Genomic DNA, 114,245 nt, shown 5'->3' on the forward strand with positions numbered 1-114,245 from the left:
TGATGCAGCCCGAGACCACCAGCGGCGCGGTGGCGAAGCCGAACTCCTCGGCGCCGAGCAGCGCGCCGACCACCACGTCGCGACCGGTCTTGAGCTGGCCGTCGACCTGCACCACCACGCGGTCGCGCAGGTTGTTCAGCACCAGGGTCTGCTGGGTCTCGGCCAGGCCGATCTCCCACGGGGTGCCCGCGTGCTTGAGGCTGGTCAGCGGGGACGCGCCGGTGCCGCCGTCGTGGCCGGCGATCAGCACCACGTCGGAGTGCGCCTTGGCGACACCGGCGGCCACGGTGCCGACACCGAACTCGGAGACGAGCTTGGTGTGGATCCGGGCCTTCGGGTTCGCGTTCTTGGCGTCGTGGATCAGCTGCGCCAGGTCCTCGATCGAGTAGATGTCGTGGTGCGGCGGCGGCGAGATCAGGCCGACGCCGGGCGTCGAGTGCCGGGTGCGCGCGACCCACGGGTACACCTTCGGGCCGGGCAGCTGACCGCCCTCGCCGGGCTTGGCGCCCTGGGCGAGCTTGATCTGGATGTCGTCGGCGAAGGTCAGGTACTCGCTGGTGACGCCGAAACGGCCCGACGCGATCTGCTTGATCGCGGAGCGGCGCTCGGGGTCGTGCAGGCGCTCCGGGTCCTCGCCGCCCTCACCGGTGTTCGACTTCGCGCCGATCCGGTTCATGGCGATGGCCAGCGTCTCGTGCGCCTCCATCGAGATGGAGCCGTAGGACATCGCGCCGGTGGAGAACCGCTTGACGATCTCGCTGACCGGCTCGACCTCGTCGATCGGGACCGGGGTGCGCGCGCCGTCCTTGAACGTCAGCAGGCCGCGCAGCGTCATCAGGCGCTCGGACTGGTCGTTGACCCGCGCGGTGTAGGAGCGGAACACGTCCATCTGCCGGGTGCGGGTGGAGTGCTGGAGCCGGAACACCGTCTCGGGGTCGAACAGGTGGTCCTCGCCGTCCCGGCGCCACTGGTACTCGCCGCCGGTGGTGAGGCGACGGTGCGCCAGGCGGTTGCCGCTGGCCGGGTAGGCGTCGGCGTGCCGCGCGGCGACCTCCGCCGCGACGACGTCCAGGCCGATGCCGCCGAGCCGGCTGGTGGTGCCGGTGAAGTAGCGCTCGACCAGGGCCTGCGACAGGCCGATGGCCTCGAAGACCTGCGCGCCCCGGTAGGAGGCGATGGTGGAGATGCCCATCTTGGACATGACCTTGAGCACGCCCTTGCCCAGCGCCTTGATCAGGTTCTTCACCGCCTGCTCCGGGCTGACGCCCGCCAGGTAGCCGGAGGTGGCGAGGTCCTCGACGGACTCCATCGCCAGGTACGGGTTGACCGCGGCGGCGCCGTAGCCGATCAGCAGCGCGACGTGGTGCACCTCGCGGACGTCTCCGGCCTCGACCACCAGCGACACCTGCGTGCGGGTGTGCCGGCGCAGCAGGTGGTGGTGCACGGCGGACAGCAGCAGCAACGACGGGATCGGGGCGCGGTCGGCGTCGCCGTCCCGGTCGGAGAGCACGATGAAGCTGACGCCCTCGGCGACCGCCTGGTCGACCTGGGCGAAGATCTCCTCCAGGCGCTGCTCCAGCGCCTCGCCGCCGCCGTCGACCTTGTACAGGCCGCGCACGATCACCGCACGGAAGATCCCGGCCATCGCGGGGTCGCGGTCGACCTTGACGATCTTGGCCAGGCCGTCGTTGTCGAGCACCGGGAACGGCAGCACGAGCTTGCGGGCGTGCAGCGGCGTGTCCTCGAGCAGGTTCGGCTCCGGGCCGATCGCGCCACCGATCGAGGTGACGAGCTCCTCGCGGATCGCGTCCAGCGGCGGGTTGGTGACCTGCGCGAACATCTGCGTGAAGTAGTCGAACAGCAGGCGCGGGCGGCTGGACAGCACCGCGACCGGGGTGTCGGAGCCCATGGCGCCCAGCGGCTCGGCACCGGTGGCGCCCATCGGGGTCAGGATGACCTTGAGCTCCTCCTCGGTGTACCCGAAGGCGCGCTGGCGGCGGCGCACGGAGGCGGTGGAGTGCGCGATGTGCTCGCGCTCGGGCAGCTGCTCCAGGTACACGGAGTTCTCGCGCACCCACTCGGCGTAGGGACGCTGCGCGGCGAGCTGCGCCTTGATCTCGTCGTCCTCGACGATCCGGCCCTGGCCGGTGTCGACCAGGAACATCCGGCCCGGCTCCAGGCGGCCCTTGCGGACGATCGTCGCGGGGTCGAGGTCGAGCACGCCGGCCTCGGAGGCCATCACGACCAGGCCGTCCTCCGTGACCCAGAACCGGCCGGGGCGCAGGCCGTTGCGGTCCTGCACGGAGCCGATCAGGGTGCCGTCGGTGAAGGACATGGCCGCCGGGCCGTCCCACGGCTCCATCAGCGTGGCGTGGTACTCGTAGAACGCGCGGCGGGCCGGGTCCATCTGGGCGTGGTTCTCCCACGCCTCCGGGATCATCATCATCACGGCGTGCGGCAGCGACCGCCCCGCGAGGTGCAGCAGCTCGAGCACCTCGTCGAAGGAGCCGGAGTCCGAGCCGCCCGGGGTGCACACCGGCAGCAGCGGCGACAGGTCGCCCAGCAGCTCGTGCTGGAGGGTGCCCTCGCGGGCGGCCATCCAGTTGCGGTTGCCGCGCACGGTGTTGATCTCGCCGTTGTGCGCCACCATCCGGAACGGCTGCGCGAGCGGCCAGGACGGGAAGGTGTTGGTGGAGAAGCGCGAGTGCACCAGGGCGAGCTCGGAGGCGTAGCGCGGGTCCGACAGGTCCGCGAAGAACGGCTCGAGCTGCCCGGTGGTCAGCATGCCCTTGTAGGTGAGCGTGCGGGCCGACAGGGAGGCGAAGTAGATCCCGAGCTCGCGCTCGGCACGCTTGCGCAGCCGGAACGCCCGGCGGTCCAGGTCGACGCCCGCGAGCTCGCGGGACGGGTCGGCCACGACCAGCTGGCGGAAGAACGGCATCGAGGCGCGGGCGGTGGGGCCGACCAGGTCGGCGGTCACCTGCACGTCGCGCCAGGCGAGCACGTCGAGCTTCTCCTCGGCGGCGATGGCCTCGACCGCGCGCACGGCGGCGGCGCGCTCGTCCTCGCCGGACGGCAGGAAGGCCATGCCGATCGCGTAGCGGCCGACCGGCGGCAGTTCGGCGTCGACCACGTCGCGCAGGAACGCGTCCGGGATCTGCGTGAGGATGCCGGCGCCGTCGCCGGAGTTCTCCTCGGCGCCGACCGCGCCGCGGTGGTCCAGGTTGAGCAGCGCGGTCAGGCCGGCGTCGACGATGTCGCGGCCGGGGGTGCCGCGCAGCGTCGCCACGAAGGCGAAGCCGCAGGCGTCGTGCTCCGCGGCCGGGTCGTACAGCCCGGAGGCGGTCCGCTCCGTCACGGCGGGGGCACCGTGGGGTGTCGCGGGCATCAGCACCGTCCTCACGACCCGGGTGGGTCTGACTCGATCTGTGGGGGGCTGGGACGTCATCGGCCCGGGCGTGTGGCGGAACGATACATGCCGGAAACACTGGCACCGTTCTCGCATCGAGTGAGGTGGGTCACACGCGGACCCGCGGTCAGCGGGTGCTGTCGTGCTCCGCCACCTCGTCGTCCTGAGCCGTCGTGCCGGCCGTCAGGAGGGTGGTGGTCTCGCGTCCAGGATGACGACGTCCGACGACGACGAACGCTACCAGCGCGCCGAGGCCCACGATGATCGACGTCCACACGTTGATCCGCAGCCCCAGGAACGTGTTCGCGGGGTCGATCCGGACCAGCTCGATCCAGAGCCGGCCGGTGGTGTAGACGACCACGTAGAGCCAGAACACGCGGCCGTGACCGAGCCGCCAACGACGGTCGAGCCAGATGATCAGCGCGGCGCCGGCGAGGTTCCACAGCAGCTCGTAGAGGAACGTCGGGTGGAACAGCGTGCCGGACTCGAAGCCGGCGGGCAGGTGCGCGTCGTCGATCTGCAGGCCCCACGGCAGCGTGGTCGGGCCGCCGAACAGCTCCTGGTTGAACCAGTTGCCGAGCCGGCCGACCGCCTGCGCGATCAGCAGCCCGGGGGCCAGCGCGTCCGCGAACACCGGGAAGGACACGCCGAGCCGACGGCAGCCGATGTACGCACCGACCGCACCGAGCGCGACGGCACCCCAGATGCCGAGGCCGCCCTCCCAGATCGCGAAGGCCTTCCACGGGTCGCCGCCCTCGCCGAAGTACGCCGCCGGCGAGGTGATGACGTGGTAGAGCCGCCCGCCGACGATGCCGAAGGGCACCGCCCAGAAGGTGATCTCGAGGACCTGGTCGGGGTCTCCCCCGCGCTCGCGCCACCGTCGCTGGGTGAGCAGCACGGCGATCACGATGCCGGCGAGGATCGCGAAGGCGTAGGCGCGCAGCGGCACCGGACCGAGGTACCAGACGCCCTCGGCGGGGCTCGGGATGGCGGCGGGGATCATCACGACCCCGACCCCTGTGCGACGACGCGTCGTGCACCCCTCACGCCGTCGGCCAGACCCGCCGCGACACCGGCCAGCGCGTCCAGACCGGACCGCTCGTCCGGGGCGTCGGCCAGCGCCCGCACCAGGGCGGAGCCCACGATCACCCCGTCCGCGTAGCGCGCGATGTCGGCGGCCTGCTCCGGGCGCGAGACGCCCAGGCCGACGCAGACGTGCTCGGCACCGGCGGCGCGGGTGTCGGCCACCAGCTGCTCGGCGCGGTCGCCGACGGTGGTCCGCTCCCCCGTGACGCCCATCGTGGAGGCGGCGTAGACGAAGCCGCGCGAGGCGGCGGCGGTCATGGCCAGCCGCTCCGGCGTGGACGACGGCGCGACCAGGAAGACGCGGTCGAGACCGGTGGCCTCGGAGGCGGCGATCCAGTCGGCGCCCTCGTCCGGGATCAGGTCCGGGGTGATCAGCCCGGCACCGCCGGCGGCGGCCAGATCACGGGCGAAGGCGTCCACGCCGTAGCGCAGCACCGGGTTCCAGTAGGTCATCACCAGGACCGGCGCGCCGGTGGCGGCGATCTGCTCGACCGCCCCGAAGACCTCACGCACCCGCGTGCCGCCGGCCAGCGACCGCTCCACGGCGTGCTGGATGGTCGGGCCGTCCATCACCGGGTCCGAGTACGGCAGACCGAGCTCGACCACGTCCACGCCCGCCTCGACCATGGTGGTCGCGGCGCGCACCGAGGCGGCGACGTCGGGGAAGCCGAGCGGCAGGTAGCCGACCAGGGCGGCACGGCCCTCCGCCCGCAGGCGGTCCAGGGTGGTCGCGGTCGCGCTCACAGCTGCTCTCCCTCGCTCGCCTGCACCACGGGCTCGTCCTCGATCAGGCCGAACCACGCCGCGGCGGTCGCCACGTCCTTGTCACCACGCCCGGACAGGTTCACCAGGATCACCGGCTCGCTGCCGTCCGCCGGCGCCCAGGTGGCCGCCTCACGACCGAGCTGGATCGCACCGGCCAGCGCGTGCGCGGACTCGATCGCCGGGATGATGCCCTCCGTGCGGCAGAGCAGCCGGAAGGCCTCCATCGCCTCGTCGTCGGTGACCGGGCGGTACTCGGCGCGGCCGATGTCGTGCAGCCACGCGTGCTCGGGGCCGACGCTCGGGTAGTCCAGGCCCGCCGACACCGAGTGGCTGGGCAGGGTCTGGCCGTCCTCGTCCTGGAGCAGGTAGGAGCGGGTGCCCTGGAGCACGCCGGGCAGGCCGCCGCTGAACCGCGAGGCGTGCCGGCCGGAGTCGATCCCCTCGCCGCCGGCCTCGAAGCCGAACAGGCGGACCGCCGGGTCGTCCAGGAAGGCGTTGAAGATGCCCATGGCGTTCGAGCCGCCGCCCACGCAGGCCGCGACGGCGTCCGGCAGCCGGCCGATCTCGGCGGCGAGCTGGGCCTTGGCCTCCTCGCCGATCAGCTTGTGGAAGTCGCGGACCATCTCCGGGAACGGGTGCGGGCCGGTGACCGTGCCGAGCAGGTAGTGCGTGGAGTCGACGTTCGCGACCCAGTCGCGCAGCGCCTCGTTGATCGCGTCCTTGAGGGTGCGCGAGCCGATCGACACCGGGATCACCTCGGCGCCGAGCAGCCGCATCCGCGCGACGTTCAGCGCCTGGCGCCGGGTGTCCTCCTCGCCCATGTAGACCACGCACTCGAGGTCGAGCAGGGCGGCGGCGGTGGCGGTGGCGACGCCGTGCTGACCGGCACCGGTCTCCGCGATCACCCGGGTCTTGCCCATGCGCTTGACCAGCAGGGCCTGGCCGAGCACGTTGTTGATCTTGTGCGAGCCGGTGTGGTTGAGGTCCTCGCGCTTGAGGAAGACGCGCACGCCCTCGGCCACGTGCGCGGCGAAGCGGGGCACCTCGGTCAGCGGGCTCGGGCGCCCGGTGTACGTGCGGTGCAGCCGGGCCAGCTCGGCGCCGAAGGTCGGGTCGGCCAGCGCCTTGTGGAACTCGGTGTCGAGCTCGTCCAGGGCCGCCACCAGCGCCTCGGGGACGAACCGTCCGCCGAAGTCGCCGAAGTAGGGGCCCGCGTGCGTGGCCAGCGGCCCGCCGCCCGTCAGCGCCGGGGGCGTGATCCCGCCGCGCGCCGTCCGATCCTCGGTCACCGGTTCCTCCTCGTGCTGCTGGGTGCTGCTACTGGCGGACCTGGCGCAGCGACGGGTGCGAGCCCGCCGCCACCAGGTCGGCCACCGACTGACGCGGCGCGTCGTCGGTGACCAGGGCCTCGCCCACCAGCACCGCGTCGGCGCCGGCCCGGGCGTAGTCCATGACGTCGTGCGGGCCGCGCACGCCGGACTCGGCGACGTGCACCACGTCGCTCGGGATCGAGGGGGCGACGCGGGCGAAGGTGCCGCGGTCGACCTCGAGGGTCTTGAGGTTGCGGGCGTTCACGCCGACGATCCGGGCACCGGCGTCCACCGCGCGGGCGACCTCCTCGGCGTCGTGCACCTCGACCAGGGCGGTCATGCCGAGGGAGTGCACCCGCTCCACCAGCGAGGTCAGCACGGTCTGCTCCAGCGCCGCCACGATCAGCAGCACCAGGTCGGCGCCGTGCGCGCGCGCCTCCCACACCTGGTACGGCGTGACCACGAAGTCCTTGCGCAGCACCGGGATGTCCACGGCGGCGCGCACCGAGTCGAGGTCGGCGAGGCTGCCCTTGAACCGGCGCTGCTCGGTGAGCACGGAGATGACGGACGCGCCGCCCTTCTCGTACTCGGCGGCCAGCGCGGCCGGATCGGTGATCGCGGCCAGCGCGCCCTTGCTCGGGCTGGACCGCTTGACCTCGGCGATCACGGTGACGGCGTCCTCCAGCCGCAGCCGCGAGACGCACTCCTTGGCCTCCGGCACCCGGGCGGCGCGCTCCTTCAGGGCGCTCAGCGGCGTGGCCGCCTCGCGCACCGCGAGGTCCTCGCGGACTCCCGCGACGATGTCGTCCAGAACAGTAGCCATCGACGCCTCATCTCCCCCGTGCTCGGACCTCGGCGCACCCGAGGTGCGGTGGCCCCAGGGACCTCCGGCCGACGGTTGCGGCCCCCACGCCCCGGGCGAGGGCCACCGTCGACCACCTCGGCCATCGTAGAGGCGCGCGGCGACAGGTCCGACCACGGGACCAGCCGGTGGGACCGGGCGCGGTCCGGCGGCGGTCCGAGGGCGGTGGCTCAGGGGGCCAGCCAGGGGGCGAGCGCCGGGACGTTGCGCAGCAGGGAGTAGGCGACCACGACCACGCCGAGCAGCACCGCGGTGCCGGCCGAGGGGGCGGCGGTCGGCCTCCCGCGCCACGACCGTGCGGCCCAGCGCGCCCACAGCGCCACCAGCACCGGGACCACGAGCACCCAGAGCGGGTTCATCGACCACGCCCCGGCGAGGTCGCCGACCAGCAGGTCGTGCGTGGCCCGCAGGCCGCCGCAGCCAGCGCAGTACCGGCCGGTCAGGGCGTAGAGCGGGCAGACGCCCCAGGACCCGGGGCTGTGCGGGTCGACGGCGACCAGCGCCACGGCGCCCGCCGCGACGACCCCCGCGACCAGCAACGGGCCACGGGCGGCGTGCAGGCGGGCGACGACGCCCGGCGAGGACGTCCGGGTCCCCGCCGGGCTCGTCATGCTCAGGACCCGGAGAGGTCGAGCGTGTCCATGTACCAGGCCAGGCCGCCGAAGCCGAACAGCCAGACCAGGCTGAGCACGCCGAGGACGATCGAGACCCAGCCCAGGACGATGCCGGCGGTGGCCATGCCGCCGTTGTTGGCCTCGCCGCGCGCGACGGCCTTCTTGGCGTTGTTGCCGACGATGACCGCCGGGATGCCGGTGAGGAAGCCGCAGCTCAGCACGAAGGCCGCGATGCCGAGCACCAGCGACCAGATCGCGAGGCTGTTCTTCGGGTAGCCGTAGACCGGGCCGCCGTAGGGCTGGCCCTGGTAGGCGGGGTACGCCGGCGCCTGACCGTAGGGCTGCTGCCCGTACGGCTGCTGGCCGTATGGCTGGTCGGCGGGCTGGCCCTGCTGGCCGTACTGCGGGTAGCCGCCCGGCTGCGGGGCACCGCTCGGGTCCTGCGGGGCGTACTGGCCGTACTGCGGCTGAGCCGGCTGCTCGGGCTGGCCCGGCTGCTGCTGCGGCTGACCGTAGGGGTCGGAGGGCGGGTTCGGGGTGGACATCGGCTGTCTCCTCGTCACGGGTGCGTCAGCCCAGGCTAGCGGCCGGCACCGACGGCGGGCAGGGGTGGTCCACGGCGGCCCGCCGGGACGACCGCGGCCGAGGGATCAGTGGCCGTGCGCCCCGGCGGTCAGGCGGGAACCGCCCTTGCCGTAGCCGAGCACCGCCATCACCTTGCCGACGACGACGCCGAGCACGACCACGCCGAGACCGGCCCAGAAGAGCCAGACGGTCGCGAAGATCATCGCGAGCGCCGCGAGCAGCGCACCGACCAGGACCACGTAGGTGGTCGTCCACGCGGCCGGCGTGCGGCCGTGGTTGGTCGGCGGGGCCGTCGGGGGCAGCCGCAGGGACTCCATGCGCGGGGTGTGCTGCACCGCGGAGGCACCCGGCCGCGCCACCGGGGTGGTGCGGGCGACGGAGGCGGGCACGGTCTGCTCGGCCATCGGAGAACCTTTCTGACGAGGTGTCGTCACCTTAGCCGACGCGGTCAGGTCGGGTCGTCCCCACGGCTGAGCGCGTCCCAGGTGGCGCGCTCGTCGTCGGGCGTCGGAGCGGGCGCGGCGGAGGGTGCGGGCTCGGCGGGCGCCGGCTCGGCGGCGGGATCGGGCCCGGCGCCCGGGGCGGGACGCGGGTCGGGACGCGCCGGGTCGGTGGGACCGGGGCCGTCGATCGCGGCGCCGTCGGCCGTGCCACCGGCGGCCGCGCCCGCTGGACCGGAGTCCGCGGTGCCGGTCGACAGGCTGCCCGCGGACGCACTGCCGAGCGTCGTGCCTGCGCTCGCGCCCGCGCGCTCGTGCCGGGACGACGGCGGGGCCCAGCGCGCCGAGGCACGGGCGAGCGCCACCGCGGCGAGCACCACGAGCACGCCCAGCACCGCGACCACCAGCGGCCACACGGCCACCACCGGGTCGTCGACCAGGCGGGCCACCCCCGTGCGGTCGGCGGCCAGCCGCTCGGCGGTCGTGCGGGCACCGCTGCGCGCCGCCAGCGCCGAGGAGGTGACGAGCACACCCGCCCCGGCGACCACCAGCACCACCACCCAGCGCCCGAACCGACCGACCAGGCCGACCGCACCGGCGGCGGCCAGCAGCACCAGCGCGGCCGCGACCACGCCCGGCGCCGCCTGCGAGCCGCTGACCGCCACCGCGACGTCCCCGGTGACCGGCGCGGTCGCGGTGGCGGTCACCCAGGTCGGCAGGGCGCTGAGCCCGACCACCCCCGCGAGCAGGAGCAGCAGCACCACCCAGCGACCACGGGCGCGCGGGGCCATCAGCCCGCGGCCGGCCGGTGCAGGCGCGAGGCGAGCTGGACGGCCCGCACCGCGGCGGCGGCCTTGTCCCGCGACTCGCGGTACTCGGCGTCGGGCACGGAGTCGGCGACGATCCCGGCGCCGGCCTGCACGCTGGCCCGGCCGTCCCGGATCAGCGCCGTGCGGATCGCGATCGCCATGTCCATGTCACCGGCCAGGTCGAAGTAGCCGACCGTGCCGCCGTAGATGCCGCGACGGGCCGGCTCGATCTGGTCGATCAGGGCGATGGCGCGCGGCTTCGGCGCGCCCGACAGCGTGCCCGCCGGGAAGGTGGCACGCAGCGCGTCCAGGGCGGTCGCCCCGGCCCGCATCCGACCGACCACCGTCGAGCAGATGTGCATGATGTGGCTGAACCGGCGCACCGCCATGAACTCGACCACCTCGACCGACGCCGGCTCGCAGACCTTGACCAGGTCGTTGCGGGACAGGTCGACCAGCATCAGGTGCTCGGCGCGCTCCTTGGGATCGGCCATCAGCGCGTCGTGCAGCGCCCGGTCCTCCTCGGGGGTGGCGCCGCGCGGGCGGGAACCGGCGATCGGGAACGTGGTGACGTGCCCCCGGTTGACCTTGACCAGCGTCTCCGGGCTGGAGCCGACGATCGCGAAGTCGTGGCCGACGGCGTCCTGGAGCTGGAGGTAGTACATGTACTGGCTGGGGTTGATCGTGCGCAGGGCGCGGTAGACGTCCAGCGGCTCCGCCGGGCAGTCCAGGTCGAGGCGCTGGGAGAGCACCACCTGGAACACCTCGCCGTCCCGGATCGCCTCCTGACCGGTCGCGACCGCCTGCTCGTACTCCTCGCGGGTGGAGCGGAACTCCAGCTCGGGCACCTCGACGTCGCCGAGCACGGCCACGTCCGAGGCCACCGGCGCCGCCAGGGCCGCCTGCATCGCGTCCAGCCGCGCCACCGCGTCGGCATGCGCCTCGTCCACCCGCGCGTCCGTGCCGTCGAAGTTGATCGCGTTGGCGATCAGCCACACCGAGCCGTCGTGGTGGTCGGTGACCGCGAGGTCCGAGGCCAGGCAGAGGGTCATCTCCGGCACGCCGAGCTCGTCGGGCGCCGACGCCGGCAGCGTCGGCTCCCAGTGCCGCACGACGTCCCAGCCCATCGAGCCGACCAGCCCGCCGGTCAGCGGGGGCAGCCCGGGCACGGCGGGGGTGCGCAGCACGCGCAGCGTGCCGTCGAGCACCTCGATCGGGTCACCGTCCTGCGGCACGCCCACCGGCACGTCGCCCGTCCACACCGCGCGGCCGTCCTGGACGGTCAGCGTCGCGCGGGACCGTACGCCGACGAAGGACCAGCGCGACCACGAGCCGTCCTGCTCGGCGGACTCCAGCACGAAGGTGCCCGGACGGCCCGCCGCCAGGCGCCGGTACAGCCCGACCGGGGTGATGTCGTCGGCCAGCAGCCGGCGGACCACCGGGATCACCCGACGGTCGGCCGCCAGCGTGCGGAAGTCCGCGACCGAGGGCCAGGTCTGACCCCAGGCGACGTCCACCGCGGCCACGCCGCCGGGCAGCGCGGGGCCGTCAGGGGTGGTGGCGGGGTGCTCGGCGGTCGGGGCGGTCATCGGGTCTCCTCCGGACGGGTGCCGACGACCGCGCCCAGCGATCCGCCGGCCTGGAAGCAGGTGCGGGTGCCGGTGTGGCACGCCGCGCCGACCTGGTCCACCCGCACGAGCAGGGCGTCGCCGTCGCAGTCCAGGTCCACCGACTGCACGAACTGGGCGTGGCCGGAGGTGTCGCCCTTGCGCCAGTACTCCTCGCGCGACCGGCTCCAGAACGTGACGCGACCGCTGGTCAGCGTGCGGTGCAGCGCCTCGTCGTCCATCCAGCCGACCATGAGGACCTCGCCGGTGTCGTGCTGCTGCACGACCGCGGCGACGAGGCCCGCGGCGTCGCGCTTGAGGCGCGCGGCCACGGCCGGGTCGAGGGCGGACGGGGTGCGGGGTGCCGGGGAGAGGGTGCCGGTGTCTGCCACCCGCCGATCCTCCCACGTGCGCGGGAGGGGCGTGGCGGGGCGTCCGCGGGGCGGCGCACGGCAGGGGCGCGCGCAGGCACGGCACCGCTCCGCGCGCGCCGGTGACCACCCAGCCGCCGGCCCGCGTCAGCGGGTCTGCGCCATCCACGCCTCGTGCATCCGCGCGTACACGCCGTCGGCGACCACCAGCTCGGCGTGCGGGCCGAACTCCACGACGCGGCCCGCGTCCACCACGACCACCAGGTCGGCGGCCTCCGCGGTGGACAGCCGGTGCGCGATGGTGATCGTGCTGCGCCCGGAGGTGAGCGAGTCCAGCGCGCGGGCGATCCGCACCTCGGTCGCCGGGTCGACGGCCGAGGTCGCCTCGTCCAGCACGAGCAGGTCGGCGTCGGCGAGGTAGGCGCGGGCCAGGGCCACGAGCTGCCGCTCCCCCGCCGACAGCGACTCGCCGCGCTGGCCGACCGGGGTGGTCAGGCCGCCGGGCAGCTCGGCGAGCCAGTCGGCCAGGCCGAGCTCGGTCAGGGCAGCGCGCAGCACGGCGTGCTCGTCGGCGGTGGTCGCTGCTGGTCCGGTGCCCGCTGCGTGCCCGGTGCCCGCTGCGTGTCCGGCGCCCACTGCGTGCCCGGTGCCCGCTGCACGCCCGGCACCCGGCCGGTGTCCCGCGCTCGGGCCGCGCCCGATGCCGGACTCGGTCTCTGGCTCGTCACGCAGACCGTAGGAGAGGTTCTCCGCCAGGGTCGTGTCGAAGAGGAAGCCCTCCTGCGGCACCATCACCACCCGGCGGCGCAGATCGGCCGGGCGCACGCGGCGCAGGTCGACGCCGTCCAGCAGCACCGCGCCGTGGGTCGGGTCCATCAGGCGGGTGACGAGCTTGGCGATCGTGGTCTTGCCGGAGCCGGTCGCCCCGACCACCGCCACCGACGCGCCGGCCGGCAGGTCGAGGTGCACGTCGTGCAGCACCGGCGGGCCAGCGGGGTAGGCGAAGCCGACGCCCTCCAGCCGCACGTGCGCGGGGCCGCGCGGCGAGGGCACGCCGTCCGCGCCCGGGTCGGCCACCTGCACCGGCGTGTCGATGATGCCGAGCACGCGCCGCCAGCCCGCGACCGCGTTCTGCAGCTCGTTGAGCACCTCGGTCGCCTGCTGCACCGGCCCGGTGAACAGCTGCACCAGGAAGAGGAACGCGAGCAGGGCGCCGACGGACAGGTCCCCCGCCACGCCCAGCGCGGTCCCGGCGACCACCACCACGGCCAGCACGAGGTTCGCGACCAGCACGCCGGAGGAGAACACCAGGGCGACGGTGTTCTGCGCGGTCACCTGCGCGTCGCGGGTGGCGGTGATCGAGGTGTCGATCTTGCGCTGCACCCGACGCTGCACGCCGTAGGCGCGGATGGTCTCGGCACCGACCACCGCCTCGGAGACCGCGCCCAGCATCGCGCCGACCCGCTCCCGCACCCGGGTGTAGGCCCGGTTGACCCGGCTCTGCAAGGGGCGCAGCGCGAACGCCAGCGGCAGGAAGCACGCCCAGACCAGCAGGGTGAGCTGCCAGGAGTAGATCGCCATCAGCACGGTCGCGACCAGCACCTGCAGCGTGGAGACGAGCAGCATGATCCCGCCCCACTGCACGAACAGCGAGATCGTGTCGACGTCCGAGGTCACCCGGGACACCAGCGACCCGCGCCGCTCGGTGTTCTGGGTCAGCACGGACAGGTCGTGCACGTGCCGGAACGCGCGCACCCGCAGCTCGGCGAGGCCGGCCTCCGAGGCACGGAACAGCCGCACGTTGACCAGCGCCGAGCACAGGCCGCCGGCCACCAGCGCGAGCACCGCGGCGGCGACCAGCAGCGCCACCCGGCGCACGTCCGGACCGCCCTCGGCGAGCACGCCGGAGTCGATCGTCTGCTGCACGGTCACCGGCACGACGACCTTGCCGACCGCCGCGAGCACGGCCAGCAGGAAGGTCAGCCCGATCCCCTGCACGAGCTGCGGGGACACCTGGACGCCTCGGCGCAGCGTGCCGAGCACGCCGAGCTGCTCGGTGGCGCCGAGGGTGTGGTCCGTCGCGGCGCTCATCGGGTGGCCTCCTCGAGGTCCAGGTCGTCGGGGTCGCCGTCGGCATCGGGGTCGTCCGCCGCGTCGGCGGCGCGGGCGGCCCGGCGGGCGGACTCCTGCTCGTAGGCGGTGGCCAGCTCGCGGTAGCCGGGGTCGCGGGCCAGCAGCTCGGCGTGGGTGCCGTGGTCGACCACGCGTCCGCCGGCGACGTGCAGCACCTCGTCGGCGAGCAGCACCGAGGACATCCGGTAGGCGACCAGCAGCACGGTCGGTCCGTCGCCCTGGGCCTCGCGCAGGCCGGTGAGCACCGCCTGCTCGACGCGTGGGTCAACGGCGGAGGTGGCGTCGTCCAGCACCAGCAGCCGGGGACGCCGCACCAGGGCGCGGGCGATGGCGAGCCGCTGGCGCTGCCCGCCGGACAGGTTGGAGCCTCGCTCGCCCAGCGGGGCGTCCAGGCCGCCGGGCAGGTCACGGACGACGCCGTCCACCCGCGCCAGGCGCAGCGCCTCCCACACCTGCGCGTCGCTCGGCGCGTCGGGGTCGCCGGCGTCCGCCAGCGTGACGTTGCCGCGCACGGTGTCCTCGAAGACGAAGGTCTGCTGGCCGACGAGCACCACCTGGTCGGTGAGGTCGTCCGGCCGCAGGTCCCGCACGTCCACGCCGTCCACCTCGACGGTGCCGGTGCTCGGGTCGGTGAGCCGGGGCACCAGGGAGACCAGGGTCGTCTTGCCGGAGCCGGTGGCGCCGACCACCGCGACCACGCGACCGGGGGCGACGTCGAGGTCGACGTCGCGCAGCAGGTCGATCTCCCCCGCGGCGGTGGGCACCCGCACGCCGACGCCGGACATCCGGAGCCGGGCGCCGTGCGCGGTGCGTGCCAGCGGCCGGTCCCCCGGAGCGAGCTCGCCCTCGGCGTCCAGCACCCGGGCCACCCGCTCGTGGCCGACCAGGCCGCGCGGCAGCTCGCCGAGCACCCAGCCGAAGGCGCGCACGGGCACCGCCATCAGCGTGAGCAGGTAGGCGGCCGAGACGATGTCGCCGGTGCCGACGGCCCCGGAGGACGCGCGGGCGACGCCGACCAGCAGCACCAGCAGCGTGCCGAGGTTCGGCAGCATGTCGATCACCGGGTCGAAGTAGGCGCGCACCACGCCGACGCGGACGTTCGCGGCGCGCAGCGCGTGCGCCTGGCCGGCGAAGCGGACCTCCTCGCGGTCCTCGGTGCCGAGCGACTTGACCAGCAGCGCCGCCTCGAAGGACTCGTGCGCGACGTCGGCGACCTCGGCGCGCAGCTCCTGCGCGCGCGTGGCCGCCGGTGACATCCGGCGCTGGAACACCAGGTTCGCCACCACCGCCGCCGGCAGCACCAGCAGCGCCGCCAGCGCGAGCCACACGTCGGTGGTGAGCAGCGCCACCGCCGCCACGCCGATCATCACGACGACGCCGAGGGCGAAGGGCAGAGGGTTGAACACGCCGGTGGCCGCCTCGACGTCCGCCGACGCGTTGGACAGCAGCTGACCGGTGGGGTGCCGACGGTGCCACGACATCGGCAGGCGCAGGTACTGGCGGGTCACGCCGCGCCGGAAGCCGGCCTGCTGGTCCGACACGCCGATGCCGGCCCACACGCGCCGGCCCGCGACGGACAGCGCCAGCGAGAGCGCGACCAGCGCCAGCACGCCCCCGGCGAGCCAGATCCGCCCCTGCGCCTGCTCCGAGCCGCCGATCGCCGGGACGACGACCTCGTCGGTGGCCCAGCCCAGCACCCGGCTGACCGCGACGGTCAGCGCGCCGAACAGGGCGGAGGTGCCGATCGCCAGCACGTAGGTGCGCGGCTGGGAGGCGATGCCCCGGCCGATCAGCAGCGCCGATCGACGCAGCACCGATCCGGTGAGCAGCGCAGGACGGCGCGGCGTGGGGCGCGGGGGCACAGCAGGACCTCGAATCAGCGGGCGGGTGGGTGGCGCGGTCCGGGACGACGCTCCGACGCTGTGCGCGGGCGGTGGACCTGTCGTCATCCTCGCACGGGCCACCGACACCGGGCCCGCCCATTCCGGCGACCCCGGGAACGCCGACGGGCCGGCCACCCGAGAGGGTGACCGGCCCGTGGGACCGATGCCGGGCGAGCCCGGCGGCGGCTACCTGCTCAGTTGCCGGTGAGCTTCTCGCGGAGCGCGGCCAGGGCCTCGTCCGACGCGAGCGTGCCGGTCGCCTCCTGGGCCGGGGCCGAGGAGTACGAGCTGGAGCTCGAGGTGGTCGAGGAGGACGAGACGGCGTCGCCGCCGCCCGCAGCCGCCTCGGCGTCCGCCTGCACGGCGTCGAGCACCTGCTTGCGGTGCGCCTCCCAGCGCTCGTGGGCCTTGGCGTACTGCGCCTCCCAGGCCTCGCGCTGGGTCTCGTAGCCCTCGAGCCACTCGTTGGTGGTCGGGTCGAAGCCCTCGGGGTACTTGTAGTTCCCCTCCTCGTCGTACTCCGCCGCCATGCCGTACAGGGCCGGGTCGAAGTCCTCGGAGGTCGGGTCGAAGCCCTCGTTCGCCTGCTTGAGCGACAGCGAGATGCGGCGACGCTCCAGGTCGATGTCGATGACCTTGACGAAGACGTCGTCGCCGACCTGGACGACCTGCTCCGGGATCTCGACGTGGCGCACGGCCAGCTCCGAGATGTGCACCAGGCCCTCGATGCCGTCCTCGACGCGCACGAACGCGCCGAAGGGGACGAGCTTGGTGACCTTGCCGGGGACGACCTGGCCGATGGCGTGCGTCCGGGCGAACGCCTGCCACGGGTCCTCCTGCGTCGCCTTCAGCGACAGGGAGACCCGCTCGCGGTCGAAGTCGACGTCCAGGACCTCGACCGTGACCTCCTGGCCGACCTCGACGACCTCGGACGGGTGGTCGATGTGCTTCCAGGACAGCTCGGAGACGTGCACGAGCCCGTCCACGCCGCCCAGGTCCACGAACGCACCGAAGTTGACGATCGAGGAGACGACACCGGGGCGCACCTGGCCCTTCTGCAGGGTCTGCAGGAAGGTGGAGCGGACCTCGGACTGGGTCTGCTCGAGCCAGGCACGGCGCGACAGGACCACGTTGTTGCGGTTCTTGTCGAGCTCGATGATCTTCGCCTCGATCTCCTTGCCGACGTACGGCTGGAGGTCGCGGACACGACGCATCTCGACGAGGGAGGCGGGCAGGAAGCCGCGCAGGCCGATGTCGAGGATGAGTCCACCCTTGACGACCTCGATGACGGTGCCGGTGACGACGCCGTCCTCCTCCTTGATCTTCTCGATCGTGCCCCAGGCGCGCTCGTACTGGGCGCGCTTCTTGGACAGGATCAGACGACCCTCCTTGTCCTCCTTCTGGAGGACGAGGGCCTCGACCTCGTCACCGACCTTGACGACCTCGCCCGGGTCCACGTCGTGCTTGATGGACAGCTCGCGGGACGGGATGACGCCCTCGGTCTTGTAGCCGATGTCGAGCAGGACCTCGTCGCGGTCCACCTTGACGATGGTGCCCTCGACGATGTCACCGTCGTTGAAGTACTTGATGGTGGCGTCGACGGCGGCGAGGAAGTCCTCGGCAGAACCGATGTCGTTGACAGCGACCTGCGGGGTGCCGGTCTTGGCGGGGGTGGAGATGCTCATGTAGGGATGGGCTCCGATGCGGACAGAACGTAGTGCGGACAGGGAGGGACCGGCACGCGAGGTCGCGTGACAGCCCGGGACAGCGGTGCGAACACCGGCGGGACGCTCCCCGGTGGTCCTCTCGGACCACACGCGGGCACGCCACACCGGCGACTACCCTACCGACCCCCATGACAGCGGGTCAAAGCGGGGGACGGACCGAGGACCGGCGTCCCGCTCAGGGCGGAGCACCGGTCCTCGGACGACGGTGGTGCGGCTCAGGCCAGGGCCGCCGCGACCTGGAGCAGGTCGGCGGGGACGTGCTTGACCTTGCCGGCGATCTCGCTCAGCGGGACCAGCTCGATCTTCTCGCCGCGCAGCGCGGTCATGACGTTGGTCTCCCCCGCGCTGATCGCGTCGATCGCCGCGACGCCGAACCGGCTGCCGAGGATCCGGTCCGCCGGGACCGGGGTGCCGCCGCGCTGCACGTGGCCGAGCACGGTCACCCGGGTGTCGAAGCCGGTGCGCCGCTCGATCTCGGCCTTGACCCGCTCGCCGATCGCGCCGGCGACGATCTCGCCGAACTGGCCGACCGGGGCCTCGTAGGACATCGAGGTGCCCTCGGCCGGGATCGCGCCCTCGGCGACGACCACGATCGAGAAGTTGGCGTGCGCGCGGTGGCGGTGCTTGAGGAACTTGACCACCTTGTCGATGTCGAAGGGCTCCTCGGGGGCCAGCACCAGCTCGGCGCCGCCCGCGATGCCCGAGGTCACGGCGATCCAGCCGGCCGAGCGACCCATGACCTCGACGATCATCACGCGGTTGTGGGACTCGGCGGTGGTGTGCACGCGGTCGAGGGCCTCGGTCGCGATCTCCACCGCGGTGTCGAAGCCGATCGAGCGGTCGGTGCCCCACACGTCGTTGTCGATCGTCTTGGGGATCGCCACGATCTTCACGCCCGCCTCGGCGACCTTGGACGCCGCGTGCAGGGTGCCGTCGCCGCCGATGCAGATCAGCGCCTCGATCCGCTCCGCCTCCAGCGTGGCCAGCACCGCGTCGATGCCGCCGTCCGCCGCGTGCGGGTGGAACCGCGCGGTGCCGAGCAGGGTGCCGCCGACCGGGAGGACGTTGCGGATGTGGTTGCGGGTCAACGGGATGATGTCGCCGTCCACGACACCGCGCCAGCCGTTCTTGAACCCGATGATCGAGTGGCCGTACTCCCCCTCCCCGCGCTTCACCACGGCACGGATCGCCGCGTTCAGTCCGGGGACGTCGCCTCCACCGGTGAGCAGTCCGACTCGCACGCTGAGGTCTCCTTGATCGTCAAGAGGGGGTTTCCGACGCGTCCTCGCGTGGCACGCCCCAGGTTATCCGGGCTGCGCACGGGGTCGTGTGAGCCTGAGGTCCCGGCCGTGTCGCGGGCGGTGGCCGGGGCGCGTCCGGCGGGTGAACAGCGCGGACGCACCGGACGGACCGGGCGCCGGGGCCGCGTGCACGGCGCGGGTAACGTCGGGGCGTGAGCACCGACAGCACCGTCCCGGGCCCCCTCGCCGACGCCGGCTACCGCGACGTCCCGGCGGCCGCCGCCGAGCGCTCCGGGCGGCTGTGGTGGGACGCGAACGCCGCCGACTACCTGGACGAGCACGGCGCGTTCCTCGGCGACGACGACTTCTGCTGGTGCCCGGAGGGGCTGCGCGAGGCCGACGCGCACCTGCTCGGCGAGGTGCGCGGGCGGCGGGTGCTGGAGATCGGCTCCGGTGCGGCGCAGTGCGCGCGGTGGCTGCTCGGCCAGGGCGCGGAGGTGGTGGCCACCGACGTGTCCGGCGCGATGCTCGCCGCCGGGGCCGCGGTGGACCGTCGCCGACCGGCCGGCGAGCGGGTGCCGCTGGTGCAGGCGGACGCGCGCCGGCTGCCCTTCCCGGACGCGTCCTTCGACGTCGCGTTCACCGCCTACGGCGCGATCCCGTTCGTGCCGGACGCCGAGCGGGTGCACGCCGAGGCGTTCCGGGTGCTGCGGCCCGGCGGGCGCTGGGTGTGCTCGGTGACGCACCCGGTGCGCTGGGCGTTCCCGGACGACCCCGGCGAGCGCGGGCTGACCGCCGACCGCTCCTACTTCGACCGGCGGCCCTACGTGGAGCAGGACGCGGCGGGCCGGGTGATCTACGCCGAGTACCACCGGACGCTGGGCGAGCACGTCGCGCAGGTGGTCGGCGCCGGGCTGGTGCTGGACGCGCTGGTGGAGCCGGAGTGGCCCGCGGGGCACGACCGCACCTGGGGCGGGTGGAGCCCGCTGCGCGGGGAGCGGCTGCCGGGCACGGCGATCCTGGTCGCGCACCGCCCGGCCTGAGCCGCGCGGGGGTGCGTCCCAGGGCGCCGAAGTTGCACGAATGCAGGCTTCGGCGCCCGTGAAGCGTGCATCCGTGCACTCTCGGCGCGGGGGTGAGCCTCGCGCGCCGGGGTCAGTGGCCGGCGGCGTGCCAGGAGCCGCCGACGCCGACCGAGACGTCGAGCGGCACGTCCAGCGGGAACGCGGCCCCCATCTGCTCGCGCACCAGGGCCTCGACCTCCTCGCGCTCCCCCGCGGCGACCTCGAGCACCAGCTCGTCGTGCACCTGGAGCAGCATCCGGCTGGTCAGCCCGCGGGCGTCGAGCTCGCGCTGCACGCCGAGCATGGCGAGCTTGATGATGTCCGCCGCGCTGCCCTGGATCGGGGCGTTGAGGGCCATCCGCTCGGCGGCCTCGCGGCGCACCCGGTTGTCGCTGGTGAGGTCCGGCAGGTAGCGGCGGCGACCGAGGATCGTCTCGGTGTACCCGGTGGCACGGGCCTCGTCGGACACGCCGGCCAGGTAGTCGCGCACGCCGCCGAACCGGGAGAAGTAGTCCTCCATCAGGCCGGCGGCCTCGCCGGTGGTGATCTTCAGCTGCTGGGACAGCCCGTAGGAGGACAGCCCGTACGCCAGGCCGTAGCTCATCGCCTTGATCTTCGAGCGCTGCGCGCTGGTGACCGCGTCGGTCGGCACGCCGAACACCCGGGAGCCGACGTAGGAGTGCAGGTCCTCGCCGGAGCGGAACGCCGCGATCAGCCCCTCGTCGCGGGACAGGTGCGCCATGATCCGCATCTCGATCTGCGAGTAGTCGGCGGTGAGCAGCGTCTCGTAGCCCGCGCCGACGACGAACGCGCGACGGATCTGCCGGCCGGCCTCGGTGCGGATCGGGATGTTCTGCAGGTTCGGGTCCGTGGAGGACAGCCGCCCGGTGGCCGCGATCGTCTGCTGGAAGGTGGTGCGGATCCGCCCGTCGGGCTGCACGGAGCGCAGCAGGCCCTCGACGGTCTGGCGCAGCCGGATCGCGTCGCGGTGCGCCAGCAGGTGCGCGAGGAACGGGTGCTCGGTGCGGACGAACAGGTCGGCCAGGGCGGCGGCGTCCGTGGTGTAGCCGGTCTTGATCTTCTTGGTCTTCGGCATGCCGAGCTGGTCGAAGAGCACCTCCTGCAGCTGCTTCGGCGATCCGAGGTTCACCTCCCGGCCGATCACGTCGTAGGCCTCGGCGGCGGCACGCTGCACCGCGGCGTCGAACTCGCGCTCGAGCTCGGTGAGGTAGTCGGCGTCCACCGCGATCCCGACGTGCTCCAGGCGGGCGAGCACGCGCTCCAGCGGCAGCTCGACGTCGGCGAGCAGGTGGTCGACGCCGCGGTCCACCAGCTGGCCGGTCAGCACGTCGGCGAGGTCGAGGACGGCGGCGGCGCGCTCGGCGGCCTTGGCGTGCTCGTCGGAGCCGTCCAGGCCGAGGTCGAAGGCGCCCTGGCCCTCGTCCACGCGGGTGACGCCGATCTCGCGGCGCAGGTAGCCGATCGCCAGGTCGGCCAGGTCGTAGCCGCGCCGGTCCGGCTGGCACAGGTAGGCGCCGAGCTCGGTGTCGAAGACGACGCCGTCCAGCGCGAGCCCCCGGCCGGCCAGCGCGTGCCAGGCCTCCTTGGCGGCGTGCACGACCTTGGGCCGCGCGGGGTCGGCCAGCCAGGCGGCGAGGGCCTGCTCGTCGCGGGGGTCGATCTCCTGGAGGTCGTAGGCGACGGCGAGGTCGCCGACGGCCAGCGCGATGCCGGTGGCGTCGCCGGCACCCGGGCGCACCACGCCGGTGACGTCCACGCCGGTGCGTCCGGCGGCGTGCTCGGCCAGCCACGCGGCCAGGCCGCCGGGGACGGGGGTGGCCAGCGCCGGGCCCTCGACCGGGGCGTCCGCGACGGCGGCCTCGGCCTCGTCGGGGAGCATCGCGAACAGCCGGTCGCGCAGGGTGCGGAACTCGAGCTCGTCCAGGATCGTGTGCAGGGCCTCGCGGTCCCACGGCTGCGCGGCCAGGTCCTCGGCGCCGAGCGGCAGCTCGACGTCGGGCAGCAGGCGGTTCAGCCGGCGGTTGAGCAGCACCTGGTCGAGGTGGGCGCGCAGGGACTCGCCCGCCTTGCCGCCGATCTGGTCGACGGAGGCGACGATCCCCTCCAGGCCGCCGTAGGTGGTGACCCACTTCGCGGCGGTCTTCGGGCCGACGCCGGGCACGCCGGGCAGGTTGTCGCTGGACTCGCCGACCAGCGCGGCGATGTCGGGGTACGAGGCCGGCGGCACGCCGTACTTGGCCTCGACGGCGGCCGGGGTCATCCGGGCCAGCTCGGAGACGCCCTTGACCGGGTACAGCACGGTCACGCGCTCGGTGACGAGCTGGAGCGAGTCGCGGTCGCCGGAGCAGATCAGCACGTCCATGCCGGCGGCCTCGCCCTGGCCGGCCAGCGTGGCGAGGATGTCGTCCGCCTCGATCCGCTCCTGCTGGATCGTGGGGATGCGCAGCGTCTCCAGCACGCGCTTGATCACGTCGACCTGGCCGCGGAACGGCTCCGGCGACGCCTCGCGCTGCGCCTTGTACTCCGGGTACTGCTCGGTGCGGAACGTGACGCGGCCGGCGTCGAAGGCCACGGCGACGTGGGTGGGCTGCTCGTCGCGCAGCAGGTTGGCCAGCATCGACACGAAGCCGAACACCGCGTTGGTGGGCTGCCCGGTCGAGGTGGCGAACTTGTCCACGGGCAGGGCGAAGAACGCCCGGTAGGCCATGGAGTGACCGTCCACCAGGAGGAGTCGTGCGGGCTGGTCTCGCGTCGTGCTGCTCACGGGTGCCAACCTATCGGGCATGACCCACACCGACCTTCCCTCCCCTGCCGGCACGCTGCTGGAGCGGATGGGCATCACCCTGACCGAGGTCACCGCGGAGCGCGCCGTGGGCACCATGCCGGTGGCGGGCAACACCCAGCCGTTCGGGCTGCTGCACGGCGGGGCGTCGGCGGTGCTCGCGGAGACGCTGGGCTCCTACGCGGCGAACGTGCACGCGGGCGCGGGCCGGCACGCGGTGGGGATCGAGCTGAACGCGACGCACCACCGCTCGGCGGCCGAGGGCGTGGTCACCGGGACGGCGACCGCCGTGCACCTGGGCGGGCGGGTGGCGACCTACGACGTGGTGGTCGAGGACCCGCGGGGTCGGCGGCTCTGCACCGCCCGGCTGACCTGCATGCTGATCGACGACCGCCCGGCCTGACCGGCCTCGGCCGCCGAGGCCCGCGCGACGCCGTCGGTGGACCCGGCGGCACGGGTGGTGCGCGCACGCCGTCGGCGGGCGATCAGGTCGTCGATCCCGGTGCGGCCGGCGCGCGGCGCGGGACGGCCGTTCTCGGCCTGGAGCCGGCGCTGGAGGTGCTCGGTGCTGGCGACGCGGTGCGCGGCCGCCGGGGCGAAGCCGAGCCGGGCCAGGAACCGCAGCATGCCGCGCGCGCCGGGCAGCGGGACGGCGATCACGTCGGTGGCCCCGACCTCGCGCGCCTGGTCGGTCAGCGCGCCGAGCAGGGCGTGCCCGACACCGCGGCGCCGGGCGCCCTCGGCGACGTAGACCGCCTCCAGGGCCACCGAGACCTCGTCGGTGAACAGGTTCGGTCCGGAGACCCGCGCGAGCAGCAGCCCGCAGACTATGCCGTCGAGGGTGCCGACCAGGCCGCAGGCGCCGGGCTCGGCGATCAGCGCGCCGATCTGGTGCCGCAACCGGTCGCCGTCGTCGGTGCAGAGCTGGGCACCCACCAGGGACTCGGCGCGGGCGGCGAGGCTGAGGTCGACGAGGACGTCGAGATCCTCCGGACGTGCCGGACGGACGGTGACGGGCGAGCGCACTGGCCACGACCTCCTGAGGTGGACGACTCACGGCGACGGCACTGTCGTCGTCTCCTGCGCCCCCCGCAAGATCGGACGATCATCGCAAACCCGGCGGCTCCTGCCTAGTCGGGGCCCGGGCCGTGAGCCCCGTCACGTCGTCGCGCCGCTGGTCGCGGCGGGTGGGCGCGCGTCCACACCACCCGTCCGGGTGAACGGCCGGACCAGGGTCCCCCGCGCGGGCGCACCAGCACCGACGCAACCACACGAATGTCGAAAACACTCCGGAAATCAGTTCGACACACTCCGTCCCTAGTGTCCGTCCCACTCACGGGATCCGTGGGCGCCCGGCATTCCTGGGACGAATTCCTCCGTGGAGGAATGAACCCCCAGGTCGCGCGCTCGCGCATTCCCTCAACGCTGTCGTCTGAAGCTGCCGACCACGACCGGACGGAGGACCAGGTGCGCCCAGCCGCGACCAGGGACCGTTCCACCGCCAGGGGCCTCGCCGCCCTCGGCGTGCTCGTCCTCACCGCACTGCTCACCCTCGCCCTGCCGGGCGCCGCGCACGCCGCCACCACCGGGGACTGCGTCGCCGACGGTGCCACCGCGTGCATCAACGGCACGATCCGCACCGCCGACCAGCAACCCGCCGTCGGCGTGGTGCTCACGGTGGAGGGCGAGGGCCAGAGCGTCCAGGCCACCACCGACGACACCGGCCGGTGGACCGCCGCGGTCACCGCGAGCGGCTCGTACACCGTCACCCTCGACACCGCGACGCTCCCCGCCGGGGAGACGCTGCGCGACCCTGCCGGCAACCCGCGCACGGTCGCCGTCGAGCTCGGCAACGCCGCCGGGGCGCTGTTCCCCCTCGGCGAGCCGCAGGCGTCCTCCGGCGGGAGCACCGGCGGGTCGACCGCCGAGCCGTCCACCGGCACCGACGCCGGCACCACCGACGGCGAGGTGGGCGCGCCCACCGGCAGCGGCGGCAGCGGCTTCTCCTGGTCACGGCTCGCGCAGCAGGCCACCAGCGGCCTGGTGTTCGGCGTGCTGCTCGCGCTGGCGTCGGTCGGCCTCTCGCTGATCTACGGCACCACCGGGCTGAGCAACTTCGCGCACGGCGAGCAGGTCACCCTCGGCGCGATCCTCGCGTACATCGGCTGCCAGACCCTCGGCCTGCCGCTGCTGGTCTCCGGCGTGCTGGCGGTCGTCGCCGGCGCGGCCTCCGGCTGGTTGCAGGACGCCGGGCTGTGGCACCCGCTGCGCAAGCGCCGCGTGGGCACCACCCAGCAGATGATCGTGACGATCGGTCTGTCGATGGCCCTGCAGTACCTGTTCCAGTTCTTCTTCGGCGGCGGTGCGCTGCGCATCGTCACCACCAACCCGCAGACGGTGAACCTCGGGCCGGTGCGGATCAGCCAGACGTCGCTGTGGTCGCTGCTGATCGCGGCGCTGGTGCTCGCCGCGGTCGCGTACTTCCTGCTCGGCACCCGGGTCGGCCGCGCCACCCGCGCCGTGTCGGACAACCCGGCGCTGGCCGCCGCCTCCGGCATCAGCGTGGACCGGATCGTCCGGCTGGTGTGGGTGCTCGGCTCGGCGCTGGCCGCCCTCGGCGGCGTGCTGATGGGCCTCTACCTCAACGCGACCAGCTGGAACATGGGCGGCGCGCTGCTGCTGCTGATGTTCGCGGCGGTCACCCTCGGCGGCCTCGGGCAGGCGTTCGGCGCGCTCGCCGGGTCGATCGTGATCGGCCTGGTGGTCGAGATGTCGAACCTGGTGATCCCCAGCGACATGCGCTACGCCGGCGCGCTGCTCATCCTCATCCTCGTCCTGCTGCTGCGGCCCCAGGGCATCCTCGGCCGCGCCGAGCGGATCGGTTAGGAGTCGTCATGGACTGGTCCCGGATCCTCATCAACACGGCCGGAGAGATCTTCGCGCCCACCACCGCGGCGTACGCGCTGGCCGCCATCGGCCTCAACGTGCACTTCGGCCTCACCGGCCTGCTCAACATGGGCCAGGCGGGCTTCATGCTGATCGGCGCCTACGGCTTCGCGATCTCCACGATCGCCGGCTGGCCGCTGTGGGCCGCGGTGCTCGTCGCGATCGCCTGCGCGGCGCTGTTCGGCCTGCTGCTCGGCATCCCGACGCTGAAGCTGCGCGGCGACTACCTGGCGATCGTCACGATCGCCGCCGCCGAGATCGTCCGCCTGGTCGGCCGGTCCACGGCGCTGACCGACCTGACCGGCGCGTCCTCCGGCCTGCGCGGCAACTCCTACAAGCACACCTTCCAGGACGCCTCGCCGTTCCCGGACGGCAACGTGGCGCTCGGCCCCTTCGAGTACTCGATGAACGCCTCGAACTCCTGGTGGATCCGCATCGTCGGCTGGGCGCTCGTCGCGCTGGCCTGCCTGCTGGTCTGGCTGCTGATGCGCAGCCCGTGGGGCCGGGTGCTCAAGGGCATCCGCGAGGACGAGGACGCCGTGCGCTCCCTCGGCAAGAACGTCTACTCGTACAAGATGCAGTCGCTGGTGCTCGGCGGTGTGATCGGAGCGGTGGCCGGCATCGTCTACGTGCTCCCCCGCGCCGTGCAGCCCGACTCCATGGGCCGCCCGATGACGTTCTTCGTCTGGACGATCCTGCTGCTGGGCGGTGCCGCGACGGTGTTCGGCCCGGTGCTCGGATCGATCATCTTCTGGGTGTCGCTCATGTTCATCAAGTCCGTGATGCGCGTCGGGATCCCCGAGTCCGTCATGCGCACCGAGCAGATCGAGCAGTTCGGCTGGATCATCGTCGGCGTCACGCTGATGCTGCTGGTGATCTTCCGACCTCAAGGCATCCTCGGCGACAAGAAGGAGCTGGCGATCGATGTCCGCTGACGCCCCGGGCCGTTTCGAGGTCCCCGAGCCCGTCCCCTACGCGACCACCGCCACCGGCAAGGACCGCGTGACCGCCGACCTGTCGCACGTCGCGCACACCCCCGGGGTGATCAAGCCCGACGCGATCGTGGTGGCCGACTCCGTCACCCGGCACTTCGGCGGCATGACCGCCGTCGACGTCGACCACCTGGAGGTCCAGCGCGGCGCGATCACCGCGCTGATCGGCCCGAACGGCGCCGGCAAGACCACGCTGTTCAACCTGCTGACCGGCTTCGACAAGCCGAGCACCGGCACCTGGACCTTCGAGGGCCGCTCGCTGTCCGGCGTGCCCGCCGCCCGGGTCGCCCGCTCCGGCATGGTCCGCACGTTCCAGCTCACCAAGGCGCTGTCGCGCATGACGGTGATCGAGAACATGCGGCTCGGCGCCACCCGGCAGTCCGGCGAGAACCTGTTCACCGCCCTGGTCCCCCCGCTGTGGAAGGCCCGGGAGAAGGAGATCACCGAGCAGGCCGAGGAGCTGCTGGCCCGGTTCAAGCTCGACGCCAAGCGCGACGACTACGCCGGCAGCCTGTCCGGCGGACAGCGCAAGCTGCTCGAGATGGCCCGCGCGCTGATGAGCAAGCCCACCATGGTCATGCTCGACGAGCCGATGGCCGGCGTGAACCCCGCGCTGACCCAGTCGCTGCTCGGGCACATCCAGGCGCTGCGCGAGGACGGCACGACCGTGCTGTTCGTCGAGCACGACATGCACATGGTCCGGCACATCTCGGACTGGGTGGTGGTGATGGCCGAGGGCCGGATCGTCGCCGAGGGCCCGCCGGAGGACGTCATGGCCGACCAGGCCGTGATCGACGCGTATCTCGGTGCGCACCACGACACCGACCTGGGCGACGACTCGCTGCTCGAGGACGGGATCGCACAGCTCGAGGCCGAGGAGGAGAAGCGATGACGGTTGTCACGGACGCGGGCACGGTGCACCGCGGGGCGCCCGCGGGCGAGCCCCTGCTGGCCGCCACGGACCTGATCGCCGGCTACGTGCCCGGCGTGAACATCCTCAACGACTGCAACCTGGTCGTGCACCCCGGCGAGCTGGTCGGCATCATCGGCCCCAACGGCGCCGGCAAGTCCACGCTGCTCAAGGCGCTGTTCGGGCTGGTGAACATCCGCTCCGGCTCCGTCGTGCTCAAGGGCGAGGACATCACCAACCACCGCGCCGACTCCCTGGTGCGCCGCGGCGTCGGCTTCGTGCCGCAGACCAACAACGTGTTCCCCTCGTTGTCGATCCAGGAGAACCTCGAGATGGGGCTGTTCCAGGCCCCGAAGCGGTTCGAGGAGCGGTTCGAGTTCATCGTGGACCTGTTCCCGGTGCTCGGCGAGCGGCGCAAGCAGCGGGCAGGATCGCTGTCCGGCGGCGAGCGGCAGATGGTCGCGATGGCCCGCGCGCTCATGATGGACCCCTCCGTGCTGCTGCTGGACGAGCCCTCCGCGGGCCTGTCCCCCGTGCGCCAGGACGAGACGTTCATCCGCACGCGCAAGATCAACAAGGCCGGCGTGTCCGTGGTGATCGTCGAGCAGAACGCCCGGCGCTGCCTGCAGATCTGCGACCGCGCCTACGTGCTCGACCAGGGGTCCAACGCGTACTCCGGGCCGGGGCGTGAGCTGATGAACGACCCCAAGGTGATCGAGCTGTACCTCGGCACGCTCGCGACCGACGTCGAGGCGGCGGCCGGGGCGGCGAAGCCGGACGCGCCCGCTGCTCCTGCCGCTCCCGCTGCGCCCGCAGAGGACTGACCCGCTCGATCTCGCACGATCCCAGGGCCCCTGGGCAGCCGGACCTCCGTCGGCCGCCCAGGGGCCCTGCTCTACGCCCCGCGCGCGCGGCTGCGGCGTGGGGCGCGTCCCGGTGCGCGCGAGAGTTGGCACGCGCACAGCGCCGAGTTGTCATCTCTTGTCGCTTCGGCGCGCCCTGAAGCGGCGAAAGATGACAACTCGGCGATAAGGGCGGGCTGCGCGGGCGGGCGGGCGGGCGTGCGGGCGTGCGCGGGTGCGGGGCGCGGGCGTGCGCGGGTGCGGGGCGCGGGCGGGCGGGCGTGAGTGCGAGACGCGGGCACGCACGCGCACAGCGCGCAGCAGCAGGCCCGGGACGCGGTGCGCGTCCCGGGCCTGCGGGGGTGGTGCTGAGGGTCAGTGCGTCACTCGACGGAGCCCTCGACCGCCTTCACCCAGACGTTCTTGTTGTCGGCCCCGTACTTGTAGACGCCGATGAACGCGGAGGACGGGTCGTTGTCGCTGTTGAACGGGCCGATGCCGGACTGGCCGACGTAGTGGATGTCGGAGCCGTCGTCGAGCAGGGCGACGCAGTCGGCGAAGGTGGAGCACTCCTCGCCGCCGTCGGCGCCGGAGACCGCCGCCATGTTCGCCTGGATGGTCACGCCGTCGGTGGCGCCGCCCTTCACCGCGGCCAGGGCGGCGAGGATGGTGGCGTCGTAGGACTCGGGGCCGTAGGCGTAGTCCGTGAGGTTGGCGTCGACCTCCTTGAGGCGGGCCTGGAACTCGTCGCTCGGGAACGCGCCGGGGATGGTGCCCTGGGCGCCCTCGAGGGTGCCGGGCTCGAAGTCGGCGGAGTAGTCGGCCGTGTTGCCGTCGACCATGTAGATCGTCGACGGGTCGACGCCGGCGGCGACGAGCTCGGGGATGATCTGCTTGGTCTGCTCGAAGGCGAGCACCACGACGGCGTCGGGCGAGGTCGCCATGAGCGCGGTGACGTCGGTCGCGAAGCTGCTCGCGGCCGGGTCGAACTCCTCGCCGGCGTTGCCGTAGACGACGGTGGCGCCGCTGGCCTCGACGGTCTCCTTGACGACATCGCGCAGCGAGGTGCCGTAGTCGTCGTTGAACACCAGGATGCCGATGTTGCTGTGGCCGTCACCGGTGATCAGGTTGCCGAGCGCCGAGCCCTGGACGGTGTCCGGCGGGGCGGTCCGGAAGTAGAAGTCGGAGTACCCGGACAGCGAGGTCGCGGTGTTCGCCGGGGAGATCTGCACGATCTCGGCGCCGGTGATGTCGTCGATCACGTTGAGCGTGACGGACGAGGACGCCGCACCGATGATCACCTGGACGTCCTGGGACATCAGGTCGGTGACCGACTGGGTGGCGACCTCCGCGTGGTCGGCGTCGGAGGAGTCCGCGTGCACGACCTTCACGTCCGAGCCCAGCACGCCGCCGGCCTCGTTGATCTCCTGGACGGCCAGCTCGACGCCGGCGACCTCGGGCGGGCCGAGGTAGGCCAGCGAGCCCGTCTGGGGCAGCAGCGTGCCGATGATCAGCGGAGAACCCTCGGTCGCGGCGGAGGACTCGTCGCCCGAGGCGGCGTCGTCGTCCGAGCTGGCGCAGGCCGTGAGCACGAGCGCGACGGCACCGGCGAGGGCGGCCGCCTGGACGGCATGTGTCGTACGAATCATGCGTAGAACCCCTGTCATGAGAACTGCCGACCGCGGCGGGGAACCCGGCCGGATGCCCGGGACCGTGCGGCCACCGGAGGACTGTGGCGCGAAACTATTCGGCGCGTGTGTCCACGATGTGTCCGTTGTGTCTCATCCGGATTCGTTGCCGATTCGTGACATTCCTGTTGTCTTCCGGAAATGCAACGAGGCCCGGACCACCGATCGGTGGTCCGGGCCTCGCCGGGAGCGTCAGGGCGTCAGGCGGCGCCGCCGCCGACCTGGTCGATCACGGCGTCCGCGACCTCGCGCATGGTGAGGCGGCGGTCCATGGAGGTCTTCTGGATCCAGCGGAACGACTCCGGCTCCGTCAGGCCCATCTTGGTCATGAGCAGGCCCTTGGCGCGGTCGACGCGCTTGCGGGTCTCGAAGCGCTCGGCGAGGTCGGCGACCTCGGACTCCAGCGCGCTGATCTGCGCGTAGCGGGAGATGGCGATCTCCACCGCGGGCAGCAGGTCGGCCGGGCTGAACGGCTTGACCACGTAGGCCATGGCGCCGGCATCGCGGGCGCGCTCGACCAGCTCGGTCTGCGAGAAGGCGGTGAGCAGCACGACCGGCGCGAGGTGGGCCTTGGCGATCCGCTCGGCGGCGGAGATGCCGTCGAGCACGGGCATCTTGACGTCCATCACGACGACGTCCGGCTTGAGCTCGGTGGCGAGGGCCACGGCCTGCTCGCCGTCACCGGCCTCCCCGACGACGTCGAAGCCCGCCTCACGGAGCGTCTCGACGACGTCCATCCGGATCAGGGCCTCGTCCTCGGCCACCACGGCGCGGCGCGCCGGACGCGCACCCGGCTCCGGGGCCTTCTCGGCCGCGCGGGCCTGGGGGATGTCGAGGTCGAGGGGGCTGTCCGCCGCGGCGGTGTCGGTGCTCGACGGCGTGGTCGGCGTCGCGTCCTGGGTGCTCACGGTGATGATTCTAGGACCTCTGCCCGCCTGACGGCGGTCGCGAGCGCTGTGAACCTCGGCACGCCGACCGATCGGTCGGCTTCTCGAGGGCCGTCGCGAGCCGCGCACGTCCGGGCCGAGACCCCGCGACCGCTACGCTGACGACCTGGCCCCGATAGCCCAACCGGCAGAGGCGTTCGGCTCAAACCCGATCCAGTGTGGGTTCGAATCCCACTCGGGGCACCCGTCGATGGAGGACACGTGACCGTCACCCGGATCACGGCGCGCAACGCGCGCTTCCAGGTCCTGACCACGCTGCTCACCAACCGCACGAAGCGCGGCCGCGCCGGCGAGTTCCTGGTGCAGGGCGTCCGCCCGGTCACGATGGCGGTCGAGCACGGCTGGGAGATCCGGGCGCTGCTGTACGACCCCGCGCGGGACCTGTCGACCTGGGCGCTGGACCTGCTGCGGCGGGTGCGCGGGGCCGAGCGGATCGAGCTGGCGCCGGACCTGCTGGCCGAGCTGAGCGAGAAGGACGAGGGCGCCGCCGAGCTGCTGGCGGTGGTCGCGATGCGCCCGGACGACCTGGCGCGGGTGCCGGTCGGGCCGGACCTGCTCGGCGTGGTGCTGGACCGGCCCACGCAGCCCGGCAACGTCGGGTCGATCATCCGCTCGGCGGACGCCTTCGGCGCGCACGGCGTGATCACCACCGGGCACGCAGCCGACGCCTACGACCCCAAGGCCGTGCGCGCGACCACTGGCTCGTTCTTCGCCACGCCGGTGGTGCGCGCCGCCGCCCCGCAGGACGTGCTCGGCTGGGTGGCGGAGCAGCGGTCGGCGGGCACGCCGATCATCCTGGTCGCCACGGACGAGCACGGGGACGCCGACGTGCACGAGATCGACCTGACCGGGCCCACGCTGCTGCTGATCGGCAACGAGACCACCGGCCTGTCCCACGCGTGGCGGGAGGCGGCGGACGTCACCGCGAGCATCCCGATGACCGGGTCGGCCTCCTCGCTCAACGCCGCGAACGCGGCGTCGGTGGTGCTGTACGAGGCCCGGCGGCAGCGGCTGCTCGCCGGCCGCTGAGCCGCCGCGGCACCGCGCTCAGCGTCGCTTGGGCGCCTTCCAGTACCCGCAGAAGGTGATGTCCTCCTTCGGCACCCCGGCGCGCACCCAGTGCCGACGGGCGCCGGTGGCCAGCGCCGACTCCCCCACCGCCCAGGCGTAGAACGGCTCGGCGGGCACCGGCAGCGCCTCGACGGCGGCCAGCGCGAGCACGCCGGGCAGGTCGTGCAGGTCGTCCCGGACCAGCCAGCGCACCTCGACGCCCTCCGGCGCGGTGACGTCCTGGCGGTCCTCGGCGCGGCCGATCTCGATCAGCGCGAGCCCGCGGGCGTCGGCGGGCAGGCTGTCCAGGATCCCGGCGACCGCGGGCAGGCCGGTCTCGTCGGCGACCAGCACGATCGATCTGTGGCGGTCGGTGGCCGCGTAGGTGCAGCCCTCGTCGAGGATCGCGACGGCGTCGCCCGGGGAGCAGGTCTGCGCCCAGGTGGCCGCGGGGCCGGCGGTGCCGTCCTCGGCAGAGCCGTGCAGCACCAGGTCGACGTCGATCTCCGGCCCCTGCGGCCCGTCCGGGCGGTAGGCGCGCACGGTGTAGTTGCGCAGCACCGGGCGCGAGGTCTTCGCGATGGCGAGGTACCGGAGGTACGCGATCGTGTCGAGCTTGTTCGGCAGCCGGGACAGCGAGTCCTCGGACACCGGCAGGAACACCCGGAACCACTGGTCGTGCCCGAGGTAGCGGAAGCGCTCGGCGTCGCCGCCTCCGAGGGTGACCCGTGCCATGCCCGGCGTGACCGTCTCGCGCCGGAGCACGTGCAGGGTCAGCAGCTCGGTGACCTCCGGGCGGGTGCGGGTGTCGTTCATGTTCGTGCGGGCCACGCTGCTCCTCGGATCCTCGGGCACACGGTAAGGAGAGCCTTACCTTCGCACCCGGCGGCGGCGGTCGTCCAGCCCGCGTCCACGTCAGCGGGTGGTGAAGGCGCCGCCGTCCAGGTGCAGGGTCTGGCCGGTGATCTGCCGAGCGCCCGGGGAGGCCAGGAACTCGACCAGCGCGGCGACGTCCTCCGGCGTGCCGGGGCGGCCGGTGAGGGTGCGGGCGACGAGGGTGGCGCGGCGCTGCTCGGCGACCGGGCCGCCGAACAGGTCGGTGCCCTCGACGTAGCCCGGCGCGACGGCATTGACCGTGATCCCGCGCGGTCCGAGCCGCTCGGCGAGCCCGGCGCTCCACGCCTGCACGGCAGCCTTGGCCACCGAGTACGCGTTGCCGGCGTACTCGGCGCCGATCGAGCCGACGTTCACCACCGTCCCACCGGCGCGCAGCCGGGGCTCGAGGGCGGTCACGAGCAGGGCCGCCCCGACCAGGTTGACCGCGAGGTTCCGGTGCCAGGCGGCGGCGTGCTCGGCGAGCGGGGCGCCGGCCGCCGGGGTGGGCGCGGCGAAGGCGCCGGCGTTGTTGACCAGCACGTCGACCCCGTCGGGGAGGCGGTCCGCGAGCGCCTGGATCGAGGCGACGTCCTCCAGGTCGAGGTCGACGCGCTCCACCGTGCCGGGTCGATCGACGCCGGGGGCGCCGGACCGGTCGGAGGTCTGCGCGCCGGGTCGATCGGCACCCGTGGCACCCGGGCGGGCGGGATCGCCCTGCGCCGCCGGGCGGCCGGTGACGACGACCCGGTCCCCCGCCGCGACGAGGCGATCCGCCACCGCCCGGCCGATGCCGCGCGTCCCGCCGGTGACCAGGACCGTGCGTGCCATGCTCTCCTCAGGTAGGTTCAGACCTCAACGTTTAGACCTGAACGTAGAGCACGAGGGGTCGGGATGACCAGCAGAGGCACGACCGCACCGGGATCAGCCACGCGGCAGGACCCCGGGCCGCGTGGCGCGCGCGAACGGCTCGACCCGCACGACCCACGCGATCCGCACGACCCCACCGACCCGCGCGCGATCGCCGCCGCGTGGGACCGCGAGCTGCCCGGCGCCCCCACCCGCTCGGTGGTGCTGGTGTCGGCGGTCAAGCAGGTCGCCGCCGCGCTGCGGCACGCACGGGAGCAGACCCTGCGCGCCGCCGGGGTGGACGCCGCCACCCTGGACCTGCTGAGCACCCTGCGCCGGTCCGGCGACCCCTACGTGCTGACCACCCGCGATCTGGCGGAACGCTGCCTGGTGAGCGCCGGGGCGATCTCGCAGCGGGTCGCCCGCGCCGAGCGCGAGCACCTGGTGACCCGGTCGGCGGGCACCGGGCGCCGGGTGGATGTCACGCTCACCGCCGCGGGGCACGCGCTGGTGGAGCGGACCGCCGCGCAGGTGCTGGCGGCGGACGAGGCGCTGCTGCACGGGATCGACGACACGACGCTCGGGCGGATGGAGTCGCTGCTGACCGCGTGGGCGCAGGACCTGCGCCGCACCGAGGGCTGATCCTCAGCGGGTACCGTGCGTCCGCCCGGGCGCAGCGCCCGACGCGCACGCGACAGGAGGCCCCGACCGTGCCGATCACCCCCACCCCCGCGGAGCAGGACGCCCTGGTGCGCCGGCTGCGGGCGGCCGGCTGCGTGTTCGCCGAGGACGAGGCGGCGCTGCTGCTCGCCGAGGCCGCAGACGGGTCCGCGCTGGAGGCGATGGTGGCGCGCCGGGTGGCGGGCGACCCGCTGGAGCTGGTGCTCGGCTGGGCGGCGTTCTGCGGGCTGCGGGTGGCGGTCGCACCGGGGGTGTTCGTGCCGCGGCAGCGGACCGGGCTGCTGGCGCGCACGGCGGTGACGCTGCTGGGCGCCGGGGGCGTCGCGGTCGACCTGTGCTGCGGCTCGGGGGCGGTCGCCGCGGTGGTGCTGGCCGAGGTGCCGGGGGCCGAGGTGTGGGCCTGCGACCTCGATCCTGCGGCCACCGCCTGCGCCGCGATCAACCTGCCGGGGCCGGCCGCCGCGGGCCGGGTGCGCACCGGCGACCTGGACACCCCCCTGCCCGACGCCCTGCGCGGCCGGGTGGACGTGCTGACCGCGAACGCCCCCTACGTGCCGACCGACGAGATCGCGCTGATGCCGCCGGAGGCCCGCGACCACGAGCCCGGTCTGGCGCTGGACGGCGGGGCCGACGGCGTGGACCTGCACCGCCGGGTGGCGGCGGTCGCGCCGCGCTGGCTGCGGCCCGGCGGGCACCTGCTGATCGAGACCAGCGTGCGGCAGGCGGCGGCCACTGTGGCCGCGTGCACGGCGCACGGGATGACCGCGCGCGTGCTGCGGGACGAGGACCTGGACGCGACCGTGGTGCACGCCACAGCCTGACCGGCACCGGCGCTCGTAGGGTGGGATCGTCCGGCCCGCGCGGGGTCGGCGGGGCACGTGGAGGTCGCGATGGTTCGGGCGCTGGTCGTGGTGGACGTGCAGGTCGACTTCTGCGAGGGCGGCTCGCTGGCGGTGGACGGCGGGGCGGCGGCCGCCGCGGCGATCACGGACCACGCGGCCCGCACCTCGGACGACTACGCGGTGGTCGTCGCGACGCGCGACTGGCACGAGCCGCTGCCGGGGACCAACGAGGGGCACTTCGCCGACCCGGCGGCCGGCGAGCAGCCGGACTACGTGACGACCTGGCCGGTGCACTGCGTGCGCGACACCCCGGGCGCGGAGTACCACCCGGACCTCACGCTGCCGGCGGGCACGGTGCACGTGCGCAAGGGGCAGGGGCGGCAGGACTACTCGGGCTTCGAGGGCGTGGTGCAGGACGGCGACCGGCCCGACCTCGCCGGTGCCCTGCGCGCCCACGGGGTGACGGCGGTGGACGTGGTCGGCGTGGCGACCGACCACTGCGTGACCGCGACGGCGCTGGACGCGCTGGACGCCGGCTTCGAGGTGCGGGTGCTCACCGATCTGACCGCCGGGGTCGGGGTGCGGACCACGATCGACGCGCTGACCCGGCTGGTGGGACGGGGAGTGCGGCTGACCACCTCGGCGGAGGTCTGAGCGCTCAGCCCTGGTCGGCGCGCAGCACGCCGGTCTCGCGGAAGGTGTCGGCGATCTGCTGCGCCTGCGCGGACACCAGCCGACGGTAGAGGTCGTAGGCCGCGTCGATGCGGTCGGGCAGGTCTCCTCGGCTGCGCGCCAGCTGCCAGTCCCGCTTCGCCGCGGCGATGTCGGTGTTGGTGATCACCACCCGCGCGTCGTCGTCCATGGGATCGAGGATGCGTCCGTTTTGCCCGCTTTGCACGGGTTTCGCGGGGTGAACTAGGACAAAAAGGACAGCATCACCCGTGCGGAGGAACGTCTCCCACGATCGGGTGCGCCCGGACGGATCGGGCCGCGCCGAGGCCCCACCCCGGGCACCGACCGGGCCGGTTCGTCGTTCGTCCTGCGGGAACGCACCCTGCACTGGCACGCTGTGCTGATCGAGACCGCGCGCCGCGCACCACCGGGTGCCGATCGCACGCGTGCGGACGAGGAGGCAGCGCGGATGAGGATCTGGCCGGGACGCCCGTACCCCCTGGGGGCGACCTACGACGGCAGCGGGACGAACTTCGCGCTGTTCTCCGGGGTCGCCGAGCGCGTCGAGCTGTGCCTGTTCGACGGGCAGGGCACCGAGACACGGGTGGACCTGCCCGAGGTCGACGCCTACGTCTGGCACGGCTACGTGCCCGCGCTCCAGCCCGGCCAGCGCTACGGCTACCGGGTGCACGGCCCCTACGACCCGGCGCAGGGCCACCGCTGCGACCCGTCCAAGGTGCTGCTCGACCCCTACGCCAAGGCGATCGACGGCCAGGTGGACGGCGACCCCTCGCTGTACTCCTACGCGTTCGGCGACGAGGGCACCCGCAACACCGACGACTCCGCCGGCCACACGATGACCTCGGTCGTGGTGAACCCGTACTTCGACTGGGGGCACGACCGCCCGCCGCAGCACGAGTACCACGACTCGGTGATCTACGAGGCGCACGTGCGCGGGCTGACCCGGCTGCACCCGGAGATCCCGGAGGACCTGCGCGGCACGTACTCCGCGATGGCCGACCCGGCGGTGATCGACCACCTGACCGCCCTGGGCGTCACCGCCGTCGAGCTGATGCCGGTGCACCAGTTCGTCAACGACCCCTCCCTCGCCGACAAGGGCCTGTCGAACTACTGGGGCTACAACACGATCGGCTTCTTCGCCCCGCACAACGGCTACGCCGCCTTCGGCAGCACCGGCCAGCAGGTGCAGGAGTTCAAGACCATGGTCAAGGCGCTGCACGCCGCCGACATCGAGGTGATCCTCGACGTGGTCTACAACCACACCGCCGAGGGCAACCACCTGGGGCCGACGCTGTCCTTCCGCGGGATCGACAACGCCAGCTACTACCGGCTGGTGGACGACGACCCGGCGCACTACTTCGACACCACCGGCACCGGGAACTCGCTGCTCATGCGCTCCCCGCACGTGCTCCAGATGATCATGGACTCCCTGCGGTACTGGGTGCAGGACATGCACGTCGACGGCTTCCGCTTCGACCTCGCGGCGACGCTGGCCCGGCAGTTCCACGAGGTCGACCGGCTGAGCGCGTTCTTCGACATCGTGCAGCAGGACCCGGTGATCTCCCAGGTCAAGCTGATCGCCGAGCCGTGGGACCTGGGCGACGGCGGCTACCAGGTCGGCGGGTTCCCCCCGCTGTGGTCGGAGTGGAACGGGCACTACCGGGACACCGTGCGCGACTACTGGCGCGGGGAGCCGTCCACGCTCGCCGAGTTCGCCAGCCGGCTGTCCGGATCCTCCGACCTCTACGAGCACACCGGCCGCCGCCCGATCGCCAGCGTCAACTTCATCACCGCGCACGACGGCTTCACCCTGGCCGACCTGGTGTCGTACAACGAGAAGCACAACGAGGCCAACGGCGAGGACAACCGGGACGGCGAGAGCCACAACCGCTCGTGGAACTGCGGCGTCGAGGGTCCCACCGACGACCCCGCGGTGCTGGAGCTGCGCGACCGGCAGGCCCGCAACCTGCTCGCGACGCTGCTGCTGTCCCAGGGCGTGCCGATGCTGGCGCACGGCGACGAGATCGGCCGCACCCAGCACGGCAACAACAACGTGTACTGCCAGGACAACGAGATCGCCTGGGTGGACTGGGACCTGGACGAGCGCCGCACGGCGCTGCTGGAGTTCACGCGCGCGCTGGTGCACCTGCGGCGCGAGCACCCGGTGTTCCGCCGTCGCCGGTTCTTCGCCGGGGCGCCGGAGCGCGGCGGTGAGTCCGATCTGCGCGACATCGCCTGGCTGAGCCCGGGCGGGCAGCACATGTCCGACGCCCAGTGGCAGGAGGAGCTGGCCCGGGCCCTGATGGTCTTCCTCAACGGGGACGCCATCGCCGAGCCCGACCTGCGCGGCGAGGAGATCGTGGACGACTCGTTCCTGGTGCTGTTCAACGCGCAGCCCGATCAGACGGAGTTCACGCTGCCCGACGCCGACTACGGCGAGTCCTGGACCGTCGTGGTGGACACCGACCACCAGCTCGAGATCGGCGCGCAGGTGCCGCACGGCACGACGATCACCCTGGCCGGACGGTCCACCGCGGTGCTGGTCCGCCCGCCGGCACCGCCCGCCCCGCCGGAGCCGGTGTCCCCCGCGCCGACGGTCCGCGCCCGCAGCACCGTGCGGGCACCGGGATCCGCCGCGCCGGCAGCGCCCGGGACCACCGGCACGACCGACCCTGCGGGGCCCGCGTGACGGGCGAGACGCACGCCACCTCGGCGCACCGGCTGCCCGCACCGGGGCGCCCGGTGCCGACCTCCACCTACCGGCTGCAGCTCGGGCCGGACCTCACGCTGGACGACGCCGCCGCACGGGTGCCGTACCTCGCCGCGCTCGGCGTCACGCACCTGTACCTGTCACCCATCCTGCGGGCGGCCCCCGGATCGACCCACGGCTACGACGTGGTGGGCCACGACGAGATCTCCCCCGTGCTCGGCGGCCTGCCCGCGCTGCACCGGCTCGCCGAGGCCGCGCACACTGCCGGGCTCGGACTGGTGCTCGACATCGTGCCGAACCACATGGCCGTGCCCACGCCCGCCTGGCACAACCGGGCGCTGTGGTCGGTGCTCGCCGAGGGGCCCGAGTCGCCCTACGCCGCCTGGTTCGACGTGGACTGGTCCGGCGGGGACGGCGCGGTGCTCATGCCGGTGCTCGGTGCCCGGATCGGCGAGGTGCTGGCCGGCGGCGAGCTGCGGCTGGAGGTCGAGACGATCCCCGGGTCCGGCGAGGAGCCGCGACCGGTGCTGCGGTACTACGACCACGTGTTCCCGGTGCGCCCCGGCACCGAGGCGCTGCCGCTGGCCGAGCTGCTGGAGCGGCAGCACTACCGCCTGGCGTACTGGCGGGTGGCCGACGAGGAGCTGAACTACCGGCGGTTCTTCGACGTCGGCACCCTGGCGGCGATCCGGGTGGAGGACCCCGAGGTCTTCGACGCCACCCACGCGCTGGTGCTGCGGCTGCTGGACGCGGGCGTGCTCGACGGGCTGCGGATCGACCACCCGGACGGGCTGGCCGACCCCGCCGCGTACCTGGAACGGCTGCGCGAGCGCTCCGGCGGCGCCTGGGTGGTGGTCGAGAAGATCCTGGAGGACGACGAGGAGCTGCCCGCCGACTGGGACACCGCCGGCACGAGCGGCTACGAGGCGCTGTGGCGGGTGCAGCAGACCTTCCTCGACCCCGGCGGCGCGGCCCTGCTCGGCGCGGAGATGCACCGGCTCACCGGCGACTCCTCCGACATGCTCCCGGCGCTGGTCGAGCAGGCCAAGCGGGAGATCGTGGACGGCGCCCTGTACGCCGAGGTGCACCGGCTGACCGAGCTCGCCGCCGAGGTGTGCCGGGGCGACCTGCGGCTGCGCGACCACACCTGGCGCTCGCTGCACGACTGCCTGGTCGAGCTGCTGGTGGCGATGGACCGGTACCGCGCCTACGTGGTGCCCGGGCGCACACCGCACCCCGAGGCGATCGAGGTGCTGGAGCACGCCGCCGCGCTGGCACGGGCCCGGCTGTCGCCGGAGCGCACCGCCAGCATGGACGTGCTGGTGGACCTGCTGCTCGGCCGGGAGGTCGGCAGCGCCGGGCGCACCCGGGACGCGCTGCGCGACGAGCTGGTGGTGCGCTTCCAGCAGACCTGCGGCGCCGTGACCGCCAAGGGCGTCGAGGACACCGCGTTCTACCGCTGGACGCATTTGGTGGCGCTGTGCGAGGTCGGCGGGTCGCCGCAGCGGTTCGCGCTGTCCCCGACCGAGCTGCTCACCTGGGCGGCCCGCGCGCAGGCGCACGCCCCGCTCGGCATGACCACGCTGTCCACCCACGACACCAAGCGCAGCGAGGACGTGCGCGCCCGGATCGGCGTGCTGTCCGAGCTGCCGGTGGAGTGGTCGGCGCTGGTCCGCGACCTGCGCACCGCGAGCGCCGCCTACCGCAGCACCCTGCTGGACGGCCGGACCGAGAACCTGCTCTGGCAGACCCTCGCCGGCACCTGGACCGCCGACGGCCCGATCGCCGCCGACCGGATCACCGGGTACCTGACCAAGGCGATCCGTGAGGCGAAGTCGCGCACCTCGTGGACGGCGGTGGACGAGCCCTACGAGCGCTCGGTGCTCGACGCGGCCACGCAGGCGCTCGCCGACCCGCGGGTGGCCGAGCTGCTCACCGCCTGGGAGCGGCGCACCGCACCGGCCGTGCGCGCCGCCACCCTCGGAACCAAGCTCGTGCAGCTGACCCTGCCCGGGGTCGCGGACGTCTACCAGGGCACCGAGGTCCCCGCGGTGGCCCTGGTCGACCCGGACAACCGGCGGCCGGTGGACGCCGAGGCGCTCGCCGCCCGGCTGACCCGGCTGGACGAGGGCGCGGGCCCGCGCGACCTGGCCGACGAGAAGCTGCTGGTCACCTCGCGGGCGCTCCGGCTGCGCCGCGACCTGCCGGAGGCCTTCGTCGGCGCGGACGCGGGGATCGTGCCGCTGGCCCGGTCCACCGAGCACCTGCTGGCGTTCGCGCGGTCGATCGCCGGGGCGCCCGCGGTGACGGTGCTGGCGACCCGGCTCGCCGCCGGGCTGGACCGGCTCGGCGGGTGGGGCGATCACACGGTGGCCCTGCCGGAGGGCGAGTGGCACGACGTGCTGGCCGACCGGCGGGTGGACGGGGGCGTGCAGGAGATCGGTCCGCTGCTGGACCGGCTGCCGGTGGCGCTGCTGGTGCGGAGGTCGGACGCGTGAGCGGGGCGGGCGGCGCGGCCGGGGCGGGCATGACGGAACCGGGTGCGGACGGGGGCGCGGCGACCGCGATCGGTGCGGGCACGGCCGGGGCGGTGTGGGCGCCGGGGGCACGATCGGTGCTGCTGCACCTGCCCGGGTCCGGGACCGACCTGCCCCTGACGCCCGCCGAGGACGGCTGGTGGCTGCCCGACGCCCCGCTCGCGCACGGCACCGACTACGCGTTCCGCCTCGACGACGGCCCGCCGCGACCCGACCCGCGCTCCCCCTGGCAGCCGGAGGGCGTGCACGGGCCGAGCCGGGTGTTCGACGCCGGACGGCACCCCTGGGGCGACGCCGGGTGGCCGGGCCGTGACGTGCGCGGGACGGTGGTCTACGAGCTGCACGTCGGCACCTTCACCCCCGAGGGCACCCTGGACGCCGCCGCCGCGCGGCTGCCGCACCTGGTCGACCTCGGCGTCGAGATGATCGAGCTGCTGCCGGTGGCGCCCTTCAACGGCCGGCACGGCTGGGGCTACGACGGGGTGAGCCTGTACGGGGTGCACGAGCCCTACGGCGGGCCTGCGGCGCTGCAACGCTTCGTCGACGCCGCGCACCACGCCGGGATCGCGGTCTGCCTGGACGTCGTGCACAACCACCTCGGCCCCTCCGGCAACTACCTCGGCGAGCTCGGCCCGTACTTCACCGATGCGCACCAGACGCCCTGGGGCGCGGCGATCAACCTGGACGGGCCCGGATCGACGCAGGTCCGCCGATGGATCGTGGACAGCGTGCTGCGCTGGGCGCGGGACTTCCACGTCGACGCCTTCCGGCTCGACGCCGTGCACGCCCTGGTGGACGACTCGCCGCGGCACCTGCTCGCGCAGCTGTCCGACGAGGTGGCGGCGCTGGCCGGATCGCTCGGACGGCCCGTGTCGCTGATCGCGGAGTCCGACCTCAACGACGTCGTGTCGATCACCCCGACCGCGCAGGGCGGCTGGGGCATGACCGCGCAGTGGGCCGACGACGTGCACCACGCGCTGCACGCCCTGCTCACCGGCGAGCGGCACGGCTACTACGTCGACTTCGGCTCCCCCGCCACCCTCGCCACCGCGATGACCGACGTCTTCGTGCACGCGGGTGGGTGGTCGACCTTCCGCGAGCGTCCCTGGGGCCGCCCGGTGCCGCCCGAGGTGGACGGTCACCGGTTCGTCGTCTTCGGCTCCGACCACGACCAGGTGGGCAACCGCGCGCTCGGCGACCGGCCCTCCGCGCGGCTGGGCCCCGACGCGCTGGCCGCCGAGGCGGCGCTGGTGCTGCTCGGCCCCGGCACGCCGATGCTGTTCATGGGCGAGGAGTGGGGCGCGCGCACCCCGTGGCTCTACGTCACCGACCACCCCGAGCCCGATCTCGCCGAGGCGGTGCGGCAGGGGCGGCGCGCCGAGTTCGGCAGCCACGGGTGGGCGGACCTCTACGGCGCGCAGGACGCGGACTTCGTCGTGCCCGACCCGCAGGACCCCGCCTCCTTCGCGGCCAGCGTCCTCGACTGGGCGGAGCGCGACCTGCCCGAGCACGCCCGGATGCTCGACTGGTACCGCCGGCTGATCGCCCTGCGCCGCGAGGTGCCCGACCTCGGCAGCGGCGACCGCGCAGCGACCCGGCTGACGTTCCCGGGTGCCGAGGCGGGCGCGGGCGCGGGGGGCGCGGGCGCGGGCGAGCCGTGGCGGGATTGGCTGGTGCTGCACCGGGGCGCCGCCCGGGTCGTGGTCAACCTCGCGGACCACGAGCAGTCCGTGCCCGTCGCGGGCGCCGGCAGGCTGACCGTCCGCGCGTCCTGGTCCACCTGCACCCTCACCCCCGAGTCCGCCGTCCTCCCCCCGGGCGGCACCGCGATCCTCGCCTGATCCCGCACCGCGCACGATCCGCGCCCTCCGCACACGCCGAGTTGTCATCTCTTGTCGCTTCGCGGCGTCCGGAAGCGACAAGAGATGACAACTCGGCGAGCGGAGCGGGCTCGGGCGAGCACGAGCGGGGCGCGAGGCGGACGCGCGGGCTCGGGCGCGCGGGCTCGGGCGCGCGGGCTCAGGCGATCAGGGTGCGGGCCTGGTCGGCGAGGGAGCCGAGGCGGGACAGCGCGCGGAAGTACTTCTTCCGGTACCCGCCGGCCAGCATCTCCGGCGAGAACAGCGCGCCCTCTCCCCCGCCGCCGAGCAGCACGGGCACGTCGCGGTCGTAGAGCCGGTCGACGAGCACCACGAATCGCAGGGCGACGTCCTGGTCGGGCACCGGGCCGACACCGGTGAGCCCGACCAGGGTCACCCCGTCCAGCAGGGCGCCGTAGCGCGAGGGGTGCACGGTCGCCAGGTGCGCGGCCAGCGCCCCGAAGTCGTCCAGGGTCGCGCCGGCGCGGCCCGCGGCAGCGGTCCGCACGGTCGACTCGTCCAGCCCGGCGGCGTCGGTGACGGTGCTGCGCTGGCGGTAGTCCTCCCCGTCGATCCGCAGCACCTCGAAGCGCGCGGACAGGTCCTGGATCTCCCGCAGGAAGTCGTCGGCGGCGAAGCGGCCCTCGCCGAGGGACTCGGGCAGCGTGTTGGAGGTCGCGGCGAGGGCGACGCCCCGGTCGGTCAGCTCGCGCAGCAGCCGGCTCATCAGCACCGTGTCGCCCGGGTCGTCCAGCTCGAACTCGTCGATGCAGACCAGGCGGCGCTGGGCCAGGGCGTCGACGGTCGGGCGGAACCCGAGGGCGCCGACCAGGTTGGTGTACTCGACGAAGGTGCCGTACGCGCTCGCCTCGGGGCCGACGGCAGCCGCGAGCGAGGCGAGCAGGTGGGTCTTGCCGACGCCGAAGCCGCCGTCCAGGTACACCGCCGGGGGTGCGGTCCGCCGACGCAGGCGGCCGAGCAGCCCGCCGCCGCGCGCCCCCGCGGTCAGCACCGCCGCGACCTCGCGCAGCCGGGCCACCGCGGCGGCCTGGCTGGGGTGCGCCGGGTCGGGACGGTAGGTGTCGAAGGACTCGTCGGCGAAGTGCCGGGGCGGGACCCGCTCGGCCAGCAGGCGGTCCGGGGCGACCTGCGGGCGCCGGTCGACCAGCCGCGCCGGGGTGGTCGCGGCGGCGGGGGCGTTGGCGGGCGACGGATCGGTCTGCGAGGCGTGCGAGGTCACGCGGCGATGCTAGGCACCCGCGCCGATCGGCGCGCCCCGACGCCCCGTCCCGGTCCCTCCGCACCAGCAGGCTCCGGCCCGGCCCGGTGCAGCGGGCGCGCGCCCCGCACCGCGCACCCTCGCGCATGACCCCGGCCCCGCGCGCCGCGCAACACGCCCCGACGAGCCGCACGCGCCGCAGTCCCGGCTACCCTCGCTCCCATGCCCCGCGAGCTCCCCGGCCTGGACGTCCTGCTGCCCCTCGACCGCGCCGGCGAGCACCTGGCCCCCGCGGCCGGCGAGCCCGCCCTGCACGACCTCTACGCCCACCCCGCACCCCGCCCCGGGCGCTCCTCGGCCGTCCGCGCCAACATGATCGCCACCGTCGACGGCTCCGCGCAGGGTCCGGACGGGCGCTCGCGCAGCATCAACGGGCCGGCGGACTGGCGGGCGTTCCGGGTGCAGCGCGCGGTGGCGGACGCCGTGCTGGTCGGCGCCGGCACCGCCCGCGCCGAGGGCTACACCCCGCTCAGCGTGCCGGCGGACCTGCGCGAGGCCCGCGCGGCCCGGGGTCAGCGGCCCGACCTGGCGCTGGCGGTCGTGACGCTGACCGGCGATCTCCCGGACGGCCTGCACGGCGCCGAGCGCCCGCCCCACGTGGTCACCGCGGCGTCCTGCCCGCGCCTGGCCGCGCTGCGCGCCGAGCTCGGCGCGGAGCACGTGATCGTGGCCGGCACCGAGACGGTCGATCTGGCGGCCGCGCTGGACGCGCTGGCGGAGCGCGGGCTGACCCGGGTGCTCGCCGAGGGCGGACCGCGCCTGCTGTCCGACCTGCTGCACGCGGGGCTGGTGGACGAGCTGTGCCTGAGCACCAGCCCGCTGGTGGTCGGCGGACCCGCGCTGCGCCCGGTGCACGGCGCGTCCTGGCTCGACCCGGTGCAGCGCGCGACGCCCGCGCACCTGCTGCACCACGCCGGCATGCTGCTCGGCCGGTGGACCCTCACCACCCCCGAGTCCTGACCCCCGGCCCGGGCAGCCCGAACGCGCCCCGGCCGATCGGGGCGCTGACCACGCCCTGCGCGGCTAGTCTCGGGTGGTGACCGACACCATCCTGGTCCTCACGGAGGACACCCTGGCCTCGGCGGACGTCCAGCACATCCTCTCGCTGCACGACGGCGAGACCCTGGCGTACCGCGTGCTCGTCCCCGCCGACACCGAGCGCAACGTGCTCGTCTCGCTGATCGACCAGCTGAGCCTGGGCGAGCTGCGCGGGGCGCTGGACACCGTGCTCGGCCGCGAGCCGCAGCCGGCGGAGGCCACCGCCGACGCCGCCGAGCAGCTCGCCGAGACGCTGGCGTCCTTCGCCGAGGCGGGCGTCACCGCCTCCGGCACGGTGGTGGACGACGACCCGCTGCCCGCCCTGCGCACCGCCGTCGCCGAGACCGGTGCCCGGGAGGTGGTCGTGGTGACCTACCCGCACGCGCTGGAGGACACCTTCCACCAGGACTGGGCGTCCCGGGCCCGCGAGGAGCTGCACGTGCCGGTGCTGCACCTGTACTCCGGCACCTCCGAGCTCGGCTGACGACCCACCCCGCACGCAGGACGGCCCGGATCCCCGCGCGGGGATCCGGGCCGTTCGTCGTCCAGAGCGGGCGAACGCTCAGAAGCCGGTGCCGGTGACCTCCGGGTAGTACCGGCGGAACTTGCGCACCTGGTTGAGCGCGGCGGCGAAGGCGTACCAGCGCCGGCGCGGTCCGGCGTCGCGGCGGTAGCGCAGCGGGTGCGCGACCTTGCCGGCCCGGATCAGCCCGCGCACGGTGCCGGCCAGCGCCGGGTCGAGCACGTACTTCAGCAGCAGCCGGTGCGGCAGGATCGAGTAGAGCACCTGCGTGTCCACGACCACCGGCTCGACGGCGTGGTCGAGCACCCGGTCCTCGACCAGGAACCGCGCCACGTTCGCCCCGGCGGCGGTGACGTAGTAGTTGTTCCGGCCGATCCGCGGGTTGACCTCGAAGAACCGGTAGGTCCCGTCGCGCGGGTCCACCTTGACGTCGAAGTTCGCGAAGCCGACGTAGCCGACGCCGCGCAGGAAGGTCCGCGCCTGGTCGAGCATCTCGTCCTCGCGGGTCACCACCATGGCGGCCGGGTTCCCCAGGCCGGAGGGGGTGTGCTCCTCGAGCAGCACGTGCGCGGAGCAGAGCAGGGTGATCTCGCCCCGGCTGTCCACGTAGGCGGTGATCGAGCGCATCTGCGTGTCGTCGCCGGGCACCATGTCCTGCACGACGAAGCGCCCGCGGAAGCCGGCGTCCTTCAGGGACACCCACAGCGCGTCGAGCTCGGCGGGGCTGCCGATCTCGAAGACCTTCTTCTTGCCCGGGAACACGACGTCCTGGTAGTCGGCGCTGCTGGCCGCCTTGGCGATCAGCGGGTACGGGAAGTCGACCGGCACGGGCGCCCACGCGGGGTCGTCGGCGTGGGCGAAATCCTGCACGACGGTGCCCGGCACGGCGATCCCGAGGTCGGCGGCGATCTCCGCGAAGGTGGCCTTGTCGGAGATCCGGTCGAGCAGGTCCTCGGACAGGAACGGCACCACGTAGTGCGGCTCGAGCTCCTCGCGGTGCTGCACGACGACGCGCACCAGCCAGTCGGAGTTCGCGAGCAGCACCAGGCGGTCACCGGGACGCTGCGCGGCGACCCGGAGCAGGCCGTCGACGAGCTGACGCGGGTCGTGCCCGTCGGCCACCAGCACGTTGTCCAGGATCGCCGAGTGCGCGACGGGCCCGAGGGCGGCGCCGCTCACCACGATCGAGCGGACGCCGTACTCCTCGTGGAACGCCCGGGCGAGGGCGTACACGCCGATGTCGGCGCCGAGCAGGACCGGCTGGAGCCGCTCCGTGCCCGGCGCCGCGGCGGGGGCGGTGCTCACGCGTCGTGCTCGGCGCGGTCGCCGGACCAGTCGGTGTGGAAGGTGCCGCCGGAGTCGGTGCGGCGGTAGGTGTGCGCGCCGAAGAAGTCGCGCTGCGCCTGGATCAGCGCCGCCGGCAGCCGCTCGGCCCGCACGCCGTCGTAGTACGCCAGCGAGGAGGAGAACGCCGGGGCCGGCACGCCCGCGAGGGCCGCCTGCGCCACCACGCGCCGCCAGGAGGCCACGCCGTTCGACACCGCGCCGGTGAAGTACTCGTCGGCGAGCAGCAGCGGCAGGTCCGCGTCGCGCTCGTAGGCCTCGGTGATCCGGTTGAGGAACCGCGCGCGGATGATGCAGCCGCCGCGCCAGATCCGGGCCATCGCGCCGCGGTCGATGTCCCAGCCGAACTCGGCGGAGGCCGCCGCGATCTGGTCGAAGCCCTGCGAGTACGCCACGACCTTGGAGGCGTAGAGCGCCAGGCGGACGTCCTCGATGAACGCGTCCCGGTCGGTCACGTCGAAGGCCGAGGTGTGCGCGGGCAGGGTGCCGACGGCGGCGGTGCGCTGCGGGACCGAGCCGGACAGCGCGCGGGCGAAGGTGGCCTCCGCGATGCCGGTGATCGGCACGCCGAGGTCCAGGCCGTTCTGCACGGTCCAGCGGCCGGTGCCCTTCTGCTCGGCCTGGTCCAGCACGATGTCGACGAACGCGGAGCCGGTCTCGGCGTCCACGTGGGCCAGCACGTCGGCGGTGATCTCGATCAGGAAGGACTCGAGGTCGCCCTCGTTCCACGTCTTGAAGATCTCCGCGATCTCCGCGGCGCTCGCGCCCAGGCCCTGCTTGAGCAGGTCGTAGGCCTCGGCGATCAGCTGCATGTCGGCGTACTCGATGCCGTTGTGCACCATCTTGACGAAGTGGCCGGCGCCGTCGGGGCCGACGTAGGTGCAGCACGGGGTGCCGTCGACCTTGGCGGAGATGTCCTCGAGGATCGGGCCGAGCACCGCGTAGGACTCGCGCGAGCCGCCGGGCATGATCGACGGGCCGAGCAGCGCGCCCTCCTCGCCGCCGGAGACGCCGGAGCCGACGAAGTGCAGGCCCTTCTCCTTGAGCGCGGCCTCGCGGCGGCGGGTGTCCGGGAAGTGCGCGTTGCCGGCGTCGATCACGATGTCGCCCTCGTCCAGCAGCGGCACCAGCTCGTCGATCACGGCGTCGGTCGCGGCGCCGGCCTTGACCATGACGATGATCTTGCGCGGGCGCTCCAGGGAGGCGACGAAGTCCTCGACGGACTCGGACGGCACGAAGGTGCCCTCGTCGCCGTGGTCGGCGACCAGCGAGGCGGTCTTGGCGTACGAGCGGTTGTGCACCGCGACGGTGTAGCCGTGCCGGGCGAGGTTGCGGGCGAGGTTGCGGCCCATGACCGCGAGGCCGGTCACGCCGATCTGGGCGGCGGGTGCGACGGACATGCGCAGGATGCTCCTTCGGGCGACAGATCTGCTGGGCTCGTGACGCGCGGGCGCGGGGGCACCCGGCCACGACGAGCCCCTTCACCCTAGTCCGCGCCACCGGCACCCGGCGTGCCGTGCCCACCCGCCGGTCCCGCGGGCCATACGCTCGCTGGCGTGAGCACCGGCCCCCGCGACGCGCCACCGGAGTTCCTGCGCGCCCTGCGGTCGCTGCGCGGGGTGACCCTCCGGCCGGAGGTCGTGCTGGAGGAGGCCCCGGGCCCGGCCCGGATCGCCCCGTACACCGCCGCCCTGGTGGCCGAGGTGCGCACCCGGCGCCGGGACGAGGACGCCGAGGAGCTGGCCTCCGGCCGGTTCGTCGTGCTGCACGACCCGGCGGGCCAGGAGGCGTGGGAGGGATCGTTCCGGCTGGTCACGCTGGTGCGCGCCACGCTGGAGCCCGAGGTCGGCCAGGACCCGCTGCTCGCGGAGGTGGCGTGGAGCTGGTTCTCCGACGCGCTGTCCGACGCCGGGCTGGACGCGCACGCCGCCGGCGGGACGGTGACCCGGGTGCTGTCGCAGAGCTTCGGCGCGCTGGGCGAGCGGCCCGAGCTGGTCGAGCTGGAGATGCGCGCCTCGTGGACCGCCCGCGACGAGGACCTGGCCCCGCACCTGCGGGCGTGGGGCGCGCTGCTGTGCACGATCGCGGGGCTGCCGCCGCTGCCCGAGGGCGTGGTCGCGATCGGGCCTCGGCGGTGACGGTCGTCACCTCCCGGGCATACCGCGTCGGATCGTCGCAGGTCCCGGACGCCAGGTCTCGGCGAGGTCACGATTTCACCCGTTCCGCTCAAGACAGACCGGGTCGCAGCCGATAGGTGGGGCAAGCATCAGTGAGTCGAGGGGGCAACGCAGTGAGCATCGATCCGGCACGACGTGGGCCCGGTCTGGCACCGGGCGCGCCTGCGGGTTCCCGCGCCACCACCCTGACCCCGCGCCGCCCCGGCACCGCCGCGCCCGACCCGCGCCGTCGCGGCCTGGGCCAGATGTGCGTCGTCGTCACCGAGCTCGCCGAGGGCGACAGCCAGACCCTGGTGCGCAACCTGCGGCGCCGGGGCTCCGGCCGGGTGATCCTGCTCGCCCGTCGTGCCAGCCGTCGTGAGCTGGTCACGCTGCTGACCGGCGGCCTGCGCGGCGCCGTCGCCACCGAGCCGAACGCCGGCACCGGGCAGTCGGTGTCCGCCGCCCCCGAGGCCGCCCCGGCACCGTTCTCCCGCAGCCGTCCCGACCTCACCTCCCGCGAGCTGAGCGTGCTGCGGCTGGTCGCGGACGGGTTCAGCAACCGCGCCATCGGCGAGGAGCTCGGCCTGTCGGCGCTCACGGTCAAGAGCCACCTGGCGCGGATCTCCCGCAAGCTCGGCACCGGCGACCGCGCGGCGCTGGTCGCGATCTCGATCCGCACCGGCCTGCTGCCCTGATCGCCCGGCCCCGCTCCGGGGCTGGGAACGCGCTGGACGGGCCCTGATCGGCCCTGCCTGACCGGCGCACGGGTCCGCACGGCCTACGGTTGATCCCATGAACGACGCACCGGCCGGTACCCCGGCCGACACCACCGGCGGCGGGGACGACGCCGACATCGACACCACACCCACGGTCGTCCCGCTGCTGGAGCCCGCCGAGGGCATCCCGCCGGTCACGGCCACCCCCGAGGCGCTGGCCCGGGTGGTCGAGGCCTTCGCGAACGGCACCGGCCCCGTCGCCGTGGACGCCGAACGCGCCTCCGGCTACCGCTACGGCCAGCACAACTACCTGGTGCAGCTGCGCCGCGAGGGCGCCGGCACCGCGCTGATCGACCCGGCCGCGCTGCCCGACCTCTCCGCGCTGTCCGAGGCGCTGGTCGGGGTGGAGTGGGTGCTGCACGCCGCCTCGCAGGACCTGTCCGCGCTCGCCGAGCAGGGCCTGCGCCCCTCGCGGGTGTTCGACACCGAGCTCGGCGCCCGGCTGCTCGGGCTGGAGCGGGTCGGCCTGGCGGCGGTCGTCGCCGAGCTGCTCGGCCTCGGGCTCGCCAAGGAGCACTCCGCCGTCGACTGGTCCACCCGCCCGCTGCCCGAGCAGTGGCTGCGCTACGCCGCCCTCGACGTCGAGGTGCTGGTCGAGCTGCGCGAGGTGCTGGCCGAGCGACTGGCCGTCGCCGGCAAGGCGCAGTGGGCGGCCGAGGAGTTCGAGGCCGTGCGCCTCGCCCCGCCGCCCGCTCCGCGCGTGGACCCGTGGCGGCGCGTCTCCGGCGTGCACGCCATCCGCGACCCGCGCCGGCTCGCCGTCGTCCGCGCGCTGTGGCAGACCCGGGACACCAACGCCCGCCAGCGGGACATCTCCCCGGGCCGGGTGCTGCCGGACGCCGCGATCATGGCGGCCGCACAGGCGCTCCCCCGCTCGGTGCCGCAGCTCGTCGCGCTGCCCGCGTTCTCCGGCAAGGGCACCCGCCGCCGCGCACCGCTGTGGCAGAGCGCGATCGACTCCGCCCTCGCGCTGCCCGAGGACCAGCTGCCGTCCAGCCGGGGCCCGCGCTCCGACGGTCCGCCGCCGCCGCGTGCCTGGGCCGATCGCGACCCGGCCGCCGCCGCCCGGCTCACCACCGCCCGCGAGGTGGTCGCCGCGCTGTCCGAGGAGCACACGGTGCCGATCGAGAACCTGCTCCAGCCGGACCTGCTGCGCCGGCTGTGCTGGTCGCCGCCGAGCCCGGCCGACGAGCAGTCCATCGCGGAGCGGCTGGCGGAGGGCGGTGCGCGGTCCTGGCAGATCGGACTGGTCGCGCCGCTGCTCGCCGAGGCGTTCGTGCGGGCCGCGCAGGACGCGCCGGCCTGATCGCGCGCGGGCGTCCACCCGGGGTGGGCGCGCCGGCGTCCCCCGGGCGGTCGCCCGGACCTGCGGCTAGGGTCGCGGTGATCCGTCGGACACCGCTGTCTGGAGGCCGCCGCATGACCCGTTCCCTCGCCGACCTGCCCACCGGTCTGACCGTCGAGCCGGACGACCACGTCGCCGTCGTGACGACCCGCGACCAGCCGCTGCCGGACGGCGGCACGCTGGCCGTGGTCACCCTGACCAGCGCGGACGGCCGTCGGCCGACCACCCTCGGCCTGCGCGGGCTGCTGGCCCTCCAGGACGTGCTGCTCACCGTGCAGGCGCGGGCACGGGCGGGCGAGATCGCCGCGGTGGCGGTCACCGGCCGGCCGGGGGCGTTCGTCGCCGGGGCGGACCTCACGCTGGCCCGGGCGCTGCGCGACCAGGTCGGCGCACGGGCGCTGGCGCGGCTCGGGCACGACACGCTGCGCCTGCTCGGCGAGATGCCGGTGCCCACGATCGCCTGGGTCGGCGGCTACGCCCTGGGCGGCGGGCTGGAGATCGCCCTGCACTGCGACCACCGCGTCGCCGCGGCCGGGGTGCGCGCGCTGGCGCTGCCGGAGGCGTCGCTCGGGATCGTGCCGGGCTGGGGCGGCTGCTGGCTGCTCCCCCGGCTGGTCGGCGTCGAGGCCGCGATCGACCTGACCGTGCTGCGCCCGCTCGCGAACAACCGGCAGACCTCCGCCGAGGAGGCGCTGCGGATCGGCCTGGTGGACGCGGTGCTGCCCGCGGAGGACTTCACCGACGCCGCGCTCGCCTGGACGGTCGACCTGCTGCGCGAGCGCCCGCCGGCGCGCGCTCCCCGCCCGGCCACCGAGGCCGACGCCGCGGCCGTCGAGCGTGCCGCCGGAGTGCTCGAGGCGCGGCTGCACGGCGCGGCGCCGTCCTACCCGCACACCCTCGACCTGATCGCCCGGGCCGGGCAGCGGGACCGCGAGGCCGGCTTCGCCGCCGAGGACGAGGCGCTGACCGAGCTGCTGGTGTCCGAGCAGGCGGCCGCCGCCATGTACGCGGCGGACCTGGTCGGGGGCGCGACCCGCGCGCACCGGACGGGTCCTGCGACCGGTGGCGCCGAGCCGCGACCGGTGCGGGAGGTCGGGGTGATCGGTGCCGGGCTGATGGCCGCGCAGCTCGGCGTGCTGCTCGCGTCCCGGCTGGACGTGCCGGTGCGGCTGCGCGAGGTGGACGAGGAGCGCGCCGAGGCCGGTCGCGGACGGGTGCGCGCCCTGGTCGAGGCGCAGGTGCGGCGCGGACGCCTCGCCGAGGACGCCGCCGCAGCGCTGCTGGACCGGATCCGGGTCGGCACCGACCTGCACGACCTCGCCGGGGCGGACCTGGTGATCGAGGCCGTGACCGAGGTGCTGGACGTCAAGCGCGCGGTCTTCGCCGAGGTGGAGGCGCTGGTCGACCCCGGCACGGTCCTGGCGACCAACACCTCCGCGCTGTCGGTCTCCGCGATGGCCGACGGGCTCGCGCACCCGGAGCGGGTGGTCGGCCTGCACTTCTTCAACCCGGTGGCGCAGATGCCGCTGGTCGAGGTGGTCGCCACCGCGTCGTCCTCCGCCGAGGCGCTGGCCACCGGTGTGGACGTGGCCGCCCGTGCGGGCAAGACCGTCGTGCGCACCACCGACCGGCCCGGCTTCGTGGTGAACCGGGTGCTGCTGCGGATGCTCGCCGAGGTGCTGGGCGCGGTGGAGGACGGCACCCCGGTCACCGTCGCGGACCGTGCGCTGCGCCCGCTCGGCCTGCCCATGAGCCCTTTCGCGCTGCTCGACCTGGTGGGGCTCGGCGTGGCGCAGCACGTGCTCGGCACCCTGCACGACGGTCTGGGCGAACGCTTCCGGCTGTCACCCGGGCTGGAGCGGCTGGTGCGCGAGGGGCGGTCGGTCGCCCACCCCGGCCCCGGCGGGCTGCCGGAGGTGGACCCTGCCATCCAGGAGGCCTTCGACGACCCGGTGACCGGGGCGCCGGTGCCGGACGCCGACGACGTGCTCGCGCGGGTGGCGACCGGGCTCGCGCAGGAGATCGGCGGGCTGCTGGACGAGGGCGTGGTCGCCGACGCGACGCAGGTCGACCTGGCGATGATCCTCGGCGCCGGGTGGCCGCCGCACCTCGGCGGGATCTGCCCCTGGCTGGACCGCGAGGGCTGGTCGGAGCACGTGCTGGGCCGTCGGCTGCTGCCGCCCGGGCTGGCGGTGCGCGCGGGGGCGTGAAGCCGCGCGCCGGGTCGTGAGGCCGCGCCGCGATCCCGGGACGGCAGTGCCCCGGGGACAGCAGAGGGCGCCGGGCGCGGCCCCCGCCGCACTCCCGACGCCCCTCGCGCCCACGGCCCCGGGGTGATCGACCCCGGTGACCGGGTCGATCAGAAGACGGTCAGACCCCGGTCACGGAACTGCTGGCGCACCCGCGCGACGAGCTCCTGGCTCGGCGGCTCGGTGTCCTCCAGCTCGTAGTCCATGCCCAGGCTGGCCCACTTGTCCCGGCCCATCTGGTGGAACGGCAGCACCTCGACGCGGCTCACCGTCGACAGCGTCGCCACGTAGTCCGCGACGGCGTCCACGTTCTCCACGGCGTCGGTCAGCCCGGGCACCAGCACGAAGCGCACCCAGATCTCGGTGCCGGAGTCGGCGACCCGGCGGCCGAAGTCGAGCGTCGGCTGGAGCTCGCGTCCGGTGGCCTTCTTGTAGGTCTCGGGGATGCCGGACTTCACGTCCAGCAGCACCAGGTCGAGGTCCGCCAGCATCTCGTCCGAGCAGTGCGCGCCCAGGTAGCCGGAGGTGTCGATCGCGGTGTGCACGCCGAGCTCCTTGGCACCGCGCAGCACGCGGGCCACGAACGCCGGCTGCATCAGCGGCTCGCCGCCGGAGATCGTCAGCCCGCCGCCGGTCACCTCGAACACCGCCTTGTAGCGGCCGATCCGGCGCAGCAGCTCCTCGGCGAGCACCGGCTCGCCGCGACGCATCTCCATGGTGTCGGGGTTGTGGCAGTACAGGCAGCGCAGCGGGCAGCCGGCGAGGAAGGTCGTCAGGCGGGTGCCCGGGCCGTCCACGGCGGTGACCAGCTCCCAGGAGTGCAGGGAGCCGAGCTCGCCGGCGCGCATCTGCGCGAACTTCTCGCTGCGCTCGGCGGCGCTGACCTCGAGGCCCGCGGTGCCGGCGGAGGAGCGCTGGTTCGAGCCGCCGACCAGCGGGACGCCGAGCTCGATGACCGGGGCGCCGACCTGATCGCCGATGCCGCACGTGGTGCTGGTCATGTCCGTCTCCTCGCTGTGCCGATGGTGCTGGGTGGTGCCGGTGGTGCCGGGTGGTGCGTGATGCAGGACGGGCGCCCGCCGGGAACGATCCCCCGGCGGACGCCCGCGCCCGTCAGGTGGCGTCAGAGCGCGCCGTGGAACGTCCGGGAGAGCACGTCGAGCTGCTGCTCACGCGTCAGGCGGACGAAGTTCACCGCGTAGCCGGACACCCGGATGGTGAGCTGCGGGTAGTTCTCGGGGTGCTCCATGGCGTCCTCGAGGGTCTCCCGGTTCAGGACGTTGACGTTCAGGTGGTACCCGGAGGACACGTTGTACGCGTCCATCAGGCCCACCAGGTTCGTCACCTGCTCGTCCTTGGTGCGGCCGAGGCCCGAGGGCACGACGGTCGAGGTGAGCGAGATGCCGTCCATCGCCTCGGAGTACGGCAGCTTCGCGACCGACATCGCGGAGGCGAGCATGCCGTGCGAGTCGCGCCCGTTCATCGGGTTGGCGCCCGGGGCGAACGGCTCGCCGCCACGACGGCCGTCGGGGGTGTTGCCCGTGGCCTTGCCGTAGACGACGTTCGAGGTGATCGTCAGCACCGACTGCGTGTGCAGCGCGTTGCGGTACGTCTTGTGCTTGCGGATCTTCTCCATGAAGGCCTTGGTGATGCCCACGGCGATGTCGTCCGCACGGTCGTCGTCGTTGCCGTACTTCGGGAAGTCGCCCTCGATCACGTAGTCCGTGACCAGGCCGTCCTCGTCGCGGACCGGCGTGACCTTCGCGTACTTGATCGCCGACAGCGAGTCCGCCACGACCGACAGGCCGGCGATGCCGCAGGCCATGGTGCGCAGGATGGTGCGGTCGTGCAGCGCCATCTCGAGCCGCTCGTAGGCGTACTTGTCGTGCATGAAGTGCACGCAGTTCAGCGCGTCGACGTAGGTCTCGGCCAGCCAGTCGAGCAGCTTGTCGTACTTCGCGGCCACGTCCTCGTAGTCCAGGACGTCGCCGGCGACCGGCGCGGACACCGGGGCGACCTGCTTGCCGGAGACCTCGTCGCGGCCACCGTTGATCGCGTAGAGCAGCGCCTTGGCGATGTTCACGCGGGCACCGAAGAACTGCATCTGCTTGCCGACCCGCATCGGGGACACGCAGCAGGCGATCGCCGCGTCGTCGCCCCAGGAGGTGCGGATCAGGTCGTCGGACTCGTACTGGATCGCCGAGGTGTCGATCGAGACCTGGGCGCAGAACTTCTTGAAGCCCTCCGGCAGGCGGTTGCTCCACAGCACGGTCAGGTTCGGCTCGGGGGCCGGGCCGACGTTGTAGAGCGTCTGCAGCAGGCGGAACGAGTTCTTGGTGACCAGCGGACGGCCGTCCTCGCCGATGCCGCCGATGGACTCGGTGACCCAGGTCGGGTCGCCCGAGAACAGGTTGTCGTACTCGGTGGTCCGCAGGAAGCGGACGATGCGCAGCTTGATGACGAAGTCGTCGATCAGCTCCTGCGCGAACTCCTCGGTGATGGTGCCGGCGTCGAGGTCACGCTGGATGTACACGTCGAGGAAGGTCGAGGTGCGGCCCAGCGACATCGCCGCGCCGTTCTGCTCCTTGACCGCGCCGAGGAAGGCGAAGTACAGCCACTGCACGGCCTCGCGGGCGTTGGTGGCCGGCTTGGAGATGTCGTAGCCGTAGGCCGCGGCCATCCGCTTGAGCTCCTGCAGGGCGCGGATCTGCTCCGCGTTCTCCTCGCGGTCACGGATGACGTCCTCGATCGAGGGCTCCATGTCGAGCTCGTGGCGCTCGAGGCGCTTGGCCTCGATCAGCGCGTCGATCCCGTAGAGGGCCACGCGGCGGTAGTCGCCGATGATCCGGCCACGGCCGTAGGCGTCCGGCAGGCCGGTGATGATGTGCGAGGAGCGGGCCGCGCGGACGTTCGGGGGGTACACGTCGAAGACACCGTCGTTGTGCGTCTTGCGGTACGTGGTGAAGATCTTGGCGACCTCGGGGTCGACGTCGTAGCCGTAGGTCTCGAGCGACTTCTCGACCATGCGCCACCCGCCGTTGGGGAACATGGCGCGCTTGAGCGGGGCGTCGGTCTGCAGGCCGACGATCAGCTCGTTGGCCTCGTCGATGTAGCCCGCGCCGTGCGACGTGATCGTCGACGGGGTGTGGTTGTCGATGTCGTAGACGCCCTTGGCGCGCTCCTCGGGGAACATCGCGCTGAGCTTGGCCCAGATGCCGGTGGTGCGCTCGGTGGCGCCGGCGAGGAAGGACGAGTCGCCGGTGTAGGGCGTGTAGTTGCGCTGGATGAAGTCGCGCACGTCGATCCCGTCGCACCAGGGTCCGGTGACGAACGAGCTCCAGGCACCCGCGGTGGCGTCGGTGCCGGTCTGAGGTACTGCGGTGGTGGACATCTGCTGCTCCTCGGTGAGGTCCGTGTACTAGTGACGCTATTCACGAGGTCATGGGATGTCTTGGGACCTCGGTCCCAATCGCAGGTCAGGGCGACGTGACGGCCCTCACGTCGGGTCGGATGGACCGGTTCACCTCGCGCGCGCGAGAGGTGCGGGCGAGGAGACACGCCGTGCGCGGGGGGCGGTTGCGGAAAACGCACAGATCGTCCGGAGCCGCCGCCCGAGCCGCCTAGCGTGCCGACATCAGTCACGACGCAGCGACGGCGAGGAGGCCGTGGATGTCCGGACGGGTCAGGGTCGAGGTCGACGAGATCGAGGAGGCGGGCGCCCTCGCGCGCCGGGCACGCGGGCACCTGGAGGACGCACCACCCGCCGCACCCGCCCCGGTCGGGCACGACCGGCTGGACCACGCCCTCGCGCACTTCGGCACCCGCTGGGACCGCGGGGCGTCGATCCTGGGCAGGGACGTGGACGAGTGCGAGGCGCGGCTGGTCGGCTCCGCGCGCGCCTACCGCGAGGCCGACGAGCACCTCGCCACCCTCGCCCACCGGGTCGCCGAGCACCTGGACCCGGCCGGTGCCACGGGACCGCCCCGGTGACCGCCACCCTCGCGCGTACCCACGACGCCCGCGTGCTCGTCCCCGGCGACACCGCCACGGCGCGCGACCTCGCCCATCGGCTGGACCAGCAGGGCGACTCCTACGAGGTGACCGGCCACCTCCTGCGGCAGATCGACACCGCGGGTGCCTGGCAGGGCACTGCCGCCGAGCGCTCCCGCGCCACGATCGGCGCGCTCCCCCGCCGGTTCACCACCGCCGCCGACGCCCACCGGCGGGCGGCCACCGCGCTCACCGCCTACGCCGACGCGGAGGACGGCGCCCGGATCACGGCCGCCAGTGCGGTGACCCTCTGGCAGCGGGGCGAGCGGCAGACCGCCACTGCCGGATCCCCCTCCCCGCGCGGGCCCTCCCTGGTCGGCGCCGCCTGGGCGCCCACGGCGTCGGCCCCGACCGGCGATCCCGGGGCGGCCGCCCGCGCCGAGGCCGTCGCCCTGCTCACCGCTGCCCAGGTCTCCGCCGACGAGGCGGGCGACCGGGCCGCCGACCTCGTCACCGAGGCGGCCGATGCGGCGCCCGAGGACGACTCCTTCTGGGACCGGGTCGGCGGGATCTGGTCCGACGTCTGGCACGGCGCCGCGGACGTCGGGGCGGAGGTCGGCAACGCGATCATGTCCTTCGGCAACGCGCTGCTCCAGAACCCCGACATCGTGCTCGAGATGCTCGCCGGCGCCGCGATGATGTCCGCCGGCAGCACCCTGATGGCCGGCGGGGTCGCCCTCGACGCCACCGGGGTCGGCGCCGTCGCCGGGGTGCCCGCCAGCGTGCTCGGCGTCGGGCTGATCGCCGCCGGCGGCGGGACGATGGTCCACGGCGGGCTGCGCGCGGCGAACGAGGCCTCCGGCGAGTCGCGCGTCGACACCTTCCACGGGCCTGCGCGGGGCGAGGGTGGTGGGGGCGGCTGGCGCAGCCCGGATGCCGCGCCGGAGGCGCCGCCGACGCAGGTGACGGGGTACACCGATCACGGCATCGAGCGGACCGTGGAGCGGGAGATCGGGCGGTGGAAGGTCGAGGACGCCGTCGACAACCCTCCCGAGCTTCCGCAGTGGCAACCCCGTCAGCAGACCTGGAAGTTTGAGAAGGGAGATCTGACAGTGATCGTCAACGAGTTCGGTGAGGTCGTCAGCGCATGGATCAAGTAGGAGGTCGACCGATGCTCTTCGACGCGCTCGGTCCGGAATGGGTGGCACGCCTCTACGCGATCCTCGACCGCCGCGAACCCAAGGTGCTCGGACTCATCCGGTCCGGCACACCGCTGTCCGTGACCGAGCGCAAGCGGGTGACCAACGCCGTCGAGGATGAGGCGCTCGATCTCATGGGGACCGACCTGCGCATGACGATCGAGTCCGAAGAGCTGCGCCCGCTGATCTCCGCGCTCGGCCGGGTCGCTCCGTTCGACCGGACCCAGCTGCCCGGGTACGGCACCTGGGACCGCTCGCAGCCGATCAACCACGACGACCCCCTCGGCGACGGCGGCGCCGCGGCCGGGTACGGACCTCGCCCCGGGACCTCCGGTCGGATTCCCGAGGACGAGATGCCCACGCTCCACCTCGTCCCGGACGACTACCGCATCCTCCCGGACCCGTCCGTCGCCATCCTCGGCCCCCGCCGCCCCGACGAGCCCCAGATGCGCAGCTACCCGCTCGAACGCCCCGACGACACCCCGGACGGAGCGACTCCGTGAGCGAGCGGATCCTGCTCGACGCCGACGGACTCGCCGACCTCGCCCACGCCATGCACGGCACCCAGGCCGCGATGGCCCGCACCCTGCTCGACCTGGAGCACCGCCTGACCCCGCTGGGCGAGGCGTGGACCGGTGACGCCTCCCGCGCCTACGCGGAGGCCCGGCTGCGGTGGCGGCGTTCGATGGTCGCGATGGTGACGGTGCTCGCGGCGGCGACCCGGCTGGTGGAGCACGCCGAGGAGGTGCGGGAGCGCACCGAGCAGGGCGTCGCCGGGCAGTGGCCGGGCTGAGCGGCGGGCGTCGTCGCTGGTCACGGGCCTGAGGTCCCCTGTCGCCGGACGAACGACGTCCTAGCGTGCGGGGATGGACGACGCAGCCCCGAGCCCCGCAGCCCCGCGACGACGACGCGCTGTCCTGGCCGGCGGGGTCGTCGCCCTGCTGGTCGCCGGTGGCGTGGTCGGGACGCGCCTGATCCGCGACGACGACCCGGGCAGCAGCACCGCCGGCGCCTCCCCGACGGCCACCCGACCCTCGGCGACGACGCCGATCGGGCTGGACGTGGTGCTGGACCGGGCCGAGGCGGTGACCGACCTGGACCTGGCGGCGCAGGCGGTGCGCGAGCGGCACCCGGCGTGCGTGGACGCGTGCCCAGCGGGGTTCGAGCGGGTGCTGCGCGTTGAGCGCGACGGCCTGCCCGCGACGCCGACGACGCTGGACGTGCGGCAGGCGGTCGCCCGCACCCTGGCGGCCCTGGGCGACGCGCACACGGCCGCCGTCCCACCGTCGCCGAGCGCGCAGATCGACGTGGACCTGGTCCGGGTGGGCGACGGGTACCGCTGCGCCGCCGACCCGTGCGCCGACCGGGAGGTCGTGGCGGTGGACGGCACCCCGGTCGCCACGCTGCGCGAGCGCAACCGCGCGCTGGTGCCGCACGAGCGGGCGCAGCTGCCGGACCGGCTGCTCGCCCGGTCGCTCACCCTGCGCGAGGACCTGCGGATGCTCGGCCTCGACCCGGGTCGCACGGTGACGCTGACTCTCGCAGACCGCGGCACCGTGGACGTCGGCACGGGTCCCGTCCGGTGGCCCGAGGCCCCGCCCGCGGTGGCCTGGCAGGTCGATCCCAGCGGCACGGCCGCCGTGCTCACCCTGGGTTCGTGCGTGGTGGACGACGCGTTCCAGCAAGCACTGACCGCGATGTTCGCCGAGGTGCAGGCCCGCGACCTCCGCGCGGTGGTGATCGACGTGCGCGGCAACGGCGGCGGCGACTCGCAGGTCGCTGATGAGATCGCACGGCACCTGGCGGTGGACACGTTCCGGGTGTTCAGCCGGGCGGACGTGCGCGAGGGCGAGCAGATCCGGACCTACCTCGCCGAGCCGGAGCCGGTGGAGCACGTCACGGGTCCGCTGTTCGACGGCGAGATCGTGGTGCTCACCGACGGCGGCACGTTCAGCTCCGCGATCAACCTGGCGGCGGCGTTCCAGGACCAGGGCCTGGCCCGCGTGGTCGGCGAGACGCCGGACGGGATGCCCTCCGCCTACGGCGACCTCGTGACGGCCCGGCTCCCGCGCACCGGCATCGAGGTCACGGTGTCGACCAAGAAGTTCGTCCGGGTCGACGCCACCGCCGAGGCCGACCCGCTGGTGCCGGACGTGGAGGTGCCGGGCGACCAGGCGCTCGACGCCGCGATCACGCTGCTCTCGGGCGGCGCGTAGACCTCAGCCCGCCGACCCCAGCGCGGCCAGCACGTCGCGGGTCACGTCGGCGGGGGTCAGCCTGACGGCGGCCAGCACCTCGTCGCGGGTGCCGTGGGCGTGGAAGCCGCGCGGGACGCCGAAGGACTGCACCGGCGTGGGCACGCCGGCGTCCCGGGCGCGCTGGGCGAGCGCGGAGCCGATCCCGCCCTCGCGCAGGCCGTCCTCCAGGGTGATCGCGTGGTCGTGCTCGCCGACCAGCTTGACCAGGGCGGCGGGCACCGGGAGCACCCAGCGCGGGTCGACCACGGTGACGCGCAGGCCGTGCGCCGCCAGCGCCTCGCCGACCGCGAGCGCGGTGGGCAGCATCGCGCCGATCCCGCAGACCAGCACCGACCGCTCCCCCACGCGCACGCCGACGCCGCCCGCACCGGCCGACGGGGCGTACCGGGCCAGCACGTCCACCCCGTCCACCTCGTCGACAGCCGGCAGCGGGTCGCCGAGGGCGCCCTTCGGGTAGCGGACGACGGTGGGCGCGTCGTCCACGTCGACGGCGGTGCGCAGCGCGTCGCGCAGGGTGGCCTCGTCGCGGGGCGCGGCGAGGCGCAGGCCGGGCACCAGGCCGAGGACGGCGAGGTCCCACACGCCATGATGGCTGGGGCCGTCGTCGCCGGTGATCCCGGCGCGGTCGAGCACGAAGGTCACCCCGGCGCGGTGCAGGGCGACGTCCATCAGCACCTGGTCGAAGGCCCGGTTGAGGAAGGTCGCGTAGACGGCGACCACCGGGTGCAGCCCGGCGAAGGCCATCCCGGCGGCGGTGGTGGCGGCGTGCTGCTCGGCGATCCCGACGTCGAAGGTCCGCTCGGGGAACTCGGCGGCGAAGGGTGCGAGACCGACCGGGGCGAGCATGGCGGCGGTGAGCGCGACGACGTCGGGGCGGCGCCGGCCGATCCGGACGATCTCGTCGGCGAACACCCCGGTCCAGCCGAAGCGGGACGGTGCGACGGGCAGGCCGGTCTCCGGGTGGATCTGGCCGACGGCGTGGAAGCGGTCGGCGACGTCCTGCTCGGCGGGCACGTAGCCCCGGCCCTTCTCGGTGATCACGTGCACGATCACCGGGCCGCCGAAGGCCTTGGCGCGCTGGAGGGCGAACTCGACGGCGCCGACGTCGTGGCCGTCGACCGGGCCGACGTACTTCAGGCCGAGGTCCTCGAACATGCCCTGCGGGGCGACGACGTCCTTGATGCCCTTCTTCAGGCCGTGCAGGGCGTCGTAGGCCAGCCGCCCGGGCGGGCCGGAGCGCTGCAGCGTGCGCTTGCCCCAGGAGAGCACGGACTCGTACCCGCGGGTGGTGCGCAGGGCGTCGAGGTGCCGGGCCAGGCCGCCGATCGTCGGGGCGTAGGACCGGCCGTTGTCGTTGACGACCACCAGCAGCCGGCGGTCGGTGCCGTCGGCGATGTTGTTCAGCGCCTCCCAGGCCATGCCGCCGGTGAGCGCCCCGTCCCCGATCACCGCGACCACGTGCCGGTCGCTGCGCCCGGCCAGCGCGTTGGCGCGCGCGATGCCGTCGGCCCAGCTCAGGGCGGTGGAGGCGTGCGAGTTCTCCACCACGTCGTGCGGGGACTCGGCGCGCGAGGGGTAGCCGGACAGCCCGTCGCGCCGCCGCAGCCGGCCGAAGTCCTGCCGCCCGGTGAGCAGCTTGTGCACGTAGGCCTGGTGCCCGGTGTCGAAGACGATCGTGTCGCGCGGGGAGTCGAAGGCCCGGTGCACCGCGAGGGTGAGCTCGACGACGCCGAGGTTGGGTCCCAGGTGGCCGCCGGTGCGGGAGACCTGGTCGACCAGGAACGCGCGGATCTCCGCCGCGAGCGCCCGCAGCTGGCGCCGGTCCAGGCGCCGCAGGTCCGCGGGCGAGCCGATGCCGTCCAGCAGGTGCTCCTGCGACCGAGCCATCACCGCCACCGCCCTCGTCGTCGCGCGTGCCCGCCCCGGCCGGCGGCGTGCACGAGGGGGCCCACGATACGCACGCGAGCAGGCGCCGTCGCCCGACGCCGCCGCGCGCCGTGCGGCCCGACCCGCGCGACACCCTCGCCGAGCGTGCACGAATGCAGGCTTCACGCGGCGGGAAGGCTGCTTTCGTGCAAGCTCGACGCCCGCGCGCGACGCCCGACGGGGTCAGCCGCGCACGCGCACGGCGAGCCCCGCGTCGGTCACGACCTCCGCCCGCCCGTCGGCGTCCACCCGGACGTCCAGAGCCCGGCCGCCGACGCGCAGGCCGCGCACGTGCAGCGCGCCGAGCGGCGCCGGGGCGGGCGGGGCGACGTCGAGGGTGCCGCCGGGGACGTCCGGGGTCAGCCCCAGCACGGAGCCGAGCACGCTGACCGCCGCCGCCGCGGACCACGCCTGCGGGCGGCAGGCGGCGGGGTACGGCACCAGGTGCGGCACGTCGGCGCGGGCGTCGCCGCCGTACAGCTCGGGCAGCCGGTTCTCCACGTCCTGCGCGGCGGTCAGCAGCCCCTCGGCCAGCACGGCGGCCTCCCGGGCGTGGCCGGCGCGGGCGAGGCCCTGCACCACGATCGCGGTGTCGTGCGGCCAGACCGCTCCCCCGTGGTACCGCAGCGGCCAGTAGCCGGCCGAGGCCGTCGACATGGTGCGCAGGCCGTGCCCGGAGGACATCTCGGGGTCGACCAGGCGGGCGGCGACCAGGGCCTCCTCCTCGGCGTCGAGGATGCCGGTGCCGAGCAGGTGGCCGATGTTGCTGGTGACGGTGTCGATCACCCGCTTGTCGGCGTCCAGCGCGATGCCCGGGTACCGGCCCTGGGCGTCGGCGGTCCAGAACGCCGAGCGGAACCGCGCGGCCAGATCACCGGCCCAGGCCCGCCAGCGGTCCCCGCCGGGGCGCCCGAAGGCGTCGAGCAGCGCGGCCCCGCCGATCGCCGCCTCGTGCGCGTAGCCCTGCACCTCGACCAGCGCGATCGGGCCGGTGGCAAGGTCGCCGGTGCGCCACTGCACGGAGTCGCCGGAGTCCTTCCACCCCTGGTTCGCCAGCCCGGTGCCGGACTCGTCGGCGTACTCGAGGAAGCCGTCGCCGTCGGAGTCGCCGTGCTCCGCCATCCAGCCCAGGGCGCGCTCCATCGCCGGCAGCAGCGCCTCGACCTCGGCGGCGGGCATCCCCCAGCGCCAGGCGTCGTGCAGCAGGCAGACCCACAGCGGGGTCGCATCGACGGTGCCGTAGTAGACCGGCGGCAGCACCGTGCCCTCGCCGGGGATGGTCAGGGTGGCGCGGCGCACCTCGTGCAGGATCTTGCCGGGCTGCTCGGCGGTGGCCGGGTCGGTGCGGGTGCCCTGGAGGGCGGCGAGGGTGCGCAGCGTGCCGGCGGCGAGCTCGGTGCCGAGCGGCAGCAGCATCCGCGCGGCCCAGATCGAGTCCCGGCCGAACAGCGTGAAGAACCACGGGGCCCCGGCGGCGAGGAAGACGTCGTCCGGCGCGTGCCGGGCGGACAGCCGCAGCCCGGCGAGGTCGGTCAGCGCCTGGTCGAGCAGCGCGGGGATCCGGTGGTCGGCGGCGTCCACCTGCGGCACGGACCACTCGGGATCGGCGCGGGCCGGGGCGGTGACCACCCCGCCGGTGTCGGTGATCGCGAGCGTCCAGGTGCGCTCCTGCGGCTCGCCGGTGGCGGCGGTGACGTCCCAGGTCAGGGTCACGCTGCCGTCGGGCTGCGCGGTGATCGTCGCGCCGGGGGCGGTGACGACGGCGGAGACCTCGGCGTCGGCCGACCAGCGCACCCCGTCCGCGTCCACCTCGACGGCGGGCCGGGCCAGCGCGGGGGCGCCGGACTTGATCCGGTCCATCGGCGTGCCGTCCGGCACCAGCACGACCTCCAGCCGGGCGGCGACCGGATCGGCGGTGGAGCAGGACAGCGTCAGCGTCTCGGTGACCGAGCCCGGCACGGCGGCGCGGAGGCGTTCCAGGCGGGCGGTGGGGTCGGCGCCGGGGCCGTCGACCGTACGGGCCAGCAGCACCGCACGGGCGCGTCCGGGTCCGTCGGCGCCGGCGGCGACCGCCTCGGGCGCGGCGCCGGAGACGGTCAGCCGGGCACCACGCAGCACCCGGACGTCACCGTGGTAGACGCCCTGGGCGCCGCGACCGTCCGCGAGCGCGATCTGCCCGGCGCGGTCCGACCAGGCCTGGGTGGGTGCGGCCGCGGCGACCAGCAGGTCGTGCAGCAGGGGCTGGAGATCCATGGGTACCTCGTCGTTCCCGCCGTCTCGGCTTGACAGCCTTCCGAGTCCTGGCAACTCTAGGGGCATCGGTTTGAGCGTTCCAATCGGAATTGGAGCGATCATATGCACAGGAGCAGCCATGGACACCACCACCCGGCCCACGCTGGAGAGCGTCGCCCAGCGCGCAGGCGTCTCCCGCCAGACGGTGTCCAACGTGCTGAACTCCCCGCACCTGGTCCGCCCCGAGACCACCGAGCGGGTGCAGGCCGCGATCGACGCGCTCGGCTACCGCCCCTCCGCCGCCGCCCGCCAGCTGCGCACCGGCCGCTCCCGCGTGCTGGGCCTGCGCCTGGAGCCGGTGCACGACGGGATCAACGGCGCGGTGCTCGACCGGTTCCTGCACGCGCTGACCGAGAGCGCCCAGACCCGGGGCTACCGGGTGATGCTGTTCACCGCCGCCGACGACGAGCGGGAGATCGCCCAGTACCGCGAGCTGCTGGACACCGCCGACCTGGACGGCTTCGTGCTCACCAGCACGCACCGGGGCGACGAGCGCGCCGCCTGGCTGGCCGAGCGCGACGTGCCCTTCGTGACCTTCGGCCGCCCGTGGGACCGCGCCGACGCGGAGCCCACCGGGCCCACGACCGACCACCCCTGGGTGGACGTGGACGGCGCCGCCGGCACCCGCGCCGCCGTGGAGCACCTGCGCCGGCTCGGCCACGAGCGGATCGGCTACCTGGGCTGGCCGGAGGGCTCCGACGTCGGCGAGGACCGCGCCGCGGGCTGGGCCGCCGCCATGATCGAGGCCGGCCACGACGGCGATCTGCTGCACCGGCTGCACGCCCGGGTGCCGGACGGGGTCGGCGCGGGCGCCCGGGCCACCGAGCACGTGCTGGCCGACGTCGCCCCCACCGCCCTGGTCTGCGCCTCCGACTCCCTGGCGCTGGGTGCGCTGACCGTCACCCGCACCCGACCGGCCCCGCTCGCGGTGGTCGGCTTCGACGACACCCCCGTGGCCGCCGCCGTGGGCCTGACCTCGGTGGCGCAGCCGCTGACCGAGGCGGCGCACCGGGCGACCGACCTGCTGCTCGACCAGCTCGACGGCACCGGTGGCACCCGCAGCCGCCGGGTGCTGCTCGCCCCGCACCTGGTGGAGCGCAGCACGTCGACCCCGCCGGCCTGACCGGCGCCGCGCACCCGATCGACCACCCGGCGGCCCTCCGCCGCCGCGCACCGTTGCAGAACTCGAAGGAGAGACTCATGCACCGCACGATCCCCCGCACCCTCGCCCCGGTCGCCCTCGGCGCCGCCGGGCTGCTGGTCCTGACCGCGTGCAGCGGCGGCGGCTTCGACGAGGGCGGCGACAGCACCTCCGGGTCCTCGGACGGCGGCGACGGCTCGCTGACCGTGCTGATCGGCTCCTCCGGCGACGCCGAGACCGACGCCGTCACGGCCGCCGTGGCCGCGTGGTCCGAGCAGTCCGGCGTGGACGCCACCGTGCAGGTCGCCTCCGACCTCACCCAGGAGCTCAGCCAGGGCTTCGCCTCCGGCGACCCGGCCGACGTGTTCTACGTCAGCGCGGACTCCTTCCAGGCCTACGCCGCCAACGGCTCGCTCTACCCCTACGGCGCGGAGCTCGACGCGGCCGACGACTTCTACCCGAGCCTGGTCGACCAGTTCACCTACGACGGCGACCTGGTGTGCGCACCCAAGGACTTCTCCACGCTGGCGCTGGTGATCAACACAGATCTGTGGACCGCCGCTGGGCTGACCGACGCCGACGTGCCCACCACCTGGGACCAGCTGACCGACGTCGCCACCCGCCTCACCACCGGCACGCAGGTCGGCCTCGGCTTCTCCGGCGAGTACGCCCGGGTCGGCGTCTTCCTGGCGCAGGCCGGCGGCACCATGGTCAGCGCCGACGGCACCGAGGCCACCGTGGACTCCGCGGAGAACCTCGAGGGCCTGACCTACGTGCAGCAGATGCTCGCCTCGGGCAGCGCGGCCTACGCCGCCGACCTGGGCACCGGCTGGGGTGGCGAGGCCTTCGGCACCGGCAAGGCGGCCATGACGATCGAGGGCAACTGGATCACCGGCGCCATGAGCAACGACTACCCGGACGTCGCGTACCAGGTGGTGCCGCTGCCCGCCGGCCCCGGTGGCCAGGGGACGCTCCAGTTCACCAACTGCTGGGGCGTCGCCGCGGACTCCGGCGACCAGTCCGACGCGGTGGACCTGGTGCAGTTCCTCACCGCCACCGACCAGCAGCTCGCGTTCTCCGAGGCCTTCGGCGTGATGCCCTCCGTGCAGTCGGCGGCGGACGGCTGGAAGGCGCTGTACCCGGAGATGACCGCGTTCATCGACTCGGCGGACTTCGCGCAGAACGTGGTGAACGCCCAGGGCGCGAACGACGTGATCACCGACTTCAACGCCCAGCTCGAGGGCCTGAAGACCGGCGACCCGGCGGCGATCCTCGCCTCGGTGCAGACCAACCTGCAGGCCGTCCTCGACGAGAACGCCGGCTGACATGACGGTCCCCGTGGTGCCGGCGACGGAGCCGGCCCGTCCGGTGCCGCCGTCGGCACCACGTCGCCGCCGGGGTGCCTCGCGCGGCCGCGAGGCCACCGCCGGCTGGGTGTTCCTCGCGCCGATGATCGTGATCCTCGGGCTGTTCCTGGTGGTGCCGGTGCTGATGGCGGCGTGGGTCAGCGTCTCGGACTGGAACGGGCGCGGCAGCCCGTTCTCCTCCGAGGTCGGCTTCGTCGGCCTGGACAACTACGACCGGCTGCTGCTCGGCGGCGGGCTCGCCACGCAGGACTTCGGCACGGCGATCCGCAACAACGCCTACTACGTGCTGCTCGTCGTCCCGCTCCAGACCGCGCTCGCGATGTTCCTCGCGGTGATGGTCAACCGGAAGGCGCTGCGCGGGCGCGGGTTCTTCCGCACCGCGTTCTACTTCCCCTCGGTGACCTCGTCGGTGGCGATCACCGTGCTCTGGCTGTTCCTGTTCTCCGCCTCCGGCACGATCAACGCGATCCTGGCGAAGCTGTCGATCACCGGTCCGAACTGGTTCAACGACCCGCGCGGCGTGCTGCACCTGGCGCTCGGCGCGGTCGGTGTGGACTCCGCACCGGCGGCGCTGGCTGACCACGGCGTGCTCGGGATCTCGCTGTGGGAGTGGCTGGCCGGGCCGAGCGTGGCGATGTCGGCCTTCGTGCTGCTGGCGATCTTCACCACCTCCGGCACGTTCATGCTGCTGTTCCTCGCAGCCCTCCAGGCGGTGTCGGCGGAGGTCGAGGAGGCCGCCACCGTGGACGGCGCGAACGCCTGGCAGCGGTTCTGGCGGGTGACGCTGCCGATGCTCCGGCCCACGGTGTTCACGGTGGTGACGCTCGGGCTGATCGGCACCTGGCAGGTCTTCGACCAGATCTACACCGGCACCCAGGGCGGCCCCGCCAAGACCACGCTGACCCCGGCGTACCTGTCGTACAGCGCGGCCTTCCTCAACAACCAGTGGGGCCGGGGCGCGGCGATCGCCTTCGTGCTGTTCGCGATCATCGTGCTGCTGACCCTGCTGCAACGGGTGGTGCTGCGCGAGCGCGACACCGTCCCCCGCCGTCGCCGGTTCCTGCGCGAGGAGGCCCGGCGATGACCGCCACCTCCGTCCGTCCCGCGGCCCCGGCCCCCGCGCCGACCGCCCCGCGCCGCCGCCGGTCGACCCGTCGGATCGCCGCCACCTCCTTCACCTACGCGGTGCTGGTCGTGCTGGCGCTGCTGTACGTGTACCCGTTCCTGATCCAGGTGGCGACCTCCTTCAAGACCGACGCCGAGGCCGCGCAGGACGCGGTGTCGCTGATCCCGCAGACCTGGAGCACGGCGGCCTACGAGCGGCTGTTCCTGCGCTCGGACTTCCCGCTCTGGTTCCGCAACTCGGTGATCGTCACCCTCGTGGTCACGCTGGGGCGGGTCGCGATCGACTCCCTGGCCGGCTACGCGCTGGCCCGGCTGCGGTTCCGCGGGCGGGCGCTGGTGTTCGCCGCGCTGGTCGCGGTGATGGCCGTGCCGAACGTCGTGCTGCTGATCCCGAAGTTCCTGGTGATCAAGCAGGTGGGGATCTACAACTCCTTCGCGGGCCTGATCATCCCGCTGCTCGCGGACGCCGCCGGCATCTTCATCATGAAGAACTTCTTCGAGTCGATCCCCCGCAGCGTCGAGGAGGCCGCCCGGATGGACGGCGCCGGCACGTTCCGGGTGTTCTGGTCGGTGGTGCTGCCGATGGCCCGCCCCGCGCTGGTGACCATCGTGATCCTGTCGTTCCAGGGATCGTGGAACGAGCTGTCGCACTTCATCGTCGCCTCGCAGGACCCCGAGCTGGTCACCCTGACCAAGGGCGTCGCCCAGCTCGCCTCCGGGCAGCTCAGCCAGGGCACCCAGTACCCACTCAAGCTGGCCGCCGCGGCGATCATGACGATCCCGGTGGCGGTGCTGTTCTTCGTCTTCCAGCGCCGGATCATGAACCAGAGCGCCGGTGCCGTGAAGGAGTGACGACCGCAGACCCGCGGGAGCTCCCGGGCGCCGCCGGGTAGACTCAGGCGGAAAGGGGAACACTCATGCGCTTCCTGCCCGGGCACACGCCCACGTCCGACCTCACCTACGGCGACGTCTTCCTGGTCCCGTCACGGTCCGAGGTCGCCTCCCGCTTCGACGTCGACCTGTCGGCGGTGGACGGCACCGGCACCACGATCCCGGTCGTCGTCGCGAACATGACCGCGGTCGCCGGCCGCCGGATGGCCGAGACCGTCGCCCGCCGCGGCGGCATCACCGTCCTGCCGCAGGACGTGCCCACCGACGTCGTCGCCGACGTGGTGGCCTCGGTCAAGGCCAAGCACACCGTCGTGGAGAGCGCCGTCGTCGTCGCGCCGCACGACACCGTGCACACCGCGCTCACCCTGATCGGCAAGCGCTCGCACGGCGCGGCCGTCGTCGTCGAGGGCGACCGCCCGGTCGGCGTGGTCACCCCCGCCGACTGCGAGCACGTCGACCGCTTCACCCAGGTGTCCGAGGTGATGACCGCCGACCCGACCACCGTCGAGCTGTCCGTGGTCGAGCAGGCCGGCACCGCGGGCCTGGAGGCGGCGTTCGAGCGGCTGCACGCCTCGCGCCGCAAGTTCTCCCCCGTGGTCCGCGACGGCCGCCTGGTCGGCGTGCTGACCCAGGTCGGCGCGCTGCGCTCCTCGATCTACACCCCCGCCCTCGACGCGCAGGGCCACCTGCGGGTCGCCGCCGCCGTCGGGATCAACGGCGACGTCAAGGGCAAGGCCCAGGCGCTGCTGGGCGCCGGCGTGGACGTGCTGGTGGTCGACACCGCGCACGGCCACCAGCGCAAGATGCTCGACGCGCTCGAGGCCGTCCGCTCGGTCGACCCGCAGGTGCCGGTCGTCGCGGGCAACGTGGTCTCCGCCGAGGGCACCCGCGACCTGATCGCCGCCGGGGCCGACATCGTCAAGGTCGGCGTGGGCCCGGGCGCCATGTGCACCACCCGCATGATGACCGCCGTCGGCCGCCCGCAGTTCTCCGCGGTGCTGGAGTGCGCCGCCGAGGCGCGCCGGCTCGGCAAGCACGTGTGGGCCGACGGCGGCGTCCGCCACCCCCGCGACGTCGCGCTCGCGCTGGCCGCCGGCGCCTCGCAGGTGATGGTCGGCTCCTGGTTCGCCGGCACGCACGAGTCCCCCGGCGACCTGCACGCCGACGGCGAGGGCCGCCTGTACAAGGAGTCCTTCGGCATGGCCTCCGCCCGCGCGGTCGCCGCCCGCACCCGGGGCGGATCCGCCTTCGACCGGGCCCGCAAGGCGCTCTACGAGGAGGGCATCTCCTCCTCGCGGATGTACCTCGACCCCGCCCGCCCCGGCGTGGAGGACCTGCTCGACCGGATCACCTCCGGCGTGCGCTCCGCCGCCACCTACGTCGGCGCGACCTCGCTGGACGAGCTCTTCGAGCGGGCCACGGTGGGCATCCAGTCCGCCGCCGGCTACGACGAGGGCCGCCCGCTGCCCGACGGCTGGTGATCGTGGCCGCCCGTCCGGTCCTCGTCCTCACGCACGTCGCCCACGAGGGTCCGGGTCTGATCGCCCGGGCCCTCGACGGGCGTGCGCTCACCACCCGCACCGTCGTCGACGACCCGGCGCCCCGGCTGCCCGCGGTGGCCGACCTCGCCGGTCTCGTCGTGATGGGCGGGCCGCAGGACGCCGACGACGTGGCCGGTCATCCCGGGCTCGCCGCCGAGCAGCGCCTGCTCGCCGAGGCGGTCGACGCCGGGGTGCCCACCCTGGGCGTGTGCCTCGGCATGCAGCTGCTCGCGCTCGCCCTGGGCGCGCCGCTGCACCGCCGGCACGGCACCGAGATCGGCTTCGCGCCGGTGGACGTCGTCGCGCACGACCCGCTGCTCGCCGCCGCCGGCGCCCGGCCGACCGTGCTGCACTGGCACTCCGACGCGGTGGACCTGCCCGCCGGGGCGACCCTGCTGGCCTCGAACGAGGTGACGCCGGTGCAGGCGTTCCGCGCCGGGTCCGCGGTGGGCGTGCAGTTCCACCTGGAGGTCGAGCCCACGCTGCTGGACCTCTGGCTGGACACCCCGGTGATGACCGCCGACCTCGAGCCCGGTGACGCCGACGCGGTGCGGCTCGGCTCGCGCCAGCACCTGGGCGCGCTGCGGCCGGCGGCGGAGCTCGGGTTCGCGGCGTTCGCGCGGGCGGTGGAGGAGCGCGGGTGACCGCGCGGCAGACGGGCCGAGCGCGCGCGGGATCGGCGGCGCCCGGATCGGAGCAGGGATCGGTGGAGCGCGGATCGGTGCGGCGCGTCCGGGGCTCGCGTGGCTGATCCCGGCACGCCCGCGCCCTCGGCGCTGGCCGACCTGCTCGCGCTCTGCGACCGGGCGCCCGTCTGGGTGCCCGACGCGGCGGCGAGCCTGGGCGCCGACCCGCGCGCCTCGGCGGTGCTGGTGCTGTTCGGCCCATTGGACGACGCCCCGGCACGCACCGATCGGCCCGCCGTCGCACGCGACCTGGACGTGCTGCTCACCCGGCGCTCCCCCACGCTGCGCCACCACCCCGGGCAGGTCTCCTTCCCCGGCGGCGGGATCGACCCCGAGGACGCCGGGCCGGAGGCCGCCGCCCTGCGCGAGGCCGCCGAGGAGGCCGGCGTCGACCCCTCCGGCGTGCGGGTGCTCGGCACGCTGCCGCCGCTGCCCGTCGCGGTCAGCCGCAACCTGGTGACCCCGGTGCTCGCCTGGTGGACCCGGCCCTCCGAGGTCGCCGCCACCGACCCCGCCGAGACCGTGGACGTGTTCCGGGTGCCGGTGGCCGACCTGGTCGACCCCGCGAACCGGGTGACCGCCGTCGTCCGGCACGGGGGTCGCGAGCACCGCGGGCCCGCGTTCACCGTGCAGGACGTGCTGGTCTGGGGGTTCACCGCGCACGTGCTGGACCGGCTGCTCGACGCGCTCGGCTGGGCGGAGCCGTGGGACACGGCGCGGACGGTGCCGGCGCCGGTGCGCTGACGGCGGCGGCCGCGCCGCGTGCCGGACAGATCGGAGCGGCGGGACGAGGCCACACCGCCGCACCCGCCCGGGATCGCCCGGCGGCCGCGCCGCCGCCACTACCCTGACCTCGGGAGGGACCGATGCCGAGACGGGTGGACCACGGCCAGCGACGCCGCGAGATCGTCGAGGCGACCCTGCGCGTCGTCCGGCGCGACGGCCTGGACGGCGCCACCACGCGGGCCATCGCGGACGAGGCCGGCTGCACGCTGAGCGTGCTGGCGCACTTCTTCGGCGGCAAGGACGCGATCCTGCTGGCCGCGCAGGCGGCGGTGTACGAGCGGATCGTGCAGCGGGCTTTCCGTGCCGGCGGCGAGCTGTTCGGGCTGACCGCGTTCCAGCAGGCGCTGGAGGCCGCGCTGCCGCTGGACGAGGAGCGCGCGGTGGACGCCGCCGCCAACGCGGCCTTCGCGGCGGCCGCGCTCAGCCACCCGGACCTCGCGGAGGCGCGTCGACGCTCCCGGCAGGACGTGCGCCGGGTGCTGTACGGCTGCCTGACCGAGGCCCGCGAGCTCGGCGAGCTGCGCGCGGGCGTGGACGACGCGGCCGTGGTGCACGAGTTCTTCGTGCTGGTCGAGGGCGCGGCGTTGTCCGACGTCCTCGAGCCGGACGCCGGGGCCGGGGCCGGGCCGGGCGGCGCGACGGCCGCGCGTTCCCTGCGCCTCGCGACCGCGATGGTCGACCGCCTCCGGGCCCCCTGACCGCGCGCCCGGGCGCGTGTGGCGCATCGAGAGTGCACGAATGCAGGCTTCACGCGCCCGGAAGCCTGCATTCGTGCACTCTCGGCGATCGATCAGCCGGTCGAGCGCGCGATCAGGCCTGCTGGGCGGCGATCAGGTCGCGGTACCAGGTCCAGGAGTCCTTGCGGGTGCGGACCTGCGTGTCCAGGTCGACGTGCACCAGGCCGAACCGCTCCTCGTACCCGGCGGCCCACTCGAAGTTGTCGAAGGCCGACCAGACGTAGAACCCCCGCACGTCCACCCCGGCGTCGACCGCCGCCAGCGCAGCGCGCAGGTGCGCGTCGACGTACCGGATCCGCCGCTCGTCGTGCACCTGACCGTCGGGCGAGACCTCGTCGTGGAAGGACGCGCCGCTCTCGGTCACGATCACCGGGGGCAGGTCGGGGTAGCGCTCGTGCAGGGTGCGCAGGATCGCGGTCAGCCCCTCCGGCGCGACGGGCCAGCCGAAGTCGGTGCGCTCGTCCGCCTCGACGGGGACCGGCGAGAAGGGCAGGCCCTCGGGCACGTCGACCTCGTGCACGCCGGAGTAGTCCTTGCCGGCGCGGGGCGCCTCGATGCGGGACGGCTCGTAGTAGTTGACGCCGTAGAAGTCGATCGGCGCGCTGATCAGCGCCAGGTCCTCCGCGAGCACCTCCGGCGAGAGGGGCAGCAGCTCGGTGACCCAGGACTCCGGGTAGCGGCCGAGCAGCACAGGGTCGGACCACGCCCAGTTGGTGAGCACGCGGAACATGTCGGCGGCAGCCACGTCCTCCGGCGCGTCCGAGGCGGGCTGCACCGGGAAGTGCTGCGGGGCGATCCCCACCCGGTGCTCGGACCCGGCGGCACGCACGGCCTGCACCCCGTACCCGTGCGCGAGCAGCTGGTGGTGCCCGGTGATCATCGCGCCGAGCCCGAGGCCCAGCGCCGGGGCGTGGTCGGTGAGCGCGTGCCCGTACAGGGTGTGCACGGTGATCTCGTTCAGGGTGATCCAGTCGTGCACCCGGTCGCCGAGCCGGTCGAGCACGACCTCCGCATAGCCCCCGAACGCCTCGGCGGTGGACCGCTCCAGCCAGCCGCCGGCCCGTTGCAGGTCGAGCGGCAGGTCCCAGTGGTACAGGGTCGGCACCGGGCGGATCCCGGCGGCGAGCAGCGCGTCGACCAGCCGGTCGTAGAAGTCGAGGCCGGCGGCGTTCACGGCCCCGGTGCCCTGCGGCAGCACCCGCGGCCAGGAGATCGAGAAGCGGTAGTCGTGCAGCCCGAGGTCGGCCAGGTGACCGACGTCCTCGGCGTAGCGGTGGTAGTGGTCGATCGCCACCTGGCCGGTCTCGCCGTGGCGGATCACGCCGGGGCGGGTGGTGAACTCGTCCCAGATGCTCGGGCCCTTGCCGTCCGCGTCCCAGGCACCTTCGACCTGGTAGGCGGCGGTGGAGGCGCCGAGACGGAAGCCCTGGGGCAGGCGGGGGTACGGCACGGATCGGTCCTCTCGTGGTGGTGCGTGGATCAGATCAAGGGATCGCGGGGATCACGGCACGCGCAGCAGGCGCACGCCGGCCAGGGCGACCACCGCGAGCGCGGCCGTCACCCCGTAGAGCAGCGGGTAGCCGCCGGCGGAGGTGACCAGCGGGGCGGCGACGACCGGCGCGAGCACCTGCGGCAGCGAGGAGGCGATGTTGCCGATGCCGAGCATGGTGGCGCGGGTGCCCGCGTCGGGCAGGACGGCGGTGAGCACAGCGAGGTCGACGGCGACGTACAGCCCCCAGCCGATCCCGAACAGCACGGTCGCGCCGAGCACCACCGGCAGCGGCGGCAGCAGCGCCATCACCACGGCGGACACCCCGAGCAGCACGGCGGAGGCGGCGACGAACACCCGGCGGCGTCCGCTGCGGTCGGACAGCGCCCCACCGAGCCCGGCGACGACGGCGGTGACCAGCGCGGCGCACCCGGTGAGCACGAGCACCCAGGTGCCGGCGCTGCCCTCGGCGACCTCGATCCCGTCGGTCAGGTAGTAGTAGAGGTAGAGCAGCAGCAGCGAGTTGACCATGTTGAGCAGCAGCCGCATCGTCCAGACGCCGGTGTAGGCCGCGGTGGGTCGCAGCGCGCGCAGCGTCGGCCGCGCCGCACGCTCCGGCCCTGGCCCCGCGTCCGCACCCTCCCGGTGCGTCAGCAGCACGGCCACGCCGAGCGCGGGCACGGCCACCGCGATGGCTACGTACCCGATCGCGCCCTCCCCCGCCGCGACGGCCACCGCCGTGCCGACCACCAGGCCGAGGGTCTGCGCGATCCCGAACCAGGCGCCGACCACGCCGCGCTGCTCCTCGGGCACCCGGTCGGCCATCATCGCCGCGAGCGCCGCCATGGGCCCGTTCAGGCCGACCTGCACCAGCACCCAGCCGATGATCATCAGCGGGCGCCCCGCGGCGGCGGCCAGCACGAGCAGACCGATCACCCCGACCAGCGTCCCGGCCACCAGCACCGGGCGTCGGCGTCCCCAGCGTCCGCGCAGTCGGTCGGAGAGCACGCCCCACAGCGGGTTCGCGATCATCGACGCGACCGCGCCGGAGGCGGTGACGACGGCCAGCAGGTTCTCCTTGCCGATCTCCCCGGCGATCCGGGCGGCCTGCGCGGGCAGCAGGATCTGGATCGGCCCGAACCAGCCCGCGCCGACGCCGACCATGGCGAGCACGAAGGCGACGATCCAGCGGCGGTCCACCCGGGCGAGCGGGGCTGCGACGACGGCCTCGGTCATGCCTGCGCCTGCTCCCACATCGCCACGTAGGACTCGGCGCCGTGCATGAGCTCGGCCTCCAGCGCGTCGGCGTCCGGCCCGGCGCGGTGCAGCAGGTCGGCCACCCAGTCCGCGTACAGCCCGTACTGCGCGACGCCGTCGATGTTGAGGTCGAAGACCTTGCTGCCGACGGTCTGCCGGTCGACGGTGACGCCGTTGGGCGCGGTGAACGGGTAGACCAGCGGATCGGTGCTCGCGCTGAGCCGGGCGGGCGCCTGCGGGGCCAGCCCGTTGACGTCGGAGCCGTAGCCGTAGCCGGTGATCGCCGCGCCGTTCGCCCCCGCATGGTTGGCGCGCCACTCGGTGAGGAAGTCCGGCTCGCCGTTGCCGGCGTCGTCGGCCGCGTAGCCGTAGGAGGCGACGAACCCGCCGAGCCCGAGGATCTCGTCCACCACGCCCCGGTCGGACCAGGTGTGCACCGAGACGACGCCGGGGTAGTCGGCGGCCTCGGCGAGGTCGAGCACGGCCTGCGCGGTGCGCACCCCCATGTGGTCCACCTGGATCACCATGCCGCGATCCATCATCTGCTGCACCAGGTGCGCGCCGAGATCGGTCAGCCCGCGGGTGTTGCAGATCGGCCCGGAGGGGTACACCGGCAGCGTGGTCCCGGCCGGCACCTGCCCGCCGAGCGCGGACAACCAGGCGGCGAGGTCGTCGTCGGCCCACGGCTGGGCGTGGTCGCTCGGGCCGGTGCAGGACTCCGCCTGCCACCAGGAGCCGGTGCTGATCAGGTTGCCCAGGTTGATCGCGACGCCGGTCACGCCCTCGTCGAAGCGGGTGCCGCCGAAGGCGTTGTCGAACTTGTGCACCGGGTAGAGCGTGCTGACGCCCCAGGACTGCACCTCGTCCAGCCCGGCGTCCACATCGGCCTCGTCGCACTGCGCGACCCCGTCGACCAGCCGGCAGCCGAACAGCTCGGAGGACTCGATCCCGATCAGCACGGCGAGCTTGCCCTGCGCCGCGATCGACCGGACCTCCGCCGGCGTGGTGGCGATCCGGAACCAGCCCTTGCCGGCGCCGCCGCTCTGCGCGTCCACGTAGTTCTGGAGGTCGTGCAGGTACTGCGCCTGCAGCCGCAGGCTCTCCATCTCGTCGCAGGAGGTCTGGTGCGTCGGGTAGAGCTCGCAGATCACCCGGTTCTCCACCAGGAAGGTCGTCATCACCCGCAGGCCGGACTCCCAGGCGCGCTGCACCCCGCGGAAGTACGCCTGCTCGTGCAGCAGGCTGTTCGCGGTCGGCCAGTCGCCGAAGGTCGGCCAGCCGTCCTCGGCGGAGGCGATCGGGTCGGTGCCGCCGATCAGCGCCTCGAAGAGCGCGCCCGGCGCGAGGGTGCCGTGGGAGGCGCAGCCCGCGAGGGCGTCCTCGACGCCGCCGGGGGCGAACGGCGCGCCGCAGCGCAGGTCCCCGCCGAAGGCCACGCTGGCGGTCAGGTGCGCGTGCGCGTCGATCAGGCCGACCAGGTCGCCGTCGGCGTCCACACCGGGGGCCGGGGTGCCGGTGACCCCGGTGGCGACGTCGGGCAGGTCCACGCACCCGGTGGCCGGGGCGAGCGCCACCTCGGAGGCGCCGGTGGCCAGCCCGCCGAGCCAGGGGCCGAGCTGCTGGCCGGTGGCGGTGCTGCGCACGGTGAACCGCCGGTCGACGCCCGATCCGGTCGAGGTGATCGTCCAGTCGGCACGATCGCCCCAGCCGTCCCCGGCGAGCACGGTGCCGAGCACGCTGAGGTACAGCTCGAAGCCCGCGTGGTCGACGATCATGTAGCGCCCGAGCGCGGTGGCCTCCAGGCGCAGCGGCGCCGCGGTGGCGAGGGTGGACGTGACCCCGTAGCCGATGATCGCGGAGCCCACGTAGTCGTCGGCCGGGGTGCTGCCGCGGAGCAGCTGCATGGTGACGCAGCGCCCGTCGAGGTCGTCGGCGGAGGTCGCGGCCGCGGGCGTCGCGGCGGGGCCGGCGGCCGGGGCGACCCCCAGCACCGCCTCCTGCGCGGTCGCGTCGGCCGGCGGACCGGCGGCGACCAGCGTGACGGCGAGCAGCGAGGCGGCAGCAGCCGTCGCCACGATCCGGACCCAGCGCACCATCGTTCCTCCGAGCCACCGCGTTGATGTATCAGATGATCCTTGATGCGGACCGTAGCGGTGACCTGGTGCTGAGCGCCAGGGCTGCGACTCTTTGGCAACACGAATGTCACACGAACGGCCATGGTCGATCACTTGATCCACGCGATCGACCGGCACCCGCGCACACCTCGGCAACTCCCGGCAAACCCCTGGAGGACACCGGGATCGGAACGATACGATTTCTGTGCGGCCGGCCGACCCCGCTCCGCCCAGAACCCCCGATCCCCCCTCTTCTCGGAGCACCCCCGTCATGGCCAAGGTCCTGACCGCCGGCAGCCCCTGGCGCGTCATCCTCGTGTTCGCCGTCCCCCTGCTGGTCGGCAACGTCGTCCAGCAGCTCTACCAGTTCGCCGACGCGATCGTCGTGGGCCGCCACCTCGGCGTGGACTCGCTCGGCGCGGTCGGCGCGACCGGATCGCTGCTGTTCCTGCTGCTCGGCTTCGTCTGGGGCATGACCTCCGGCTTCGCGATCCCGACCGCCCAGGCCTACGGCGCGCGCGACCACGACGCCGTGCGCCGCTCGGTGGCCGCCGGCACGATCCTCACCGGCGTCGCGAGCATCCTGCTCACCATCGGCGCCCCGCTGCTGGCCGGCCCGGCGCTGTCCCTGCTGCGCACCCCGGCCGAGCTCATGCCCGAGGCCACCACGTTCGCGCAGGTCAGCTTCCTCGGCACCAGCGCGCTGATGTTCTTCAACTACCTGTCGGCGATCATCCGGGCGATCGGCGACTCACGGACCCCGCTGGTCTTCCTCACCATCGCCTGCGTGCTCAACGTGGTGCTGGTGATCCTCATGGTCGGCCCGCTCGGCCTCGGCGTCGGCGGCGCGGCGCTCGCCACGGTGGTCGCGCAGGCGATCTCGGTCGGCCTCTGCCTCGAGCTGGTGCGTCGCCGGATCCCCGTGCTGCACGTGCGCCGCTCCGACTGGCGGGTGCCGCGCGCCGACCTGCTCGAGCACCTGCGGCTCGGCCTGCCGATGGGCTTCCAGGCGTCGATCATCGCGATCGGCACCCTGGCCGTGCAGGTGCGGCTGAACGAGCTCGGCGCCGACGCCGTCACCGCGTACACCACCGCCTCGCGCGTGGACGGGCTCGCCGTCGCGCTGCTCCAGTCGCTCGGGCTGGCCGTGTCGATGTTCGTCGCGCAGAACCTCGGCGGCGGGCGCCCCGACCGGATCCGCCGCGGCGTCGTGCAGGCGACCTGGCTGGCGGTGGCCGGCTCGGTGGCGCTCGGCGTGGTGATCATCCCGTCCGGCGGCGCGCTGGTGCGACTGTTCGTCGGCGACGGCGCGGACGAGGTGGTCGCGCTCGCCACGTCGTTCCTGCACGTCAACGCGGCCCTCTACACGCTGCTCGGCGTGCTGTTCGTGCTGCGCGGCGCGCTCCAGGGGCTCGGCCGCACCGGCGTGCCCACGCTCACCGGCGTGATCGAGCTGGTGATGCGCGTGGGCGCCGCGGTGGTGCTCGGCGCGATGTTCGGGTTCATCGGCGTCGTGTGGGGCAACCCGCTGGCCTGGGCCGGCGCCGTGGTGCTGCTGGTCCCGGCGTACCTGCGCGCGCACCGGCACCTCGCCACGCTGCCGATCGCCCCGCTGGAGCAGCTGGCCGCCACCCCCGAGCCGGTGCCGGTGGAGGGGCCGGTCGACGGGTCGATGGCGGTGGACGCGGTGGTGCCGCAGCCCCGGGTGGACGAGGTGGGCGCGGCGGACGTCGAGGCGGGACGGACCTGCTGACGCGGCGCGGCCGGGCGGGTCGCGACGGCCGGGGCGCGACGGGGGCGCAGGGCCGGGCGCGACGCGACGGCCGGGGGCCCGGCGGGCCGCAGGATCAGCCCGCGACGACCACCGAGCGCACGGTGGCCGCGAGGTAGCGCCCGGCGGCCTCCGCGTCGACCTCGCCCGCCACCACCCGGGCACCCGCGTCGTGCACCAGCGCGACCACCGAGGCCACCAGCCAGTCCTGCGGCAGATCGGTGCGGAACACCCCCGCGGCGCGCCCCCGGTCCAGCAGCCGACGCAGCCCGTCCAGCACCGCGTCGTGCTCGGCGTCCACCTGCGCGACGGGCAGCACCCGGCAGGCCGCCTCCACCGCCCCGTAGCCGTCGGCGAGCACCTGCCACGTCCCGGCGACCAGCCGGTCCAGCGCCTCGACCGGCGGACCGTCCAGGTCGATCGCCGCCACCGCGTCCGCCGCGTCCGCCATCGCCTGCGCCAGCGCGGCCGCCACCAGCGCGTCCCGGGTGGCGAAGTGCCCGTACAGGGTCACCCGACCGACCCCGGCCGCCTGCGCGACCTGGGCCACCGTCGCCGAGGGGTCGGTGCGGAACAGCCGCAGGGCGGCGTCGATCACGGCCTGCCGGTTGCGCACGGCGTCGGCACGGGCGGCGGGCTGCGCCGGGCGTGGGGGTCCGGTCGGCGAATCGGCTGCGGGTGAGGTCAGGGCCACCCGGGAACAGTATCTCGAACACGCGTGTTCTACTTATCTCGAACACGCCTGTATGAGATCGATCGGAGATCCCCCTGTCGCACCACCCGCTCGCCGTCCTCGTGCTCGGCGGCTACGGCGCCGTCGGCGCGCACACCGTCGCCGACCTGCGCACCCGGGGCCACCACGTCGCCACCGCCGGCCGCGACGCCACCCGCGCCGACGTGCCGCTCGACCTCGCCGACCACGCCGCCGTCGCGCGAGCCGCCGCCGCGGTGGACGTGGTGGTCAACGCCGCGGGACGCGAGGACGCCGCGCTGGTCCGCACGATCACCGACGCCGGGGCCGCGTTCGTCGACGTCAGCGCCTCGCCGGACTACCTGGCCGCCGTCGAGCGCCTGGACCCCGCCTCCCCCGTGCTGCTCAGCGTCGGCCTGGCCCCCGGGCTGACCAACCTGCTCGCGCACGCCGCGCACCGTGCCGCCCCGACCGGCACCCCGCTCGACCTGGCCGTCGTGCTCGGCGCCGGCGAGCAGCACGGCCCCGCCGCGACCGCGTGGAGCCTGGCCATGCTCGGCCGCCCGATGGCCGACACCGCCCACCCCGGCCGCACCCTGCGCACCTACACCGGCGGGGCGACGTTCACGCTGCCGCACGGCCGGCGCCGCCTGTTCCGCGCCGACTTCGGCGACCATCACACCCTCACCCGCGACCTCGGGCGGACCGTGCGCACCTGGTTCGGCATGGACACCCGCCTGGCGACCGTCGGCCTCGCCGCGCTGACCTGGGTGCCCGGCGCGCGGCGGATCCCGCCGGGCCTGCTGCACCTGCCCGGCTCGGAGGACTGGGTGCTCCAGGTGCGCGACGCCGACGGCCCCTGGCTCACCATGACCGGCAGCAACCAGTCGCACGCGACCGGGGTGGTCGCCGCGCGGGCCGCCGAGATCGCCGGGGGTGCGAGGGGCGCGGGTGCCGGGACAGGCGGGCGCGGGCGCGGGGTGCAGCCGGGCGGGGATGCCGCGGGCGTCGGCGCCGGGGTGCACCACCTCACGGACCTCGCGACACTGGACGACCTCGCGCTGCCGTTCGCGATCACCCGGCGTGCCGGGGCGGCGGCCGGTGCCGCGGCACGGGCGGACGCGACCCGCTGACCCGAGCGCCGCCGATCGACCGCCCGCGACCGCGCGGTAGCCTGTCGCTCCCCCACCCGCCGACCGGAGGTCCCGCCGTGCCCGTGAAGCCTCCCGCCGAGGTGGACCTCACCGTCGACCTGGTCCGCGACCTGCTCGCCGCGCAGCACCCGGACCTCGCCGACCTGCCGGTCCGCCTGGTCGCGCAGGGCTGGGACAACGGCATGTTCCGGCTCGGCGACGATCTGGCGGTCCGGCTGCCCCGGCGGGAGATGGCCGCCGCCCTCGCCCGGAACGAGCAGCGCTGGCTGCCGGTGGTCGCCGCGCTGTCGCCGGTGCCGGTGCCCGCGCCGGTGCGCGTCGGCGCCCCTACCGACGCCTACCCGTGGTCGTGGAGCGTCGTGCCGTGGTTCACCGGCACGACGGTGGCCGAGCAGCCCGTCGCCGAGCGCACCGCCTGGGCCACCGACCTCGCCGACGTCCTGGCTGCCCTGCACGTGCCCGGACCCGCCGACGCCCCGGTCAACCCGGTGCGCGGCGGTGCGCTCGCCGGACGTGCCGGGGCGCTGGCGGGACGGATCGCCGACGGGCACCTGGACCGGGTGCTCGACGGCACAGCGGCGATCGGCCCCGGCTCCGCCGACGGCACCGGCCCCGCCGACGGCGACCGTGCCCGGCCCTCGCCCGGTGGCGCCGGACCCTCCCCCGCCGAGGTCCGCGACCGCGCCCACCGCCTGTTCGACGCCGCCCTGGCCGCCCCGGCGTGGCCCGGCGACCCGCTCTGGCTGCACGGCGACCCGCACCCCGCCAACCTGCTCGTCCGGGACGGCCGGCTCACCGCTCTGCTCGACTTCGGCGACATGACCACCGGCGACCCGGCCACCGACCTCGCCACAGCCTGGCTGACCTTCGACCCCGCCGGCCGCGCCGCCTTCCGCACGCGCACCGAGGCCCGGGGAGAGGCCACCGGCGGCCCGTGCACCCGCACCGATCCCGGGCTGTGGTCCCGCGCCGCCGGATGGGCGCTGGTGATGTCCTCCGCGATGGTCACCCACGGCGACGACGACCCGGTGATCGCGGCGATCGGCCGGCACGCGGTGCACGCCCTGCTGGGCTGATCCGCCCCGTACGCTGCTGCGATGCACGACTTCCTCGACGGCGCCCGTGTGCTCGGCCAGGGCTGGGGGTGGTGGCGCCGTCGGCCCGGCGTGATGGCCGCCGGCCTGGTCCCCGCCGCGCTGGTCGGCCTGGTGGTGCTCGCGGGGATCGTGGCGCTGCTGGTCAACCTCGGCCGGCTCGGCGACGCGCTGACCCCCTTCGCGGACGACTGGTCCCCCGGCTGGGAGCGCACCGCCGAGATCACCGCCGGCGGTCTGGTGCTCTCCGCGGCGCTGGTGCTGGTCGTCGTCACGTTCACCGGCCTGACCCTGGCGGTCGGCGAGCCCTTCTACGACCGGGTGTGGCGCACCGTCGAGCGCGACGTCACGGGCACGGTCCCCACGGGCGACACCGGCTTCTGGCGCGGGGCGGTCGACGGCGTCGCCCTGGTCGCGCGCGGCCTGCTGGTCGCCGTGGCCACCGGCCTGCTCGGGCTGCTGCCGCTGATCGGCACCGTCACCTCGTGGGTGGTCGGGCTGCTGCTCACCGGCTGGGTGCTCGCGCACGAGCTCACCTCCCGCGCCCTGGTCGCGCGCGGCATCGACCGGTCGGCGCGCAACGCCCTGCTGCGGGCGCACCGGGGACGCGCGCTCGGCTTCGGCGTCGCCACGCAGCTGTGCTTCCTGGTGCCCGGCGGCGCGGTGGCGACCATGCCCGCCGCGGTGGCCGGGTCCACGCTGCTCGCGCAGTCGCTGCTCGGGTCGGGGCGCGGCACGCCGTCCGGCTCGGGCGCGTCCGGCACCGCCGCGTCCGTCCCGTCCGCACCCGGCCCGTCGGCACCCGGCCCGTCCGCACCCGGCCCGTCCGCACCCCGCGCGGCGGCACCCGGCCCCGTCGCACCCGGCGGCGCCCGCCCCGTTCCGCCGGCGCCGCCCGCCTGACACCATGGGCGGATGAGCCCGACGCAGCGCCGCGACGGCGACCCGGTGACCGTCCCGACCGATGCCGACGTGCACGCGTACCTCGCGGCCGTCGCCCACCCGGTCCGCCGCCGTGACGGCGAGCGCCTGCTCGCGCTGATGACGGAGGTCACCGGCGAGATCCCGCGCCTGTGGGGGCCGTCGATCGTCGGCTTCGGGACGTACCACTACCACTACGCCAGCGGCCGGCAGGGCGACGCCCCCGCCGCCGGCTTCTCCCCCGCGCGCCCGCGCGTCCACGGTCTACCTGATGGACGGCCTGGAGCCGCACGCCGACGCGCTGGAGCGCCTGGGCACGCACAGCGGGGGCCGGGGCTGCCTCTACCTGCCCGACCTGGAGAAGGTGGACCTCGACGTGCTGCGCGCGATCGTGGCGGAGTCCTACCGCACCCTCACCAGCGGCACGGTCACGGAGCACCTGGCCACCCGCGGGGACTGAGCGCGCGCCGCCGCCGAGTTCGGTGGTTCGTGCGAAAAAGCGCCCACCGAACCACCGAACTCGGCCGGAACCACCGAACTCGCGGGCCTGAGCGCGCGAGCTCGGCGGAGCGGAGCCGTGGGGAGGTGCGTCAGGCGGCCACCAGGGAGCGGAGGACGTACTGGAGGATGCCGCCGTTGCGGTAGTAGTCGGCCTCTCCGGGGGTGTCGATCCGGACGACGGCGTCGAACTCCACCACGCCGCCGTCGGGCTTCGTCGCGGTGACGCGGACGGTGCGCGGGGTCTCGCCCTCGTTCAGCGCGGTGATCCCGGCGATGTCGAAGGTCTCCGTGCCGTCCAGCCCGAGGGAGTCGGCCGACTCGCCGGCGGGGAACTGCAGGGGCAGCACGCCCATGCCGATCAGGTTGGACCGGTGGATCCGCTCGAAGGACTGGGTGATCACGGCCTTCACGCCGAGCAGCGCGGTGCCCTTGGCGGCCCAGTCACGGGACGAGCCGGAGCCGTACTCGGTGCCGCCGAGGATGACCAGCGGGATGCTCGCGGCGGCGTAGGCCTGGGCGGCGTCGTAGATCGAGGTCTGCTCGCCGGTCAGGTGGTTGCGCGTGAAGCCGCCCTCGACGCCCGGCACCAGCTGGTTGCGCAGCCGGATGTTGGCGAAGGTGCCGCGGATCATCACCTCGTGGTTGCCGCGCCGCGATCCGTAGGAGTTGAAGTCGCGCCGCTCGACGCCGTGCTCGGCCAGGTACACGCCGGCCGGGCTGTCGGCCTTGATCGACCCCGCGGGGCTGATGTGGTCGGTGGTGACCGAGTCGCCGAGCTTGGCGAGCACGCGGGCGCCGGTGACGTCGACCACCGGAGCGGGCTGCGCGCCCATGCCCTCGAAGTACGGGGGCTTGCGCACGTAGGTCGACGCGGTGTCCCAGGCGAAGGTGTCGCCCTCGGGGGTGGGCAGCGAGCGCCAGCGGTCGTCACCGGCGAAGACGTCGGCGTAGTCGGCCTCGAACATCTGCCGGTCGATCGAGGCGTCGATCGTGGCCTGGACCTCCTCCGGCGTGGGCCAGATGTCGGCGAGGAACACGTCGACGCCCTGCTCGTCCTGGCCCAGCGGCTCGTGGTCGAAGTCGAAGTCCATCGTGCCGGCCAGCGCGTAGGCGATCACCAGCGGCGGCGACGCCAGGTAGTTCATCTTGACGTCGGGGTTGATCCGGCCCTCGAAGTTGCGGTTGCCGGACAGCACGGAGACCACCGAGAGGTCGTGCTCGTTCACCACCGCGGAGACCTCCTCCGGCAGCGGGCCGGAGTTGCCGATGCAGGTGGCGCAGCCGTAGCCGACCAGGTGGAAGCCGAGCTTCTCCAGGTAGGGCCAGAGGCCGGCCTTCTCGTAGTAGTTCGTGACGACCTGCGAGCCCGGGGCCATCGACGTCTTGACCCACGGCTGCGCGGACAGCCCGCGCTCGACGGCCTTGCGGGCCAGCAGCGCGGCGGCGAGCATCACCGACGGGTTCGAGGTGTTGGTGCAGGAGGTGATCGAGGCGATCACGACCGCGCCGTGGTCGAGCTCGGTGGCGGTGCCGTCGGCCAGGGTCACCGGCACGCGCTTGTGCGGACGACGGGCCGCCCCGCCCGGCGCCCCGTGCACCTGCGTCGGGGCGTCGGAGGCGTCGGTGTGCTCCCCCGCCGCGATCGGGTCGGAGGCCGGGAAGGTCTCGTCCACCGACTCGTCCAGGCCGGTGAAGGGTGCGCGCTCGGCGTCGGAGACGTAGTCGAGGATCGTGGAGGCGAAGGACTCCTTGGACTCGGACAGCTCGATCCGGTCCTGCGGGCGCTTCGGGCCGGCGATCGACGGGACCACCGTCGACAGGTCGAGCTCCAGGTACTCCGAGTACACGGCCTCGGCGGCGTCGCCGCCCGGCTCCAGCCACAGGCCCTGCTCCTTGGCGTAGGCCTCGACCAGGGCGAGCTGCTCGGCGCTGCGACCGGTCAGCCGCAGGTAGTCCAGCGTGACCTGGTCGATCGGAAAGATCGCGCAGGTGGAGCCGAACTCCGGGGACATGTTGCCGATCGTCGCGCGGTTGGCCAGCGGCACCGCCGCCACGCCGTCGCCGTAGAACTCCACGAACTTGCCGACCACGCCGTGCTGGCGCAGCAGCTGGGTGATCGTCAGCACCACGTCGGTGGCGGTCACGCCGGAGGGGATCGACCCGGTGAGCTTGAAGCCGACCACGCGCGGGATCAGCATCGACACCGGCTGGCCGAGCATGGCGGCCTCGGCCTCGATGCCGCCGACGCCCCAGCCCAGCACGCCCAGGCCGTTGACCATGGTGGTGTGCGAGTCGGTGCCGACGCAGGTGTCCGGGTACGCGCGCAGCACGCCGTCGACCTCGCGGGTCATCACGGTGCGCGCCAGGTACTCGATGTTGACCTGGTGCACGATGCCGGTGCCCGGGGGGACGACCTTGAAGTCGTCGAAGGCGGTCTGGCCCCAGCGCAGGAACTGGTAGCGCTCACGGTTGCGCTGGTACTCCAGCTCCACGTTGCGCTCGAAGGCGTCGCGGCGGCCGGCCACGTCGATCTGCACCGAGTGGTCGATCACCAGCTCCGCGGGCGCCAGCGGGTTGATCCGCGAGGGGTCACCGCCGAGCTCCGCGACGGCCTCGCGCATGGTGGCGAGGTCCACGACGCAGGGCACGCCGGTGAAGTCCTGCATGATCACGCGGGCCGGGGTGAACTGGATCTCGGTGTCCGGCTCGGCGGACGGGTCCCAGCCGGCGAGCGCGCGCACGTGCTCCGCGGTGATGTTGGCACCGTCCTCGGTGCGCAGCAGGTTCTCCGCGAGGATCTTCAGGCTGTACGGCAGCTTCTCCACACCCGGCACCGCCGAGAGCCGGAAGATCTCGTAGCCGGTGTCACCGACCTCCAGCCGGGACTTCGACCCGAAGCTGTCGACGCTGCTCACGGTGGGCTCCTTCGTTCGGCGAGTTCCGCTCCGCGGGATGCCGGTCGGGGGGCGTCGACCTGCCGGAGCGCAGATATCTTGATGTCAAGATACATCCTAGCGCCTCCGCGCCGGACGCGCGTGCGCGGCGCGCACCGACGTACGTGCGACGGGCCGGGACGCCCGCATGATCACGCGAGATCCCCGGCCCGTCGGAGGGTGGAGGTACCGGTCAGCCCCGGTCGGCCTGCTCCTGCGCGCTGTCCAGCGCCCGGCGCTCGCGCTCGACCGCCTTCTCGTGCTGCCGGGGGTCGTAGTCCGGCGTGCCCTGCTTGTGCAGCTCGGCCGTCGCGCGCCGGCTGGCCTCCGCCACCCGTCGCGTCGCCTCCGCCGCGCTCAGGTGCGCGCCGTCGTGGGCTGTCGTCATCGTCGACTCCTTCCGTCACCGGGTCCGGGCGCGCCGCGCCCGCCCGACCACGCTAGGCCGATCGACGCACCCGCGCACCCGCTTCGCACCCCGCTCGTGCGACCCGCGTGCGCCGAGGTTGCACGAATGCACCCTTCCCGGCGCGGGAAGCATGCTTTCGTGCAACCTCGACGCAGGCACGGGCCCGCGCGACGCTCAGCGGGTCAGGACGGCGACGGCCTCGACGTGGTGGGTCATCGGGAACAGGTCGTAGCCCTGCACGTCGTCCAGGGCGAAGCCCTCCTCGGCCAGGTACGCGACGTCCCGCGCCAGCGCCGCCGGGTCGCAGGCCACGTAGACCACGCGCCGCACGTCCAGCGCGCCGATCGAGCGCACCACGTCCCGCCCGGCACCGACCCGCGGCGGGTCCAGCACGACGGCGTCCGCCGGGGCGCCCTCGTTCACGGCCAGCACCTGCGCGACGTCGCCCTCGAGCAGCTCGACGTTCTCCCGGTCGTGCGCGTTGCGCCGGGCGTCCCGGACCGCGCGGGCATCGCCCTCGACGGCCACCACCGCGCCGTCCTCGCCGACCGCGTCCGCGATCGGCAGCGTGAACAGGCCCGCACCGGAGAACAGGTCGAGCACCGTGGCGCCCTGCACGTCGCCCAGCGCGTCCAGCACCGCGGCGGTCAGCGCGGCCGGCGCCTCGCGGTGCACCTGCCAGAAGCCGGCGGCAGCGACCCGGTACTGCCAGGTGGTGCCGCCGACCGTGACCTCCTCGCGCACCACGCTGCGGGCGTTCGGACGCGGGTCGACCTTGCCGCGCCGCAGGTCGTAGGGCTGACCGTCGACCAGCACCACCGGCTCGTCACCGGCGGCCGGGGCCACCGCCTCGATCCGGGAGCCGGCACGCCAGCGCCGCCCGAGCAGGTCGAGCTCGGCGAGCGCGTCGCTCATCAGCGGCATCTGCTCCACCGGCACCAGGGTGTGCGAGCGGAACCGGCGCATGGCGGCCCGCCCCTCGGCATCCGCCTCCAGCTCGACACGGGTGCGCCAGCCCAGGCCCCCGCGCTCGTCGTCGCCGGGCATCGCGTGCACCGGGACCTCGCGCTCGACCTTCGCCAGCCGGGACAGCTGCTCGCCGAGCACCGCCTGCTTCCAGGCGCGCTGCGCGTCGAGGCGCACGTGCGCGAGCTCGCCGCCGCCGATCCCGCCGGGGCCGGCCTGCGGCCACACCGAGTCGACGCGGTCCGCGGAGGCGTCCAGCACCTCGATCGCGTCCCCGCGCCAGAACGACGCCTTGCGGCCGGTCTCGGTCAGCCGCACCCGCACCCGCTCGCCGGGCAGCGCGTGCCGGACGAAGACGACGCGACCGCGCTCCTCCCCCGGCGCGATCGGCAGCCGGGCGACGCAGTGGCCACCGTGGGCCACCGGTCCGACCTCGACCTCGACGATCTCGCCGTCCCGCTCGCCGTCGCGCACCGGCGCGCGTCGCGGGGCCGGACGCCGCGCGGCACCCGCTCCCCCGGCGGCCGCACCGCTCGCCGCACCTCCACCGCCGCCCGCGCGCCGACGCACCGGGCCCCGCCGCTGCTCAGAGGCCACGACTGCTCGTCCTGCGCACGTGCTCTTCCATACCGGTCTGTCCTTCCGTCGAGGCGAGCTGCCACGGCACGGAGGCCACGACGACGCCGGGGGTGAAGAGCAGGCGGCCCTTCAGCCGCAACGCGCTCTGGTTGTGCAGGAGCTGCTCCCACCAGTGGCCGACCACGTACTCCGGGATGTACACGACCACCAGGTCGCGCGGGCTCTCCCGGCGGATCGAGCGCACGTAGGTGATCACCGGACGGGTGATCTCGCGGAACGGCGAGTCGAGCACCCGCAGCGGCACCGGCAGGTCCATCGCCTCCCAGCGCTCGCGCAGCGCGGTCGCCTCCTCCGGGTCCACGCCGACGGTCACCGCCTCCAGCACCTGCGGCCGGGAGGCGCGCGCGTAGGCGATGGCCCGCATGGTCGGCCGGTGCAGGTGGGAGATCAGCACGATCGCGTGCACCCGGCTCGGCAGCGCGCGGGCGGCGGCGACGTCCTCGCCGAGCGCCAGCTCCTCGCGCACCGAGTCGTAGTGCTTGCGGATCGCCTGCATGACGATGAACACGATGATCATCGCGAGGATCGCGATCCAGGCGCCGTGCGTGAACTTGGTGGCGAGCACGATCAGCAGCACCGTGCCGGTCATGCCGAAGCCGATCGAGTTGATCACCCGGGACCGGCGCATCTTCGTGCGCTCCTTCGGGTCCGGCTGCGTGCGCAGCTCCCGGGTCCAGTGCTTGATCATGCCGAGCTGGGACAGCGTGAACGACACGAAGACGCCCACGATGTACAGCTGGATCAGCCGGGTCACCTGCGCGTCGAAGGCCACGATCAGCGCGATCGCGCCGGCCGCCAGCGTGAGGATGCCGTTGGAGAACGCCAGCCGGTCGCCGCGGGTGTGCAGCTGACGGGGCAGGAAGCCGTCCTTCGCCAGGATCGACCCCAGCACCGGGAAGCCGTTGAACGCCGTGTTCGCAGCCAGCACCAGGATCAGGCCGGTGACCACCGCCACCAGGTAGAACGCCGGCGGGAACGAGTGGAAGATCGTCTGCGCGAGCTGCCCGATCACCGGGTCCTGCACGTAGTCCGACCCGACCAGCACGCCGTCGCGCATCAGCTGCGTGGACGGGTCCTCGACGTAGTGCACGCCGGTCAGCCGGGCGAGCGTGAGGATCGACATGATCAGGAACACCGACAGCCCGCCGAGCAGCAGCAGCGTCGTCGCCGCGTTCTTCGACTTGGGCTTGCGGAACGCCGGCACGCCGTTGCTGATCGCCTCGACACCGGTCAGCGCCGCCGACCCGGACGCGAACGCGCGCAGCACCAGGAACGCACCGGCCGCGCCGACCAGACCCTGGTCGAAGCCGTCCTGCGGCACGATCGTCAGCGCCGCGCTCTCCGCCTGGCCCAGGTTGCCGGTCAGGTACTGGATGAAGCCGAAGATCGCGGTCGAGCCGACGGCCACCATGTAGAGGTACACCGGCACCGCGAACGCCCGGCCGGACTCGCGCACGCCGCGCAGGTTCGCCAGGGTCAGCAGCACCACCAGGGTCACCGCGACGATCGTCTCGTGCCCGCGGAGCGCCGGCAGCGCCGTCGCCGCGTAGTGGGCGCCCGAGGAGACCGACACCGCCACGGTCAGCACGTAGTCGACCAGCAGCGCGCTCGCCACGGTGACGCCCGCCTTGGGGCCGAGGTTGACCGTCGCCACCTCGTAGTCGCCGCCGCCCGAGGGGTACGCGTGCACGTTCTGCCGGTACGAGGCGATGACGGTGACCATGACCACGATGACGGCCAGGCCGACCCACGGGGAGATCACGGTGGCGCCCACGCCGGCGATGGCGAGGGTCAGCAGCACCTCGTCCGGGGCGTAGGCGACGGAGGACAGGGCGTCCGAGGCGAAGATCGGCAGCGCGATCCGCTTCGGCAGGAGGGTGTGCCCCAGGTTCTCGCTGCGGACCGGACGGCCCAGCAGCAAGCGTTTGGCGGCATCGGCGAGATCCGGCACGAGGGACCATGCTAGGGCCAGCCGGTGACCTGCGCGCCCCCCGAGGTCCCGGTCGCCGAGCGGTGCGCGTCACACACCCCCGGGGGTATACCGTTCCGCGTTGTGCACTTCGTGATCATGGGCTGCGGCCGGGCCGGCGCGACCCTCGCCCAGTCGCTCGAGAACCACGGCCACTCCGTCGCGGTGATCGACCAGAACCCGGACTCGTTCCGCCGCCTGGACGCCGACTTCGCCGGCTCCAAGGTGACCGGGCTCGGCTTCGACCGGGACGTGCTGCGCCAGGCCGGCATCGACGACGCCTACGGCTTCGCGGCGGTCGCGGACGGCGACAACTCGAACATCCTCGCGGCACGCGTCGCGCGGGAGACCTTCGGCGTCGACAACGTGGTGGCCCGGATCTACGACCCGCACCGCGCCGAGATCTACCAGCGCCTCGGCATCCCCACGGTCGCGACCGTGCGGTGGACCGCCGACCAGGTGCTGCGCCGGATGCTGCCGATGGGCGCCACCAACCAGTTCACCGACGCCTCCGGCAAGATCGTGCTCGCCGAGGTCGACGTGCACGAGGGCTGGGTCGGCCGCCCGCTGCGCACCCTCGAGGCCGCCACCGGCGCCCGCGTCGCCTACGTCACCCGGTACGGCGACGGGATCCTCCCCGACGCCCAGACCGTCCTCCAGGAGAACGACATCGTGCACCTGCTGATGCGTGCGGACGACTCCGCCGCCGTCGAACGCGCCGTCACCGCCGCCCCGGTGGTGGAGGCATGAGGGTCGTCATCGCCGGCGCCGGCTCCGTGGGGCGCTCGATCGCCCGCGAGCTGCTGGCCAACGGGCACGAGGTCACCCTGATCGACCGCCAGCCCTCCGCCATGCGCGTGGCGCAGGTGGCCGACGCCGACTGGCTGCTGGCCGACGCCTGCGAGCTGCCGACGCTCACCCAGGCCCGCACCGACGAGTGCGACGTCGTGGTGGCCGCCACCGGCGACGACAAGGCCAACCTGGTGATCTCGCTGCTCGCGAAGACCGAGTACGGCGTGCCCCGCACCGTCGCCCGCGTGAACAACCCGAAGAACGAGTGGATGTTCGACGAGGCGTGGGGCGTGGACGTCGCTGTCTCCACCCCGCGGATCATGACGGCGATGATCGAGGAGGCCGTCGCCGTCGGCGACCTGGTCCGGATCTTCACCTTCCACCAGTCCGGCGCGGACATCCTCGAGCTCACGCTGCCCGAGGACTCGCCGCTGGCGGGATCGCTGGTGGGTCAGATCGACTGGCCGACCGACACCGTGCTCGCCTGCATCGTCCGGGACGACCGGCCGTTCACGCCCAGCGCCGACGACACCCTCGAGGGGCGCGACGAGCTGCTGTTCGTCACGAGCCGGGAGGCGTCGGAAGAGGATCTGGCCGCGATCCTGTCGTCCCGCGTACCAGAATCCAGCTGAGCCAGAGCACCACCGCGGTCAGCGGCACGCCCATCACCAGCTTGGCCGTGCCGAGCCAGCCCACCTGGCCCGCGTAGTACAGCGGCACCTGCACGGCCAGGCGGGCGGCGAACATGCCGACCCACAGCCAGGTCGCCCAGGTGTAGCGCGCGCGCACGCCCCGGTCCTGCCGCCAGGCCACCGCGCCGGCCCACGAGCCGGTCGACGACAGCGGGCCGTCCGGGCGGAACACGCCGACGACCAGGCCGACCAGCGGCCAGCGCACCAGGATCGACACCAGGAACGCCGCCGCGTAGGCGCCGTTCACCAGCAGGCCCCAGGCGTAGTAGTCCTCCGCGCGGCCGGTGCGCCACGCCCAGACCACGCCGATCCCGACGCCGATCGCGCCGGAGAACGCCTGCGTGGGCGGCTGCCGCTGCACCAGGCGCACGATCACCGCGAGCACGGCGACGCCGCCGGAGGCGATCAGCGAGGGCATCAGCTCGCGGGTGGCGACGAAGACCACCACGAACAGCAGACCGGGCAGCACGGACTCGATCGCGCCGCGCACCCCGCCGACGGCGGCGGAGAAGGAGAACTCGTCGGCGGCGACCGCGCTCATGCCCCGGCCGGGGCCGGAGCGCTCGGCGGGCGGTGCGTCGACGGCGTCCGGCGCGGGGCCGGTCGCGTCCGTGGCGGCCTGCTCGGCCGGGGCGGACGCGTCCCGGGGATCACTCACCGGGTCGGGGCCGCAGCTCGTAGCGGGGGTTGAACATCGACCGGCGGCCGTCGCGGGTGCAGACCAGGCCCTCGACCTTGAGCCGACGGCCCGGGTCGATGCCGGCGATCTCCCGGCGGCCCAGCCAGACCAGGTCGACGGTGCCGGAGCCGTCGTACAGCTCGGCCTCCAACGCCGGGACGCCCTGGCGCGGGCGCAGCACCACCGAGCGCAGCACCCCGGACACCTTCACGCGGTGCCGGTCCGGCACCTTCTCGACCGGGGTGCATCCGGTGGCGCGCACGGCGTCCTCGCGCTCCTCGTCGGCCTCGATCTCCGCGCGGGAGGCGACCACCTTGCGCAGCGTGGTGCGCAGCGGCGTGGACATGTCAGCGGATCTCCGTGATCTCCGGCCCGCGGGTGAGCGGGTCGAACGTGGGTGCTGCGGGTGCTGCCGGGGCCGGGGCCGGGCGGACGCCGTCGGCCTGGTCGGGAAGCGTGAGGGCGAGCAGGTCGCGCGGGGGGCGCGCCTTGTCGTCCCGGACGACGACGGTCCGGCGGAACAGGTCCTCCAGCCGCGTCGCGGCCTCAGTGTCCACCGCGGCACGGCCGGTGACCACGCCGCGCAGGAACCAGCGCGGGCCGTCGACGCCGATGAACCGCGCCGGGCGGTGGCCGGTGCGGCCCTCGGGGGTGCGCACGGGCAGGCGGGCGAGCAGCTCGCGGCCGAACGGGCCGGGCACGTCGTCCACCGACCCGCCCTGCTTGCCGACCGACAGCGCGATCTCCTCGCGGATCTCGTCCCAGATCCCGTCGGTGCGCGGGGCGGCGAAGGCCTGCATCTGGAGCGTGGAGCCGTCCAGCGTCACGCCGACCGCGGTCACCGCGCCGGAGGCCTTGTCGATCTCCATCCGCAGCTCCATGCCGGGCACGCCGGGCAGGCGCAGGGCGCCCAGGTCGACCCGCGGGCCGGCCGGCACCTCCTCCTCGGAGTCGTACGGCCCCTGCGAGCGGTCGTGCGCCGACGGCTCCTCGGGCTCGTCGGCGGGGATGTCGGCGGAGTCCTCGACGGCCTCCACGACCTCGTCCTGCGTCGACGCGGTCAGGTCCTCAGCGGCGTCCTTGCGGGTGCCGCGCCGGAAAAGCGCCACCGTTCGTCCCTCTTCTCGCTCTGCCCGCGCACGGGCACGTACCCCACCGAGCGTAGTCCGCCCGAGAGGAGTTCCCTAGCGGGCCGCGCCCCAGCCGCCGCTGGAGCCGAAACCACCGGCGCCGCGCACGGATTCCGGCAGGTCCTCGACCTCGACGAACAGCGCCCGCTCGACCCGCTGGATCACCAGCTGGGCCACCCGGTCGCCGCGGTGCAGCTCCACCGGCGTCGTCGCGTCCGTGTTGAGCAGCGTCACCGCGATCTCGCCCCGGTAGCCCGCGTCCACGGTGCCCGGCGCGTTGACGATGGTCAGCCCGTGCTTGGCGGCCAGGCCCGAGCGCGGGTGCACGAAGGCGGCGAAGCCCTCCGGCAGCGCGATGGCGATCCCGGTCGGCACGGTCACCCGCTCCCCCGGCGCGATCGTCACGTCCACCCGGGTCACCAGGTCGGCGCCCGCGTCCCCCGGGTGCGCGTAGCCCGGCACCGGCACACCCTCGTCCAGACGGCGCAGCAGCACCTCCAGCGTCGGCGGGGCGGGGGCGGGCGTGGCCTCGGGGGCGGTCTGGTCCGTCACGGTCCCCGACCCTACCGGCCCCGCTGCGCGCGCCGAGCGCACTCCGCGGGCTGCTCCTGCTCGCGCGGCCCCTCCGCATTCCCCCTGCTCCCACATCCGACCCTCCGGACCCCCGCGCGCCTCTCCTTCCGGCGAGGTCGGTGGTTCGGCGGCTCACGCGGCGTGTCGTGATGGCGTGTCGTGCACGAACCACCGACCTCGTGGGTGGGATGGGATGCTGGGCGGGTGCTGACCGACGCTCCCGGACCCGCCGCCGTGCCCTCGCAGCCCGCCCAGCCCGCGCCCGCGGCTCGTCATGACGAGCGGCTGTGGCCCGGGGCCGCCGGGTGGGTGGCGGTCGTGGGGCTCGCCGCGATGCTCGGGGTGGCGCTGGTGCCGGTCGGTCCTGCCTGGGGTGTCGCGGGCGCCGTGCTCGGGCTGGTGGCGGGCGGGGCGGTGCTGGTGCGCGCCGCGGACCGGGTGACCGTCGACGGCGGCGAGCTGCACGCCGGGGCGGCGCACGTGCCGGTGGCGCTGCTGCGCGACCCCCGCGCGCTGGACGCCGCGCGGACCCGCCACGAGCTCGGCCCCGGCCTGGACGCCCGCACGCACCTGGCCCATCGCGGGTGGGTGCGCACGGCGGTGCGCGTCGACCTGGACGACCCCGCCGACCCCACGCCCGCCTGGGTGGTGTCGACCCGCCGCCCGGACGCGCTGGTCGCAGCGCTGCTCGCCGCCGGCGCGCAGGTCACCGCCCCCGCCCCGGGCGACACGCCCGCCCCCTGACCACCCCGCACCCCGCACCCCGCACCCCGCACCCCGCACCCCGCACCCCGCACCCCGCACCCCGCACCCCGCACCCCGCACCCCGCACCCCGCACCCCGCACCCCGCACCCCGCACCCCGCACCCCGCACCCCGCACCCCGCACCCCGCACCCCGCACCCCGCACCGAGAGTGCACGAAAGCACCCTTCGTGCGGCGTGAAGCCTGCGTTCGTGCAACCTCGGCGCTCCCCGCAGCGCGCACGCACGCGCATTCGCAGCGCGCACGCGGCCCCGGGTACGACGACGCCGCCCGGCCCCGGGGGGCGCGGACGGCGTCGTGGAGCGGTGCGGGTGACTCAGGCAGCGCACTCCGAGCAGACGGGCATGCCGTCCTTCTCGTAGGCGAGCTGGCTGCGGTGGTGCACCAGGAAGCATCGCGTGCAGGTGAACTCGTCGGCCTGGCGGGGCAGGACTCGGACCGAGAGCTCTTCGCCGGACAGGTCGGCACCGGGGAGCTCGAACCCTTCTGCGGCTTCGGTCTCGTCCTCGTCCACCACGCCCGAGTTCTTGTCGGAGCGCCGGGCCTGGAGCTCCTGGAGCGAGTCCTCGCTCAGGTCCTCCTCGGTCTTGCGCGGGGCGTCGTAGTCGGTTGCCATGAGGTGTGGTCACGCTCCGTCGAGGTCGGGGTCTTGGTGTACGCGGGATCAAGCACCGGAGGCGGTTCTTTGTTCCCGACGGCGGTGGGATTGTGCCTTATTTCTCCGAGGAGCGCACGCCGCCCTCAGCGATCGGTGTCCGCACCCAGCTCCTCCAGCAACGACGCGAGCTCGTCCACGGTTCCCGCCGGGCCCACGACGGTCATCTCCGCGGAGGCTGCGAGCCCGCGCAGGCCCCTGACCTGCGCACCCGCCTCGAGGGCGATGATCTGCCCCGCGGCGAGGTCCCACGGGTTGAGCCCGCGCTCGTAGTGCAGGTCGAGCGTCCCCTCGGCCACCCGGCACAGGTCGAGGGCCGCTGAGCCGATCCGCCGGATGTCCCGCACGCGCGGCAGCAGGGTCGCGAGCACCTGCGCCTGACGGGCCCGCCGCTCGGCGGTGTAGCCGAAGCCGGTGCCCACCAGGGAGGTGGCGAGGTCGCGCGCGGGGTTGGCCCGCAGCGGGGTGCCGTCCCGGCGCGCGCCGATCCCCCGGCCGGCGGTGTAGGTGCGCCCGTCGGGCACGGCGTGCACGCAGCCGGCGACCGGCGTCCAGGTGAGCGGGTCGGCGGATCCGGCCACCAGGCCGACCGAGATCGCGTAGGCCGGGATGCCGTACAGATAGTTGACGGTGCCGTCGATCGGGTCGAGCACCCACGTCAGGCCGCTGGTGCCGGGCAGCCAGCCGTCCTCCTCGCCGAGCACGCCGTCCTGCGGGCGGTGCTGGGCGAGCAGCGCGCGCAGGTGCGCCTCGGAGGCGAGGTCCATGGCGGTGACCACGTCGACCTCGCTGGACTTGGTGGCGGCGACGTCCACGCGGTCGGGGCGGCCGGCGCGCACCAGCTCGCCGGCGGATCGGGCGAGGGTCTCGGCGAGCGCGGTGAGCTCGCGGATCTCGTCGGGGGTGAGGTCGGGGGCGGGCACGGTCGGCTGCTCGGTCGTCACGCGCCCATCCTGTCCCACGCCCGCCACCGACCGCGAGGAGCGCGCGGTCCGGCTGCGCTACTCGTCGGCGGGGCCGCTGGTGCGCGCGCCCCCGCCGCCGGGACGTCGCCAGGTGCGCCGCACCCCCCGCGCCCGCCCGGCACCGCCGACCCCGGGGTTGCGCGGCGGGCGCCCGCCGACCCACGGCCCGGGGGCCTCCAGCCGGAACCGCAGCGCGACCACCCGCAGCACGAAGACCAGCACCACGGCCACCACCGCCGTCGCCGCGGTGAGCTCCCCCACCCGCCACAGCACCACGGTGACCACGGCGCCGAGCACCGAGGGGATCGCGTAGAGCTGGCGGTGGTGCAGCACGACGGGCACCTCGGCGGTGAGCAGGTCGCGCAGCACGCCGCCGCCGACCCCGGTGATCACCCCGGCGCACACCGCCGCGGTGGCTCCGGTGCCGTAGTCGAGCGCCTTGACCGTGCCGACCACGGTGAACAGCGCGAGCGCCCCGGCGTCCAGCACGAGGATGAACCGGCGGACCCGGCCCAGCCGGGGGTGCAGCGCCCAGGTGACCAGCCCCGCCGCGCAGGCGGTGGCGATGAACTCCCACTGCGAGATCCCGACCGGGGGGATCGCCCCGATCAGCACGTCGCGCATGATGCCGCCGCCGAGACCCGCCGCCCAGGCCAGCACGAGGATCCCGAAGATGTCGAAGCCCTTGCGCACGGCGGCGAGCCCGCCGGACAGCGCCCCGACGAAGACGCCGACCAGCTCCATGACCGGCTGGAGCGGGAGGTCGATCATCACCGGCAGATCATCGCAGCCGGCAGCACCCGGGCGACGCACCGCCGCGCCTCCGCGAGATCGGGGCTGGGCGATGGCAGGCTTCACGGCGGATGATGGGAGATGTGATGGCCGAGCTGGAACTGGTCGGGCTGCACGAGGACGGGGAGCACCTGGTCCTCGCAGCCGCCGACGGGCAGCGCTACCGCCTGCACATCGACGAACCGCTGCGCGCGGCGGTCCGCCGTGACCGTCCGCAGCTGGAGCAGATCCGCGCCGAGCAGTCCGGGGTGCCGAGCCCCCGGGAGATCCAGGCGCGCGTGCGCGCGGGGCAGACCGCCGAGCAGATCGCCGAGGCCTCCGGGCTGACGGTGGAGCACGTGCGGCGCTTCGAGGGGCCCGTGGTGGCCGAGCGCGAGTTCCTGGCCGAGCAGGCGCGTCAGACCCGGATCGGCCGCGACGTCGGCGCCCCGGTGCTCGGCGACCTGGTGCTCGACCGGCTCGCAGCGCGGGGCGTGGACACCGCGACGCTCACCTGGGACGCGTTCCGGGAGCAGGGCGCCGGCTGGACGGTCGTCGCGCGCTACCAGGTGCAGGACGAGCCGCGGGAGGCCCGCTGGGGCTACGACCCCTCGGTGCGCGCGGTGCACGCCGACGAGGACGAGGCCCGCTGGCTGTCGGAGACCGAGATCGCGGACGGCCCGCTGCCGCGCCGGCACCTGACCGCCGTGCGCGACGTGGTCTACGACATCGACGCCGAGGGATCGGTGCGCCCGGTGCTGGCGGCGGTGGACTCCCCCGCGCCGGCCCCCGAGCCGGAGGACGAGGACCCGCAGGCCGCCACCCAGGACCTGCTGGACGACCTGCGCGCCCGGCGTGGCGTGCGGCAGACCCTCGACCTGGAGGACGAGGACGAGGAGGGCGAGTTCCCCGGCTTCGGGCCGCAGCACGCCTTCGACTTCGGGATGCTCGACGCGCCGGGTGCGCACCCGGTGGACGCCGACCCCGCCGCCGAGGCGCGGGTGTACGACGTGCCGGGCCGCGGTCGGTCCGGGGAGCAGCAGGACGAGCGGGAGCACGGCGGGGCCACGGTGCACGCGATCGGCGGCACCCCCGCGGCCGCGGCGCCCGAGGCCGACGCGTCGCCCGCGGAGCCCGAGGCGGAGGAGCCGACCACCCGCACCGCTGCCGAGCGCCCGCGCGGTCGCCGGGGCCGGGCCAAGGTGCCGAGCTGGGACGAGATCGTCTTCGGCGCCAAGCCGGAGTAGGCACGGCCCCCGGGGCCCAACGAGACCCGGCTCAGTCCTCGGTGAGCACGCCCAGCGTCTGCGGCGACACGCTGCTGCGCCCGGAGGTGCGGGCGGTCATCCGCAGCCGGTGGTGCTGCCGGCACAGCACCTCGTAGCCGGTCTCGGCCTCGTCGGCGGCGACGTCACCGACGACCACCTGCGCCCCCTCGACCACCATCACCCCGTGCTCGGTGCGGGCGTTGTGGGTGGCCCGGGCGCCGCACCAGCACAGCGCCTGCACCTGGAGCGCCTCGACCCGGTCGGCCAGCTCGAGCAGCCGGGCGGATCCGGGGAACAGCCGGGTGCGGAAGTCGGTGGTGATGCCGAAGGCGAAGACGTCCGCCCCCATCTCGTCCACCACGCGCCCGAGCTGGTCGACCTGCTCCGCGGAGTAGAACTGCGCCTCGTCGCAGATCAGGAAGTCGACCACGCGCCCCTGGGTGCGCAGCGCGACCACCTCGGCCCAGAAGTCGGTGCCGTCGGCGACCTCGTGCGCGGGCACGGACAGCCCCAGGCGGGAGGACAGCCGCGACTCCCCCGCGCGGTCGTTGCGCGAGTACAGCACGCCGTCCCGGCCGCGCGTGATGTGGTTGTGGTGCATCTGGAGCGCCAGGGTGGACTTGCCGCAGTCCATCGTGCCGCAGAAGAAGACCAGCTCAGCCACGGTGGTTCTCGTTCCTACTCGTTCGTGCGTCGTACGTCGTGCGGTGCGGCAGGCGCGCGGGGAGCCGCTCAGCCGTGGACGGTGAGCAGCGGCACGCGCAGCTCGGCCGGTGTCAGCGATCCGTGCACGCCGACCAGCTCCAGCGAGGCCGGCGTCTGCGTGCGGGAGTCGACCACGGTGGCACGCCCGGCCATGGCCACCACCACGTCGCCGATCAGCGGGCGCACGTGCGCGGAGACCGGGCCGAACAGGCCCGCGGCCACCGCGTCGTCGCCGACCAGCACCGCGGCCGCTCCGGCGAGCACGTCCTGCCAGCGGGCGGCCACGGCGGCGGGCTCGGCGTCCGGGTCGAGGTGCAGGTGCAGCGCCCGGGGCTCCCCCGCGACCAGCGCGACGTCCTGGCGCAGGGCCGGGGTGCTCGCGACGTCCCAGCGCAGCGACCGGTCCACGTCGACCATGCCGTGATCGGCGGTGACGTGCAGGGTGGCGCCACGCGGGGCGGAACGGGCCAGCCGGGACAGCTCACCGTCCAGCGCCTCGACCTGGTCGCCCCACTGCCAGGATCCGCAGCCCTCGTGGTGGCCGGTCTTGTCGACGTCGCCCCAGTACAGGTAGACCAGCCCCGGCTCGCGCAGCAGCCGCAGCGCCGCGTCCACCCGGTCGGCCAGCTTCTCGGCGGCACGGTAGCCACCGCCGCGCAGGGCGGCCTCGGTCATCCCCGATCCCATGAACCGCGCCGGGCCGACCGTCGTCACGGTGACCCCGTGCCCGGCGATCGTCTCGAAGAGCGTGGGCTCGCGCTGCCACTCGCGTGCCGGCCCGAGCCCGTCCCAGGACACCATGTTCGCCAGCGCGCCGGTGGCGGGGTTCCGCACGGTGTACCCGGTCATGCCGGTGCGCCCGGGGCCGGTGCCGGTGCCGAAGGACCCCATGGAGGCCGCCGTGGTGGACGGGTAGCCGGCGGACAGCGGCTGCGACCCGCCGAGCAGCGAGCGCAGGAACGGGGCGTGCCCGGCGCGCTCGGTGAGGTTCTCGTGGCCGAGGCCGTCCACCAGCACGATGCAGGCGCGGCGGGTGTCCGGCAGGCCCAGCGTCGCGCGGGCGGCGGGTCCGCCGTCCACCGGCACGCCCAGGCTGTCGGCGACCGCGGGCAGCAGCCCGGACAGCGACCGTCCCGCGTAGTCGGGGGCGAGCAGGCCCAGGGCGTCCAGCCGGTCGGCCACCGCCGTCGTCCCGGTCGCGCTGCCGGCGCCCATCGTCAGCGGGCGCTCGCCGCGGAGAGCCGACGCGCGAACGCCACGGCGTCCCGCACGGCGTCGGCGCCCTCGGCCACGGCGCTGACCCGCACGACCACGTCGTCCGGGGTGATGCTGCCGGTCAGGCCGTGGTCGGCCTCGCACTGCGGGTCGGCGCAGCCGGCGGGCTCCAGGTCGACCCGGGAGACCGCGCCCCAGCCGATCGCCAGGGTGAGCTCGGTGGCGCCGCCGCCGGCCTGGTGCTGCTCCGGCGAGGGGATCACGTGGGTCAGCGCGACGGAGCGCAGCTCGGACAGCGGCACCGCCTCGGTGGTCGCGGCTGCGGAGGCCGAGGGGTGCTCGCTGTCGGCGGGGTGGTCGTCCACGTGCGCCACCACCAACCGGCTCGGGGTGAGCGCGAGCACGGTGACGTGCCGCCGCACCTCGGCGGCGTCGAAGGTGGTCTCGGGGTGCACGAGGTGGGCGAGCACGGGCTCGTCCGCGAGCGCGACGTCCAGGACGTCCGCCACGAGCTGCGGGTAGTACCCGGCCCGGTCGAGGTCACGCATCAGGTCGGTCGAAGGTGCAGGCACCGGAGCATCCTCCCATCCGCCGGCCCGGCGCGTCACACGCTCGGCCGGATCACCCGGGGTCGCCGCCCGGGACCTGCGTCACACCGGCGGCGTGAGCAGGGCGCGGCGCGGGCCGTCGGCGCGCTGGGCGGAGCCGATCCGCGCGGTGGCGCCCAGCACGTACGCCCCGTGCTCGGCGACCACCACCGGATTGAGCTCGAGCGACAGCATCTCGGGCAGCTGGTCGGCGAGCACCGAGACCCGGGCCAGCACCTCCTCCAGCGCCGTGACGTCCAGCGCGGGCAGCCCGCGGTAGCCGAACAGCCGCGGGGCGGACCGCGGGGCGCGCACCATCTCGGTCACGTCCACGTCAGTGAGCGGCGGCACGGCGTAGGCCAGGTCGCCGAGCAGGTCGGTGGTGTCCCCGGCGAGCCCGAAGCCGAGCACCGGCCCGAACAGCGGGTCCTCGGTGGAGCGGATCACGCAGGCCACCCCGTGCGGGGCCATCGCCTGCACCTCCAGCGGGGCGCGGCCCGGCGCGGGCACGTGGCCGGCCGCGAGCGCGAGCACCTGCTCGACGTCGGCGCGCAGCTCGGCGGCGTCGTGCACGTCGAGCCGCACCCCGCCGAGGTCGGCCCGGTGCCGCAGCGCGGGCACGGTGGTCTTCAGGGCGACCGGCCAGCCGAGCCGTTCCGCGGCGGCGACCGCCTCGTCGGCGTCCCGCACCGGCACGCTGGGCAGCACGTCGATCCCGGCGCAGGCCAGCAGGTCGGCGGCGCGCTCGGCACTGAGCTCGATCCCGGGCTGGCCGGACCCGTCCGGGGCGTCGGCCGGGGCGTCGTCCACCTCCGCCTCGGCCAGCCAGGACGTCACCAGCCGGCGGGCCTGCCGCGCGTGGATCCCGGCGGGGGCGACCAGCGACCCGCGCTCGGCGTCCCGCCAGGCGGCGTAGCGGGTGGCCTGCCCGAGGGCGAGCACCGCGTCCTCCGGGGTGGTGTACGTCGGCACGGTGCGCGGCACCCCGTCGGCGTCCGGGGCGGTGAGCACCTCGGTCGCGCCGTGCAGCCCGAGCAGGCAGGCCACCGACGTGCGGCCCGATCCGGCGGCGGCCGCCGCGAGGGCCCGCGCCACCCGGTCGTCGCGGGGTCCGACCGTCGGCACGTGCACGGTGATCACCACGTCCACCTCCGGGTCGGCGTAGACCTCGGCGAAGCAGGTGGTGATCCGGGCGTCGTCGGCGTCCTCGGGGATGATCGCGGCCTGCCCGGTCACGCTCAGCCCGGCGGAGGCGGCGGCCTCGGCGACCAGCGCGGCCAGCGAGGGCGAGGAGGCGACGACGGCGGCCCGGCGCCCGCGCGGCAGCGGCTGGAGCGCGAACAGCTGGGCGGCCTCGAGCATCTGGTGGGTGTTCTCGACCAGGATCACCCCGGAGCGCTGCATCACCTCCTCCAGGGTGCGGCGGGAGGCGAGCGTCGGGCGCACGGCGTGCCCCGGCGGCACCACGTGCCCGGAGCGCCCGGCGGTCACCACGACGACGGGCTTGGCAGCGGCGAGCCGGCGGGCCACCCGGGAGAACTTGCGCGGGTTGCCGATCGACTCCAGGTACAGCGCGACCACGTCGGTGGCCTCGTCGTCCTGCCAGAACTGCATGAGGTCGTTGCCGGAGACGTCCGCGCGGTTGCCCGCCGACACCAGGTGCGCCAGCCCGAGCCCGCGCCGGCGCACCGAGGCGAGGATCGACACGGCGGTGGCGGCGGACTGGCAGAAGATCCCGAACCGGCCCGGCGGGGGCGGGTCACCGCCGAGGGAGGCGTTGAGCAGCCCGGCGCCGGTGTGCGCGATCACCCCGTAGGACACCGGGCCGATCACCCGCATCCCGGCGGCGTGCGCGGTGCGCAGCAGCGCCCGTTGCAGCGCGAGCCCGGTGGCGCCGACCTCGGCGTAGCCGCCGGAGAGCACCACCACGCCGCGCACCCCGAGCCGGGCCAGCCCGCGCACCGCGAGCACCGCCTCCGCGGCGGGCATCGCCAGCACGGCGAGGTCCACCGGCCCGGGCACGTCCTCCAGCCGGTCCCAGGAGCGGGCGCCCGCGATCCCGGCGCGGCCGACCACCTCGACCCGCACCGGCCCCGCATCGGCGGCGGGCGCGGGCGGCACCACCGCCCCCGTGCGGCGCAGCGCGGCGCCCGGCCCGGCCACCAGGTGCTCCAGCACCCGGGTCACCAGCAGGTCGTCCAGCGACCCGGGCTCGACGGTCGGCGAGGTGAGCACCACCACGCTGCGCGCGCTGAGCAGGCTCTGCACGCTGCGCGCCTCCGCGGAGTGCTCCCGGTCCAGCATCACCGCCAGCGAGCGGTCGGTCGGGTCGATGTCGAAGGACACCTGCACCACCCCGTCGTCCAGGCTCTGCCGCGGCGAGTACCCGGCCTCGCGGAACACGGCGAGCATCCGGCCGTTCTGCGGCAGCACGTCGGCGACGAACCGCCGCACCCCGCGCTCGCGCGCCGCAGCCGCCAGGTGCTCCAGCAGCACCGAGCCGAGCCCGCGGCCGTGGTGCGCGTCGGCGATGTTGAACGCGACCTCTGCCTCGTCCGGGGCCACCCGGTCGTAGCGGGCGACGCCGATGATTGCGTCGTCCTCGGTCACCGCGACCAGCGCCACGCGGTCCCGGTGGTCGACGTGGGTGAAGCGCTCGAGGTCGCGGTCGGGCAGCCGTTCCAGCGGGGCGAAGAACCGCAGGTAGGTCGAGGTCTCGGACTGCGCGACGTGGAAGGCCTGGAGCGCATCGGCGTCGCCGGGACGGATCGGGCGCACATGGGTGGTGGTGCCGTCGCGCAGCACCACGTCGGCCTCCCAGCTCGCCGGGTAGCCGGCGGGCAGGGCTCCGTCCGCGCGCACGTCCCCGGTGACCTCCGCCATGCCTCCGAGCGTATCGTCGCCCCCTGCCGCGCGTCGTGGCACGCCCACGCCCGCGTGGCGGGGACAATGTCCCGGCACGCCGATCCGCCCGCACCGGGCGCCGACGTGCACCGACCAGCACACCACCGCAGCACCGACCCACGGGAGCCCAGGACCGCATGGCGCGCCGCAGCAGCACCCCCGACGTCCCTGGCGACGACGTCGTCGAGCGCATCGTCGACATCGACGTCGCCACGGAGATGGAGGGCTCGTTCCTCGAGTACGCCTACTCCGTCATCTACTCCCGCGCCCTGCCGGACGCGCGCGACGGGCTCAAGCCGGTGCAGCGCCGCATCCTGTTCCAGATGTCCGACATGGGCCTGCGCCCGGACCGGCCCTACGTGAAGTCGGCCCGCGTGGTCGGCGAGGTGATGGGCAAGCTGCACCCGCACGGCGACACCGCGATCTACGACGCGATGGTCCGCATGGCGCAGCCGTTCTCCCTGCGCCTGCCGGTGGTCGACGGCCACGGCAACTTCGGCTCGCTGGACGACGGCCCCGCGGCCCCGCGCTACACCGAGGCCCGGATGGCCCCCTCGGCGGTGGCGATGACCGCCGACCTGGACGAGGACGTCGTCGACTTCGTCCCGAACTACGACAACAAGCTCACCCAGCCCGCGGTGCTGCCCTCGGCGATCCCGAACCTGCTGGTCAACGGCGCCTCCGGCATCGCGGTCGGCATGGCGACGAACATGGCCCCGCACAACCTGGTCGAGGTGGTCGCCGCCGCCCGCCACCTGGTGATGCACCCGGACGCCACCCTGGACGAGCTGATGCGCTTCGTCCCCGGCCCCGACCTGCCCTCCGGCGGCAAGATCATCGGCCTGGACGGCGTGCGCGACGCGTACCGCACCGGCCGCGGCGCCTTCCGCACCCGTGCCACCGCCCGGATCGAGAACGTCACCGCGCGGCGCAAGGGCATCATCGTCACCGAGCTGCCCTACACGGTCGGCCCGGAGAAGGTGATCGAGAAGATCAAGGAGGGCGTGCAGTCCAAGAAGCTGTCCGGCATCTCCGACGCGATCGACCTCACCGACCGCACCCACGGCCTGCGCCTGGTGATCGAGGTGAAAACCGGCTTCGACCCGGACGCCGTGCTGGAGCAGCTCTACCGGTACACGCCGCTCGAGGACTCGTTCTCGATCAACAACGTCGCGCTGGTCGACGGCCAGCCGCGCACCCTCGGGCTGCGCGAGCTGCTGACGGTGTGGGTGGACCACCGGCTGTCCGTGGTGCGGCGGCGCAGCGCGTTCCGGCTGGCGAAGCGGCGCGAGCGCCTGCACCTGGTCGAGGGCCTGCTGATCGCGATCCTCGACATCGACGAGGTCATCCAGGTCATCCGTTCCTCGGACGACTCCGAGGCTGCCCGCACACGGCTGCGCCAGGTGTTCGACCTCAGCGAGCCGCAGGCCGAGTACATCCTCGAGCTGCGGCTGCGCCGGCTGACCAAGTTCTCCCGGATCGAGCTGGAGAAGGAGCGCGACGAGCTCGCCGAGCAGATCGCCGCGCTGGAGGCCCTGCTGGCCGACGACGGGCTGCTACGCACCGCGGTCAGCGACGAGATGGCCGAGGTCGCGGCCACCTTCGGCACCCCGCGCCGCACGATCCTGCTGGAGTCCGCCGGCGGATCCGTCACCGCCGCCGAGGGCGCCCCGACCAGCGGCCGTGGCGCCAAGGCGCCCGCGCTCAGCCTGGAGATCGCCGACACCCCCTGCTACGCGCTGCTGTCGGCCACCGGCCTGCTCGCGCGCACCGGCTCCACCGACGTCGCGCTGCGCCCGGCCGAGGGCACGGCCCGCGCCCGGCACGACGTGCTCAGCGGCGTGGTCGCCACCTCCACCCGCGCCGAGGTCGGCGTGCTCACCTCCGCGGGCGTGGTCCGCCGGCTGTCCGTGCTGGACCTGCCGGTGCTCCCGCCGACCGACGGCGCCCCCACCCTGGGCGGCGGCGTGCCGCTGGGCGAGCTGCTGGCGCTGGACAAGGGCGAGCGCGTGGTCGCGCTGGTGTCGGTCGCCGCCGACGCCCCGACCCTCGCGCTCGGCACCGCCCAGGGCGTCGTCAAGCGGGTCGTCTCCGGCGAGGCCCCCGCGAACCGCGACTCGTGGGAGGTCGTCACGCTCAAGGACGGCGACGAGGTGGTCGGCGCCGCGCACGTGGCCGATGACGACGAGCTGGTCTTCGTCGCCTCGGACGCCTCGCTGCTGCACTACCCTGCCTCCGCGGTGCGCCCGCAGGGCCGTCCCGCCGGCGGCATGGCCGGGATCAACCTGGCCGCCGGCGCCAAGGTGGTGCACTTCGGCGCGCTGTCCGCCGCCGACGCCGCCGCCGAGGAGGACGGCCCGGTGGTCGTCACGATCGCGGGCTCGTCCACCGCGCTGCCCGGCACCCAGTCCGGCTCCGCCAAGGTCACGCCCTTCGTCCGCTACCCCGGCAAGGGCCGTGCCACCGGCGGCGTCCGCGCGCACCGGTTCCTCAAGGGCGAGGACGCGCTGATCCTCGCCTGGGTCGGTGCCGCGCCCGGCCGTGCCACCGGGTCAGCCGGTCAGCCGGTGGAGCTGCCGGAGCCGGACGACCGGCGCGACGGCTCGGGGGCGCTGCTCGCGGCGCCGGCGGTGGCGATCGGCTGACCTGCGCGGACCGCGCGGGATTCACGCTCTCGTCACGCGGGGTTGGGCCGGGCACGGTAGACCTGGTCCGTGCACGCCGACGCCGCCCCGAGCCCCGTCCCCGCCGCTGACCTCCCCGCGCCCGCGTCGGCCGCCGCCGCCCGGCGGTGGCCGGTGGTCGCCTGGTCGCTGTGGGACTGGGGCTCGGCCGCGTTCAACGCGGTGATCACCACGTTCGTGTTCACCCGGTGGCTGACCAGCGACTCCTTCGTCGACCCGGCCGTCGTGGCGCAGGGCGGCGACGCGCTGGACGCCGCGCTGGCCCGGCACTCGACCTGGCTGGGCTGGGGGCTGACCGCCGCGGGCGTGCTGATCGCCCTGCTCGCCCCGCTGTCCGGCACCCGTGCCGACGGCTCCGGGCGACGCCGCCGCGGGCTGGCCGTGCAGACCGCGGTCACCGTAACGCTGTGCGCGGCGATGGCCCTGGTGCAGCCGGACCCGGACGCGCTCACCGCCAACCTGGTCGGCGGGATCGCCCTGCTCGCAGTCGCCAACCTCACCTTCGAGATCGCGTCGGTGCACTACAACGCCCTGCTCCCCCGGGTCGCCACCCCGGCCACCCTCGGCCGGGTCAGCGGGATCGGCTGGGGCGCGGGCTACCTGGGCGGGATCGTGCTGCTGCTGATCCTGTTCGTCGGCTTCATCGACCCGGAGGTCGGCTGGTTCGGCGTCACCGGTGAGAACGGCGCGAACATCCGGATCGCGGTGCTGCTGTCCGCCCTGTGGTTCGGGGTGTTCGCGGTGCCGGTGCTGCTCGCCGTGCCGGACGACCGGTCCTCCGCGCGTGGTGGAGCGGCACGCGCCCGCACCGGCCTGGTCGCCGGCTACCGGCAGATCGCCGCCGACGTGCGCGACCTGTGGCGCACCTCCCGGTCGACGGTGCTGTTCCTGCTGGCCAGCGCGGTCTACCGTGACGGGCTCGCCGGGGTGTTCACCTTCGGCGCGGTGATCGCCTCGGGCACCTTCGGCTTCTCCGCCAGCGAGGTCGTGGTCTTCGCGATCGCCGCCAACGTGGTGGCCGGCATCTCGACGCTGCTCGCCGGGCTGCTGGACGACCGGGTGGGGCCGCGCGCGCTGATCGTCGCCTCGCTGGTCGGCCTGGTGGTCGCCGGGATCGGGGTGTTCGCGCTGGCGGACGCCGGTGCCGGGGCGTTCTGGGTGTGCGGCCTGCTGCTGTGCGTCTTCGTCGGCCCCGCGCAGTCCGCCAGCCGCTCGCTGCTGACCCGGGTCACGCCGCCGGGGCGGGAGAGCCAGCTGTTCGGGCTGTACGCCACCACCGGGCGCGCGGCGTCCTTCCTGGCGCCCTTCGCGTTCTCCACCTTCGTCGCCGTGTCCGGCTCGCAGCGGTGGGGCATCCTGGGTCTCGTGCTGGTGATCGCGCTCGGGCTCGGGGCCCTGCTGCCGCTGCGGCTCGCGGCGGCCCGGGGCGGGCGTGGCGGCGCGGGGGTCGATCACGCGGCCGGACCCGCCGGGCCCACGGCCGGGGACCGCCCGTGACTGCCTGGACCCCCGACCCGCTCGGCGATGGGTGGGAGCAGACCACCCTCGCGCTGTCCGGCGTGGACCCGGACCTGGTGGCGACCGCCGTGCGGCGCACCCCCGGGCCCGTGGCACCCGGGGGTCCCGCCGTGCTGCACGTGCACGGCTTCAACGACTACTTCTTCCAGACCCACCTCGCGCAGGCCTGGGAGCGTCGCGGGTACACCTTCTACGCCCTCGACCTGCGACGCTGCGGGCGATCGTGGCGCGAGGGCCAGGTGCCGCACTACGTCGACGACCTGGCCGAGTACCGCGTCGAGCTCGGGCTGACCGCCGCGCTGATCCGCGAGCAGCTCGGCCACGACCGGCTCGTCGTGCACGCGCACTCCACCGGCGGGCTCACCGCGGCCCTGTGGGCGGACTCCGCCGCCGGGCGCGCCGTGGTGGACGCGCTGGTGCTGAACAGCCCGTGGTTCGACCTCAACGCCCGGTGGTTCCAGCGCGTCGTCTCGACCTGGGTGCTCGACACCCTCGCGCCGGTGGACCGGATGCGGGTGATCGCCGACGGCCCCTCCGCCTACTCCTGGCACCTCCACGTGGCGAACGGCGGGCGGTGGGACTACGACCGCGCGCTCAAGCCCGCCGAGGGCTTCCCGGTGCGCGCCGGGTGGCTGCGCGCGGTGCGACGCGGCCAGGCCCGGCTGGCACGCGGGCTGCGGATCGAGGCCCCGGTGCTGGTGTGCACCGCCGCCGAGTCCGGGCCGAACGCCCACGGCAACCCGCTGCTGGACGCGCAGGACACCGTGCTCGACGTGCGGCAGATCTGGGCGCGCGCTCCCCGGCTCGGCGAGGACGTCACCGTGGTCACCGTGCCGGGCGGCATCCACGACCTGTCGCTGTCCGCGGACGGGCCCCGGGCTGCGTACGAGCAGGCGGTGTTCGGCTGGCTGACCGAGGTGCAGGGGTCGCGCGCGGCGTGAGCGGGCGGGCCGGGCGAGATCTGGGCTGCCGGCGACCGGTGCGGCCGGCGACCGGTTGCGGTCGGCGATCGGTGCGGCCGGCCTCGGCGCGACCGGCGAGAGCGCGGACCGGGCCCGCTCAGCCCTGCGGCACCTCGGAGGCCGTGACCACCGGCGCGTCGACCCCGCCCTCGGCGGCGTGCGCCACCAGGCGGTCCCGGATCAGCCCGGCGATCTCCACGAACGCGCCGACCTGCTCGGGGCTGAGCGCCCCCACCAGCAGCTCGTGCACCAGCGCGCGGCGGGTGGCCGTGGCGGCGCGCGCGGCGACCGCCCCCTCCGGGCTGAGCCGCACCACGGTCCCGCGGGCGTCCTGACGGTCCCGGGTGCGCACCACGAGCCCGCGCTGCTCCATCCGGCGCACCTGGTGCGAGACCCGGCTGTCCTGCCACTCGGCGGCGGCGGCGAGGTCCTTGGCACGCAGCCCGCGCTCCCCGGCGGCCAGCAGGGGCTCCATCAGCTCGAGGTCCGCGACCGACACCCCGGGGTCGACGCCGAGCCCGCGCTCCAGCGCGGTGAACATCTCCCGGGACACGCCGAGGTACATCCGCCACACGGTGTCCTCGTCGGCCCCCTGCGGCGACCGCGCCGCGACCTGGTCCAGCGTCCCTGCCATCCGCCCAGCGTACGGCTCGGAACCGCGCTCAGAGCTCGATCGACGTGATCAGCGAACCGTGGGTCCGCTCGTACCCGAGCCAGGCGTACAGCCCGTGCGCGCCGGTCGGGTTGGCGGTGTCCACGCCGAGCTCGGCGTACTGCATCCCGTCCGCCGCGAACGCCCGCATCGCCGCCGACAGCAGCGCCACCGCGACCCCGCGCCCGCGCCATGCCCGCCGGACGCCGAGGATCTCCGTGTAGCCCGAGGTGTAGCCGGCCACCGGCCAGTCGTGCTCGTAGCGACCGCCCAGCGTGTAGCCGACGACCTCGCCGGTGGTCTCGTCCAGAGCGACGAAGCTCCAGGTCGGCGCGAACATCGACCGGCCGAGCGCCCACGCCTCCGCGGTGCGCGGCTCGCTGCCCCAGTGGTCCGCGAAGGCCTCGTTGTGCGCGACCCGGACCTGCTCGTCGAGCTCCGGCGTCCACGGCACCACCCGCACCCCGGCCGGCGCGGCGCCCTCGGGCAGCGGCACGGACAGGTCCCGGCGCATCTCGGTGAAGTAGCGGATCGGCGCGAAGCCGGCCGCCTGGTACATCCGCAGCGCCTCCGGCGAGTCCTGCTGGAGGTAGGCCCCGATCCGCCCCGGCACGTCCTTGCCGGAGGCGGCGAGCTTCTGCCGGCCCCGCGCGGCGCCCCAGGCGACCACGGCCCGCCCGACACCTCGGCCGCGCCAGGCCGGGTCGACCCCGCCGTTGAGGTGCGCGCGCACCACCCGCTCGTCACCGGGCGGGGTGTCCACGATCATCCACGCGCGCGGCACGCCCTCGTCGTCCAGCCCGATCCGGGTGTCCGCCGCCAGGTCCTTCCAGCCGCCCTCGAACCACTCGCCGACCTCGACCTCCGCGGTGCGGTACGGCACCGCGTCGCCCTCCTCGACCCGCGCGACCAGCGCCGCCAGCGCCGGCACGTCCTGCGGGGTCACCGCGCGCCAGGTCAGCCCGGTGCGAGGGCCCGGCTCGGGCAGGACGTCGGGGGCGGCGGCGCGCACGGCGATCGGCGGGAGGTTCGTCGGCATGGCTCCACGGTGCCTGACGGCAGGCCCGGTGTCACGTCCAAACACGCCGGTCCGGGCGTGCCGTCCGGGTGATCAGGATGATCAGGCGTCGATGCGCGAGACGTCCAGCTCGGAGGCGTTCTCCACGATGAAGTCCTTGCGCGGGGCGACGTCGGAGCCCATCAGCAGCTCGAAGGTCTTCTCGGCCAGCCGCACCTGCTCGTCGGCGTGCTCGGCCACCGGCAGGGTCACCCGGCGCAGCGTGCGGTGCCGCGGGTCCATGGTGGTCTCGGACAGCTGGTCGGCGTCCATCTCGCCCAGGCCCTTGTAGCGCTGGATGTCGTCCTTGTAGCGCTTGCCGGCCTTGTCGAGCTTCTTCAGCGTCGCGGCGAGCTCGGCCTCCGAGTACGTGTAGATGTACTCGTTCTTCCGGCTGCCGGCGCCGATCACCTCGATCCGGTGCAGCGGCGGCACCGCGGCGTACACCCGGCCGGCCTCGACCAGCGGGCGCATGTAGCGGAAGAACAGCGTGAGCAGCAGCGTGCGGATGTGCGCGCCGTCCACGTCGGCGTCGGTCATCAGCACGACCTTGCCGTACCGGCGGGCCTCCAGGTCGAAGGTGCGGCCCGAGCCGGCGCCGAGCACCTGGATGATCGCGGCGCACTCCGCGTTGCGCAGCATGTCCGAGACCGAAGCCTTCTGGACGTTGAGGATCTTGCCGCGGATCGGCAGCAGCGCCTGGAAGTCGCTGGACCGCGCGAGCTTGGCGGTGCCGAGCGCGCTGTCACCCTCCACGATGAACAGCTCGGTGCGGTCCACGTCGTCCGAGCGGCAGTCCGCGAGCTTCGCCGGCAGCGAGGACGTCTCCAGCGCGCTCTTGCGCCGGGAGATCTCCTTCTGCTTGCGGGCCGAGACGCGGGCGCGCATCTCCCCGACGATCTTGTCCAGCAGGGCCGCCGACTGCGCCTTGTGCTCGCGCTTCGCCGAGGTCATGATCGCCGCGAGCTCGGTGTCGACCACCTTCGCCACGATCCCGCGCACCGGCGCCGTGCCGAGGACCTCCTTGGTCTGGCCCTCGAACTGCGGCTCCGCCAGGCGCACCGTGATCACCGCGGTCAGACCGGCGAGCACGTCGTCCTTCTCGATCCGGTCCCCGCCGTCCTTCGCGGAGATCTTCAGCCGCCGCGCGTTCGCCTCGACCTGCTTGCGCAGCGTGCGCAGGATCGCGGTCTCGAAGCCGGCGAGGTGGCTGCCGCCCTTGGGCGTCGCGATGATGTTGACGAAGGTGCGGACCTCGGTCTCGTAGCCGGTGCCCCAGCGCAGCGCCACGTCGACCTCGCACTCGCGCTGCACCTCCTGCGGCGTCATGTGCCCGCGGGAGTCCAGCACCGGCACCGTCTCGGAGAACGACCCCGTACCGGTGAGCTTCCACGTGTCGGTGACCGGCGCGTCCGGCGCCAGGAAGTCCGCGAAGTCGACGGTCCCGCCGTCGTGCCGGAACACCTCCTCCGTCGGCCCCTCGGCGCCCGGGGTGCCCGGCAGCCCGCGCTCGTCGCGCACCGTGATCGTCAGGCCCGGCACCAGGAAGCTGGTCTGCCGGGCGCGCGTCACCAGCTCGTCGTAGGAGAACACCGCCGACTTCGGGAAGATGCTGCGGTCCGCCCAGTAGCGGATCCGGGTGCCGGTGCGGCCCTTGGCGACCTTGCCGACCACGTCCAGCCGCGACCCCGACACGAAGGGCTCGAAGGGCGACTCCGGCGAGCGGCCCGTGGCGTCGTCGAACACGCCCGGCTCCCCGCGGTGGAAGGACATCCGGTGCGTCTTGCCGCCGCGGTCCACCTCGACGTCGAGGCGCTCCGACAGCGCGTTGACCACCGACGCGCCCACGCCGTGCAGACCGCCCGAGGCGCCGTAGGAGCCGCCGCCGAACTTGCCGCCCGCGTGCAGCTTGGTCAGCACGACCTCGACACCGGTCAGCCCGGTCTTCGGCTCGACGTCCACCGGGATGCCACGGCCGCTGTCG

95 protein-coding genes and 1 tRNA gene (2 of these 96 cut by a window edge) are annotated in these 114,245 nt (G+C 74.4%); 45 read left to right on the top strand and 51 right to left on the bottom strand.

The window, feature by feature from the left end; translation table 11 throughout:
* The 15 genes from gltB to ACZ5HG_RS11220 form a co-directional block, all read right to left on the bottom strand.
* Window positions 1-3,388, bottom strand: partial view of a glutamate synthase large subunit gene (gltB, locus tag ACZ5HG_RS11150; RefSeq protein WP_464176187.1) — the 5' portion only. 1,184 nt of this gene lie to the left of the window's left edge; the window shows 3,388 of its 4,572 coding nt (coding positions 1-3,388); the start codon lies at window positions 3,386-3,388; the stop codon falls past the left edge of the window.
* A gap of 148 nt (window positions 3,389-3,536) precedes the next feature.
* Entirely contained in the window at window positions 3,537-4,412 is an 876-nt protein-coding gene (gene lgt / locus ACZ5HG_RS11155) for a prolipoprotein diacylglyceryl transferase (protein ID WP_464176189.1), read from the bottom strand.
* Window positions 4,412-5,239: a tryptophan synthase subunit alpha gene (trpA, locus tag ACZ5HG_RS11160; RefSeq protein ID WP_464176191.1), complete on the bottom strand. Its 828-nt coding sequence runs from the start codon at window positions 5,237-5,239 to the stop codon at window positions 4,412-4,414. Before trpA ends, lgt begins: the two co-directional genes overlap by 1 nt.
* Complete coding sequence (gene trpB, locus ACZ5HG_RS11165) at window positions 5,236-6,519, bottom strand: tryptophan synthase subunit beta (RefSeq protein WP_464182143.1); 1,284 nt, start codon at window positions 6,517-6,519, stop codon at window positions 5,236-5,238. The genes trpA and trpB overlap by 4 nt, the downstream gene beginning before the upstream one ends.
* 58 nt (window positions 6,520-6,577) lie before the next feature.
* On the bottom strand, window positions 6,578-7,393 hold the full coding sequence (gene trpC, locus ACZ5HG_RS11170) for an indole-3-glycerol phosphate synthase TrpC (RefSeq protein ID WP_464176193.1): 816 nt from the start codon (window positions 7,391-7,393) through the stop codon (window positions 6,578-6,580).
* A 209-nt stretch (window positions 7,394-7,602) separates the two neighbouring features.
* Window positions 7,603-8,043, bottom strand: coding sequence for a DUF2752 domain-containing protein (locus ACZ5HG_RS11175; protein ID WP_464176195.1), 441 nt, complete (start codon window positions 8,041-8,043; stop codon window positions 7,603-7,605).
* A 2-nt stretch (window positions 8,044-8,045) separates the two neighbouring features.
* Window positions 8,046-8,591, bottom strand: coding sequence for a DUF4190 domain-containing protein (locus ACZ5HG_RS11180; RefSeq protein ID WP_464176197.1), 546 nt, complete (start codon window positions 8,589-8,591; stop codon window positions 8,046-8,048).
* Window positions 8,592-8,696: 105 nt separating this feature from the next.
* The gene (locus tag ACZ5HG_RS11185; protein ID WP_464176201.1) at window positions 8,697-9,035 is read right to left on the bottom strand and encodes an HGxxPAAW family protein; all 339 of its coding nucleotides are present in this window, start codon (window positions 9,033-9,035) and stop codon (window positions 8,697-8,699) included.
* Between the two features lie 44 nt (window positions 9,036-9,079).
* Window positions 9,080-9,835: a Trp biosynthesis-associated membrane protein gene (locus tag ACZ5HG_RS11190; RefSeq protein ID WP_464176203.1), complete on the bottom strand. Its 756-nt coding sequence runs from the start codon at window positions 9,833-9,835 to the stop codon at window positions 9,080-9,082.
* Between the two features lie 26 nt (window positions 9,836-9,861).
* Complete coding sequence (locus ACZ5HG_RS11195; protein ID WP_464176205.1) at window positions 9,862-11,469, bottom strand: anthranilate synthase component I; 1,608 nt, start codon at window positions 11,467-11,469, stop codon at window positions 9,862-9,864.
* Window positions 11,466-11,879 (bottom strand): phosphoribosyl-AMP cyclohydrolase, encoded by a 414-nt coding sequence (hisI, locus tag ACZ5HG_RS11200; RefSeq protein WP_464176207.1) that lies wholly within the window; start codon window positions 11,877-11,879, stop codon window positions 11,466-11,468. The genes ACZ5HG_RS11195 and hisI overlap by 4 nt, the downstream gene beginning before the upstream one ends.
* A gap of 126 nt (window positions 11,880-12,005) precedes the next feature.
* Window positions 12,006-13,949, bottom strand: coding sequence for an ABC transporter ATP-binding protein (locus ACZ5HG_RS11205; protein ID WP_464176209.1), 1,944 nt, complete (start codon window positions 13,947-13,949; stop codon window positions 12,006-12,008).
* The gene (locus ACZ5HG_RS11210) at window positions 13,946-15,853 is read right to left on the bottom strand and encodes an ABC transporter ATP-binding protein (protein ID WP_464176211.1); all 1,908 of its coding nucleotides are present in this window, start codon (window positions 15,851-15,853) and stop codon (window positions 13,946-13,948) included. Before ACZ5HG_RS11210 ends, ACZ5HG_RS11205 begins: the two co-directional genes overlap by 4 nt.
* A gap of 215 nt (window positions 15,854-16,068) precedes the next feature.
* A complete protein-coding gene (gene rpsA / locus ACZ5HG_RS11215; protein ID WP_464176213.1) occupies window positions 16,069-17,559 on the bottom strand; it encodes a 30S ribosomal protein S1 in 1,491 nt (496 codons plus the stop codon).
* Between the two features lie 257 nt (window positions 17,560-17,816).
* Window positions 17,817-18,842, bottom strand: coding sequence for a 6-phosphofructokinase (locus tag ACZ5HG_RS11220; RefSeq protein WP_464176215.1), 1,026 nt, complete (start codon window positions 18,840-18,842; stop codon window positions 17,817-17,819).
* Between the two features lie 212 nt (window positions 18,843-19,054).
* Here ACZ5HG_RS11220 and ACZ5HG_RS11225 point away from each other — a divergent pair, with 212 nt between their 5' ends.
* Complete coding sequence (locus tag ACZ5HG_RS11225; RefSeq protein ID WP_464176217.1) at window positions 19,055-19,885, top strand: class I SAM-dependent methyltransferase; 831 nt, start codon at window positions 19,055-19,057, stop codon at window positions 19,883-19,885.
* A gap of 112 nt (window positions 19,886-19,997) precedes the next feature.
* On the opposite strand, the gene polA is transcribed toward ACZ5HG_RS11225, so the two are convergent.
* Window positions 19,998-22,712: a DNA polymerase I gene (polA, locus tag ACZ5HG_RS11230; protein WP_464176219.1), complete on the bottom strand. Its 2,715-nt coding sequence runs from the start codon at window positions 22,710-22,712 to the stop codon at window positions 19,998-20,000.
* Here polA and ACZ5HG_RS11235 point away from each other — a divergent pair.
* Window positions 22,711-23,112, top strand: a complete 402-nt coding sequence (locus tag ACZ5HG_RS11235) for a PaaI family thioesterase (RefSeq protein WP_464176221.1) — start codon at window positions 22,711-22,713, stop codon at window positions 23,110-23,112. The two genes, polA and ACZ5HG_RS11235, sit on opposite strands and share 2 nt — an antisense overlap.
* On the opposite strand, the gene ACZ5HG_RS11240 is transcribed toward ACZ5HG_RS11235, so the two are convergent.
* Window positions 23,025-23,735 (bottom strand): N-acetyltransferase family protein, encoded by a 711-nt coding sequence (locus tag ACZ5HG_RS11240; protein WP_464176223.1) that lies wholly within the window; start codon window positions 23,733-23,735, stop codon window positions 23,025-23,027. The two genes, ACZ5HG_RS11235 and ACZ5HG_RS11240, sit on opposite strands and share 88 nt — an antisense overlap.
* A 441-nt stretch (window positions 23,736-24,176) precedes the next feature.
* Here ACZ5HG_RS11240 and ACZ5HG_RS11245 point away from each other — a divergent pair, with 441 nt between their 5' ends.
* Genes ACZ5HG_RS11245 through ACZ5HG_RS11260 form a run of 4 tightly spaced genes read left to right on the top strand, consistent with a single transcriptional unit; the run spans window position 24,177 to window position 28,381 of the window.
* Complete coding sequence (locus ACZ5HG_RS11245; RefSeq protein ID WP_464176225.1) at window positions 24,177-25,595, top strand: branched-chain amino acid ABC transporter permease; 1,419 nt, start codon at window positions 24,177-24,179, stop codon at window positions 25,593-25,595.
* Window positions 25,596-25,603: 8 nt separating this feature from the next.
* Window positions 25,604-26,590, top strand: coding sequence for a branched-chain amino acid ABC transporter permease (locus ACZ5HG_RS11250; protein ID WP_464176228.1), 987 nt, complete (start codon window positions 25,604-25,606; stop codon window positions 26,588-26,590).
* The gene (locus ACZ5HG_RS11255) at window positions 26,580-27,539 is read left to right on the top strand and encodes an ABC transporter ATP-binding protein (protein WP_464176230.1); all 960 of its coding nucleotides are present in this window, start codon (window positions 26,580-26,582) and stop codon (window positions 27,537-27,539) included. The genes ACZ5HG_RS11250 and ACZ5HG_RS11255 overlap by 11 nt, the downstream gene beginning before the upstream one ends.
* Window positions 27,536-28,381, top strand: a complete 846-nt coding sequence (locus ACZ5HG_RS11260; protein ID WP_464176232.1) for an ABC transporter ATP-binding protein — start codon at window positions 27,536-27,538, stop codon at window positions 28,379-28,381. The genes ACZ5HG_RS11255 and ACZ5HG_RS11260 overlap by 4 nt, the downstream gene beginning before the upstream one ends.
* Window positions 28,382-28,782: 401 nt before the next feature.
* Here the strand turns inward: ACZ5HG_RS11260 and ACZ5HG_RS11265 are convergent, their stop codons facing one another.
* Both ACZ5HG_RS11265 and ACZ5HG_RS11270 read right to left on the bottom strand, forming a co-directional pair.
* A complete protein-coding gene (locus ACZ5HG_RS11265; protein WP_464176234.1) occupies window positions 28,783-30,048 on the bottom strand; it encodes an ABC transporter substrate-binding protein in 1,266 nt (421 codons plus the stop codon).
* A gap of 239 nt (window positions 30,049-30,287) precedes the next feature.
* The gene (locus ACZ5HG_RS11270) at window positions 30,288-30,995 is read right to left on the bottom strand and encodes an ANTAR domain-containing response regulator (protein WP_464176236.1); all 708 of its coding nucleotides are present in this window, start codon (window positions 30,993-30,995) and stop codon (window positions 30,288-30,290) included.
* A 148-nt stretch (window positions 30,996-31,143) separates the two neighbouring features.
* Between ACZ5HG_RS11270 and ACZ5HG_RS11275 the strand changes: the two genes are divergently transcribed.
* Window positions 31,144-31,217: transfer RNA gene (locus tag ACZ5HG_RS11275), tRNA-Leu, on the top strand.
* 18 nt (window positions 31,218-31,235) lie between these two features.
* Entirely contained in the window at window positions 31,236-32,063 is an 828-nt protein-coding gene (locus ACZ5HG_RS11280) for a TrmH family RNA methyltransferase (RefSeq protein WP_464176240.1), read from the top strand.
* Window positions 32,064-32,081: 18 nt separating this feature from the next.
* Here the strand turns inward: ACZ5HG_RS11280 and ACZ5HG_RS11285 are convergent, their stop codons facing one another.
* Entirely contained in the window at window positions 32,082-32,915 is an 834-nt protein-coding gene (locus ACZ5HG_RS11285) for a siderophore-interacting protein (protein WP_464176242.1), read from the bottom strand.
* Between the two features lie 84 nt (window positions 32,916-32,999).
* Complete coding sequence (locus ACZ5HG_RS11290; RefSeq protein WP_464176244.1) at window positions 33,000-33,788, bottom strand: SDR family NAD(P)-dependent oxidoreductase; 789 nt, start codon at window positions 33,786-33,788, stop codon at window positions 33,000-33,002.
* A 63-nt stretch (window positions 33,789-33,851) separates the two neighbouring features.
* Here ACZ5HG_RS11290 and ACZ5HG_RS11295 point away from each other — a divergent pair, with 63 nt between their 5' ends.
* From ACZ5HG_RS11295 to ACZ5HG_RS11305, 3 genes are all read left to right on the top strand, one after another.
* A complete protein-coding gene (locus tag ACZ5HG_RS11295; protein WP_464176246.1) occupies window positions 33,852-34,448 on the top strand; it encodes a MarR family winged helix-turn-helix transcriptional regulator in 597 nt (198 codons plus the stop codon).
* Window positions 34,449-34,516: 68 nt separating this feature from the next.
* Entirely contained in the window at window positions 34,517-35,308 is a 792-nt protein-coding gene (locus tag ACZ5HG_RS11300) for a putative protein N(5)-glutamine methyltransferase (protein WP_464176249.1), read from the top strand.
* Window positions 35,309-35,377: 69 nt separating this feature from the next.
* Window positions 35,378-35,983 carry an isochorismatase family protein gene (locus ACZ5HG_RS11305; protein ID WP_464176251.1) on the top strand — a complete coding sequence of 202 codons (606 nt, stop codon included), beginning with the start codon at window positions 35,378-35,380 and terminating at the stop codon, window positions 35,981-35,983.
* Between the two features lie 4 nt (window positions 35,984-35,987).
* Here ACZ5HG_RS11305 and ACZ5HG_RS11310 read toward each other — a convergent pair whose 3' ends face one another.
* Window positions 35,988-36,191, bottom strand: a complete 204-nt coding sequence (locus ACZ5HG_RS11310) for a hypothetical protein (protein ID WP_464176253.1) — start codon at window positions 36,189-36,191, stop codon at window positions 35,988-35,990.
* A 279-nt stretch (window positions 36,192-36,470) separates the two neighbouring features.
* On the opposite strand from ACZ5HG_RS11310, the gene glgX reads away from it, so the two are divergent.
* Genes glgX through treZ form a run of 3 tightly spaced genes read left to right on the top strand, consistent with a single transcriptional unit; the run spans window position 36,471 to window position 43,110 of the window.
* Window positions 36,471-38,711 (top strand): glycogen debranching protein GlgX, encoded by a 2,241-nt coding sequence (glgX, locus tag ACZ5HG_RS11315; RefSeq protein WP_464176255.1) that lies wholly within the window; start codon window positions 36,471-36,473, stop codon window positions 38,709-38,711.
* Window positions 38,708-41,230 carry a malto-oligosyltrehalose synthase gene (gene treY, locus ACZ5HG_RS11320; protein WP_464176257.1) on the top strand — a complete coding sequence of 841 codons (2,523 nt, stop codon included), beginning with the start codon at window positions 38,708-38,710 and terminating at the stop codon, window positions 41,228-41,230. The genes glgX and treY overlap by 4 nt, the downstream gene beginning before the upstream one ends.
* 29 nt (window positions 41,231-41,259) lie before the next feature.
* Complete coding sequence (gene treZ / locus ACZ5HG_RS11325) at window positions 41,260-43,110, top strand: malto-oligosyltrehalose trehalohydrolase (protein ID WP_464182144.1); 1,851 nt, start codon at window positions 41,260-41,262, stop codon at window positions 43,108-43,110.
* 178 nt (window positions 43,111-43,288) lie between these two features.
* Here the strand turns inward: treZ and zapE are convergent, their stop codons facing one another.
* The gene (gene zapE, locus ACZ5HG_RS11330; protein WP_464176259.1) at window positions 43,289-44,368 is read right to left on the bottom strand and encodes a cell division protein ZapE; all 1,080 of its coding nucleotides are present in this window, start codon (window positions 44,366-44,368) and stop codon (window positions 43,289-43,291) included.
* Between the two features lie 201 nt (window positions 44,369-44,569).
* Between zapE and ACZ5HG_RS11335 the strand changes: the two genes are divergently transcribed.
* Both ACZ5HG_RS11335 and ACZ5HG_RS11340 read left to right on the top strand, forming a co-directional pair.
* Window positions 44,570-45,367 (top strand): dihydrofolate reductase family protein, encoded by a 798-nt coding sequence (locus ACZ5HG_RS11335; protein ID WP_464176261.1) that lies wholly within the window; start codon window positions 44,570-44,572, stop codon window positions 45,365-45,367.
* A 76-nt stretch (window positions 45,368-45,443) separates the two neighbouring features.
* Complete coding sequence (locus ACZ5HG_RS11340; RefSeq protein WP_464176263.1) at window positions 45,444-45,929, top strand: hypothetical protein; 486 nt, start codon at window positions 45,444-45,446, stop codon at window positions 45,927-45,929.
* A gap of 78 nt (window positions 45,930-46,007) precedes the next feature.
* Here the strand turns inward: ACZ5HG_RS11340 and ACZ5HG_RS11345 are convergent, their stop codons facing one another.
* Both ACZ5HG_RS11345 and gndA read right to left on the bottom strand, forming a co-directional pair.
* Window positions 46,008-47,273, bottom strand: a complete 1,266-nt coding sequence (locus tag ACZ5HG_RS11345; RefSeq protein ID WP_464176265.1) for a carboxylate--amine ligase — start codon at window positions 47,271-47,273, stop codon at window positions 46,008-46,010.
* Window positions 47,270-48,712, bottom strand: a complete 1,443-nt coding sequence (gene gndA / locus ACZ5HG_RS11350) for an NADP-dependent phosphogluconate dehydrogenase (RefSeq protein WP_464176267.1) — start codon at window positions 48,710-48,712, stop codon at window positions 47,270-47,272. The genes ACZ5HG_RS11345 and gndA overlap by 4 nt, the downstream gene beginning before the upstream one ends.
* Before the next feature lie 156 nt (window positions 48,713-48,868).
* Between gndA and ACZ5HG_RS11355 the strand changes: the two genes are divergently transcribed.
* The 4 genes from ACZ5HG_RS11355 to ACZ5HG_RS11370 all read left to right on the top strand — a co-directional run bounded on the left by ACZ5HG_RS11355 (window position 48,869) and on the right by ACZ5HG_RS11370 (window position 53,802).
* Window positions 48,869-49,450, top strand: a complete 582-nt coding sequence (locus ACZ5HG_RS11355) for a DUF3000 domain-containing protein (protein WP_464176270.1) — start codon at window positions 48,869-48,871, stop codon at window positions 49,448-49,450.
* A 152-nt stretch (window positions 49,451-49,602) separates the two neighbouring features.
* On the top strand, window positions 49,603-50,166 hold the full coding sequence (locus tag ACZ5HG_RS11360; RefSeq protein WP_464176272.1) for a helix-turn-helix transcriptional regulator: 564 nt from the start codon (window positions 49,603-49,605) through the stop codon (window positions 50,164-50,166).
* A gap of 97 nt (window positions 50,167-50,263) precedes the next feature.
* Window positions 50,264-51,553: an HRDC domain-containing protein gene (locus ACZ5HG_RS11365; RefSeq protein WP_464176274.1), complete on the top strand. Its 1,290-nt coding sequence runs from the start codon at window positions 50,264-50,266 to the stop codon at window positions 51,551-51,553.
* Between the two features lie 113 nt (window positions 51,554-51,666).
* A complete protein-coding gene (locus ACZ5HG_RS11370) occupies window positions 51,667-53,802 on the top strand; it encodes a 3-hydroxyacyl-CoA dehydrogenase NAD-binding domain-containing protein (protein ID WP_464176276.1) in 2,136 nt (711 codons plus the stop codon).
* Between the two features lie 149 nt (window positions 53,803-53,951).
* Here ACZ5HG_RS11370 and pflA read toward each other — a convergent pair whose 3' ends face one another.
* Window positions 53,952-54,842, bottom strand: a complete 891-nt coding sequence (pflA, locus tag ACZ5HG_RS11375) for a pyruvate formate-lyase-activating protein (RefSeq protein WP_464176278.1) — start codon at window positions 54,840-54,842, stop codon at window positions 53,952-53,954.
* Between the two features lie 122 nt (window positions 54,843-54,964).
* Window positions 54,965-57,232: a formate C-acetyltransferase gene (gene pflB / locus ACZ5HG_RS11380; RefSeq protein WP_464176280.1), complete on the bottom strand. Its 2,268-nt coding sequence runs from the start codon at window positions 57,230-57,232 to the stop codon at window positions 54,965-54,967.
* A 278-nt stretch (window positions 57,233-57,510) separates the two neighbouring features.
* Here pflB and ACZ5HG_RS11385 point away from each other — a divergent pair, with 278 nt between their 5' ends.
* From ACZ5HG_RS11385 to ACZ5HG_RS11405, 5 genes are all read left to right on the top strand, one after another.
* Complete coding sequence (locus ACZ5HG_RS11385) at window positions 57,511-57,831, top strand: hypothetical protein (RefSeq protein WP_464176282.1); 321 nt, start codon at window positions 57,511-57,513, stop codon at window positions 57,829-57,831.
* A complete protein-coding gene (locus tag ACZ5HG_RS11390) occupies window positions 57,828-58,991 on the top strand; it encodes a putative T7SS-secreted protein (protein ID WP_464176284.1) in 1,164 nt (387 codons plus the stop codon). The genes ACZ5HG_RS11385 and ACZ5HG_RS11390 overlap by 4 nt, the downstream gene beginning before the upstream one ends.
* A gap of 11 nt (window positions 58,992-59,002) precedes the next feature.
* On the top strand, window positions 59,003-59,533 hold the full coding sequence (locus tag ACZ5HG_RS11395) for a hypothetical protein (protein WP_464176286.1): 531 nt from the start codon (window positions 59,003-59,005) through the stop codon (window positions 59,531-59,533).
* On the top strand, window positions 59,530-59,823 hold the full coding sequence (locus ACZ5HG_RS11400; protein WP_464176288.1) for a WXG100 family type VII secretion target: 294 nt from the start codon (window positions 59,530-59,532) through the stop codon (window positions 59,821-59,823). The genes ACZ5HG_RS11395 and ACZ5HG_RS11400 overlap by 4 nt, the downstream gene beginning before the upstream one ends.
* A gap of 73 nt (window positions 59,824-59,896) precedes the next feature.
* A complete protein-coding gene (locus tag ACZ5HG_RS11405; protein ID WP_464176290.1) occupies window positions 59,897-61,246 on the top strand; it encodes a S41 family peptidase in 1,350 nt (449 codons plus the stop codon).
* A gap of 3 nt (window positions 61,247-61,249) precedes the next feature.
* On the opposite strand, the gene dxs is transcribed toward ACZ5HG_RS11405, so the two are convergent.
* Together dxs and ACZ5HG_RS11415 are read right to left on the bottom strand one after the other, a co-directional pair.
* On the bottom strand, window positions 61,250-63,175 hold the full coding sequence (gene dxs / locus ACZ5HG_RS11410; RefSeq protein ID WP_464176292.1) for a 1-deoxy-D-xylulose-5-phosphate synthase: 1,926 nt from the start codon (window positions 63,173-63,175) through the stop codon (window positions 61,250-61,252).
* A gap of 222 nt (window positions 63,176-63,397) precedes the next feature.
* Window positions 63,398-65,467: a glycogen debranching N-terminal domain-containing protein gene (locus ACZ5HG_RS11415; protein WP_464176294.1), complete on the bottom strand. Its 2,070-nt coding sequence runs from the start codon at window positions 65,465-65,467 to the stop codon at window positions 63,398-63,400.
* Between the two features lie 118 nt (window positions 65,468-65,585).
* Here ACZ5HG_RS11415 and ACZ5HG_RS11420 point away from each other — a divergent pair, with 118 nt between their 5' ends.
* The 8 genes from ACZ5HG_RS11420 (at window position 65,586) to ACZ5HG_RS11455 (ending at window position 73,741) form a co-directional block, all read left to right on the top strand.
* Window positions 65,586-66,629, top strand: coding sequence for a LacI family DNA-binding transcriptional regulator (locus ACZ5HG_RS11420; protein WP_464176296.1), 1,044 nt, complete (start codon window positions 65,586-65,588; stop codon window positions 66,627-66,629).
* A gap of 77 nt (window positions 66,630-66,706) precedes the next feature.
* Window positions 66,707-67,972 (top strand): sugar ABC transporter substrate-binding protein, encoded by a 1,266-nt coding sequence (locus ACZ5HG_RS11425; RefSeq protein ID WP_464176298.1) that lies wholly within the window; start codon window positions 66,707-66,709, stop codon window positions 67,970-67,972.
* Window position 67,973: 1 nt separating this feature from the next.
* The gene (locus ACZ5HG_RS11430; RefSeq protein WP_464176300.1) at window positions 67,974-69,098 is read left to right on the top strand and encodes a carbohydrate ABC transporter permease; all 1,125 of its coding nucleotides are present in this window, start codon (window positions 67,974-67,976) and stop codon (window positions 69,096-69,098) included.
* The gene (locus ACZ5HG_RS11435; protein ID WP_464176302.1) at window positions 69,095-69,991 is read left to right on the top strand and encodes a carbohydrate ABC transporter permease; all 897 of its coding nucleotides are present in this window, start codon (window positions 69,095-69,097) and stop codon (window positions 69,989-69,991) included. Before ACZ5HG_RS11430 ends, ACZ5HG_RS11435 begins: the two co-directional genes overlap by 4 nt.
* A gap of 65 nt (window positions 69,992-70,056) precedes the next feature.
* Window positions 70,057-71,511 carry a GuaB1 family IMP dehydrogenase-related protein gene (locus ACZ5HG_RS11440; RefSeq protein WP_464176304.1) on the top strand — a complete coding sequence of 485 codons (1,455 nt, stop codon included), beginning with the start codon at window positions 70,057-70,059 and terminating at the stop codon, window positions 71,509-71,511.
* A 2-nt stretch (window positions 71,512-71,513) separates the two neighbouring features.
* Window positions 71,514-72,215 (top strand): type 1 glutamine amidotransferase, encoded by a 702-nt coding sequence (locus tag ACZ5HG_RS11445; RefSeq protein WP_464176306.1) that lies wholly within the window; start codon window positions 71,514-71,516, stop codon window positions 72,213-72,215.
* Between the two features lie 99 nt (window positions 72,216-72,314).
* Entirely contained in the window at window positions 72,315-73,001 is a 687-nt protein-coding gene (locus tag ACZ5HG_RS11450) for an NUDIX hydrolase (RefSeq protein WP_464176308.1), read from the top strand.
* A 122-nt stretch (window positions 73,002-73,123) separates the two neighbouring features.
* Complete coding sequence (locus ACZ5HG_RS11455; protein WP_464176311.1) at window positions 73,124-73,741, top strand: TetR/AcrR family transcriptional regulator; 618 nt, start codon at window positions 73,124-73,126, stop codon at window positions 73,739-73,741.
* A 112-nt stretch (window positions 73,742-73,853) separates the two neighbouring features.
* Here ACZ5HG_RS11455 and ACZ5HG_RS11460 read toward each other — a convergent pair whose 3' ends face one another.
* Genes ACZ5HG_RS11460 through ACZ5HG_RS11470 form a run of 3 tightly spaced genes read right to left on the bottom strand, consistent with a single transcriptional unit; the run spans window position 73,854 to window position 78,622 of the window.
* Window positions 73,854-75,230, bottom strand: coding sequence for a GH1 family beta-glucosidase (locus ACZ5HG_RS11460; protein ID WP_464176313.1), 1,377 nt, complete (start codon window positions 75,228-75,230; stop codon window positions 73,854-73,856).
* Between the two features lie 51 nt (window positions 75,231-75,281).
* Window positions 75,282-76,505 carry an MFS transporter gene (locus ACZ5HG_RS11465; protein WP_464176315.1) on the bottom strand — a complete coding sequence of 408 codons (1,224 nt, stop codon included), beginning with the start codon at window positions 76,503-76,505 and terminating at the stop codon, window positions 75,282-75,284.
* Window positions 76,502-78,622: a hypothetical protein gene (locus ACZ5HG_RS11470; protein WP_464176317.1), complete on the bottom strand. Its 2,121-nt coding sequence runs from the start codon at window positions 78,620-78,622 to the stop codon at window positions 76,502-76,504. Before ACZ5HG_RS11470 ends, ACZ5HG_RS11465 begins: the two co-directional genes overlap by 4 nt.
* A 289-nt stretch (window positions 78,623-78,911) precedes the next feature.
* Between ACZ5HG_RS11470 and ACZ5HG_RS11475 the strand changes: the two genes are divergently transcribed.
* On the top strand, window positions 78,912-80,393 hold the full coding sequence (locus ACZ5HG_RS11475; RefSeq protein ID WP_464176319.1) for an MATE family efflux transporter: 1,482 nt from the start codon (window positions 78,912-78,914) through the stop codon (window positions 80,391-80,393).
* 94 nt (window positions 80,394-80,487) lie between these two features.
* Here ACZ5HG_RS11475 and ACZ5HG_RS11480 read toward each other — a convergent pair whose 3' ends face one another.
* On the bottom strand, window positions 80,488-81,105 hold the full coding sequence (locus ACZ5HG_RS11480; RefSeq protein ID WP_464176320.1) for a TetR/AcrR family transcriptional regulator: 618 nt from the start codon (window positions 81,103-81,105) through the stop codon (window positions 80,488-80,490).
* A 101-nt stretch (window positions 81,106-81,206) separates the two neighbouring features.
* Between ACZ5HG_RS11480 and ACZ5HG_RS11485 the strand changes: the two genes are divergently transcribed.
* The 4 genes from ACZ5HG_RS11485 (at window position 81,207) to ACZ5HG_RS11500 (ending at window position 84,731) form a co-directional block, all read left to right on the top strand.
* Window positions 81,207-82,235, top strand: a complete 1,029-nt coding sequence (locus ACZ5HG_RS11485) for an NAD-dependent epimerase/dehydratase family protein (protein WP_464176322.1) — start codon at window positions 81,207-81,209, stop codon at window positions 82,233-82,235.
* Window positions 82,236-82,312: 77 nt separating this feature from the next.
* Complete coding sequence (locus tag ACZ5HG_RS11490) at window positions 82,313-83,332, top strand: aminoglycoside phosphotransferase family protein (RefSeq protein ID WP_464176324.1); 1,020 nt, start codon at window positions 82,313-82,315, stop codon at window positions 83,330-83,332.
* Between the two features lie 21 nt (window positions 83,333-83,353).
* A complete protein-coding gene (locus ACZ5HG_RS11495; protein WP_464176327.1) occupies window positions 83,354-84,253 on the top strand; it encodes an EI24 domain-containing protein in 900 nt (299 codons plus the stop codon).
* 289 nt (window positions 84,254-84,542) lie between these two features.
* Complete coding sequence (locus ACZ5HG_RS11500) at window positions 84,543-84,731, top strand: hypothetical protein (protein WP_464176330.1); 189 nt, start codon at window positions 84,543-84,545, stop codon at window positions 84,729-84,731.
* Between the two features lie 130 nt (window positions 84,732-84,861).
* Here the strand turns inward: ACZ5HG_RS11500 and ACZ5HG_RS11505 are convergent, their stop codons facing one another.
* The 4 genes from ACZ5HG_RS11505 to ACZ5HG_RS11520 all read right to left on the bottom strand — a co-directional run bounded on the left by ACZ5HG_RS11505 (window position 84,862) and on the right by ACZ5HG_RS11520 (window position 91,670).
* Window positions 84,862-87,687, bottom strand: a complete 2,826-nt coding sequence (locus tag ACZ5HG_RS11505) for an aconitate hydratase (RefSeq protein WP_464176332.1) — start codon at window positions 87,685-87,687, stop codon at window positions 84,862-84,864.
* Window positions 87,688-87,898: 211 nt separating this feature from the next.
* Window positions 87,899-88,093, bottom strand: coding sequence for a translation initiation factor 2 (locus ACZ5HG_RS11510; RefSeq protein WP_464176334.1), 195 nt, complete (start codon window positions 88,091-88,093; stop codon window positions 87,899-87,901).
* A 195-nt stretch (window positions 88,094-88,288) separates the two neighbouring features.
* Window positions 88,289-89,554 carry a class I SAM-dependent RNA methyltransferase gene (locus tag ACZ5HG_RS11515; protein ID WP_464182145.1) on the bottom strand — a complete coding sequence of 422 codons (1,266 nt, stop codon included), beginning with the start codon at window positions 89,552-89,554 and terminating at the stop codon, window positions 88,289-88,291.
* A gap of 112 nt (window positions 89,555-89,666) precedes the next feature.
* The gene (locus ACZ5HG_RS11520; RefSeq protein WP_464176336.1) at window positions 89,667-91,670 is read right to left on the bottom strand and encodes an APC family permease; all 2,004 of its coding nucleotides are present in this window, start codon (window positions 91,668-91,670) and stop codon (window positions 89,667-89,669) included.
* 117 nt (window positions 91,671-91,787) lie between these two features.
* Here ACZ5HG_RS11520 and ACZ5HG_RS11525 point away from each other — a divergent pair, with 117 nt between their 5' ends.
* Complete coding sequence (locus tag ACZ5HG_RS11525) at window positions 91,788-92,438, top strand: potassium channel family protein (RefSeq protein WP_464182147.1); 651 nt, start codon at window positions 91,788-91,790, stop codon at window positions 92,436-92,438.
* Complete coding sequence (locus ACZ5HG_RS11530; RefSeq protein ID WP_464176338.1) at window positions 92,435-93,112, top strand: potassium channel family protein; 678 nt, start codon at window positions 92,435-92,437, stop codon at window positions 93,110-93,112. Before ACZ5HG_RS11525 ends, ACZ5HG_RS11530 begins: the two co-directional genes overlap by 4 nt.
* On the opposite strand, the gene ACZ5HG_RS11535 is transcribed toward ACZ5HG_RS11530, so the two are convergent.
* The 4 genes from ACZ5HG_RS11535 to dut form a co-directional block, all read right to left on the bottom strand.
* Entirely contained in the window at window positions 93,042-93,830 is a 789-nt protein-coding gene (locus tag ACZ5HG_RS11535) for a DUF3159 domain-containing protein (RefSeq protein ID WP_464176340.1), read from the bottom strand. The genes ACZ5HG_RS11530 and ACZ5HG_RS11535 overlap by 71 nt on opposite strands.
* Window positions 93,823-94,197, bottom strand: coding sequence for an OB-fold nucleic acid binding domain-containing protein (locus ACZ5HG_RS11540; protein ID WP_464176343.1), 375 nt, complete (start codon window positions 94,195-94,197; stop codon window positions 93,823-93,825). The genes ACZ5HG_RS11535 and ACZ5HG_RS11540 overlap by 8 nt, the downstream gene beginning before the upstream one ends.
* Window position 94,198: 1 nt before the next feature.
* Complete coding sequence (locus ACZ5HG_RS11545; RefSeq protein ID WP_464176345.1) at window positions 94,199-94,960, bottom strand: DUF3710 domain-containing protein; 762 nt, start codon at window positions 94,958-94,960, stop codon at window positions 94,199-94,201.
* Window positions 94,961-95,035: 75 nt separating this feature from the next.
* Window positions 95,036-95,533, bottom strand: coding sequence for a dUTP diphosphatase (gene dut, locus ACZ5HG_RS11550; protein WP_464176347.1), 498 nt, complete (start codon window positions 95,531-95,533; stop codon window positions 95,036-95,038).
* 225 nt (window positions 95,534-95,758) lie between these two features.
* On the opposite strand from dut, the gene ACZ5HG_RS11555 reads away from it, so the two are divergent.
* A complete protein-coding gene (locus ACZ5HG_RS11555; RefSeq protein WP_464176349.1) occupies window positions 95,759-96,298 on the top strand; it encodes a DUF3093 domain-containing protein in 540 nt (179 codons plus the stop codon).
* A 336-nt stretch (window positions 96,299-96,634) separates the two neighbouring features.
* On the opposite strand, the gene ACZ5HG_RS11560 is transcribed toward ACZ5HG_RS11555, so the two are convergent.
* The 3 genes from ACZ5HG_RS11560 to ACZ5HG_RS11570 all read right to left on the bottom strand — a co-directional run bounded on the left by ACZ5HG_RS11560 (window position 96,635) and on the right by ACZ5HG_RS11570 (window position 98,709).
* The gene (locus ACZ5HG_RS11560) at window positions 96,635-96,934 is read right to left on the bottom strand and encodes a DUF4193 domain-containing protein (protein WP_464176352.1); all 300 of its coding nucleotides are present in this window, start codon (window positions 96,932-96,934) and stop codon (window positions 96,635-96,637) included.
* A 125-nt stretch (window positions 96,935-97,059) separates the two neighbouring features.
* The gene (locus ACZ5HG_RS11565) at window positions 97,060-97,917 is read right to left on the bottom strand and encodes an inositol monophosphatase family protein (RefSeq protein ID WP_464176354.1); all 858 of its coding nucleotides are present in this window, start codon (window positions 97,915-97,917) and stop codon (window positions 97,060-97,062) included.
* 57 nt (window positions 97,918-97,974) lie between these two features.
* A complete protein-coding gene (locus ACZ5HG_RS11570; protein ID WP_464176356.1) occupies window positions 97,975-98,709 on the bottom strand; it encodes a trimeric intracellular cation channel family protein in 735 nt (244 codons plus the stop codon).
* Window positions 98,710-98,816: 107 nt separating this feature from the next.
* Between ACZ5HG_RS11570 and sepH the strand changes: the two genes are divergently transcribed.
* Complete coding sequence (sepH, locus tag ACZ5HG_RS11575) at window positions 98,817-99,956, top strand: septation protein SepH (RefSeq protein ID WP_464176359.1); 1,140 nt, start codon at window positions 98,817-98,819, stop codon at window positions 99,954-99,956.
* A gap of 31 nt (window positions 99,957-99,987) precedes the next feature.
* On the opposite strand, the gene ACZ5HG_RS11580 is transcribed toward sepH, so the two are convergent.
* From ACZ5HG_RS11580 to ACZ5HG_RS11595, 4 genes are all read right to left on the bottom strand, one after another.
* A complete protein-coding gene (locus tag ACZ5HG_RS11580) occupies window positions 99,988-100,641 on the bottom strand; it encodes a thymidine kinase (RefSeq protein WP_464176361.1) in 654 nt (217 codons plus the stop codon).
* A 68-nt stretch (window positions 100,642-100,709) separates the two neighbouring features.
* Entirely contained in the window at window positions 100,710-101,897 is a 1,188-nt protein-coding gene (locus ACZ5HG_RS11585) for an alkaline phosphatase family protein (RefSeq protein ID WP_464176363.1), read from the bottom strand.
* 2 nt (window positions 101,898-101,899) lie between these two features.
* Complete coding sequence (locus ACZ5HG_RS11590; protein ID WP_464182148.1) at window positions 101,900-102,445, bottom strand: DUF5998 family protein; 546 nt, start codon at window positions 102,443-102,445, stop codon at window positions 101,900-101,902.
* A gap of 102 nt (window positions 102,446-102,547) precedes the next feature.
* The gene (locus tag ACZ5HG_RS11595) at window positions 102,548-105,367 is read right to left on the bottom strand and encodes a bifunctional acetate--CoA ligase family protein/GNAT family N-acetyltransferase (protein ID WP_464176365.1); all 2,820 of its coding nucleotides are present in this window, start codon (window positions 105,365-105,367) and stop codon (window positions 102,548-102,550) included.
* A 158-nt stretch (window positions 105,368-105,525) separates the two neighbouring features.
* Here ACZ5HG_RS11595 and ACZ5HG_RS11600 point away from each other — a divergent pair, with 158 nt between their 5' ends.
* From ACZ5HG_RS11600 to ACZ5HG_RS11610, 3 genes are all read left to right on the top strand, one after another.
* Complete coding sequence (locus ACZ5HG_RS11600; protein WP_464176367.1) at window positions 105,526-108,033, top strand: DNA gyrase/topoisomerase IV subunit A; 2,508 nt, start codon at window positions 105,526-105,528, stop codon at window positions 108,031-108,033.
* A 69-nt stretch (window positions 108,034-108,102) separates the two neighbouring features.
* Window positions 108,103-109,569, top strand: a complete 1,467-nt coding sequence (locus tag ACZ5HG_RS11605; RefSeq protein ID WP_464176369.1) for an MFS transporter — start codon at window positions 108,103-108,105, stop codon at window positions 109,567-109,569.
* Window positions 109,566-110,531: an alpha/beta hydrolase gene (locus tag ACZ5HG_RS11610; protein WP_464176371.1), complete on the top strand. Its 966-nt coding sequence runs from the start codon at window positions 109,566-109,568 to the stop codon at window positions 110,529-110,531. The genes ACZ5HG_RS11605 and ACZ5HG_RS11610 overlap by 4 nt, the downstream gene beginning before the upstream one ends.
* Window positions 110,532-110,649: 118 nt before the next feature.
* On the opposite strand, the gene ACZ5HG_RS11615 is transcribed toward ACZ5HG_RS11610, so the two are convergent.
* The 3 genes from ACZ5HG_RS11615 to ACZ5HG_RS11625 all read right to left on the bottom strand — a co-directional run.
* A complete protein-coding gene (locus ACZ5HG_RS11615; protein ID WP_464176373.1) occupies window positions 110,650-111,186 on the bottom strand; it encodes a MarR family winged helix-turn-helix transcriptional regulator in 537 nt (178 codons plus the stop codon).
* Between the two features lie 28 nt (window positions 111,187-111,214).
* Window positions 111,215-112,243 carry a GNAT family N-acetyltransferase gene (locus tag ACZ5HG_RS11620; RefSeq protein WP_464176376.1) on the bottom strand — a complete coding sequence of 343 codons (1,029 nt, stop codon included), beginning with the start codon at window positions 112,241-112,243 and terminating at the stop codon, window positions 111,215-111,217.
* A gap of 81 nt (window positions 112,244-112,324) precedes the next feature.
* Window positions 112,325-114,245: the 3' portion of a DNA gyrase/topoisomerase IV subunit B gene (locus tag ACZ5HG_RS11625; RefSeq protein WP_464176378.1), read on the bottom strand. The gene runs 227 nt beyond the window's last position; the window shows 1,921 of its 2,148 coding nt (coding positions 228-2,148); its start codon lies off the right edge, out of view; it ends in the stop codon at window positions 112,325-112,327.

This window comes from Cellulomonas sp. GTC20042, from assembly GCF_055389595.1.

What these genes read in the sequence shown, in the direction of transcription:
- lgt (WP_464176189.1), bottom strand. Translation starts at nt 4,412, where the DNA reads ATGATCCCCGCCGCCATCCCGAGCCCCGCCGAGGGCGTCTGGTACCTC.
- trpC (WP_464176193.1), bottom strand. Translation starts at nt 7,393, where the DNA reads ATGGCTACTGTTCTGGACGACATCGTCGCGGGAGTCCGCGAGGACCTC.
- ACZ5HG_RS11175 (WP_464176195.1), bottom strand. Translation starts at nt 8,043, where the DNA reads ATGACGAGCCCGGCGGGGACCCGGACGTCCTCGCCGGGCGTCGTCGCC.
- ACZ5HG_RS11180 (WP_464176197.1), bottom strand. Translation starts at nt 8,591, where the DNA reads ATGTCCACCCCGAACCCGCCCTCCGACCCCTACGGTCAGCCGCAGCAG.
- ACZ5HG_RS11185 (WP_464176201.1), bottom strand. Translation starts at nt 9,035, where the DNA reads ATGGCCGAGCAGACCGTGCCCGCCTCCGTCGCCCGCACCACCCCGGTG.
- ACZ5HG_RS11195 (WP_464176205.1), bottom strand. Translation starts at nt 11,469, where the DNA reads ATGACCGCCCCGACCGCCGAGCACCCCGCCACCACCCCTGACGGCCCC.
- ACZ5HG_RS11205 (WP_464176209.1), bottom strand. Translation starts at nt 13,949, where the DNA reads ATGAGCGCCGCGACGGACCACACCCTCGGCGCCACCGAGCAGCTCGGC.
- rpsA (WP_464176213.1), bottom strand. Translation starts at nt 17,559, where the DNA reads ATGAGCATCTCCACCCCCGCCAAGACCGGCACCCCGCAGGTCGCTGTC.
- ACZ5HG_RS11235 (WP_464176221.1), top strand. Translation starts at nt 22,711, where the DNA reads ATGACCCACACCGACCTTCCCTCCCCTGCCGGCACGCTGCTGGAGCGG.
- polA (WP_464176219.1), bottom strand. Translation starts at nt 22,712, where the DNA reads ATGCCCGATAGGTTGGCACCCGTGAGCAGCACGACGCGAGACCAGCCC.
- ACZ5HG_RS11250 (WP_464176228.1), top strand. Translation starts at nt 25,604, where the DNA reads ATGGACTGGTCCCGGATCCTCATCAACACGGCCGGAGAGATCTTCGCG.
- ACZ5HG_RS11255 (WP_464176230.1), top strand. Translation starts at nt 26,580, where the DNA reads ATGTCCGCTGACGCCCCGGGCCGTTTCGAGGTCCCCGAGCCCGTCCCC.
- ACZ5HG_RS11260 (WP_464176232.1), top strand. Translation starts at nt 27,536, where the DNA reads ATGACGGTTGTCACGGACGCGGGCACGGTGCACCGCGGGGCGCCCGCG.
- ACZ5HG_RS11265 (WP_464176234.1), bottom strand. Translation starts at nt 30,048, where the DNA reads ATGATTCGTACGACACATGCCGTCCAGGCGGCCGCCCTCGCCGGTGCC.
- ACZ5HG_RS11290 (WP_464176244.1), bottom strand. Translation starts at nt 33,788, where the DNA reads ATGGCACGCACGGTCCTGGTCACCGGCGGGACGCGCGGCATCGGCCGG.
- ACZ5HG_RS11295 (WP_464176246.1), top strand. Translation starts at nt 33,852, where the DNA reads ATGACCAGCAGAGGCACGACCGCACCGGGATCAGCCACGCGGCAGGAC.
- ACZ5HG_RS11305 (WP_464176251.1), top strand. Translation starts at nt 35,378, where the DNA reads ATGGTTCGGGCGCTGGTCGTGGTGGACGTGCAGGTCGACTTCTGCGAG.
- ACZ5HG_RS11310 (WP_464176253.1), bottom strand. Translation starts at nt 36,191, where the DNA reads ATGGACGACGACGCGCGGGTGGTGATCACCAACACCGACATCGCCGCG.
- glgX (WP_464176255.1), top strand. Translation starts at nt 36,471, where the DNA reads ATGAGGATCTGGCCGGGACGCCCGTACCCCCTGGGGGCGACCTACGAC.
- treZ (WP_464182144.1), top strand. Translation starts at nt 41,260, where the DNA reads ATGACGGAACCGGGTGCGGACGGGGGCGCGGCGACCGCGATCGGTGCG.
- ACZ5HG_RS11335 (WP_464176261.1), top strand. Translation starts at nt 44,570, where the DNA reads ATGCCCCGCGAGCTCCCCGGCCTGGACGTCCTGCTGCCCCTCGACCGC.
- gndA (WP_464176267.1), bottom strand. Translation starts at nt 48,712, where the DNA reads ATGTCCGTCGCACCCGCCGCCCAGATCGGCGTGACCGGCCTCGCGGTC.
- ACZ5HG_RS11365 (WP_464176274.1), top strand. Translation starts at nt 50,264, where the DNA reads ATGAACGACGCACCGGCCGGTACCCCGGCCGACACCACCGGCGGCGGG.
- ACZ5HG_RS11370 (WP_464176276.1), top strand. Translation starts at nt 51,667, where the DNA reads ATGACCCGTTCCCTCGCCGACCTGCCCACCGGTCTGACCGTCGAGCCG.
- pflA (WP_464176278.1), bottom strand. Translation starts at nt 54,842, where the DNA reads ATGACCAGCACCACGTGCGGCATCGGCGATCAGGTCGGCGCCCCGGTC.
- pflB (WP_464176280.1), bottom strand. Translation starts at nt 57,232, where the DNA reads ATGTCCACCACCGCAGTACCTCAGACCGGCACCGACGCCACCGCGGGT.
- ACZ5HG_RS11385 (WP_464176282.1), top strand. Translation starts at nt 57,511, where the DNA reads ATGTCCGGACGGGTCAGGGTCGAGGTCGACGAGATCGAGGAGGCGGGC.
- ACZ5HG_RS11395 (WP_464176286.1), top strand. Translation starts at nt 59,003, where the DNA reads ATGCTCTTCGACGCGCTCGGTCCGGAATGGGTGGCACGCCTCTACGCG.
- ACZ5HG_RS11405 (WP_464176290.1), top strand. Translation starts at nt 59,897, where the DNA reads ATGGACGACGCAGCCCCGAGCCCCGCAGCCCCGCGACGACGACGCGCT.
- dxs (WP_464176292.1), bottom strand. Translation starts at nt 63,175, where the DNA reads ATGGCTCGGTCGCAGGAGCACCTGCTGGACGGCATCGGCTCGCCCGCG.
- ACZ5HG_RS11415 (WP_464176294.1), bottom strand. Translation starts at nt 65,467, where the DNA reads ATGGATCTCCAGCCCCTGCTGCACGACCTGCTGGTCGCCGCGGCCGCA.
- ACZ5HG_RS11420 (WP_464176296.1), top strand. Translation starts at nt 65,586, where the DNA reads ATGGACACCACCACCCGGCCCACGCTGGAGAGCGTCGCCCAGCGCGCA.
- ACZ5HG_RS11425 (WP_464176298.1), top strand. Translation starts at nt 66,707, where the DNA reads ATGCACCGCACGATCCCCCGCACCCTCGCCCCGGTCGCCCTCGGCGCC.
- ACZ5HG_RS11430 (WP_464176300.1), top strand. Translation starts at nt 67,974, where the DNA reads ATGACGGTCCCCGTGGTGCCGGCGACGGAGCCGGCCCGTCCGGTGCCG.
- ACZ5HG_RS11435 (WP_464176302.1), top strand. Translation starts at nt 69,095, where the DNA reads ATGACCGCCACCTCCGTCCGTCCCGCGGCCCCGGCCCCCGCGCCGACC.
- ACZ5HG_RS11440 (WP_464176304.1), top strand. Translation starts at nt 70,057, where the DNA reads ATGCGCTTCCTGCCCGGGCACACGCCCACGTCCGACCTCACCTACGGC.
- ACZ5HG_RS11455 (WP_464176311.1), top strand. Translation starts at nt 73,124, where the DNA reads ATGCCGAGACGGGTGGACCACGGCCAGCGACGCCGCGAGATCGTCGAG.
- ACZ5HG_RS11465 (WP_464176315.1), bottom strand. Translation starts at nt 76,505, where the DNA reads ATGACCGAGGCCGTCGTCGCAGCCCCGCTCGCCCGGGTGGACCGCCGC.
- ACZ5HG_RS11470 (WP_464176317.1), bottom strand. Translation starts at nt 78,622, where the DNA reads ATGGTGCGCTGGGTCCGGATCGTGGCGACGGCTGCTGCCGCCTCGCTG.
- ACZ5HG_RS11475 (WP_464176319.1), top strand. Translation starts at nt 78,912, where the DNA reads ATGGCCAAGGTCCTGACCGCCGGCAGCCCCTGGCGCGTCATCCTCGTG.
- ACZ5HG_RS11495 (WP_464176327.1), top strand. Translation starts at nt 83,354, where the DNA reads ATGCACGACTTCCTCGACGGCGCCCGTGTGCTCGGCCAGGGCTGGGGG.
- ACZ5HG_RS11500 (WP_464176330.1), top strand. Translation starts at nt 84,543, where the DNA reads ATGGACGGCCTGGAGCCGCACGCCGACGCGCTGGAGCGCCTGGGCACG.
- ACZ5HG_RS11510 (WP_464176334.1), bottom strand. Translation starts at nt 88,093, where the DNA reads ATGACGACAGCCCACGACGGCGCGCACCTGAGCGCGGCGGAGGCGACG.
- ACZ5HG_RS11525 (WP_464182147.1), top strand. Translation starts at nt 91,788, where the DNA reads ATGGGCTGCGGCCGGGCCGGCGCGACCCTCGCCCAGTCGCTCGAGAAC.
- ACZ5HG_RS11530 (WP_464176338.1), top strand. Translation starts at nt 92,435, where the DNA reads ATGAGGGTCGTCATCGCCGGCGCCGGCTCCGTGGGGCGCTCGATCGCC.
- ACZ5HG_RS11540 (WP_464176343.1), bottom strand. Translation starts at nt 94,197, where the DNA reads ATGTCCACGCCGCTGCGCACCACGCTGCGCAAGGTGGTCGCCTCCCGC.
- ACZ5HG_RS11560 (WP_464176352.1), bottom strand. Translation starts at nt 96,934, where the DNA reads ATGGCAACCGACTACGACGCCCCGCGCAAGACCGAGGAGGACCTGAGC.
- ACZ5HG_RS11570 (WP_464176356.1), bottom strand. Translation starts at nt 98,709, where the DNA reads ATGATCGACCTCCCGCTCCAGCCGGTCATGGAGCTGGTCGGCGTCTTC.
- sepH (WP_464176359.1), top strand. Translation starts at nt 98,817, where the DNA reads ATGGCCGAGCTGGAACTGGTCGGGCTGCACGAGGACGGGGAGCACCTG.
- ACZ5HG_RS11585 (WP_464176363.1), bottom strand. Translation starts at nt 101,897, where the DNA reads ATGGGCGCCGGCAGCGCGACCGGGACGACGGCGGTGGCCGACCGGCTG.
- ACZ5HG_RS11590 (WP_464182148.1), bottom strand. Translation starts at nt 102,445, where the DNA reads ATGCGTGACCTCGACCGGGCCGGGTACTACCCGCAGCTCGTGGCGGAC.
- ACZ5HG_RS11595 (WP_464176365.1), bottom strand. Translation starts at nt 105,367, where the DNA reads ATGGCGGAGGTCACCGGGGACGTGCGCGCGGACGGAGCCCTGCCCGCC.
- ACZ5HG_RS11600 (WP_464176367.1), top strand. Translation starts at nt 105,526, where the DNA reads ATGGCGCGCCGCAGCAGCACCCCCGACGTCCCTGGCGACGACGTCGTC.
- ACZ5HG_RS11615 (WP_464176373.1), bottom strand. Translation starts at nt 111,186, where the DNA reads ATGGCAGGGACGCTGGACCAGGTCGCGGCGCGGTCGCCGCAGGGGGCC.
- ACZ5HG_RS11620 (WP_464176376.1), bottom strand. Translation starts at nt 112,243, where the DNA reads ATGCCGACGAACCTCCCGCCGATCGCCGTGCGCGCCGCCGCCCCCGAC.